Source organism: Bifidobacterium subtile (genome assembly GCF_000741775.1).
Taxonomy (GTDB): domain Bacteria; phylum Actinomycetota; class Actinomycetes; order Actinomycetales; family Bifidobacteriaceae; genus Bifidobacterium; species Bifidobacterium subtile.
This window is the reverse complement of the sequence record NZ_JGZR01000006.1, coordinates 1-115,343: the sequence shown is the minus strand read 5'-3', so window position 1 is coordinate 115,343 and position 115,343 is coordinate 1. Positions and strand designations below refer to the sequence as shown.

The 115,343-nt window shown below is 60.7% G+C and carries 78 protein-coding genes, 1 tRNA gene and 5 pseudogenes (1 of these 84 running past the window's edge); 41 read left to right on the top strand and 43 right to left on the bottom strand.

Annotated features, from left to right (window positions below; genetic code table 11):
* From gyrA to dnaA, 6 genes and pseudogenes are all read right to left on the bottom strand, one after another.
* Positions 1-1,384, bottom strand: the 5' portion of a protein-coding gene (gene gyrA, locus BISU_RS05035) for a DNA gyrase subunit A (protein ID WP_226839195.1). It extends 1,283 nt beyond the left edge of the window; only the first 1,384 of its 2,667 coding nucleotides appear in the window; its start codon is at positions 1,382-1,384; the stop codon falls past the left edge of the window.
* A 319-nt stretch (positions 1,385-1,703) separates the two neighbouring features.
* A pseudogene (gene gyrB / locus BISU_RS05030) lies at positions 1,704-3,710 on the bottom strand (DNA topoisomerase (ATP-hydrolyzing) subunit B); the annotation flags it as partial.
* Positions 3,711-4,019: 309 nt separating this feature from the next.
* The gene (locus BISU_RS05025) at positions 4,020-4,508 is read right to left on the bottom strand and encodes a DciA family protein (protein ID WP_024464436.1); all 489 of its coding nucleotides are present in this window, start codon (positions 4,506-4,508) and stop codon (positions 4,020-4,022) included.
* Complete coding sequence (locus tag BISU_RS05020; RefSeq protein WP_024464437.1) at positions 4,505-5,953, bottom strand: DNA replication/repair protein RecF; 1,449 nt, start codon at positions 5,951-5,953, stop codon at positions 4,505-4,507. The genes BISU_RS05025 and BISU_RS05020 overlap by 4 nt, the downstream gene beginning before the upstream one ends.
* A 225-nt stretch (positions 5,954-6,178) precedes the next feature.
* The gene (gene dnaN / locus BISU_RS05015) at positions 6,179-7,303 is read right to left on the bottom strand and encodes a DNA polymerase III subunit beta (RefSeq protein ID WP_024464438.1); all 1,125 of its coding nucleotides are present in this window, start codon (positions 7,301-7,303) and stop codon (positions 6,179-6,181) included.
* Between the two features lie 644 nt (positions 7,304-7,947).
* On the bottom strand, positions 7,948-9,633 hold the full coding sequence (dnaA, locus tag BISU_RS05010) for a chromosomal replication initiator protein DnaA (protein WP_024464439.1): 1,686 nt from the start codon (positions 9,631-9,633) through the stop codon (positions 7,948-7,950).
* Positions 9,634-9,996: 363 nt separating this feature from the next.
* On the opposite strand from dnaA, the gene rpmH reads away from it, so the two are divergent.
* From rpmH to BISU_RS04975, 8 genes and pseudogenes are all read left to right on the top strand, one after another.
* Positions 9,997-10,131 carry a 50S ribosomal protein L34 gene (gene rpmH, locus BISU_RS12010; RefSeq protein ID WP_081672821.1) on the top strand — a complete coding sequence of 45 codons (135 nt, stop codon included), beginning with the start codon at positions 9,997-9,999 and terminating at the stop codon, positions 10,129-10,131.
* A gap of 20 nt (positions 10,132-10,151) precedes the next feature.
* Positions 10,152-10,529, top strand: a pseudogene (gene rnpA / locus BISU_RS05005) (ribonuclease P protein component); the annotation flags it as partial.
* Positions 10,530-10,717: 188 nt separating this feature from the next.
* Complete coding sequence (gene yidD, locus BISU_RS05000) at positions 10,718-11,017, top strand: membrane protein insertion efficiency factor YidD (RefSeq protein WP_051246275.1); 300 nt, start codon at positions 10,718-10,720, stop codon at positions 11,015-11,017.
* 28 nt (positions 11,018-11,045) lie between these two features.
* Positions 11,046-12,050 (top strand): membrane protein insertase YidC, encoded by a 1,005-nt coding sequence (gene yidC, locus BISU_RS04995; RefSeq protein ID WP_024464441.1) that lies wholly within the window; start codon positions 11,046-11,048, stop codon positions 12,048-12,050.
* 554 nt (positions 12,051-12,604) lie between these two features.
* Positions 12,605-13,132, top strand: a pseudogene (locus BISU_RS04990) (Jag family protein); the annotation flags it as partial.
* A gap of 1,491 nt (positions 13,133-14,623) precedes the next feature.
* Positions 14,624-15,310 (top strand): 16S rRNA (guanine(527)-N(7))-methyltransferase RsmG, encoded by a 687-nt coding sequence (rsmG, locus tag BISU_RS04985; protein WP_033503251.1) that lies wholly within the window; start codon positions 14,624-14,626, stop codon positions 15,308-15,310.
* A gap of 1,373 nt (positions 15,311-16,683) precedes the next feature.
* Complete coding sequence (locus BISU_RS04980; protein WP_033503252.1) at positions 16,684-17,628, top strand: ParA family protein; 945 nt, start codon at positions 16,684-16,686, stop codon at positions 17,626-17,628.
* A 1-nt stretch (position 17,629) separates the two neighbouring features.
* The gene (locus tag BISU_RS04975) at positions 17,630-19,264 is read left to right on the top strand and encodes a ParB/RepB/Spo0J family partition protein (RefSeq protein ID WP_193039334.1); all 1,635 of its coding nucleotides are present in this window, start codon (positions 17,630-17,632) and stop codon (positions 19,262-19,264) included.
* A gap of 232 nt (positions 19,265-19,496) precedes the next feature.
* On the opposite strand, the gene trxB is transcribed toward BISU_RS04975, so the two are convergent.
* From trxB to BISU_RS11585, 4 genes are all read right to left on the bottom strand, one after another.
* Entirely contained in the window at positions 19,497-20,438 is a 942-nt protein-coding gene (gene trxB, locus BISU_RS04970) for a thioredoxin-disulfide reductase (RefSeq protein ID WP_024464446.1), read from the bottom strand.
* Between the two features lie 140 nt (positions 20,439-20,578).
* The gene (locus BISU_RS04965; RefSeq protein WP_081672822.1) at positions 20,579-21,745 is read right to left on the bottom strand and encodes a D-alanine--D-alanine ligase family protein; all 1,167 of its coding nucleotides are present in this window, start codon (positions 21,743-21,745) and stop codon (positions 20,579-20,581) included.
* Between the two features lie 118 nt (positions 21,746-21,863).
* The gene (locus BISU_RS04960) at positions 21,864-23,186 is read right to left on the bottom strand and encodes an aminotransferase-like domain-containing protein (protein ID WP_024464448.1); all 1,323 of its coding nucleotides are present in this window, start codon (positions 23,184-23,186) and stop codon (positions 21,864-21,866) included.
* A 336-nt stretch (positions 23,187-23,522) separates the two neighbouring features.
* Complete coding sequence (locus BISU_RS11585) at positions 23,523-24,638, bottom strand: metallophosphoesterase family protein (protein ID WP_024464449.1); 1,116 nt, start codon at positions 24,636-24,638, stop codon at positions 23,523-23,525.
* A 343-nt stretch (positions 24,639-24,981) separates the two neighbouring features.
* On the opposite strand from BISU_RS11585, the gene BISU_RS04950 reads away from it, so the two are divergent.
* The 4 genes from BISU_RS04950 (at position 24,982) to BISU_RS04935 (ending at position 28,886) form a co-directional block, all read left to right on the top strand.
* Positions 24,982-26,310, top strand: a complete 1,329-nt coding sequence (locus BISU_RS04950) for an ABC transporter substrate-binding protein (RefSeq protein ID WP_024464450.1) — start codon at positions 24,982-24,984, stop codon at positions 26,308-26,310.
* Positions 26,311-26,594: 284 nt separating this feature from the next.
* Positions 26,595-27,518: a carbohydrate ABC transporter permease gene (locus BISU_RS04945; RefSeq protein ID WP_024464451.1), complete on the top strand. Its 924-nt coding sequence runs from the start codon at positions 26,595-26,597 to the stop codon at positions 27,516-27,518.
* 15 nt (positions 27,519-27,533) lie between these two features.
* On the top strand, positions 27,534-28,334 hold the full coding sequence (locus BISU_RS04940) for a carbohydrate ABC transporter permease (RefSeq protein ID WP_024464452.1): 801 nt from the start codon (positions 27,534-27,536) through the stop codon (positions 28,332-28,334).
* Between the two features lie 54 nt (positions 28,335-28,388).
* Positions 28,389-28,886 (top strand): GNAT family N-acetyltransferase, encoded by a 498-nt coding sequence (locus tag BISU_RS04935; RefSeq protein WP_024464453.1) that lies wholly within the window; start codon positions 28,389-28,391, stop codon positions 28,884-28,886.
* Positions 28,887-29,079: 193 nt separating this feature from the next.
* On the opposite strand, the gene BISU_RS13165 is transcribed toward BISU_RS04935, so the two are convergent.
* The 4 genes from BISU_RS13165 to BISU_RS04920 form a co-directional block, all read right to left on the bottom strand.
* Positions 29,080-33,360 carry a murein biosynthesis integral membrane protein MurJ gene (locus BISU_RS13165; protein WP_024464454.1) on the bottom strand — a complete coding sequence of 1,427 codons (4,281 nt, stop codon included), beginning with the start codon at positions 33,358-33,360 and terminating at the stop codon, positions 29,080-29,082.
* Positions 33,357-34,208, bottom strand: coding sequence for a DUF6049 family protein (locus tag BISU_RS13330; protein ID WP_051922003.1), 852 nt, complete (start codon positions 34,206-34,208; stop codon positions 33,357-33,359). The genes BISU_RS13165 and BISU_RS13330 overlap by 4 nt, the downstream gene beginning before the upstream one ends.
* On the bottom strand, positions 34,208-35,503 hold the full coding sequence (locus BISU_RS13325; protein WP_051922002.1) for a DUF6049 family protein: 1,296 nt from the start codon (positions 35,501-35,503) through the stop codon (positions 34,208-34,210). The genes BISU_RS13330 and BISU_RS13325 overlap by 1 nt, the downstream gene beginning before the upstream one ends.
* A 137-nt stretch (positions 35,504-35,640) precedes the next feature.
* Positions 35,641-36,375 carry an NUDIX hydrolase gene (locus BISU_RS04920; RefSeq protein ID WP_024464456.1) on the bottom strand — a complete coding sequence of 245 codons (735 nt, stop codon included), beginning with the start codon at positions 36,373-36,375 and terminating at the stop codon, positions 35,641-35,643.
* Positions 36,376-36,463: 88 nt separating this feature from the next.
* Here BISU_RS04920 and BISU_RS04915 point away from each other — a divergent pair, with 88 nt between their 5' ends.
* Positions 36,464-37,885 carry a CCA tRNA nucleotidyltransferase gene (locus tag BISU_RS04915; RefSeq protein ID WP_024464457.1) on the top strand — a complete coding sequence of 474 codons (1,422 nt, stop codon included), beginning with the start codon at positions 36,464-36,466 and terminating at the stop codon, positions 37,883-37,885.
* A 361-nt stretch (positions 37,886-38,246) separates the two neighbouring features.
* On the opposite strand, the gene BISU_RS04910 is transcribed toward BISU_RS04915, so the two are convergent.
* The 6 genes and pseudogenes from BISU_RS04910 to BISU_RS04885 form a co-directional block, all read right to left on the bottom strand.
* The gene (locus BISU_RS04910; protein WP_024464458.1) at positions 38,247-38,873 is read right to left on the bottom strand and encodes a LytR C-terminal domain-containing protein; all 627 of its coding nucleotides are present in this window, start codon (positions 38,871-38,873) and stop codon (positions 38,247-38,249) included.
* A gap of 116 nt (positions 38,874-38,989) precedes the next feature.
* A pseudogene (gene rsmA, locus BISU_RS04905) lies at positions 38,990-40,033 on the bottom strand (16S rRNA (adenine(1518)-N(6)/adenine(1519)-N(6))-dimethyltransferase RsmA); the annotation flags it as partial.
* Positions 40,024-41,505: an aggregation-promoting factor C-terminal-like domain-containing protein gene (locus tag BISU_RS04900; protein WP_024464460.1), complete on the bottom strand. Its 1,482-nt coding sequence runs from the start codon at positions 41,503-41,505 to the stop codon at positions 40,024-40,026. The gene BISU_RS04900 and the pseudogene rsmA, both read right to left, overlap by 10 nt.
* 597 nt (positions 41,506-42,102) lie before the next feature.
* Positions 42,103-42,176: transfer RNA gene (locus BISU_RS04895), tRNA-Thr, on the bottom strand.
* 261 nt (positions 42,177-42,437) lie between these two features.
* Positions 42,438-43,421 (bottom strand): DsbA family protein, encoded by a 984-nt coding sequence (locus BISU_RS04890; RefSeq protein ID WP_024464461.1) that lies wholly within the window; start codon positions 43,419-43,421, stop codon positions 42,438-42,440.
* Between the two features lie 168 nt (positions 43,422-43,589).
* Entirely contained in the window at positions 43,590-45,965 is a 2,376-nt protein-coding gene (locus BISU_RS04885; protein ID WP_024464462.1) for a serine/threonine-protein kinase, read from the bottom strand.
* Between the two features lie 742 nt (positions 45,966-46,707).
* On the opposite strand from BISU_RS04885, the gene BISU_RS11565 reads away from it, so the two are divergent.
* The 6 genes from BISU_RS11565 to BISU_RS04855 all read left to right on the top strand — a co-directional run bounded on the left by BISU_RS11565 (position 46,708) and on the right by BISU_RS04855 (position 51,806).
* Positions 46,708-47,337: a hypothetical protein gene (locus BISU_RS11565; RefSeq protein ID WP_233419507.1), complete on the top strand. Its 630-nt coding sequence runs from the start codon at positions 46,708-46,710 to the stop codon at positions 47,335-47,337.
* Between the two features lie 60 nt (positions 47,338-47,397).
* Positions 47,398-47,754, top strand: coding sequence for a carboxymuconolactone decarboxylase family protein (locus BISU_RS13155; RefSeq protein ID WP_024464463.1), 357 nt, complete (start codon positions 47,398-47,400; stop codon positions 47,752-47,754).
* Positions 47,755-47,841: 87 nt separating this feature from the next.
* Positions 47,842-48,240, top strand: a complete 399-nt coding sequence (locus BISU_RS13150; RefSeq protein WP_024464464.1) for a cupin domain-containing protein — start codon at positions 47,842-47,844, stop codon at positions 48,238-48,240.
* A 187-nt stretch (positions 48,241-48,427) separates the two neighbouring features.
* Positions 48,428-49,027 (top strand): MerR family transcriptional regulator, encoded by a 600-nt coding sequence (locus BISU_RS04865; RefSeq protein ID WP_081672824.1) that lies wholly within the window; start codon positions 48,428-48,430, stop codon positions 49,025-49,027.
* 215 nt (positions 49,028-49,242) lie between these two features.
* Positions 49,243-50,106 carry an aldo/keto reductase gene (locus BISU_RS04860; protein WP_024464466.1) on the top strand — a complete coding sequence of 288 codons (864 nt, stop codon included), beginning with the start codon at positions 49,243-49,245 and terminating at the stop codon, positions 50,104-50,106.
* Between the two features lie 662 nt (positions 50,107-50,768).
* Positions 50,769-51,806, top strand: coding sequence for a glycosyltransferase family 2 protein (locus tag BISU_RS04855; protein WP_024464467.1), 1,038 nt, complete (start codon positions 50,769-50,771; stop codon positions 51,804-51,806).
* 653 nt (positions 51,807-52,459) lie between these two features.
* Here BISU_RS04855 and BISU_RS04850 read toward each other — a convergent pair.
* Positions 52,460-53,646 (bottom strand): annotated as a pseudogene (locus BISU_RS04850) (IS256 family transposase).
* Between the two features lie 31 nt (positions 53,647-53,677).
* On the opposite strand from BISU_RS04850, the gene BISU_RS04845 reads away from it, so the two are divergent.
* From BISU_RS04845 to BISU_RS04835, 3 genes are all read left to right on the top strand, one after another.
* The gene (locus tag BISU_RS04845; protein WP_024464603.1) at positions 53,678-55,633 is read left to right on the top strand and encodes a glycoside hydrolase family 3 N-terminal domain-containing protein; all 1,956 of its coding nucleotides are present in this window, start codon (positions 53,678-53,680) and stop codon (positions 55,631-55,633) included.
* A 547-nt stretch (positions 55,634-56,180) separates the two neighbouring features.
* Positions 56,181-58,727 (top strand): glycoside hydrolase family 3 C-terminal domain-containing protein, encoded by a 2,547-nt coding sequence (locus BISU_RS04840; protein ID WP_024464602.1) that lies wholly within the window; start codon positions 56,181-56,183, stop codon positions 58,725-58,727.
* The gene (locus BISU_RS04835; RefSeq protein WP_024464601.1) at positions 58,724-59,365 is read left to right on the top strand and encodes a GtrA family protein; all 642 of its coding nucleotides are present in this window, start codon (positions 58,724-58,726) and stop codon (positions 59,363-59,365) included. The genes BISU_RS04840 and BISU_RS04835 overlap by 4 nt, the downstream gene beginning before the upstream one ends.
* A 51-nt stretch (positions 59,366-59,416) precedes the next feature.
* Here the strand turns inward: BISU_RS04835 and BISU_RS04830 are convergent, their stop codons facing one another.
* Both BISU_RS04830 and BISU_RS04825 read right to left on the bottom strand, forming a co-directional pair.
* Complete coding sequence (locus BISU_RS04830) at positions 59,417-60,751, bottom strand: ATP-binding protein (protein WP_024464600.1); 1,335 nt, start codon at positions 60,749-60,751, stop codon at positions 59,417-59,419.
* Positions 60,748-61,467 (bottom strand): LytR/AlgR family response regulator transcription factor, encoded by a 720-nt coding sequence (locus BISU_RS04825; RefSeq protein WP_024464599.1) that lies wholly within the window; start codon positions 61,465-61,467, stop codon positions 60,748-60,750. The genes BISU_RS04830 and BISU_RS04825 overlap by 4 nt, the downstream gene beginning before the upstream one ends.
* Positions 61,468-61,864: 397 nt before the next feature.
* On the opposite strand from BISU_RS04825, the gene BISU_RS04820 reads away from it, so the two are divergent.
* Together BISU_RS04820 and BISU_RS04815 are read left to right on the top strand one after the other, a co-directional pair.
* Positions 61,865-62,992 (top strand): ABC transporter ATP-binding protein, encoded by a 1,128-nt coding sequence (locus BISU_RS04820; protein WP_024464598.1) that lies wholly within the window; start codon positions 61,865-61,867, stop codon positions 62,990-62,992.
* Between the two features lie 170 nt (positions 62,993-63,162).
* Positions 63,163-64,623: a DUF4032 domain-containing protein gene (locus BISU_RS04815; RefSeq protein WP_051246295.1), complete on the top strand. Its 1,461-nt coding sequence runs from the start codon at positions 63,163-63,165 to the stop codon at positions 64,621-64,623.
* A 134-nt stretch (positions 64,624-64,757) separates the two neighbouring features.
* Here BISU_RS04815 and rlmB read toward each other — a convergent pair whose 3' ends face one another.
* Positions 64,758-65,759, bottom strand: a complete 1,002-nt coding sequence (rlmB, locus tag BISU_RS04810) for a 23S rRNA (guanosine(2251)-2'-O)-methyltransferase RlmB (protein ID WP_024464596.1) — start codon at positions 65,757-65,759, stop codon at positions 64,758-64,760.
* Between the two features lie 599 nt (positions 65,760-66,358).
* On the opposite strand from rlmB, the gene BISU_RS04805 reads away from it, so the two are divergent.
* Positions 66,359-69,364, top strand: coding sequence for a cation-translocating P-type ATPase (locus tag BISU_RS04805; protein ID WP_152599299.1), 3,006 nt, complete (start codon positions 66,359-66,361; stop codon positions 69,362-69,364).
* A gap of 112 nt (positions 69,365-69,476) precedes the next feature.
* On the opposite strand, the gene dcd is transcribed toward BISU_RS04805, so the two are convergent.
* The gene (gene dcd, locus BISU_RS04800; RefSeq protein WP_024464594.1) at positions 69,477-70,058 is read right to left on the bottom strand and encodes a dCTP deaminase; all 582 of its coding nucleotides are present in this window, start codon (positions 70,056-70,058) and stop codon (positions 69,477-69,479) included.
* Between the two features lie 668 nt (positions 70,059-70,726).
* Between dcd and BISU_RS04795 the strand changes: the two genes are divergently transcribed.
* From BISU_RS04795 to BISU_RS12000, 3 genes are all read left to right on the top strand, one after another.
* Positions 70,727-71,647 carry a hypothetical protein gene (locus tag BISU_RS04795; protein ID WP_024464593.1) on the top strand — a complete coding sequence of 307 codons (921 nt, stop codon included), beginning with the start codon at positions 70,727-70,729 and terminating at the stop codon, positions 71,645-71,647.
* Positions 71,648-71,759: 112 nt separating this feature from the next.
* Positions 71,760-72,503, top strand: a complete 744-nt coding sequence (locus BISU_RS04790; RefSeq protein ID WP_024464592.1) for an alpha/beta hydrolase — start codon at positions 71,760-71,762, stop codon at positions 72,501-72,503.
* A 420-nt stretch (positions 72,504-72,923) separates the two neighbouring features.
* Positions 72,924-73,244 (top strand): histidine phosphatase family protein, encoded by a 321-nt coding sequence (locus BISU_RS12000; RefSeq protein ID WP_052115706.1) that lies wholly within the window; start codon positions 72,924-72,926, stop codon positions 73,242-73,244.
* 103 nt (positions 73,245-73,347) lie between these two features.
* Here BISU_RS12000 and BISU_RS04780 read toward each other — a convergent pair whose 3' ends face one another.
* The 4 genes from BISU_RS04780 to BISU_RS04765 all read right to left on the bottom strand — a co-directional run bounded on the left by BISU_RS04780 (position 73,348) and on the right by BISU_RS04765 (position 78,198).
* Positions 73,348-74,178, bottom strand: coding sequence for a TraX family protein (locus BISU_RS04780; protein WP_024464590.1), 831 nt, complete (start codon positions 74,176-74,178; stop codon positions 73,348-73,350).
* 131 nt (positions 74,179-74,309) lie between these two features.
* Positions 74,310-75,245 carry a sugar ABC transporter permease gene (locus tag BISU_RS04775; RefSeq protein WP_024464589.1) on the bottom strand — a complete coding sequence of 312 codons (936 nt, stop codon included), beginning with the start codon at positions 75,243-75,245 and terminating at the stop codon, positions 74,310-74,312.
* The gene (locus tag BISU_RS04770; RefSeq protein ID WP_024464588.1) at positions 75,242-76,681 is read right to left on the bottom strand and encodes a carbohydrate ABC transporter permease; all 1,440 of its coding nucleotides are present in this window, start codon (positions 76,679-76,681) and stop codon (positions 75,242-75,244) included. Before BISU_RS04770 ends, BISU_RS04775 begins: the two co-directional genes overlap by 4 nt.
* A 194-nt stretch (positions 76,682-76,875) precedes the next feature.
* Positions 76,876-78,198, bottom strand: coding sequence for an extracellular solute-binding protein (locus BISU_RS04765; protein ID WP_024464587.1), 1,323 nt, complete (start codon positions 78,196-78,198; stop codon positions 76,876-76,878).
* A gap of 486 nt (positions 78,199-78,684) precedes the next feature.
* On the opposite strand from BISU_RS04765, the gene BISU_RS04760 reads away from it, so the two are divergent.
* The 4 genes from BISU_RS04760 to BISU_RS04745 all read left to right on the top strand — a co-directional run bounded on the left by BISU_RS04760 (position 78,685) and on the right by BISU_RS04745 (position 84,142).
* A complete protein-coding gene (locus BISU_RS04760) occupies positions 78,685-80,475 on the top strand; it encodes an alpha-amylase family glycosyl hydrolase (RefSeq protein ID WP_024464586.1) in 1,791 nt (596 codons plus the stop codon).
* Positions 80,469-81,338, top strand: a complete 870-nt coding sequence (locus tag BISU_RS04755) for an HAD family hydrolase (RefSeq protein ID WP_024464585.1) — start codon at positions 80,469-80,471, stop codon at positions 81,336-81,338. Before BISU_RS04760 ends, BISU_RS04755 begins: the two co-directional genes overlap by 7 nt.
* Positions 81,339-81,832: 494 nt before the next feature.
* Positions 81,833-82,636 carry an NHL repeat-containing protein gene (locus BISU_RS04750; RefSeq protein ID WP_152599297.1) on the top strand — a complete coding sequence of 268 codons (804 nt, stop codon included), beginning with the start codon at positions 81,833-81,835 and terminating at the stop codon, positions 82,634-82,636.
* An 84-nt stretch (positions 82,637-82,720) separates the two neighbouring features.
* The gene (locus BISU_RS04745) at positions 82,721-84,142 is read left to right on the top strand and encodes an Ig-like domain-containing protein (RefSeq protein WP_226839108.1); all 1,422 of its coding nucleotides are present in this window, start codon (positions 82,721-82,723) and stop codon (positions 84,140-84,142) included.
* Between the two features lie 340 nt (positions 84,143-84,482).
* Here BISU_RS04745 and BISU_RS04740 read toward each other — a convergent pair whose 3' ends face one another.
* Positions 84,483-87,713, bottom strand: a complete 3,231-nt coding sequence (locus BISU_RS04740; RefSeq protein ID WP_051246294.1) for an HAD-IA family hydrolase — start codon at positions 87,711-87,713, stop codon at positions 84,483-84,485.
* Positions 87,714-87,927: 214 nt separating this feature from the next.
* Between BISU_RS04740 and BISU_RS04735 the strand changes: the two genes are divergently transcribed.
* Positions 87,928-88,149: a hypothetical protein gene (locus BISU_RS04735; RefSeq protein WP_024464582.1), complete on the top strand. Its 222-nt coding sequence runs from the start codon at positions 87,928-87,930 to the stop codon at positions 88,147-88,149.
* Between the two features lie 50 nt (positions 88,150-88,199).
* Here the strand turns inward: BISU_RS04735 and BISU_RS04730 are convergent, their stop codons facing one another.
* A complete protein-coding gene (locus tag BISU_RS04730) occupies positions 88,200-89,852 on the bottom strand; it encodes a helix-turn-helix domain-containing protein (protein ID WP_024464581.1) in 1,653 nt (550 codons plus the stop codon).
* Positions 89,853-90,391: 539 nt separating this feature from the next.
* Between BISU_RS04730 and BISU_RS04725 the strand changes: the two genes are divergently transcribed.
* The 5 genes from BISU_RS04725 to BISU_RS04705 all read left to right on the top strand — a co-directional run bounded on the left by BISU_RS04725 (position 90,392) and on the right by BISU_RS04705 (position 95,831).
* Positions 90,392-91,198: a substrate-binding periplasmic protein gene (locus tag BISU_RS04725; RefSeq protein WP_024464580.1), complete on the top strand. Its 807-nt coding sequence runs from the start codon at positions 90,392-90,394 to the stop codon at positions 91,196-91,198.
* 72 nt (positions 91,199-91,270) lie between these two features.
* The gene (locus BISU_RS04720) at positions 91,271-91,930 is read left to right on the top strand and encodes an amino acid ABC transporter permease (RefSeq protein ID WP_033503406.1); all 660 of its coding nucleotides are present in this window, start codon (positions 91,271-91,273) and stop codon (positions 91,928-91,930) included.
* 10 nt (positions 91,931-91,940) lie between these two features.
* Positions 91,941-92,780 carry an amino acid ABC transporter ATP-binding protein gene (locus tag BISU_RS04715; protein WP_275039977.1) on the top strand — a complete coding sequence of 280 codons (840 nt, stop codon included), beginning with the start codon at positions 91,941-91,943 and terminating at the stop codon, positions 92,778-92,780.
* Between the two features lie 108 nt (positions 92,781-92,888).
* Positions 92,889-94,271, top strand: a complete 1,383-nt coding sequence (gene gabT, locus BISU_RS04710; RefSeq protein WP_051246293.1) for a 4-aminobutyrate--2-oxoglutarate transaminase — start codon at positions 92,889-92,891, stop codon at positions 94,269-94,271.
* Between the two features lie 666 nt (positions 94,272-94,937).
* Positions 94,938-95,831: an NAD(P)-dependent oxidoreductase gene (locus tag BISU_RS04705; protein WP_081672833.1), complete on the top strand. Its 894-nt coding sequence runs from the start codon at positions 94,938-94,940 to the stop codon at positions 95,829-95,831.
* 231 nt (positions 95,832-96,062) lie between these two features.
* Here the strand turns inward: BISU_RS04705 and BISU_RS04700 are convergent, their stop codons facing one another.
* The 10 genes from BISU_RS04700 to BISU_RS04655 form a co-directional block, all read right to left on the bottom strand.
* Positions 96,063-96,260, bottom strand: a complete 198-nt coding sequence (locus tag BISU_RS04700; protein ID WP_152599295.1) for a hypothetical protein — start codon at positions 96,258-96,260, stop codon at positions 96,063-96,065.
* The gene (locus tag BISU_RS04695) at positions 96,241-96,957 is read right to left on the bottom strand and encodes a zeta toxin family protein (protein ID WP_033503404.1); all 717 of its coding nucleotides are present in this window, start codon (positions 96,955-96,957) and stop codon (positions 96,241-96,243) included. Before BISU_RS04695 ends, BISU_RS04700 begins: the two co-directional genes overlap by 20 nt.
* Before the next feature lie 479 nt (positions 96,958-97,436).
* A complete protein-coding gene (locus tag BISU_RS04690; RefSeq protein ID WP_033503402.1) occupies positions 97,437-98,945 on the bottom strand; it encodes a multicopper oxidase domain-containing protein in 1,509 nt (502 codons plus the stop codon).
* Positions 98,946-99,067: 122 nt separating this feature from the next.
* Positions 99,068-100,537, bottom strand: a complete 1,470-nt coding sequence (locus BISU_RS04685) for a hypothetical protein (RefSeq protein WP_024464573.1) — start codon at positions 100,535-100,537, stop codon at positions 99,068-99,070.
* A 25-nt stretch (positions 100,538-100,562) separates the two neighbouring features.
* Complete coding sequence (locus tag BISU_RS04680) at positions 100,563-101,939, bottom strand: hypothetical protein (RefSeq protein ID WP_024464572.1); 1,377 nt, start codon at positions 101,937-101,939, stop codon at positions 100,563-100,565.
* Positions 101,940-102,780: 841 nt separating this feature from the next.
* Positions 102,781-104,049, bottom strand: a complete 1,269-nt coding sequence (locus tag BISU_RS04675; RefSeq protein WP_024464571.1) for an ISL3 family transposase — start codon at positions 104,047-104,049, stop codon at positions 102,781-102,783.
* A 314-nt stretch (positions 104,050-104,363) separates the two neighbouring features.
* Positions 104,364-104,708 (bottom strand): hypothetical protein, encoded by a 345-nt coding sequence (locus BISU_RS04670; protein WP_024464570.1) that lies wholly within the window; start codon positions 104,706-104,708, stop codon positions 104,364-104,366.
* 38 nt (positions 104,709-104,746) lie between these two features.
* Positions 104,747-105,709 carry a DMT family transporter gene (locus BISU_RS04665; protein ID WP_051246290.1) on the bottom strand — a complete coding sequence of 321 codons (963 nt, stop codon included), beginning with the start codon at positions 105,707-105,709 and terminating at the stop codon, positions 104,747-104,749.
* 59 nt (positions 105,710-105,768) lie between these two features.
* Positions 105,769-107,073, bottom strand: coding sequence for an MFS transporter (locus tag BISU_RS04660; protein WP_024464568.1), 1,305 nt, complete (start codon positions 107,071-107,073; stop codon positions 105,769-105,771).
* The gene (locus BISU_RS04655; RefSeq protein ID WP_024464567.1) at positions 107,070-107,861 is read right to left on the bottom strand and encodes a TetR-like C-terminal domain-containing protein; all 792 of its coding nucleotides are present in this window, start codon (positions 107,859-107,861) and stop codon (positions 107,070-107,072) included. Before BISU_RS04655 ends, BISU_RS04660 begins: the two co-directional genes overlap by 4 nt.
* A gap of 87 nt (positions 107,862-107,948) precedes the next feature.
* On the opposite strand from BISU_RS04655, the gene BISU_RS04650 reads away from it, so the two are divergent.
* Positions 107,949-108,800, top strand: a complete 852-nt coding sequence (locus BISU_RS04650) for an aldo/keto reductase (RefSeq protein ID WP_033503399.1) — start codon at positions 107,949-107,951, stop codon at positions 108,798-108,800.
* A 3-nt stretch (positions 108,801-108,803) separates the two neighbouring features.
* Here BISU_RS04650 and BISU_RS04645 read toward each other — a convergent pair whose 3' ends face one another.
* A complete protein-coding gene (locus tag BISU_RS04645) occupies positions 108,804-110,063 on the bottom strand; it encodes a glycoside hydrolase family 26 protein (RefSeq protein ID WP_024464565.1) in 1,260 nt (419 codons plus the stop codon).
* Between the two features lie 95 nt (positions 110,064-110,158).
* On the opposite strand from BISU_RS04645, the gene BISU_RS04640 reads away from it, so the two are divergent.
* Positions 110,159-111,292 (top strand): glycoside hydrolase family 26 protein, encoded by a 1,134-nt coding sequence (locus BISU_RS04640; protein WP_152599291.1) that lies wholly within the window; start codon positions 110,159-110,161, stop codon positions 111,290-111,292.
* Here the strand turns inward: BISU_RS04640 and BISU_RS04635 are convergent.
* The gene (locus BISU_RS04635; protein WP_024464563.1) at positions 111,184-113,673 is read right to left on the bottom strand and encodes a glycosyltransferase; all 2,490 of its coding nucleotides are present in this window, start codon (positions 113,671-113,673) and stop codon (positions 111,184-111,186) included. The genes BISU_RS04640 and BISU_RS04635 overlap by 109 nt on opposite strands.
* A 1,470-nt stretch (positions 113,674-115,143) precedes the next feature.
* Here BISU_RS04635 and BISU_RS13655 point away from each other — a divergent pair.
* Positions 115,144-115,343 (top strand): transposase-like zinc-binding domain-containing protein (locus BISU_RS13655; RefSeq protein ID WP_459166246.1); only part of this gene is annotated, 200 nt, incomplete at its 3' end.

Genomic DNA, 115,343 nt, shown 5'->3' with positions numbered 1-115,343 from the left:
CGTGCTCGTCGAGAATCTTCTGGCGTTCCAACGCTGCCAGACGACGCAGCTGCATGGCCAGAATGGCGTCGGCCTGCACCTGGTCGACATCGAGCAGCTCCATCAGCCCGGTGCGCGCGGTGTCCACATCGCGCGAAGCGCGAATCAAGGCAATGACCTCTTCGATCATGTCGAGGGCCTTCAGGTAGCCCTGCAGGATGTGGTCGCGTTCCTCGGCCTCGCGCTTCAAGTAGCGCGTCCGGCGTTCGATGACGTCCATCTGGTGGTTCACCCAATGGCGGATGAAGGCGTCGAGGCTCAGCGTGCGCGGCACGCCGTCGACCAGCGCGAGCATGTTCGCGCCGAAGGTCTGCTGCAGCTGGGAGTGCTTGTACAGGTTGTTGAGCACGACCTTGGGCACGGCATCGCGCTTGAGCACGAGCACCAGCCGCTGGCCGGTGCGGCCCGAGGTCTCGTCGCGCATATCGGCGATGCCTTGGATCTTGCCATCGCGCACCGCCTCACGAATCGAAACGACGAGTCGATCGGGGTTGACCTGGTAGGGCAGCTCCGTGACTACCAGGCACATGCGGCCCTTGATCTCCTCGGTGTTGACGACGGCGCGCATGGTGATGAGCCCGCGGCCGGTGCGGTAGGCCTGCTCGATGCCCTTATGGCCCAAAATCGTGGCGCCAGTAGGGAAGTCGGGACCCTTGATGCGCTGGATAAGCGCTTCGAGCAGCTCCTCGCGGCTGGCGTCGGGGTGATCGAGCGCCCAGTGCACGCCCTCGGCGACCTCGTGCATGTTATGCGGCGGGATGTTGGTGGCCATACCCACGGCGATGCCTGCCGAGCCGTTGACCAGCAGGTTCGGGAAACGGGCCGGCAGCACGGTCGGTTCCATCGTCTTGCCGTCGTAGTTCGGCACGAAATCGACGGTGTCCTTGTCGATATCGCGCACCATCTCCATGGCGAGCGGAGCCATGCGGCATTCGGTGTAACGCATGGCGGCGGCGGGATCGTCGCCGGGGGAGCCGAAGTTGCCCTGCCCGTCGACCAGCATGTAGCGCATCGACCACGACTGGGCCATGCGCACAAGGGTGTCGTAGATCGCGGAATCGCCGTGCGGATGGTACTTGCCCATGACGTCGCCCACGACGCGCGAGCACTTGTTGTAGCCGCGATCGGGACGATAGCCGCCGTCGTACATCGCGTAGATCACGCGGCGGTGCACCGGCTTCATGCCGTCGCGCACATCGGGCAGCGCACGCTCGACGATGACGGAAAGCGCATACGCCAGGTAGGATTCGCGCATCTCCTGCTGCAGATCCATATGCCTGATGCGTTCGCCCTGAATCAGGCCATAATCGGTGTTGTCGTTCTCCTGCGGGCTGAGCGGCTCCATCGAGCCGTCGGGACCCGCCTGCCCGTTCAGGCCATTCGTGTTATCGGTTTCGTCTGCCACGATGCTTCCCTTTGTGTTGTATTGCCTACTGCCTGCTGAGTATTACGTTATGTGTGTGCAGTGTTGAGAGGTGTGCGTCTGGCGCCTACGTGCGGATGTGGTTGCGAGTTCTAATCGTTCGTGTACACGCGAAGGTCATCGGGGATCCGTTTCTCAACATTTATCGTGCTGAGCAGCTCGTAAAAGCTGCTCAGGGCGGCGGGCTGGACGTGCACAGCACGTCCAGCTTGATCCGCTGTCTACGCGAGGTTCATCGCTGCTACGCATCGATGAACCTCGCGTCCCTTGCATTCCTCTGGATGAATAGCCTTCTCGGCTCGACCTCGTCGCCCATCAACATCGAGAAGGTCTCGTCGGCCTGCGCCGCGTCCTCGATGTGGATTTGCTTCAGGATGCGATGCTCGGGGTCCATCGTGGTCTCCCACAGCTCCTGGTAGCTCATCTCGCCCAAGCCCTTGTAGCGCTGGATGCCTTCGCCCTTGGGCAGCTGTCGGCCAGACTTTTTGCCCTCGGCCAGCACACGGTCACGCTCGGCATCGGTGTAGACGAAATCGTGCGAACCCTTGGTCCATTTGAGCCGGTAGAGCGGCGGCATGGCGACATAAACGTAGCCTGCGGTGATCATCGGACGCATATAGCGGAAGAACAGCGTCAGGTTCAGCGTGGCGATATGCGCGCCGTCCACATCGGCGTCGGCCATGATGATGACCTTGTGGTAGCGCACCTTGCTCAGGTCGAATTCCTCGCCGTAGCCGCCGCCGACCGCCGTGATGAGCGACTCGATGGTCTCCGACTTCAGCATGCGATCGAAGGACGCACGCTCGGTGTTGAGGATCTTGCCGCGCAACGGCAGAATCGCCTGCGTGATCGGGTTGCGGCCCTGAATCGCGGAGCCGCCTGCGGAGTCGCCCTCGACGATGAACAGCTCGCATTCCTCGGGGTTGCTCGACTGGCAGTCCTTGAGCTTGTCCGGCATGCCGGCGGTCTCGAAAATGGACTTGCGCCGGGTGTTCTCGCGCGCCTTCTTGGCGGCGAGGCGGGCGCGGGAGGCTTCCAAGGACTTCTGGATGATGTTCCTGGCTTCGCCCGGATGGGCGTCGAACCAGTCGCCGAGCCGCTCGGTCATGACGCGCTGCACGAAAGTCTTCGCCTCGGAGTTGCCCAGTTTGGTCTTGGTCTGGCCTTCGAACTGCGGATTCGTGAGCTTGACGGACACGACGGCGGTCAGACCTTCGCGCACATCGTCGCCGGAAAGGTTCTCATCCTTCTCCTTGAGCAGGCCCTTGTCGCGCGCATAGCGGTTCACCAATGACGTCAGCGCCGCGCGGAAGCCCTCCTCGTGCGTGCCGCCTTCGGTGGTGGAGATGGTGTTGGCGAAGGTGTGCACGGCCTCGGAATACGCCGTGGTCCATTGCAGCGCGATTTCCGCTGAGATGCCGAGCTTCAGGTCCTCGGCCTCCAGGTCGATCACGTCTTCCTCGATCGGCGTGGCCTTGCGCGACTTGACCAGGTACTCGACATAGTCCCTGATGCCGTTCATGTATTGGTACGTGACGGTCTGGTGAAGCTCTTCGAGGGCGTTGTCGCCATCGCCGGCGACTTCGTCGGAATCGGCATGACGCAGGTCGGTCAGCGAGATCTTCAGGCCCTTGTTCAGGAACGCCATCTGCTGGAAGCGCGAACGCAGCGTTTCGAAGTCGTAGACCGTGGTCTCGAAAATATCCGGATCGGCCCAGAACGTGACCGTCGTGCCGGTGCTTTCGTCCTCGGTCATCGGCTCGCCCTTAGCCAGCGGCGCGATGGCGTGCTGGTCCGCGAAGTCCTGGCGCCAGTGGAAGCCTTGCTGGCGCACTTCGACGTTGATGCGGGTGGACAGCGCGTTGACTACGGAGATGCCCACGCCGTGCAGGCCGCCGGAGACCGCGTAGCCGCCGCCGCCGAACTTGCCGCCGGCATGCAGCTTGGTCAGCACGGTCTCCACGCCGGAGACGCCCTCGCCGGGCACCTCGTCGACCGGAATGCCGCGGCCGTCGTCGGCGACGCGCACGCCGTTATCCGGCAGGATCGTCACCTCGATATGCGAGGCGTACCCGGCCAGCGCCTCGTCAACGGAATTGTCAACGATCTCATAGACCAAATGATGCAGACCGCGCGGGCCGGTCGAACCGATATACATGCCTGGCCGGATGCGCACGGCTTCCAGGCCTTCGAGCACGCGCAAATCGCTCGCGTCGTAATGCGCGGGGGAGAGCGAGTCATCAAGCTGCACATGATTCTCAAGGGTGCCGCCCTCGTCGGCTGCGTCGGCGGCAACGCTTTCGACGCCGTCTGCTGCGTTGTCGTTCACAGCATTGTCGTCATGCGCGATGTCATTGTGTTCGATGTCGTTATCGTCGATATCACCCTGCTCGGTGGTATTGTCTGCCACAACGGTTCCTTCCTGCATTTTCGTTCGCGTGAGAGGCTCAGACGCGGACGATACGCTCTAGAACGCAAATAATGGGGCCTTCTAGGCGTTTACACATACTGCATGTGATTCTACTTGTCTCTAGGGACTTTGCGGCGTATGGATACGCTAGCGCAAATAACGCCTTCTGCCGCCCATATGACCTCTCGCAAACGACTGCGCATGCGGCCCGGTAACGCGGATTTCTCGGATATCCAAGCCTTTGAGCCGCGTGCGAATCGTCTCGCTCAGCTGTGGCATAAGATACGTCAGCTGCGTGGCCCACACCGTCGATTCCGCGCGAATCGTCAGCACGCCGTCATCGAAGCCGACGACCTGCGAATGCTGTGCGACCCCTTGGCCCACCACCTGGTCCCAGTGGTTGCGCAGCTGCGCGATTTTGAGATTCGGCACCCATCCGCCGCGATCAGCCAAGGCGCTGAGTACGCCGCCGAGCCTGTCCGGATCGCGGCCGGGCTTGCCGAAGCTTTCCCAAGCGTCCTCTTCGCGCTGCCGTCTGTCGCGGAACACTCCGGCTCTAGCGGCGAAGCGGTCGAAGATCTCAGCGGGCAGTTTGCGCTGATCGAGATGCAGGGTCACTACGACCGGCGGTTTCATGCTCGGTCTCCGCCGCGCATGGCCTGCAGCTGCGCGATGAGCTGATCGTTGCCGTCATACGAAGCGTCCTTGAGCTGCGCCACATCGATGATATGCGGCGTACTGACGCTGATGCCTGAGACACCCTCCAAGCCGCTCAAGTCTGGAATATCGCTGCGTGCGGCGACGGTGATGAACACCTGCTGCTGCGCGGTAGCGAAGGCGAGAATCTGCCGACGTCTCGTCTCGTCGAGCTGCGCGAAGACATCGTCGAGAATCACGATGGGCGTTACGCCGCTCGTGCGCACGACGACTTCGAACAGCGCCATTTTGAGCGCCAAAGCCATCGTCCACATCTCGCCGTTCGACGCGAATTCGCGGGCGGGCATGCCTTCCAGTTCCAAGGCCATATCGTCGCGATGTGGGCCGATGAGATTAAGCCCCCGGGCGACCTCGCCTGGGTAGATGCGCTGGAAATGCCTGCTGATCGCGGCGGCAGCATCCCCGTCTTCGCCGTCAAACACCTCAGCGAACGACGGTTCGTAGCCGATCCGGGCGGTATGCGCAGCGTGGACTGGCTGAGTCGTTTGCAGAGACTGGGGCTGCATCTTCTGCGCCTGTTCGTCCTGCCGCGCCGACCGGCGTTCGCTGCCGTCAACAGGTTTGTCGCCGGCAAGCCTGTCGTAAATCGCAACAAACGGCTCGCTCAGCGCGTCGATGATGCTGTTGCGGTCGACGGTGAGCGCGATGCCGGCCTCGATGAACTGCCCGGTCCAGATTTCGAGCCCGCTCAGCGCAGCGTTCGTGTCGCCCTCGGAGCGTTCGAGCTGCTTGAGCAAAGCCGCCCGCTGCTTGGCGATGCGGGTGCAGGTCTGCAGCCGATTCATATAGCCCGGAATCAGCAATGCGCCAGCCTGGTCAAGGAAGCGCCGCCGCATGGCCGGGTCGCTGGTGACCAGCCGCTGATCCTCCGGGGTAAAAGAGACGCTGGGAATCCGGCCGACGATGTCACGCAGATACAGCGATGATCCACCGTTGATTCTGGCCCGATTCGCCCCGCGGGCGGCGATGGTCGCTTCGTAGGTCGTTGTGCGGAGCGTACGAGAACGGCCGCCATCGCCTGTGCCATCTCGCATGGCACCGCCGTTTTCAGCGGCGTCAATGCGGCTGTCACCAGTATCGACGCCATTGAGATTGGCGCCATCAGCTTCTGCTGCGGCGATTCGCCTATTGTCGGCCTCGCTGACATTGGCCCTGATGGTCGCCGACGCAGCCCCTCGCTCAACCAGCGGCAGCGAACTCGACGTCCGATGACTCGATCCGGTCGACAGCACCTCGATGGCCTCGACGATATTCGTCTTGCCCAGTCCGTTCACCCCGTGCAGAATGTTGACGCCCGGAGCGAAATCGGCGACGCAGTGCTCCCACGACCGGAAATGGTCCAAAGCAAGGCGACTGATGTACACGGCGTTCTTTCTGCTGGGTAAAACGGCTTTGAGGAGAGTGGGATGCTTCAACTGCGGAAGAACCTAAAGAGGCTATGTAAAATGGATTCCTAATCGGTAAGCTCGACCCCTTGGTGGGGTCTCACCCTCGCCTACGCGCTGGCGATGCCAGTGGCATCGCCCTTCGCGTCCCTTAGGCTGTTCACCTCGCCTACGCACAGTCCAGTGGCCTGTGCGCTTGACGGCTCAGCTGTTGTAGCGCATGGGGACCAAAAGGTAGCGGTAGTCCATCGACTCGTCGGAATCCGCCTCCTGCTGGCCGTTGAACTCGACCGGCTTGACCGCCGTCGTCATCTTCATGCGCACGAAGGGCTCGGTGATCGCGCTCAGACCCTCGATCAGATAGGCCGGGTTGAAAGCCACGGTGATTTCTTCGCCGTCGAGATCGACATCGAGAATCTCCCGTGCCTGCGATTCGTCCGCGGAGCCGGCGCTCAGCAGCAGTTCCTGGCCGTTGAACTCCATGCGGATCGGGGCATTGCGCTCGGCCACCAGCGAGACGCGCTTGATCGCGCCGATCAGCGCCTGTTTGTCGATGACGGCCTGCGTGGGGTATTCGTCGGCGAAAAGGCGGTCGATGGCTGGGAACTCGCCGTCGATAAGCTGCGAGGTCGATACGCGTCCGGCGTTTTCAAAGCCAAGCAGCGACGGACTCTCGGCGTCGAGATCAATAACGACGTTCTGGTGCTCGTCCAAAGCGCGGGCGACATCACGCAGCAGCGAGCCACGCACCAGCGTAACGGTCTGCGTATCGATGTTCTGCGGCGTCCACGAGAAGCTGGAACGCGAGAGGCGGAAGCGGTCGGTCGAAGTCATGACGACCTTGTCGCCCTCGAACTGGATGCGCACGCCGGTGAGCACCGGGCGGTTCTCCTCGCGCGACACGGCGACGCTGGCCTGCGACACAGCTTGTACGAAGGTCGGCGCGTCCACTTGACCCAGCATCGGGGGCACCGTGGGAAGATCGGGGTATTCGCTCAGCGGCATGAGCTGCAGCGTGAAAGTGGATTTCCCGGAAGTGATCGTCAGTGAGGAATCCGAGGTCTCCAGTTGCGTTTTCTCGGCTGGAAGTGATTTGGTGATGTCGGCAAGCAGCTTGCCGACGACGAGTGCGCCGCCGGCTTCCTCGATGCCTGCTTCGATATGGTGACGCGCGGAGATCTCATAGTTGAACGCCGAGAACTGCAGAGTCCCGTCAACGGCTTCAAGACGGACGCCGCCAAGAATGGGCTGTGCTGGACGGGCGTCGATGATACGGGTCGTCCAGGCCACAGCGTCCGCCAGCGCGGCGGAATCGATTTCTACTTTCATGCGCTCCTCATTTCATCAAGCGATGGTTCTCAACAGGTCTGTGGCTATTCTAGCTGGTTTCGGTTATTCGGCTGCTGTTTGCAATGCCCCGTGCGTTATCACGATGACGATGAACGTAAGAGAGGGAAGTAGTCGCCATAATAAGCACGGTGGATAATGTGGATAAGTGCGTTTGCCCTAACTGCGATATGGTTTTTGGGGTTTTCCGACGATGTTGATAACTTATGGATTCATTGTGGATAAGTGGCCAAGTTATCCACAGGCTGTTTCCCGATTTTGAGTTATCCACAATCGTTATGTGTTTGTCCACGAGTTATCCACAGCAGAATAGGGTGTCGTCCACGACTTACTCGCAGACTTTACGCACATTTGTGCATAAGGATGTGGATAACTTTCTTTTTCCATGTGCCTGTTTTCGGAGTGTCGCGGGGCTGTAAAGCAAAGTGCCGAAATCGCTTTGTGTGCGCGATTCTCTCGAATGCACGCCGGTAATTCGCATGAATAAGGGCCATCGAAGTGAGTATTTTCCTAGGAAATTGATGTTTAGCTATTATTTCCGGGAAATCAAAAGTGCATCGGATGCCTTTGTATGAAAGCTCACAACATTCAGACAGCCGAAGACAGTCAAATGAATGGGACGTGACTCAGTCGTTGGTGTGCTGCTTAAGGCGCACCGTGAGCTCCATGACGTAGTTGTAGATCTCCTGCTTCTCCTGCATTTCACCGGAGACGCGGGTGTAGGCGTGCATGACGGTCGTGTGATCGCGCCCGCCGAAGACCTCGCCGATGTCGACCAGGCTCATGCTCGTCATCTCACGCGCGAGATACATCGCGACCTGACGGGCCAGCGCCACGTTCTTGGTGCGGGCGCGACCGACCAAGTCATCGAAGGTCAGATGGAAGTACTTGGCCACTTGGCTGATGATGTCGGTGGGCTTGATCTCCACATTCGACGTGAAAAAGTCCTGCAGCGTCTGCTCGGCCAAGGCCCGCGAAACCGGCTGGTTGCTTAGCGAAGCGACTGCGGTGACGCGGGTGAGCGCCCCTTCGAGCTCGCGAATGTTCTCGGTGAAGCGCTCCGCGATGAGGTCCAGCACGTCATTGGGGATGTTGGAATGGCTCATCGAGGCCATCATGCGCAGGATCGCGATGCGGGTCTCCAAGTCCGGCGGCTTGATGTCGACCGTCAAGCCGGATTCGAAGCGGGAGATGAGCCGGGCCTCGAAGCCCTTGAGGTTCTTGGGCGCCACGTCGGAGGCGATGACGATGCGCTTGTTCGCCTGATACAGCGCGTTGAAGGTATGGAAGAACTGTTCGAGCGTGGCTTCTTTGCCGCCGAGGAACTGGATGTCGTCGATGAGCAGCACGTCGACCTCGCGGTACCGGCGGTTGAAGTCCGCGATCTGCCCTTGGCTCTGGTTGGGTGTCTGCAGCGCCTCGATGAATTCGTTGGTGAATTCCTCGCTGGTGACGTAGCGGACCTTGACCGATTCGTCCTTGACCAGCGCGTAGTTCCCGATGGCATTGAGCAGATGCGTCTTGCCCAAGCCGGAGCCGCCGTAGATACACAAGGGGTTGAAGTCGCGCCCCGATCCCTCCGCGACCGCCAGCGCGACGGTGCGCGCGAAACGGTTGGAATCCCCGGGCACGAAGGTGTCGAAAGTGGCGTTCTTGTTCAGATGGGTCTGCGGATCGAGCGATGCCCGGTGCTGATCGACGCGATACGAATCGACGTGGTGCGGATTTGCGGAGTACTGCTCGGCCTCATGCGATTGGTGCGATTGCGGTGCATAGGCAGATTGCGCGGCATCAGGAGCTTCACGCGGCATCGGCGCGGCATAGGCCGCCGAAGACGAGGAATCGAGCGTCGGCTGCGACGCGACTGGTGCTGATGAACGCCCGGAATACGGGTCGTAATTATGGCTGAAGCCGGTGCGCGCGCCACCCGGAGCATCGAAGGAGGAGCCTTCAGTGGGTTGTTCGGCAGGTTGCGTGGCGGAAGATGCTGGTTGTGAAGGCTGCGTCTCCGACGGCGGCGCTGCAGGCGGCTCGATGGGCGGAACGATTTTGAATGCCGGCAACATATTCTGTCCCGAAACCATGTGCAGGGCGGCGAGCAGCGGTTCGTTGAGATCGCTTTGCAGAGCCTGCTGCGTGGAGCTATTGGCCACGCACAGTACGATGGTGGTGCCGTAGACGGCTTCGGGAACCACTCCTTCGAGCCATCCCCTGGCCCGAGGCGTGAGTGAGGCGTTGTGGCTCAGAACCGCCAGCGCGTCGGACCACATGTGCGCAGCCTGGGAGGCCGGGTCGTTCTGCTCGTCCGTCATAGCGACCCTCCTCACCGTGCGCTTGCGCCTGCCAACTGGCACCAACCATTGAAATAACAGATACAAGCGTCATGTTTACTCCGAATGCCGGAAGTTATCCACAGCCTTGCGTGTTGCAAACGCTCAAATGTGAATAACATCGATGTTATTTGTGGATAAATGCGGCTAGGGTGAAAGGGAGCAGACGGGCTGAATTGCAGCATTTTCCATGCGCTGCATACCGGCTTACGAGCTTTACGGATTCTTGACAAATGTGAAAAATCTCGCTGTATTTTGACGAAGGTCAAGGAATGAGAGTACTTTGGTATAGCTTGACTCATGAGGAGCCATACTTTTGCATGGCTGAAAACCGGGAGCTTACCTATGAAGAGGACATTCCAACCGAACAACCGTCGCCGCCACATGAAGCACGGGTTCCGCGTGCGCATGCGGACTCGTTCCGGCCGTGCGCTGATCAACCGTCGCCGTGGCAAGGGCCGTCAGTCCCTTTCCGCCTGAACCCTGACGGCGTACAGGACGTGGAGCGACTGAAAAGCCACAGTGATTTCGTCACCGTGCTGAAATGTCGCCGAAAAGTCGTCGCGAATGATATCGTCGTGCATTACTTGATGCACGGCGATACCGCATCTCATGCAGAGAATGCGGGCAATACGGGCGAAATCGCGCCGAGTCGGCGGCTTGGGCTTGCCGTCTCGAAGGCGGTGGGCAACGCCGTGACGCGCAACGCCGTGAAGCGGCGTTTCCGCGTTCTGGCACGTATACACGAAGGCAAACTGCCGGCCGACTGCGATATCGTCATGCGCGCGAAGCCCAGTGCGGCTGCAGCTTCATACCAAGCGCTGGATGTGCAGGTGTCGAAGCTGTTCCAAGACATCGGGACGAAGGCCGCGAAGGCTTCGAGGGCCAAAACCGTGAAGGCTGTGCGAGTCATGAATGACGGGAACGCTTCACAGGCTATGACCGCCCGAAAAGCCGGTGCGAACGATGCCGTTGCCGATTCGGCAGCGCTGTCGGTGCATATGACGCAGTCAGACGTATCGCAGGCATCTTCGGTTTCGGCGCCCATAACGGCAGGCGAGCGATCATGACTTCACGTCTGGCACAGGCTTGCTTGGGCGCCATCCGGTGGTATCAGCGCAGGATTTCCGCGAATACGCCACCGCATTGCCGGTATTATCCGACTTGCTCCATGTACGCTCATCAGGCTATCGACCGCTACGGTGCGCTGCGCGGCGGGCTGCTTGCCGTGCTGCGGCTGCTGCGCTGCCGACCGTGGAGCCGCGGCGGAATCGACGATGTTCCGCAGCGCTACTCCGTGTTCTATCGATTTTCGTGGTCCAAAGCCCATGAAGAGCCACGTCTGACGCCACTGGCCAACGATTAAAGGAGACGGCCACACCATGTTTAGTCCCATGAATTCAGAAACCTTCCTTTTGGACAGCGGCTTCTTCGGCTGGCTGTACAAGATTCTCACCCCGATCGAATGGCTCATGACGCAGATCATGGTGCTGTTCCACAAGTTCCTCGTTCTCATCGGCATGCCGTCCGAGGGCGTCTCATGGATTCTGTCCATCATCCTTCTGGTGCTGGTGGTCCATGCGTGCATTCTGCCGATTTTCGTGCGTCAGATCAAGTCGATGCGCAAAATGCAGGCGCTGCAGCCCAAGATGCAGCACATCCAGAACAAATACAAAGGCAAGAAGGACCCGGCGAGCCGTGAGGCCATGAGCCGCGAAATGACCAAGCTCTACCAGGACAACGGCGCAAATCCAGCCGGATCCTGCTTGCCAATGCTCATTCAGGGCCCCGTGTTCATGTGCATGTTCTACACGCTTTCGGCGATTCAGTACATCGCCAATGGCAAGCGCGCGCCGCTCGGCGCCTTCGATAAGGCCACCGCGCAGGACTTCGCCAATACGAGTTTCTTCGGCGTCAACATCACGAACAATTTCGGCATGGCCAGCGTTTCCGGCAAGGTCGTCATCGGCATTTTCGTCGCCTTGATGTGCGCGGCGATGTGGTTCATGCAGTTCAACAACATGCGGAAGAACCTGCCGCGCGCCCAGATGGAGGGCCAGCAGTACAAGATGCAGCAGGCCATGACCTGGATATTCCCGATCATGTACATCTTCTCGGGCTTCACCATGCCGTTCGCCGTGCTGATCTACTGGCTTACCAACAACATAGCCAACATGGTCCGCTCGATGTGGCAGGTCTACACCTTCCCGACTCCAGGATCGCCCGCGGCCGAGGAAAAAGAGGTGCGTGACCACGAGCATGAAAATGCGCGCCGTGAGCGGGCCGGCGAGATATCGCTTGAGGAAGAGGAACTAGTCCAGGCCAAGGAACAGGCCGAGCATCGCGAGGACCAAGGGTACCAACGCCAGCAGCCCAAGCGAAAGAAGCGCAAGAAGTGAAGTAAGGTAAGGTTTGGCGCACAGGCGGGTCGATTGTTGTTGCAACGGAAGCAGGCGGTTGCGATTAGCGTGATCTGCCGGTTCTTGGTTGGCGATTGGCCTGCTGCAGCTTGTGATTGGATGTGACGATAGCCGATGGTTTGGCAGCTGATCGTACACGCCGCATGTCGTCGTTAACCATTGCTTGCCGATTCACCGGTATTGTTGATCCATGACCATTCGCCAGTTGCTGTTTGCCGGCTATGTATGTTATCCAATGTATCCAGTTATCCATACCAATTACCACCACTACCCACCATTACCTGCCAACTGAATCGGGCATAGCGAACGGCTGTGCGACCGCCATATGACTACCGGCTGCGTGTGCTTTGGTGTTTCGGTGTTTCACGTGAAACACCGAAACACCAAAGCACACGCAACACTGAGATACTGCAATACGTGAGACACATGGCAGCCAAGCAGCGAGCGGATGCATGCATTTGCATAGGTTCCGCGAGTACACTTGTCAACCAGAAATGGCACAAAGGGACACATAAGGGCATAAAGGAGTTCATATGGCTCAGGAAGAATCGAAGACGATCGAGCAGCTCAATCAAGAGGCTGATATCGCCGCCGACTACCTCGAGGGTCTGCTTGACATCGCCGATTATGACGGAGACATCGAGTTGGGCGTGCGTAATAACCGCCCCACGGTGCAGATCGTCGCCGACGATAGCGAAGACATCAAGCAGTTGATCGGCCGCAATGGCGAAGTTGTGGACGCGCTGCAGCAGCTGACCCGGCTCGCCGTCCAGCAGAAGACCGGCGACCGTTCGCATCTGATTCTCGATGTTGACGGTTATCTTAAGCGCAAGCGCCAGCATCTGCGTGATCTGGCCCTCGATGCCATTGACGAGGCGCGAGAGACCGGCGAGCAGGTCGATCTCAAGCCCATGAACTCTTTCGAGCGCAAGGTCGTGCACGACCTCGTGCGCGAGGAAGGCTTCAAGTCCCGTTCGCACGGCGAAGAGCCACACCGCTTTGTCAGCATCTATATGCGTGCCGCCGATCAGGATCTTGCCGACGATGAGGCGGATGAGGATTCAGCTGACGCTGTGGCCGACGATGGTATGGTTGCCACCGTGTCCGTTGCGATTGTCGATAAGGCCGATGAGTCGTTTGCCGAAGTCGATGAGATCGACGAGACCTCTGAAGGCAGCGGCGTTGACGGCATTGACGATGTTGATGTGATTGATGATGCTGACGTCGACGCCGACGCCGACGCGGAGGCGTGAGTGCTGAAGCGCCTGAAGCTTCAGGGTTTAGGCTGAAACTGGTCGAAGTCCGGGCTTGAGGTGTCTTGTTCGGGTGGATGGTTGACAGGTGTTTTGGGGCGTGGTTGGCAGCTGTGGGCTGCCGGGCGTCCGTCTGTCGGGATGGGTCTGCGTGGTTTCTCGTGTGATGACCGGCCGCGATCCCTGGGCGGCCGGGCGGCTCGGTCTTGCGTTTCGTCGTCGGGTCGGTTTTTTTGCGGGCCTGTCGGCGTGTGTCGGTGCTTTGCGGGCCTTGTCTTGAATGTGGTCGGGTCCTGCTCGATGTCCGAATGCCGGAGGTTTTGGCGCCGTCGAACGGTGTAAGGCATGCTCCAAGACGCCTGTCAGCCGTGCCCCAAGACAACACACAACCGGGCTTAAAGGTTCTTAGGCGTACAACGCGAATTGTGAAATACGTACGTCTGAGTGGCCGAATGGGTCGGATGCGACTTCGATTGTGGAGTTTTTGAAATGGTGCTGGACAGAGTGAATTGATCGTTTGCACCGCACTATTGGTTTTGATGCGTGCTCGGGGCCGCTAGTGGGTCGTTCGCACCTGATGATTTTTCTAATCTGATTTATCCGTGTGATTTCGCGTTTCGATGTGTGGCTATATCCGGTATCAGATAGAGCTAGTCGGGCGAGCAAGTTTGGAACTCTGCGCGCTAGGCGTGCGTTGAGCGTACGGATGTGATGATTTCTGATCTTGGGTGCGGCGGCTTAGGCATTAATGTCTGTTTCGGTGTGGCACGGTGTGGCAGCGTATAAGTGCGGAGCCGCTGCTGTGATTTGTATGAGTAATATATTGCGATTGTTCGTGACCATCGAAGGTATTGGATAATGAAGTAGTGCGAACATGTATCACGGTCTGCATATGTTCTTCGTATTGTCGCCTGTTTTGAGTTTCAGCTGTTGAATCGCAGCCATATTCAATGCTATTGATTTGGATTTCTGGCAATCGATTTGTTTATGAGTAACATCAGTACTGAGCAACTCGTTTTTTGTACGGAGAGAGACATGAAGCTCAAAAGTGGGAGCATGACTGAAGCTTTGGTGAGATTGTTAGGGGAAGTCGTAAGGAGATGCCATTTTCCTGTGACAGAAGCCGTGCCGGCTAGATATGTTTTACTGAAACTTGGCCAATTATAGCTATGCGTGCTTTGCGGATACTGCACAATATATGTAGTAAAGGCTTGAGGCTGTTTTTGGCTGCCGATATTGGGTAGCATGGCTGTGGTTTGATATATTGCAGAAGATTAGTTCGATTGAGGAGAGTTGTGTATGGAGTATGCGGTGAAGACGGATTCGGAGGTAGAGAATTCGGGTATCGCGCAACAAGTGCTGGGCGAAGCGTTTGCTCCGTGCCAAATGTTTCACGTGAAACTTTCCGAGGAAGGGGAGCTTCGTGGACTGATTGGTCCGCGTGATGTCGATATCATATGGGAACGGCATATCTTAAATTCTGCGGCTATTGTGCCATTTATTAGGCAGGCGACAGAAGGTCAACGTTATAAGACAGTTGCCGATGTTGGGAGCGGCGGAGGATTTCCGGGACTGGTGATTGCTTCATGTCTTCCGGATCATGAGTTCACTCTTATTGAGCCCATGGAGCGTCGGTGTGAATGGCTGAATGAGTGCGTAGAACTTATGGGGCTCCATAATGTTCATGTATTGCGATCCCGTTCTGAAGATGTTATTGCACAGATGAAAAAGGACCATACGATTCATCCCTTTGCCGTGGTTACATGTCGAGCAGTAGCGCCTATGCGTAAGCTCAGTGCGTGGACTTTACCCTTGTTGAAGCCGCAGGGTCAGCTCATTGCTCTTAAAGGCAGGTCTGCACAAGAAGAAATCGAGAAGGGTGCTTCGGCTATAGCAAAGAATAAGGGATTGCATCCTCGCGTATTGGAAGCAGAAGTGGCTCCTGGCATGGAATCCACGCATGTTGTGATAGTCGACAAACGCTGATTATTGGTCTGGTTTCGTTTCAGGGTACTCGTTGCGTCCGTTGCTCCGTGTTTTAGAATATCTTGTTCGGACGGATGGTTGACAGGTGTCTTGGAGCATGGCTGACAGTTATGGGTTTTGCTACTAGGTGCTGGTTGCCAGATATCCGCCTGTCGAGATGGGTCCGCGCGTTTTCTCACGCGACGGATGACGGCGATGCCTGTGGCGGCCGGAGGAGCCAGTTGCTCATATTCGCTGTCGGACAGGGTTTTTGAGGAGTCCGTCGGCATCATCGATACGTGAAGCCCTGTCTTGACCATGGTCAAAATCTGTCAAAGTCCACACGCTGAACCGGAGCTTTGATGTTGCCGAACGATGTAAAGTATGCCCCAAGATGCCTGTCAACTATGCCTCAAGACAACACACATTCCATCTTCGATGACGTGGCTTCTCAATATTTGGGTTACATGTGTCAATCTCTTCTGCATTTAAGTGTGTTTGCAAATGTTACGGAGCTTTCATGAGAAACTCGGCTGAGATAGAACATTATGTACAAGATATTAGATGCCTTGTTCGGGTGGATGGTTGACAGGTGTTTCGGGGAGTGGTTGGCGGTTGTGGGTTGGCGGGCGTGCGTCTGTTGGGATGGGTCTGCGTGGTTTCTCGTGTAGTGTCCGGTCGCGATTCCTGCGGCGGCTGGGCGGCCCTGTCTCGTATTTCGCCCGTCGGGTCGGGCTTTTGCGGGCCTGCCGGCGTGTGTCGGTGCTTTGCGGGTTTTGTCCTGAATGTGGCCGGGTCCTGCTTGATGTCCGAATGCCGGAGGCTTTGATGCCTCCGAGCGATGTAAGGCATGCCCCAAGACAGCATATTTCCATCCTCGAGTACATGGCTTCTCAATATTTGGGCCGTTGTCAATCTCTTCTGTATCCAAGCGTATCCGCAAATGTTACGGAGCTTTCATGAGAAACGCGGCTGAGATAGAACATCATATACGAGATTTCAGATTATGATCCCGTTAGTCATAGATTAAGCAATATGCATGCATTGAACGCGTACTCTGTAATCCACTACATTGTTTCACGTGAAACAATGATTACGGATCTTCGAAATATCAGTTATCCACATCTGTACACGAGCTCGTATTTTATCCACATTGAATGTGGATAACTAGAAATTTTATAAAACTGTTCTGTTTATTGGTTTTTAAAGCCCAAAAGAGGGTGTTATGCACATGATACGGATTATTTATACACAGTTATCCACATTTATCAACAACTCGGTGGAGTGTCACTCTGTCCACCCGCATGACGAAACTGGAACAACTGTCATATCGTAGATAAGGTGCGTCAACGGATGATACATGAGTGATTAGCATCGAGAAGGAGAGCGTTTGTATGGAATCTGCCGCAGACACTATTAGGCGAATTTTTGGCGATTCAAATCGTTCTCTCGGTGCGGAAATGGCCGAAACCACATCACGATATGAGCAGCTTCGTAACGTCAGTTTCCCGAAACCTGATGCGACCAGATTCATCGCAGTCGCCAACCAAAAAGGCGGCGTAGGGAAGACCTCCACGACGGTCAATATAGCAGCGGCTTTGGCGCAGGCTGGGGCGCATATTCTTGTAATTGACATGGATCCGCAAGGCAATGCGTCGACGGCTTTTGGAATTCGGCATAATTCGGGCGAACCTTCGGTGTACGACATTTTGGAGGGACGCCTTGATATCTCTGAGGTGAAACAGCGTTGTGAATCCTTTGAGTCACTGGAAGTGGTTTCGTCTTCCATCGATTTGAGCGGAGCAGAACTGGAAGTGGCAAGTATGGAGGGGAGAACATACTTGCTCAAGCATGCTTTGGACGCATTCCTCGAGCGCAGCGACGAACATTATGACTATATATTTGTGGACTGCCCGCCGAGTCTTGGGCTACTCGTTATCAATGCTATGTGTGCCGTGAATGAGATGCTCATTCCCATCCAAGCTGAATATTATGCTCTCGAAGGTCTTGGGCAACTCATTAATACCATTGGTCTCGTGCAAGAGCACTACAATCCGGTGCTGCTGGTTTCTACGATGCTTGTCACTATGTTCGATCGAAGAACATTGCTGAGTCGTGAGGTATTTGAGGAAGTGAAGAAGCATTACCCCAATATCGTTCTTGAGACAACCATTCCGAGAACGGTGAAAATATCCGAGGCACCAAGTTTTGGACAGACAGTCATCGGATACGATCCAAGAGGAATCGGAGCTGTGGCCTATGTGGAAGCGGCGCTTGAGATTGCACGACGGTCGCCGTCGGTTCTAGCCGCAATCGAGTCGAAGCAAGGAGAACACTGAGATGGCAAGGAAATCACGTTTGGGCAAGGGGCTGGGTGCGCTGTTCCCCGATTTGCCGGGTGAAACTTCGACTCCTGAGACCGAGCCGCCGGAGAATACAACGACAAATGCTGAAGTGTCAAAAGACTCCGAAAAACCAGGAAGCAAATCAGCAGAAACTACAGCTTCTACGAGCCAGAAAACCGACTCAGCTGCTATTAAGGCACAAGCAGCCGGCACAATAACGACAGAAAGCACGACAGCGGACAGTGATAGCTCCGGTTCGTCTCATAATGGTAAAGAATTCATGCCCAAACCGGTAAACGATGCTAAAGAATCAAAATCAGAGCACTCTTCGCAGGCGAATGTTTCACGTGAAACATCGAAGTCGAAGAAGAACAAAAGGGTGAGCATACCCACTCTTGATGAGATGACACATCCAAGCGATATGTTTTTCGGTGCCAGCGCGAGTTGTTCAGACAAAAAAGCAGCGGTATCCGATGACCGCAAGCAGAATCGCGCCGGAGAGACGACTTCACAGTCCAAGACGTCCGTCCAAGGGGCGTCACAAGCACCGTCCGGTACCGCATCGTCTGATGCTACAATAGCCCACACCGATCAACATGAGGATCCCGTCGAACTGGCTCCTGTTCACGGCGGGTATCTTGCTGAATTGAAGCTGTCTGACGTGGGTCCTAATGTTCACCAGCCTCGCACGGTTTTCGATGAAGATGAGCTGAAAGAACTCGCTGATTCCATCACAGAAGTCGGTGTGCTTCAGCCCATAGTCGTTCGGAAACGCCCTGAATCGCAGATCGATGCGTTCCGCGCCGCACAGAATCAGAAGACGGAGTCACAGGCTCCGACCCAGATCGACAACCAGAGTGCCGATTTGGGATCTGCGGCTTCGGTTCATCGCCGAGTTCAGCATTCCCTGTCATCAATTGCCAACACTCCGGCACAGGACCGCTTGGACAGCGAATATGAGCTGATCATGGGCGAACGTCGTTGGCGTGCTTCGCAAATGGCCGGACTGGATACCATACCGGCCATTGTGAAAACAACCGCCGATGACGATATGCTTCGTGACGCGCTTTTGGAGAACCTGCATCGCGTCAACCTCAATCCATTGGAAGAGGCAGCAGCATATCAGCAGATGATCAAAGAGTTCGGCCTGACTCAGGCTGAGTTGTCGCATTCGATTTCAAAGTCCCGGCCGCAAATAGCCAATACTCTTCGTCTGCTGAATCTTCCAGGCTCGGTGCAGAGGCGAGTGGCTGCCGGAGTGCTTTCAGCAGGTCATGCACGGGCGCTGCTGGGGCTTTCGACTACCGAAGATATGGATAAGCTCGCAACTCGAATCATCGCAGAGGGCCTGTCTGTTCGCAGCACTGAGGAAATCGTGGCGCTGAAGACCCTGAGTGAAAAGCAGTCCAAAAAGACGAAGCAGGTGCGGAGCAATCCTTGGGCTGACTCTCCGATTCAACACAATCTGGAGAATCATCTTGACACAAAAGTCGCCATCAAAGGCAATCAGAAACACGGCAGAATAGAAATCGTATTCTCGTCGCCTGAGGATATGGATCGCATTGTAGGCCTGCTTATGCCGGGCAACGCCACTTCACAATCCACGCCGAACGAATCAGGATGGATCTGATCGATATAGGGAAAATATGTAAGGAAACGTAACAGCGAGTTCTTACACAAGAGTGTTTATGCGCAACTAGGTTTCTGATAAACATATTCACTGCATCGTTGTACAACTAGGTGAATCAGTAATCGAAACGGGGCCACGAACGTCACTATCCGTTCGTGGCCCCGTTACTTCTATCGAATCGCGTCGAGGGTCCGCTGCTGTGCTGGCATTACACCTGGCATTGCATTCAGCATCACGCGTTTAACTCGTTCAGGTAGCTCTGCGCGTCGAGGGCGGCGCGGCAGCCGGTGCCGGCGGCGGAGATGGCCTGGCGGTAGACGCTGTCGACGCAATCACCTGCGGCGAACACTCCGGCGAGCGAGGTGCGCGTAGAGGCGCCTTCGGTCGTGATATAGCCGTGCTCATCAAGGTCCAACGCGCCATCGAGGAAGCTGGTGGAAGGATTGTGCCCGATGGCCACGAAGACGCCGCTGGCCGGAATCGTTGTAGTTTCGCCAGTGGTGACGTTCTTCACCGTTACCGATTCGGCTTCCTTGTCGTTGCCGTTGACCTGCTCGACGACGGAATCGAGCACGAAGGAGAGCTTGTCGTTGGCTTTGCCGCGGTCGACCATGATCTTGGAGGCGCGGAACTCGCTGCGGCGGTGGATCAGCGTGACTGAAGAGCCGAAGCGAGTGAGGAAATCAGCGTCTTGGAAGGCGCTGTCGCCGCCGCCGACCACGACGATGGGCTTGTCTTTGAAGAAGAAGCCGTCGCAGGTGGCGCAATAGGAGACGCCACGGCCCGAATACTCCGCCTCGCCGGGCACGCCCAGCTTCCTGTAATCGGAACCGGTCGTAATGACCACTGCACGGGCCTGATAGGTGTCGCCGCCGTCGCAGGTGATGGTTTTCACATCACCGCTTAAATCGACAGACACGACATCGTCCCAGACGATTTCCGCGCCGAATTTCTCGGCCTGATGCTGCATCGCATCCATAAGATCCGGCCCCAGAATGCCATCGGGGAAGCCGGGGTAGTTCTCCACTTCGGTCGTGTTCACCAGCTGGCCGCCGGGGGTTATGGCTCCGGCGATGACCAGAGGCTGGTAGCCGGCGCGGGCGAGGTAAATCGCAGCCGTATAGCCGGCAGGGCCGGAACCGATAATCACTGCATCGCGTATGTTTTCAGTCATGGGCACCACGGTACCATCACCGGTGCTGGAAGCTGAGCCTTGAGCGCAATGGGATGCCACCGGCAGCCCAAGGGCTTTTCACCCTTCACCCTCCCCAGTCAGTTGGCCCGATCGTCGGCAATCTGCCCCTTGACCAACCCTCAGCGATGCGGCTGCACGCGATCCTGGCGCAGCACCGACTCCACAAGCTGCGAATACAGATCGGACAGATCGTATCCAGCGGCGACCGCGGCCTGCGGCAGCAGCGAAGTGTCGGTCATGCCGGGGGTGACGTTCGACTCGAGGAATTGCGGGATGCCGTCGGCGTCCACAATGAAATCAGTGCGCGAGAGGTCACGCAGACTCAGCGTCCTATGCGCGGCCAGCGCCGCATCCTGCGTGGCCTTGAGCACCTCGGCGGGCAGGCGCGCGGGCACATAGAAGTCCGTTGGCCCCGGAGTGTAGCGGGCGTCATAATCATAGGTGCCGTTCGGCGTCACGATCTCCAGCGGCGGCAGCACCAGCGGCTCGCCGTCGATTTCCAGCACCGAAACCGACACCTCCGCGCCGGTGATGGCTCGCTCGACCAGCGCGACTTCGCCATAAGCGAAGCAGCTGACCATCGCCTGCGGCAGCTGCTTCGCATCGGTCACGAGCGTGCAGCCGAGCGCGGAGCCGCCCATCGTGGGCTTGACGAACAGCGGCAGCCCGAGCGAATCGACAAGCAGCTCGATGACTTTGCTCGCGCCCAGCTCGCGGAACATCGATTCGGGCAAGGTAACGGAATGCGAGGTGTTCAATCCCCCGAGCTTGCGCACGACATTCTTCGCGATGGGCTTGCTCCATGCGGTGCGTGAGGCTTTGGCGCGCGAGCCGATGTAGGGCAGCCCTTCCATTTCGAGGATGTCGCGGATCGAGCCATCCTCGCCGTTGGCGCCGTGCAGCAGCGGCCAGACGACGTCGGGGCGCGTGGCGGGGTCGGAGAGATACTGCAGCAGGTCGCTGTCCATATCGTGGTAGTTCACTTGCCATCCGGCGTCTTCCAGGAAGCCGCCGACGCGATGGCCTGAGCTGAGCGAGATATCGCGCTCATGGCTCAGTCCTCCGCAGATAATCAGCACCGAGGTCTCGCCGCGCGGCCGCAGGGCGCTCGAAGCCGCTGCATCGGCGCTGGCGCTGGCGTCGGGGGTGCCGGCCTTGTCTGCAACTGCGCTATCTGCGTCAGCGGCTACTGTCGCAGTCTGCCCGGCATGAGCCTCGCCTTCTTCGCTGAGTGAATCAGGGTCTGTTGTCGCTTCGCTGGAGGGATTGTCCTTGATCGTTGCCATGGCGTTCGCCTTTCTTACCAAGTATTCGTTCATGCCTGTTTTCGTTATGCCTTTGAGACGGCTGCGGAGAGATCGCGAGGAGATTGGCGCTCAAGCCGAATCCTCGCAAACCCGCAGTTCATCGCACTTGGGGGCCGGGGTATTCGGGGTCGCGCGGGTCGGAATCGGGCACGCCGCTGGTGCCGAAGAGCTCGGTCGTCTCGCGCTCGGCGTCGATGACGCCGGCAAGGCGACGCACGCCCTCGTGGATACGGTCGGGCGTGGGGTAGCAGAACGACAGCCGCATGTGGTCGCGCCCTTCGCCGTTCGTGTAGAAGCCGGTTCCGGCCACGTAGGCGACCTTGGCGGTGACGGCGCGCGGCAGCATCGCACGCGAATCCAGGCCCTCGGGGATCTTGAGCCAGATGTAGAAGCCGCCCTTGGGCTTGTGCCAGGAGCAGTAGGGCAGGTACTCGTGCAGCGCGGCGTCCATCGTATCGCAGCGTTCCTTGTACATGCCGCGGTAGTCGTTGATCTGCTTCTTCCAGTCGAAGTTGTCCAGATAGGTGGCGATCGTGAACTGGCTCATATTCGGCGGGCACAGGACCGAAGCCTCGTTGGCCAGCACGAGCTTCTGGCGGATGCCCGGGGGCGCGATCATCCACGCGATGCGCATGCCCGGCGCGATGATCTTCGAGAAGCTCGACATGTACACGACGTTCTGATTGTCCATCGAGCGCATCGCGGGGTAGGTCTGCCCGTTGAAGCCGAGCAGACCGTACGGGTTGTCTTCGACGATGAGCACATGGTATTTGCGGGCGATCTCGAGGATGCGCGGGCGGCGCTCGACGCTCAGCGTCACGCCGGCCGGGTTGTGGAAGTTCGGCACGGTGTAGAGGAACTTGACCTTCTTGCCCAGTTTGCGCTGCTCGACGATGGTCTGCTCGAAGGATTCGGGAATCAGCCCGTTCTCGTCAAGCATGACGTTGACGACCTCGACCTGGAAGGATTGGAACGCGCCGAGCGCACCGACATAGTTGGGCGCCTCGGAGAGCACGACATCGCCTGGGTCGCACATGATGCGCGTGATGAGATCAAGGGCGTTCTGCGAGCCATTGGTGATGACCACATCGTCGGGCTGCGCGTCGGTGATGCCCTCGAGCTCCATGATCTGCAGCACATCCTCGCGCAGATGCGGATCGCCCTGCGCGGAGCCGTACTGCCAGGCCACATCGCCCTTGTCGACCATCATCTTGGCGATGAGTTCGGAAAGCTCCTTGAACGGCATGTATTCGAGATAAGGCATGCCGCCGGCGAGCGAAACCACCTCCGGCCTGGAGGCCACGGCGAACAACGCTCGGATCTCGGAGGCTCGCATGGCCTCCGCGCGGGCGGCGTACGAGCCGTACCAAGGATCATTCCTGATGACCTTCGAGGATGGAGGAGTGTCGGTTTCGGACATGCTAGGGCCTTTCTTCACGATGCACGCACGACGTGTCGAAGTCGTGATCCTCGAAGAGGCAAGCCGGACGCACTGAACGCGGCTGCCCCCTCGCGGAGTTCAACGTATAGGGAAACTCTAGTCGACCGGGTGTAACTGTCACCAGCGGCGCGGGAAATGTCACGACTTCGACACGTGGAAGTCGTGAAAAGCGCACGTGGCGCATATCGCGAAGGGCGGTATGAAGCATATTGCGAGCGGCACAGGCTGCTGCCGCGGATCCGGCGGCACGCTGGAACAGGCGGGGAATCGCGACGCTCAGCGCTTTGGCGGCAGGTTCGGTGAGCTGGCGGCAGATTAGTCGCCGCCAGCAAGCGGAGCAGGCGTGATCAGCGATTCCGTGCCATGGCCCGTGGAGCGCAGCAGCACCAGATTGACGCTGTGGTTCGCATCCCACGAATGCGTGGTCGCCCGGCTCCAGAACGGATCCTGGTTGCGTGAGCACGCCCCGGCTATGGAGACCGGCACGCCGGCGAATGTGGCGGCGGAGGCAAGATGCACGTGACCGCACAGCATGGCACGTATATCGCTGCCACGCACCACGGCTGCAAGATTGGCGGACGAAGCCGCATCGAGCTCCCACTGCCGCGCCTCGAACTGGTAAGGGCGGACCGGCGGATGGTGCATGAGCAGCACCGAACCCGCAGGCGCACTATCGCCAAGGAGCCGGGCAAGCCAATTCAGCTGCTGCGCGCTGAGCGAGCCATCGTTGCGCCCCGGCATGCTGGAATCCAGCACGATTACGCGCAGCTCGCCCGCGCGTGTAGGCAGGCGGAAACTGTAGTCCACGCCATCATCGGGATGCGATGGCCGGATTTCCATAGGGCGGCTGCGCCGGCTATCGCTGCGAAGCCCTCGTAATGCTGCTGTATCCGCTATATCCGTACGATCTGTGCGATCCGTGCGTGGAGATGTATTGACGATGCCGGGTGACACCGCATGCATGGGCGGCGTCGCATCGCCGGACGAAGCTGTTTCATCGGACAGCTTGGCACCGCTGGATAACGTTGCGTTGCCGGGCAGCGCCGGCTGCATGAGCAGCACGTCACGGAACGCGGCGCGTTCATCATGATTGCCCATGCTGTAAGCCACCGGGCAGCCAATGCGCCCGCCGGCCGCAGCAAGGCGCTCGCCGACGTGTCGATAGGCCTGACGCGCCCGCTCCCCGTGTTCGGCGTCGCAGATGTCTCCGGTCACCGCGATGAGATCGGGGCGCAACCCGGAATCGGCGATGCGCTGGCACAGCAGGTCGAAGGTGGCTCGTGAATCGTAATCGCGCTGCGGCCGGGCGCCACGGTCATCCGCTGCGGCGATATGCGTGTCGCTGATATGGATGATGGTGATGTCATGGTCATCACCGCCCTCTTTGTTGCTGCCGTCGTCGTCGGCTGTGTTGCGTAGCGAGCATTGCACGGCTATCTCCCTTCATATTCCATATATTCATGGTCATGCGCGTGCGCCTGCTTCGGGCTGGCCCACGGCCATGATCCGAAGCTAACAGCTTGCGACGGCCCGGACGACAGCACATGCCGACGTCCGGGCAATAAGCGCGAAGAATTCATGTGCCCTTTGCCCGTACGTAAGCTGCAGGACCATTCGAGTTTGCGCCGCGGTGCTGTAATCGTTTCGCAAGGTGCCATCGTGCATGATTTGCCGCCCGCCTGGTTATATATCCGGTCAGAAGCGAGCGCATTGTGCGAACACGAACAACGATGGCGCGTATAGGCAAGCACGAACGATACGAACGAAGAGGATTATGACACGCAAAGGAAAGCTTCTTGCCGGCGTCGCGGCGGCGATGAGTCTGCTGACGATGGCAAGCGCCTGCGGTTCGACGCAGGGCAATACGGCCAAGGCCGATGATGCGAATGGCCACGTTGAGTTGACATGGTACTACCCGGTCAACGTCGGCGGCGAGATCACGAAAACCATCGAGGGACTTACCGCCCAGTACAACAAAGAACACCCCAATGTGACCATCAAACCCGTATACACGGGCGACTATGACGAAACCCGCACCAAGGTGCAGGCCGGGGTGCGAGCCAAAAAGCTCCCGGACTTAGGCGTTTCGCTCTCCTCCGAGCTGTATACCTACCGCGATATGGGCGCGATACAGCCCCTTGACGACCTGATCGACGCGGATTCGGACGGCAAGCAGTACCTCGTCGACTTCTATCCGGCGTATCTCGCCAACTCGCAGGCGGATGGGAAGACCTGGTCGATCCCCTTCCAGCGCAGCACCGTCGTGCTGTACTACAACAAGGACCTCTTCAAGAAGGCCGGACTGGACCCGGACAAGCCGCCGACCACATGGGATGAGCTGCGCGACGATGCCAAGAAGCTGACCGTGCCCGGCCAGCAGTGGGGCGTCGAGCTGCCTTCCACGGTGAGCACATACTGGATCTACCAGGCGCTGGCGTTGCAGAATGCCGGCAAGGGCCGCAACATCATGAGCAATGATGGCAAGAAAGCCTATTTCGACACCACATCCAATGTGGAGGCGCTGCAGTTCATGAGCGACCTGTCACGCAAGGACAAGGTGATGCCGACCGGCACCATCGACTGGAAGACCTCGCCTACCGACTTCATCAACGGCAAGACCGCGATGCTGTACCAGACCACGGGCAACCTGACCAATATCAAGAACAACGCGAAATTCGACTTTGGCGTCGCCTTCCTGCCTGCGGGCAAGCAGTATGCGACACCGACCGGCGGCGGCAATCTGTACGTGTTCAAAGGCATTCCGGATTCGCATAAGCAAGCCGCGTGGAAGTTCATCCGCTGGCTGACCACGCCTGAGCGCGCCGCGCAGTGGAGCATCGACACCGGCTATGTCGCGCCCTCCAAGAAGGCCTACGAAACCGATGCGATGAAGAAGTACATCGCTGGATTCCCGCAGGCGGCCGTGGCGAGGGATCAGCTCAAGTACGCTACCAAGGAGCTTTCCACCCATAATAACGGCAAGGTCATGCAGGCGCTGAATGATGCCGTGCAGGCCACCGTCATCGGCGACAAGACGCCCGCGCAGGCGCTCAAGGACGCGCAGCAGCAGGCCGACGAGGCGCTGGCCCCTTACAGCAAATAACTATTGCGCGTCTCCCCCGTCTTGGGTCTGTGCCGCAGCTTGTGGCAGCGGGAGCTGCGATCCGCTGTCGCATGCGGCATGGCTGCGAGGCGGTGCGGGACGCGCCGTGCGATGTGATCGCCAGTGTTGTTTAAGCGGTGTTGTTTAAGCGGTGCTGCGATGTGCCGGCTGCGAGGTGTCGATAAACCGACGACGGCGCACATATGGCTGAACGCATAATGGCTCCGCGATTGCGATGCATGCTACCAGCTGTTATCGGCATCGCCAGAGGAAAGGAAAACGGCGTGGAACGTGAGATCACCCGTCAGGGCCGCAGGATTGGCCGGCGCAAGGGACAGGGCATCAGCCATGCCCGAGCCAGAACAGGGTTCACCGCATGTGCGCTCCTACTGCCCTCGTTCGCGCTGCTGGCAGTGTTCACGATTTTCCCCATCGGCCAGACGCTTCGCCAAAGCCTCTACCTCGATGACCCGGGCCTGCCTGCTCCGCAGTTCGTGGGCGCCGCCAACTATCAGGCGCTTGCCTCGGATCAGGTGTTCTGGAAGGCCTTGGGCAATTCGGCGATCTACGTCGTCGGCATCGTGCCGTGCAGCGTGGCGCTGGCCATGGTGATGGCCATGATGATCAATCGGGTGTTCAAGGGCAATTCGGCGGTGCGCTCCCTGTTCTTCTACCCAGTGATTCTGCCCTTGGTGGCCGTGGCCAATATCTGGCTGTATCTTTACTCGTCGGAAGGCATCATCACCTGGCTGCTTTCGGTTCTTCACATGGGCAATGAGAGCCTGCTCAGCAGCGGGGCAACCGTGAAGGTGGCGCTTATCGTCATGCTGGTGTGGAAGGACGCGAGCTTCTACATGGTGTTCTTCCTCGCGGCGCTCAAGAATCTGCCGCAGGACGTGTTCGAAGCGGCGGCGCTCGACGGTGCCCACGGGTGGAAGCTGTTCTGGAATATGACCTTCCCGCTGGTCATGCCCACAACGTTGTTCTGCCTGGTGATGTCGACCGCCGACGCCTTCCACCTGATCGATCACCTCATCGTGATGACCCAAGGCGGTCCGAACAACGCCAGCACGTCGCTGCTGTACTACATCTACCAGGCGTCTTTCCAGTTCGTCGACGCAAGTAAGGCCACAACCGTCACGGCGTGCCTGCTGCTCGTGCTGCTCATCGTATTCGGCGCGCAGCTGTCCTTGATGGAGAAGAAATGACGGAGAGGAATCATCATGAATCTTGAGAGCGTGGCTGCACGGCGAGCCAAGACCATCGGCACTTGGCTGTTCGCCGCATTGTGGGTCATCCCGCTCGTGTGGGTGGTGTGGCGCTCGCTGCGCACCGATGGCGCCGACGGCTATTCCATCGCCAACTTCCTGTCGGCGTGGCATGCCGCTCCGTTCCCTCGGTACTATCTCAACACGATTCTCATAGCGCTTGGCGTGCTGGCGGTGCAGGTAGTGACCAGCACCTTGGCGGCGTACGCCTTCGCGCGGCTGGATTTTCGGTTCAAGAATCTGCTGTTCGTGCTGTATCTGCTGCAGATCATGATTCCCAACGAGGTGCTGATATTCCAGAACTACCAGACCGTGGCCAACCTCGGCCTGGTAGATACCATGCTCGGTATCATGATTCCGTATTTCTTTTCGGCATTCGGCGTGTTCCTGCTGCGCCAGACCTTCCAAGGCGTGCCCATGGAGCTTGAGGAGGCGGCGCGGCTGGACGGCTGCAACACGCTGCAGGTCATCTGGCATTTCTATGTGCCGTTGGCCAAACCGACGTATGTGGCGTTCGGACTGGTTTCGGTCAGCCACCAATGGAGCAATTTCCTGTGGCCGCTGGTCGTCACGAACTCGCCAAGCAACCGCCCGCTTTCCCTCGGCATGTCGTTGTTCGCCAAGACGACAGAAAGCAGTGCGCAATGGGGCCAGCTTTCCGCAGCGACCCTGCTGGTGATCGCGCCGCTCTTGGTTGCGTTCTTCATCTTCCAGCGGCAATTCGTCAGCAGCTTCATGATGTCAGGCATCCGCTAGCCGTTTTTGGCTTGGCCAGCGCAGGATGACGGGGATCAGGTAGGATGCCGTGGTATGAGAATTCGCTCCATCGAAGCCGCCGACGATGCGGCCGTCGCCGTGCTTGTCAGGACTAGCCTGCATGCGGCAGGCCTTGATATTCCGGGGACCGCGTATTTCGACCCGCAGCTCGACCGGCTCGCCGAATACTATGGCGAGCGGGAGGACCGGCATTACTGGGTGGCCGAGGAAGACAACCGGGTTGTCGGCGGCGTGGGCATCGCGCCGGTCGTGGGGTCCGAGGGCGTCTGCGAGCTGCAGAAGCTGTATGTCGATGCCGCGTACCGGAGCCGCGGCTACTCCAAGGCGCTGATCGACACGGCGCTGCCGTTTGCCGCGCAATATTTTGACCGCTGCTACCTCGAAACCCACAGCGTGCTTGGGATCGCCGGAGCACTCTATCGCAGCTATGGCTTTGCATTCCTGGATGGACCGCTGCCCGGCGGCGAGCACAGCGCCATGAACCGCTGGGCCATCAAGGATCTGGGTGACCTGCGTGCCGATGTGGCTTAGCGTCCGGATTGTAGCGGTAGCAGCGGGTTAGCGCTACAATCCGGACGCTAACGCGCCCTTAGCGGCAGGATTGTAGCGTCAGGCCGAAGATAGCGCTACAAAGCGGATGCTGGGTCTCGCTGGGGCGAAGGGGGCGGCTGGGGACGGGGACGCTGTGAGCGGGCTGCGTAACGGCCCATGCCGCGTCCAACGGCTAGTAGATCTGCACGGAATCGATGTAGAGCTGGCTGCCGGGAAGGCTGTCGAAGGGAACCCAGAGCAGAAAGTCCTGCGCGTTGGTCGGCTTGCTGAACTTCACATCCGTGGTGCCGCTGGCGTCGAAGGAGAACTGGGCGACCTGCTCGCCCTGCGTCGGGTTGGTCGTGGCGTTGGCGCGCAGATACCCCGTGCCGCCTGAGGAACGGATCTTGATGACGAAGCGGTAGGCGTCCTGAGGCTGGCTCAGATGCATGTAGTAGGCGTATCCGCGCTGCCCGCCGGGGTTGGTGAGGAACTCCTGCTTGTCGATATCGAAGGGCGTATTGTTCTGCGGCACCTTGGGAGCAGGCACCTGCCTGGCGTTCTTGTCGGCGGTGATGACGCTGGGTTGGGTCGGCTTCTTCGTGGCCTTGGGGCTAGCGCTCTTTGCGGCTGGGGAGCTTGCCTTGGGGCTGGCGCTCTGCTTGCTGGCGTCGGCCGTGGCGCTAGGGTTGTCGGCCGGGCTGCTGGTGCTGTCGCCGAACGGCACATCATTGAGATCGGTGGTGGGCCACGAGTTCGTCTGGCTGCCGTCTCCCCCGGTGGAGGAGTTGCGGTTGAGCAGGCCGTGCATAGCCAGGCTGAGCGCGGTGATGACGATGATGGCCACGACCACGATTGCGACGACTTTGGTCGTGATGCGCCCGAACAGCGGCGCATCGGCGATATCCTCGTCGTCTCCGGTCGGGTTCGACGGGCCAGTTGGGCCAGTTGGGTTCGGCGCTTCTGCTGCGGCGGCTGCCCCAGCGGTTTTCAACGGCTTCGCCGGCTGCGTCGCATCATGGGCCGTGGGAGTGAAGCTCGGCGGCAAGGCCACCGCTGCCACGGCGTCTCGCTGGGCCTGTTCAGCTGCAAGCGCGCGCTGGGATTCCGCCCCCGGAGCGACTTGATTGCCGTCGCCGTCGATGACGGGGATGCGCCCGGTCGCCTCGAAGGAGCCGGTTGCCGGACTCTCCTCGAAGCCCACAGGATTCATGATCTGCGTGGAGAAATCGAACTGCATGGGCCCTGTGCCGCTGTCGTCGCCATTGCCCTGCTCCGCGTTGAAATCGAAGCTGGAGAACAGCGTGCCGTAGTCGGGTTCGTCCGGGGCGATGATTTCGGCCATTTCGCTGGCTGCCACATCGCGGAAGTCCGGCACCTCGCCGCCTTCCAAGTCCAAGCCTTCGCCAGCTGCCTGCCCGGCTGAGCCGGGAGCGGGCCTGCCCTTGCCCCACAGGGACTTCAGCCCGCTGCCCAAGGCGGTGAGTCCAGCAGTCTTGGCGGCGGCTTCAGGGTTCGCGCCTTCGGCGTCGGCGCCAGCAGCCCCGCTAACGTCGGGCGAGGCATCGTACCGTTTGCGCATGCTGGTGAAAATCGTATCCGGAATCTCCAGCAGGCGTCTGGCGCCGCCGGTGACCAGCGGCGCGACCGTGATGGAGGCGGGGCTGTCCGCCGCGGGTTTGCTCAGGTCCAAAGGCGTCAGCTGGCTTACGGGCTTCCAATCGCCCAGCAGAGCGGAGAACTCGGCCAGCGTCACCATCGGGATGGCGTGTCCTTCGCCTTCATCGCGCAAGTGGAGGCCGCGCTTGCAGATGAGCGCGAATTCGTCCGGAGCATCCTGCGGGATATGGTCGGCGTTGAATCCTGAGATCCGACCCGAAGGAGTTTCGGTGAGCATTGCATACAGCACTGCCGCAAGCTGCCAGGTCGCGAGCTGTTCGCCGTGGATGCCGTTCGGCGGCGCAATGACATCGGCCATAACGGGCCCGAAAGGCACGTCGGCGAGCTGGATGCCCTGCGAGGTGATGCGTATGGTGGTGGTGTCCAGCACGAGACGCTCCATGCCGCCGGCGAGCAGCTGCTGGGCGGTTTGCGCGGCCTCGCCAAGAATCGAGCGCATCGCAGCGAAGCCAAGCATGCGGTCAGAACGCCCTTGGCAGTACTCTCCTAACGCCGATCCCGCGTCCAGCTGGGTGACAACGATGGCCACGCCGTCGCGTTGCTGCAGCTGCAGCACGGGCGTGACATGAGGGTTCTTCGAGAGCACCAGCGAAGAAGCGATGGCGTTGACCTGATCGATGGCCTCGGCGTCATTGACGATGAATAGCTGGCAATCGCGGGCCAGCGCACGGTCATTCGCCTTCCAAACCTGCAGCCCCGGTTCGTCGCGCAACAGCGAAACCAAGGTGTAACGGTTGATGACAACATCTCCCAATTCAGGCTTCATAATTCCTTCAACTCCATGGCGCGGCGTCAGCGCTGGCGTTTGCGGCGCTGTGGATATTCTACCGGTGGGGATAGCCGAGATCTGGGTGCTGGCCGGGCCGGAATCACGGCTGACCAGTTCATGCGCCACGGGGTCGAACATCGGCGGCGGCACCATCGTGGAAGCCGGTGCGACGGCGCTGACGACGCGGGCGCGGTCAGCTGGTTTGGCGCTGAACCGCGGGTCTGGCAGCTGGCTGGGCTGCGCTCCTGACTGCGTACGCGGGACGGCGCTGGAACGTGACGCGGAGCTTGAACGCGGACCGGCCGGGCCGGCTGGCCCAGCTGGAGCCTTGCGTGCGCGGCGGGTAAGGCGGCCGACGAGAGCGCCGGCCATCGCCATGAATTCCTGCGTGCGCAGCAGCCACAGCACAATCGCATACAGCGCGCTCACCAGCACGCCGAGCACGAAGCACACCGCGATGGACTGCAGCCAGGTCATGCTGTCGCCTGCGCCGTTCGCCCCACATGCCCCGCCGAAAGCCGTGCCGCTCATATGCGCCCCGACCAACGCGTAGACCGGTTGGCTCATCCGCCAGCCGACCACAACCGCCACCACGCCGGCGATGAGCGCCTTGACATAAGTGAGGGTGATGCGGCGGCCGTCCATAGCGCCGCCGAAGCGCTTGCGCAGCATGCGGGCCAGAATCGGGAAAGCCAGCACATAGCCGACTGAAATCGATGCGCCCAACAGCGTCGCCCAATGAACCGGCGAAAGCAGCAGCACGCCCGCGAACAGCACGACAAGCTGAAGGCCGGACTGCAGCGCGATGAACAGGAAGGGGTGCTTGCCGTCCTCGAAGGCATAGAAGGTGCGCTGGATGATGAGATAGGCGCCCGCCATGGGCAGATTGGCGGCCAGCGCCATCAGCGGGCCCGCCATCAGCGCCGCTTCATGCACGCTCACGGAAGGCAGCAGCGCCAGCGTGATCGGCGTGGGCATCACCAGAAACACCGCCGTGAAGAAGCACATCATCAGCCCGACATTGCGCAGCGACTGGCTGAGGTTGTCGCGGGCCGACGCGATGTCGGAGGCGGCGACCGCCTTCGAGATGTGCGGGAATATGGCCGTGGCCACCGAGACGGCGATAAGCGAATACGGCAGTATGTAAATCGTGTAGGCGTTCTGGTAGCTGGCGTTGCCGGCTACGTCGAACTGGCTGAGCCCCAGCAGCCGCGCGGCCCGGTCCGGTGCGCTGGTGGTGACATTGGTGTTGATGATCGTGGCGAGCTGCTCGACGGCCACGATGCCTACGCTCCATGCGGCGACCGGGCCCATCGCGCGCAGGCCGATCCCCTTGAAGCCCCAGCTCGGGCGGTATCGAATGCCGGCTTTGCGAAGCGGCAGGAACAGCACCAGCGCCTGGAAGGCGACGCCCAGCGTCCACGCGCCGGCTGTCAGGCTGATCTTGCCAGTGGTCCAGAAGTCGAGCGGGCGGCGATCGGCTCGGCCGAAGAGCACGATAAACGCCACGAAGCCGGCGCTGCTGATGATATTCGCGCCCACCGAGCTCCACGCATACGTGCCGAAGTGGTCCTTGGCGGCAAGAATCTGCCCGACGACGGTATAGAGGCCGTAGAAGAAGATCTGCGGCATGCACCACAAGGTGAAGGCGTTGGCCAAGGCGAGCATATCGGACCCGCCGCCGACGTAGAGCCGCGTGAGCAGCGGCGTGCCGGCGGTCATGAGCAGCGTGACGGCGAGCAGCAGTGCGACGGCGAAGGTGATCAGCTTGTTGAGCCTGTCTTCAGCATCTTCCTGCCGCAGCGTGCGCACGATCTGCGGCACGAGCACCGCGTTGAAGATGCCGCCGGAGACCAGCGTGAACACCACTTGGGGGATCATCGATCCGGCTTGGTACGCATTGGCTGCCAGGCCCGTCGTGCCGATGGCCGCGGCGAGCAGGATCGTGCGTATCTGGCCGGTAAGGCGGGAGGCTGCGGTTCCGCTCGCCATGATCAGTGAGTTGCGGCCAACTGATGAACTCATTCGTCGGGATCTTTCTTGCGGTGGAACTGACGCCACAGACCCAGCAGGCCCAGCGCGATGGCGATGGCGATGAATACGAACCCGCTCATGTCGCTGATCTGCAAGGTGCTGATGATCGGCGTGGACTGCGGGGCGGAGAACTGGCCGCCGGCGCGGTCAAGCAATGTCAGATGGGCGGTGGCGCTGCCCGAGGTCGAGACGCGGATGGTGAAGGTCGTCTGCGTGCTGCCGTGCGCCGGCACATCGACGTCGGAGAAGCGCGTGGTGACGATTTCCATCGAATCGGTCAATGACGAAATGCGCACGCGGACCGGGTAAGGGTGGCTGTTGCTGATGGTGACGGGCATGCTGGCGGTTTCGCTCACCACGGTCACGCGTTCGGTCGGGGTGATGGTGACGCCGCCGAGGAGCTTCGCGGCCAAGGATTGCGCTCCTGCGACCATGAGCTCGCGCACGGAAGCGCTGCCGCTGAGCGCGTGCAGGGCGAGGCGGTCGTGGACGGCGATCACGCTCGACATCCACTTGGCGCTGCCTTGGCTGGTGTTGGTGTTGGCGTCCTGCTGGGCCAAGGCCTGCGGGCTGCCCTCGTCGCTTGCCGAAGGAGCGTTGCTGTTGGCGGGCGCGGAGTTTTCCGGGGCGAGAATCGAGGCGGCGAAGCGGGAGGCGTCGGCCCGAGTGCCGCGCAGGGTGCTCAACGTATCGTCAAGCGCCTTCATTTTCTGCTGCGAGATGCCGCTGTCGCTGGGCACCATCGACGCGGCATCGTCTCCGGAGGCATAGGGTTCGGCGGCGGACAGCGCGTCAAGCGAGGTGAGGCTGAGCCAGGAGGCCTGCTCGATCGCGCCCATCAGGCGCTGGAGTCAGCGGCCGGAGCGCTGGCGGAGAAACAGACGAGCAGATTACGCGCGGTGTAGGGCTGCTCCATTTGGTAGAAGGCGCTCTGGGCCATGAAGCGTGCGATGCGGCCGGCTGCGCTGGACTCGCCGTGCGCGTGCGCATTCGACATATGGCCATGGGCCAGGCTGCTCAGCTCGCGCTGGGCGGCGAGCACTGTCACCTCGCCATCATCGGTCGGCACGACGTATTTGCCCGTGTGCACGGTGGCCGCATCCGCGTCGTCGAAGCCGCTGCTGGCGATGACGGTCGAGAAGCCTTGGCGTTTGGCCTGATCCAGCGCCTGCATGGTCCAGCGCCCCGCGCCTTGCCATGCATAGGCTGGCTGGCTGGCAGACTGGTCTCCCAAGGCGTCGCGCAGCTGTGCGGTGGCGGCATCCGCGTTCCACGCGGCGGTATCGACGCCGGAATCCGTGTAGGCCTGCGGATCGTCTTCGGCCGCGTAACCGGTGATATCGAAGTAGCCGGACTGCATGATGCCGGCGCTTTTCGGCGGCAGGGACAGCGACCTGAGATATGTCGGGTCGGCCACGGCCTGCAGCATCGGGTGCTGGGCGAGCAGCTGCCCGGTGTCGTGCGGCAGCTTCGTGCCGCCGCGCAGGGACACCGCGTTGTCCGGCGTGATCTTCGCCGCTTCATCCCCGGTGCCGGCTAGCAATATGGACGTGGCGTTGTCGTCAAGCTGCCAGCTTCCGGTCAGTGGCATGGCCACCGTAAGACCCATGGCAGGCGTGTCGGCCGTGTTCAGGCCGTCTTGGGAGCGGGTCAGAAAGGACGTGCTCTGCGCCTGAGTGCCGCTGGCGTCGCCATAGTCGAGCAGCAGCGGCTTGGGTCCCCAGTTCACCATGGCTTTGAGCCGGTCCTGATTCGCGGGCACATCGATGCTGACTGCGGCGCTCGCGCCGGGCGCCAACGCGGAGACATGCGCCTGCCCGAGCTGGTCGGGCGTGGGAATGGGAGCCTCGCCCTGCGCCCACTGCTGGATGTCGGTGCGCGAGACGAAGCCATAGAAGATATTGGTCGACAGCGTGACGGTGCCTTCCGGCAGCGCGGCAGACGTGCCGTTGCTGATCGTGGCCTTGAGATGGTATCCCGAGCTTGCGGTCACCACTGCCGTCGCCGCGTCGATGGAGATCGAGACGCCTGATGCGTCTTGCCCTTGCGCTTGATCCGCGCTGTTGCCGCCCGGGCTGGTGGCAGCCGTGCTGGTCTGTGCGAATGCGGGCGATGTGGCGACGCAAGCCGCCAACAAGGTTAAGATGGCGGCGAAAAGCGCCGTGAGTCGGCCCGACTGCCGGTGGCGGTGCTGGCGTCCGCGCCACCGGCAGCCGGGCCGCCGGGTATGGGGATGCGGACGCGCTGCGCCACATGCATGTTGTTTCAACGTCAGGCCTGCCTGTTCAGTTTTCGGGCATACAGCCACGCGATCTTACGCTCATTAGGATAGCTGAGCACATTGTCCAGATCCTCGAAGCGCACCCAGATGGCGTCTTCGGCTTCGTGATCGGGGTCGCCTTCGACGCTCAGCTCCCCGTCGATGCGCCGTAACGCGAAATGATGGACGAGCTTGTGCACGCGCTGATTGGTACCGGTGAACCAGTAATCTATGGTGGCGATCGAATCCACGATCTCGCCCAGGATGCCGGTCTCCTCGCGCACCTCGCGCACAGCCGTCTGGCGCGGCGTCTCGCCCTTTTCGATATGGCCCTTGGGCAGGCACCATTCGAGATGCCCGCTGCGCGAATGCCGCGCGATGATGGCCACGCGGTCAAGCTCATCGAACACCAGCCCGCCGGCGGAATACTCGCGCACTACCGGAAGCTCCTGCGCATCCAGCGAAGCGAAGGTCGTCGGCCCCTCGGCGCTGCGGTGCGACGGCATCATCGCGGGGGTCGGCGAGCCAGGCTGCTCGCCTGCAGCCAAGGGCTCTTCGGCTGCTCCGGCGATTGCTCCAGTGGTTTGAGCAAAGTCTGCAGGATCGGGAGAAACCGCGGAATCGGCAGGCGAACCAAGCTCGGCGGACTGCGAGGTGTAGCGCAATCGGTCGGCGGGATTCGCGTTTTGGGCATGGTCATCCGCGGCATGGCCGAGCATGCGTACCAGATCCGCGGGTGTAATCATGCTTTCCACCATACTCAACGCTATGTGCAGGTGGGGTAACGGTATGCTTAAGGATTGCGAAATGTAGGAACGAGGAAAAAGGATGAGCGTGGATTTCGAAGTATGGCCTGAAGCCATTGAATTGGGGCGTCTGTTCGCGGCTCAGGGCTACGAGCTGTCGTTGGTGGGCGGCCCGGTGCGCGATATGCTCCTGCACCGGCGCTCGCACGACTTGGATTTCTGCACTTCGGCGCGTCCTGAGCAGTTCGAGCCGATTCTGCGGCATTGGGGCCGCGACGGATTCTGGGATATGGGCCGCAAATTCGGCACGCTGGGGGCGATGCGTCGGCGCGAGGATGGCACCGAGGTGCAGGCCGAGATCACGACTTATCGCAGCGATACTTATGATTCGGATTCGCGCAAGCCCGAAGTCGATTACGGCGATTCGCTCGACGGCGATCTTTCGCGCCGAGATTTCACCGTGAACGCTATGGCGCTGCGGGTGCCCGAGCTGGAATTCGTGGACCCTTTCGGCGGTGCGGCCGATCTGGCCAAAGGGCTGCTGCGCACGCCGGTGGACCCGTACCAGTCCTTCGAGGACGATCCGCTGCGCATGATGCGGGCGGTGCGCTTCGTGGCGCAGCTCGGCTTCCGCATCGAGGCCGGCACGGCCGAAGCCATCAGCGATATGGCGGAGCGCATCGGCATCGTTTCGGCCGAGCGCGTGCGCGACGAATTGGTCAAACTCATGCGCTCCGATCGCCCGCGCGAAGGCGTCGAGGCGCTGGTGGACTCGGGGCTGGCCGACATCGTGCTGCCCGAGGTCCCGGCGTTGCGCCTCGAAATCGACGAGCATCACCGACACAAGGACGTGTTCGAGCATTCCCTAGAAGTGCTCGACCGCGCGGTGAAGCTTGAAACCGGCCCCGACGGCCCGGTGCCCGCGCCCGACACGGTGCTGCGGCTGGCCGCGTTGCTGCATGACATCGGCAAGCCTCGCACACGGCGTTATGAGCCGGGCGGCAAGGTCAGCTTCCACCATCACGATGCGGTGGGTGCGAAGATGACGCGCAAACGGCTCAAAGCGCTGCATTTCGACCGCCACACCATCGACGATGTGAGCGAGCTGGTCAATATGCATCTGCGTTTCCACGGCTATGTGGACGAGCCGTGGACCGACTCTGCCGTGCGGCGCTATGTGAAGGACTCCGGGCACCTGTACGAGCGCCTCAACCGCCTGACCCGCGCCGACGCGACCACGCAGAACAAGCGCAAGGCCATGCAGTTCTCCGCGGCGATGGACGAGATGGAGCAGCGCGTGCGCGAGCTCAAGGAGCGCGAGGATTTCGAGGCGATCCGGCCGGATGTGAACGGCAACGAGATCATCGAGATTCTGGGCATCAAGCCCGGTCCGCTGGTCGGCAAGGCCTACAAGCATATGCTCGAATACCGCTTGGATAACGGCCCGGTCGAGCATGAGACGGCCGTGGCGGAATTGCATAGGTGGTTCGGCGAACAGCTGAGCCGTTAAGCGGACAACGCAGTGCGTTGTCCGTAGGCGAAGTGAGCGGCCGCGAAGGCCGCGAAGGGCGGTGCTGCGGGCGCCGCCACGTTAAGCGCGCAGCCCAGTGGGCTGCGCGTAGGCGAAGTGAGGCCCCGCCAATGGGCCGAAGGATGATGCCGCAGGCATCGTCGGTGCGTAGGTGAAGTGAGCGGCCTAAGGACCGCGAAGAACAGTGCTGTGGGCGCCGCCACGTTAAGCGGATGACGCGGTGCTGAACCGTAAAGGTCGTGAAGAACGGTGTGCAGCGCCGTCACACTGACGGACCGAAACACTGTCGGACCGAAACACTCATGGACAGAAAAAGGCCGCCGCGACCCTTGCCGGAAAGCTACTGCACCGGATCGTGCTGCCCGGCCTTGGGCAGTTTGGTCATCTTGTCCGCAGGCACGCAGCCTTTGATGCTGCTGATGTTGCCGCCGGAGACGGGAACCTTCTTCTGCTCCTGCAAGTCGTTGAAGGTCGCGCCCAGCACCACGTCGATAAGCTTGTCTTGACGGTCGTCCATTTTCAGAATGGCATCGGTGAAGTTTGATCCGACCGTATACGCCTGCGGAATCGCGCCTTTGCCGAAGTAGATGGTGGTGCGCTCCACGTCCTGGCGGTTGTAGGTTTGGATGGCGGTCACGTTGAAATTGCGGTTCTCCAGAGCATCGCCGACGGCCTTGGCGAACCCGGTGAACTTCGTGCCGTTGAGCAGCCGCACGCTCACGCTCGCATTGTCGACGTACTTGCTGGCGTTGCCGTCCTGATCCTTCGGCGCGCATGGAGCCTGGACGCCGTAATTGGGCTGCGCCGCCGGCGACGAGCCGGCCGAATGGCCAAGAACGTGCGTGTAGAAGAGCATGGCGATGATCAGCACTGCGACCAGCACCGTCGAGACGATGCCGAATACGATGGTCTGACGGCGGCGGACGTACTGCCTGCGCGCCTCGCGTTCGTCGAATGGTCCGGTCATATCCCTGATCCTCTTTGCTCCAAGCCAATATCTGAGTTCACAGTATGTGCGTTCTGCGCATGCACAGCGTTTGCATGCGCAACGTCTGGATTCACAGTACCGTCACTGGCTGACGCTCCAAGGGATTGCGCAGCCTGGCTCAGTCTCGTGAATTCCTCGATCGTCAGCGTCTCGCCGCGCCGGGTCGGGTCAATGCCAGCGCGGGCGTAGGCCTCGGCAGGCACCTCATGGCGCAGTGCGGCGTGCAGCGTCTTGCGGCGCTGGCCGAACGCGGCATCGATCAGGCGGAACACCCGCTCGCGCTCTCCGGATGCAGGCTGCCCGACGGCAAGGTCAAGGCGGTTGCGGCGATTGGTGGCGCGAGTAAAGGCCACCAGCGCGGAATCGACGTTGGGAGCCGGCCAGAACACATTGCGCCCTACAAGCCCTACGCGCTCAGCCGTGCCGTACCATGCGAGCTTTACGCTCGGCGTGCCGTAGACCTTGCCGCCGGGCTTCGCCGCAAGCCGGTCGGCGACCTCTTTCTGCACCATGACAAGGAAACGGTCGAGCTTGTCGAAGCGCTCCAAAAGCGTGAGCACAATCGGCGTGGCCACGTTATAGGGCAGATTGGCGACGAGGGTGAAGCGTTCGCACGATTCAAGCGCCGGCAGGTCGTCCGGCTGCAGCGCCAGGGCATCGCGTTGCAATACTGCGAATCGATTCTGCGCCTGCGGCATGAACCGCGCCACGGTCTGCGGCAGGCGTGCTGCCAGCGCCGGGTCGATCTCCACGGCGAGGACCGTGGCACCGGCTTCAAGCAGCGCCAAAGTCAGCGAGCCAAGTCCTGGACCCACCTCAAGCACGTGATCGCCGGGCCGCACGCCGGCCTCGCGCACGATGCGCCGCACGGTTCCTGGGTCGATGACGAAGTTCTGCCCGTATTTTTTCGTTGGGCTTATGCCCGCCTCGGCTGCGATCCGGCGAATGTCGGCTGCGCCGAGCAGATGGCCGGCCGCATTGGCATTATTGGCATCAGTATTGGCATCGTCAAGCCCGTCGGTTTTGACGGCGTCGTGGGTTTCACCTTTAGCGTCGTGGGGCACGCTAGCATCGTTGGCATTGTCAGGCAGCATCGCCACTGGCTGCTGCTCTTGCGGCGAGGCTGCCATCAGTACCACCCGACCTGATTGGAATGCGCCCAAGCCGCGGAGGGATTGCCATAGCGTCCTGCGATGTAGCTCAGCCCCCAGCTGATCTGAATGGAGGCGTCATCACGCCAATTGGCGCCGAAATCGGCCATTTTGCTGCCGGGCAATGACTGCGGTATACCGTACGCGCCCGAATAGCTGTTCTCCGCATACCATTGCCAGCTCGATTCCCGGTTCCACAGGCTCACGAGGTCATTCCACTGCTGGCCGGTCCACCCGTACTGCGCCGCTGCGCCGGCCGCATAGGCCTGCGCCTGGGCCGCAGAGGGATGCCACAGTCCGCTGGGCTGGACGGGAGCCGGAACGGGGTCCGGCTTAGGTGCCGGGGCAGGGGCGGGCGTCGGCGTCGGAGCAGGTTGGGGGGCTGCCGGTTGCGAGGGCTGCGCTGGTTGGCTCGGCTGGGCTGTCTGCGCGGGCTTGGAAGGCGCAGATGGCGTGGCGGTCCGGCTCGGCGTGGCGTCCGGCTGCTGGCCTGAGTCGCTGCCGTCGTCGTTCTTGGCGGCATCCCCATTGGCTTTGCTGTCATCGTTCGATTCGGAATCCGATGTGCTGCTGCCGTCGTTCTTGCCGGCATCCTTGGGGGTGCTGGGCTTGTCCGGTCCGATGGCGACGATGCGGTCAAGCGCGATTTTCGTGGTCGTCTGCGACTGCACGGTTTCGCCTTCCGCCGTGCCGTCGACGTAGGTGACGTCAACCACATCCTGGCGCTCCCCGTTTTCACCCTCCTGCCGGACTGCGGTCTGGCCGGGTTCGAGCGATGGGTCGATGACGGTCTGAGTGCCGAAGGGAATGGCGATGGTGCGCGTCTGCTCGCCGTGGGTGACGCGCCGCACGCGCAATATGGTCTCGCCGCCGTTCTTCTCGACGCTGACGCGATCCTCCTTGCCGGGCACGATGCCCTTGGAATCGAGGATCGACGCGGCCGGAAGCCTGCCATCCGGCGCCTGCGAGGTCTTGCCGTCCGCGATGACGGTGACCGGGCCTTTGGCGTTGATGACCAGCCCGCCGGTCAGCTTGTTGTAGATATTGCCGATGTCGACGGTGACCTTGGCGGCCTGATGTTCGTTCTCAGCGAAGAATCCCAGCAGCTGTTCAGCGCTTGTGGCCACCGTCCAGAAGGGAACTTCCTTGCCGTTGATCGAGATCGTGGTCTGATAGGCGCTGCGCACGGTGACCACGGCATGGTTCTTGAGGTCCTTGCCTGAGGTGGACTGCACCAGATCGTGGGTTTTGACGTCCACGTGCTGCTCCTGCAGCAGCCTGTCCACGCTCATCGCATAGGTGCTGACGGTGCGGGTCTCGCCATTGATGCTCATGGCGACGGTTTTGCGCGCCGCAAGGCCGAAGCTGAGGCCGGATGCCAGCACGAGCGATACCACGCAGCAGATGATGCGGATGCGCCGGAGCGTTACGAAACGCCGCGGTGTCCACCGATATGCCATATCGTCCTCATTCCCTTGCTTGTGCGAGAGACGGATTCGTCCCGTACAATGCCACGGCTTGCATTCTACCGTTGTCTGCCCCCGCAGGCAGCAGGAAGCGCCGAGCGTCGGCTATTTCCTTACATTTGGGGTGGAGCGCGTTGGATGAGGGCGGGGTGCTGGGCTGGGTCGAAAAGTCCGGTGGGCGGCGTTCGAGCGCGTTGGACCGTGGAGGATCGCGCTGAGTCAGCTGGCGAAGTCTGCCGCGACGTCGGCGGGCGCTTCGCTGAGGGCTTAGCCATGCGTGACCATGCGTCATGCGCCTTGTCGCCTATTGAGGCTCAGCTGTATCTGCGACTGCCTGTCAGCCGGTTTGTTATCGATATGCTCCGAGGGGTCGCGCCACGATGCGCGACCCGCTTCAGGAAGTAGAAGGGGGCGGGAGAGAAGGGGATTTATCCCGCCCCCCTTGGGATGACGCTGGTTGGGGATGCGTCATCCCGATCGGTCAGAAGTCCAATAGTTGGGGGGAAGACTCCTGACACCTTACTCGAGGGTAAATTCTGCAATCGTATGAAAACACGTAATTACTACTCTACGCTATCCCCTACGATTTCGAGCCTCCTGTCGGGATCGAACCGACGACCTGCCGCTTACAAGGCGGCCGCTCTGGCCATCTGAGCTAAGGAGGCCTGCCCCGCTCCTGCGCAGACCGACGTATGGATCGGAAAGCCAACCAACAGGAACGAATGACAAGCATACCAGCCGCGCTCAATGTGCGATAGCGTATGTCGCGTGTCTAATCCGCTAAGGTTCAGGCACAACGCTACTCCTTTACTCGACATGATGCTTCCGTGCGTGTCAAGCTGAGTGGCCGGCCGCCGTAGCTCGAGTCTGGGCATACTCCAGCCCGAGTCTGGCGTCGGCTCGGCGCTGGTTCAGCCTAGCCCAAGCTAGCCCAGTTCAATGGGCTTGCCGCTCTCGCCGATCGACGGCAGCTGGCCCGCCTGGCCGATCTGCTCCGACTTCAGTCCGATGGAGCCCAGCACGGCCGTCTTCAGGTCGAGTCCCAAGCTGGAAACCTTGGTCATATTCAGCGCCTTGCCGTTGAACGTCACGGTCGGCGTGGTCATGGCGCCCTTGTTTTGCCCCTCGGTGTTCCACAGCTCGGGGCGCTTGGGAGTGTAGACGTTGATCGCGTTGAGCCAATCCTGGTAGTCGCGCCCGAAGGCCTTGTCGGCCACGGACTTGGGCACGCCGGCCTTCAGCGCCTGCTCTTTGAGAGCGTCGTCGCTAACGGACTTGTAGTTCCCGCCCTCCCCGGGCTGGAAATCAGTAGCGTAGATGTTGGCGAGGAATTCAACGAGATGGTCCGGATTGGCGTCATGGCTGGCGATGTAGGCGACTGCGCCGGATGCGCGGCTGGAGTATTCGTCAGTGGAGGAGCCGTCCAGGAAAGACATCGGGTACAGTTCGAGGTTGATCTGCCCGGCATCCACGAGAGCCTTGAGCGTCGGATCGACCTGGCGGTTGAAGTTCGCGCAGCCGGGGCACATCGGGTCGAAGTACTCGCCTACCGTCGGCACGCCTTTCACCTTCTTGCCGTAGCCATCTTTCGAAATCAGGAAGCCGCCCTTGTCATTGGCGTTTTTCGGCGTGCTCTTCACCTTTTGCAGCTGCGAGTAAGCGTCATTGACGCTGAGATTCTTCGTGGCGTTGCTTTTGTTGACGTTGTGGTAGACCACGACGCCGATGACCGCGACAAGCACCACGACGATGGCGACGACCACTGCGCCGATGATCGTCTGCTGCCGGCGCTCCTTAGCCGCTTGCTCGGCCTTCGCCTGCTGCGCCGCTGCGGTCGCGGCCTTGCGCTCGGCGCGTGCCTGACGCTTGGCCTCCCTGTTCTTGCTGTCCTGACTGTTCGTGCCTGCCATGTCTGCCCTTCGTGCCGATGATATTCATGCTGGTGGATGCGATGCCGTGCGTCTCGCGTGGCCGCTCCCATATGATTTCGCCGCCCATCATAACGGACGACCCTGTATGTTCAGCTGTCAGGTTGTGTGCGGGAGGGCGGACCGCAAGCTGCCTGATGAACGAGTCCGTTACACGTATGAAGCCAACGAAGTCAGCGGCTCCCAAGCTATCGACTGGTTGGACGCCAGCACTGCCAACGCCGTTAGGGTCACGACCGCCCAGAGTATCGGCATAAGAACGCGCTTTCTTAGAAGGCTTTTGCGTGGTGCTGCGGCGATTGCCGCTGCGTTGCCTTCGGGCGGTCGCTGCGGCTGATCCGTGCGCGTTTGGTCCGTTCGCGCCTTCGGAGGCGCCTTCGAAGATGCTGTAAGCAGGGCGCCGGCTCCGAGGATAAGACCCGGCGAGCGAGTGATGAATGCCGAGGCCAGCCAGCTCAGAGCACCAGCCACGCCCAATATCGCGGCGGACACCGACCAAGTGCTCCCGGTCAGCAGCGCAATGGGAATCGTCCAGCCGCGCAGCTGCAGATAGATCCTGGCGACAGGCAAAGGCAGCACGAATGCAGCTGCGGCCGTGATCAGGGCTGCCGCCGCGAGCAGCAGCGCCGCATGCCCGAGAGCCGCGAGCAAGGCTTTGACGATATGCCAAGGTAGCGTGGCCAAGCGCAGCGCGGCATCGCTGCCCTTGCGCATTCCGCCGCGTTTGGCTTCACGGCCCAGCTGCGCCGCCTGGCTGAAGCCGACTGCGAACATCATCCACAGCAGCGCGAAGACGGCCAGAAAAGCGATGACGGGCGCTCCAGCGGCCAGCAATCCCACGGGAATCATGAGCATCCACAATGCCACTCGCCCGCACGTAAGCAGCTGAGCGCGTTTGATATCTGCGGGGTTCAGAGGCGCAACGACGGGTTGCTGGATTTGCTGGATGTCTGCCGGATCTTGCAAGGGCGCTTGCGACTGTGCCGGCGCTGCGGGCAGGGGTTTCGCCGCTGGGGGAATGAATATGGGCGCGAATTCCGATGCAGGCGCGGTCGCGCCTGCAGCTGAGGGGAGGATCGCAGTTTGTGGCAGCGGGAGCTGCGATCCGCTGTCGCATGCGGCATGGCTGCGAGGCGGTGCGCCGCCTTGATTCGCGGGCGCCTGCATCGAAACAGTAGGCGCTCTCCCAGTCTGATTCGCGGGCGCCGGCATCCCGGTCGTTGCACCGGTCTGTGGCATTGCTGCCGTATGTCCTGCCGCGTTATCAGCGTCCTCGACTGGGGCTGGGGCTGTGAACGGCTGCAACAGCTGCGTCCCGGCGTCGTTCTGAGGCCATAGCGAGCGCGGATTGTCGAAATTAGCCGCCGCCGGTGCCATCACGCGAGTTTCGGCCTCGGCGCTGGGGTCAAAAGGGCGCATCGCCCCGTTTTCCTGCGGCCCCGATGTGCTTGGTGCCTCTTGCGCATCATGTGCATCCTGTGGATTGCCGATGGTTTGGTCAGCTATATTGGGCTGCCCGGCCAAGCCGACTGAGCCGGCCTGACCGGTTTGGTTCCCTTGCGCATCTTCCCACGCAAAGGGATTGAGCGCATCGAGCGCGATGGCCCGCAGCAGCGCATCGGGTGAATTGCGCTTGCGTCGATCCGGATCCAGCGCCGAACGCAGGGCGGCCATAGTGCCTGCCGGCAGCCCGGTGAGATTGGCATTGCCGGAGGCCTCGCGCTCCAGCACGGTCATCATCGGCTTCGTGCCGAACACCGGGTGCCCGGTGGCCGAGAACGCCAGCACCGAGGCGAGCGACCACCAGTCCGTAACCTCGTCGGATTCCGCGCCGTCGATGATCTCCGGGGCGATGAACCCGGGCGTGCCCATCACCAGACCGGTGCGGGTCACATGGCTTTCGCCTGCCCCCATCGCGATGCCGAAATCCACCAGCACCGGTCCGCTGGCCGAGACCATCACATTCGTCGGCTTGATGTCGCGGTGCACGATGCCCGCGGCATGCACCGCTTTGACCGCGTCGATGAGCTTGCGAGCCAGTCGTTCCAAGTCATCGCCGGTGTAGCGGCCATTCGCGGCGACGTCCTGACGCAGGTTCTTGCCCTCGATCAGCTCGGTGACGATGAAGGCCAGCGAGTCGTCAAGCTCCATATCCACGATGCCGCACACGCCTGGATGCCGCACCTTCTGCAGCGCCATCGCTTCGCGGCGCAGGCGCTCGCGGGCCGTGAGCTGGTCGCGTCCGAGTCCGTGCCCTTGCCCGCCGGTACCAGAGCCGTAACCTGTCTGATTGCCGCCGCCGTTGCCTCTTCCGCCGTCGCCCGGTCCGGCTTCCATCCCATCGCCCGCACTCTCTTCAGCGAGGGAGTCGCGCAGAATCTTCATCGCATAGATCTGCGCGCCCCCGTCGCTCACCCGCCAGACGGATCCCATGGCTCCCCCGCCCAGCCGCGAGATCAGCTCGTAGCCGCCCACAAACTCGCCGGGCTCCAGATTCAACGCGTTCAGATCGCTCATGCCTCCCATCCTAGCCAGTCCCAGGCAAAGATCTCGCGCTCGGGCTGCACTTGCAACACCTCCTGGGGTCGCGTGTCCCATCCAGGCTCACTCACTTCTGCCTTTGGCGTCACAAAAGGGGCACTGTTCTATGACGGCTGCCTCTTTCGTGACGCTAAATTGAGCTAAGCGTCACAAATGGGGCATTACGCCGGAGACAATGCCCCTTTCGTGACGCTGGACCGGGGGTTTGCGTCACAAAAGGGGCATAACGCTCAGTACTTATCCATAACACGCCGAGAGGCCAACCCTTCGACCACATTGTCGTTTTTCCATATGCTGCGCTGGCGGTTTTGGCTAGCGTCGTGGTATGAGACGTCATGATGTGGTTGCAAAGATTATTGCTCAGGCGGAGTCGCAGGGTCGATTCTTCTCAGGGGCTACCCCGGCAGAGCGCAGGGCCATGATGCGCCGCGTGCATGCAGGGGAATTGCTCTGCGTGTATCGCAATGTGTATGCGCGGGCGGAGCATGCGCACACGCTTAACCCCACACAGCGTTCTGTGCATCTTGTACGAGCCTTGGCTCTCCTGCACCCTGACTAGATATTCGCGGGCATAAGCGCTGCAGCTGTTCTTGGACTTGAGCACTCGTGGTTGCTCCATCGCGACGGCTTCGTCTATATTGCTGCGCCACACTCAGTCAACACGAACCGTCATCCGAAATCGAGATGTATCCATGACCCTGTCGTCAAACCGTATCGGCACAGTGGAGTGCTGATTACCTCCCCCGCACAGACGCTGGTGCATTGTGCGACTCGCTATCCGTTCGTGCATGCGCTGCCTATGGTCGATTCCGCGCTGCGGCAAGGCCTGACGAAGAAGGATGCCATTGCGGTGGCGTGCGGTCAGGTCGTGAACCGGAAAAGTGCCGATGTGGCTGAGATGGGTATGCTGCTGCGCTATGCCGATCCCTTGAGCGAGAACGGCGGTGAGTCATTTTGCCGAGCGGTGACTATCGAGGAAGGGTTCCCGGCCCCACGGCTGCAGCAGGAGTTCGTTGACCCACGCAATCCGTCAGTTATATACCGCGTCGATTTCGTATGGTATTTGCCCGACGGCCGCATCATCGTGCTGGAATACGACGGCGCAGGCAAATACTCCGATACGCAGATGACGCAGGGGCGCGGAGTGCGGCGGATTGTTCACGAGGAGCGCGAGCGCGAGGCGGCATTGCGCCGCGCAGGTGTGCACACGATTATCAGGACGGATTTCGACGAGGTGAGCGGACGGGTCGGGTTGATCGCCAAGCTTGAGCAGGCGGGCGTGCCGAGGTTCGGTGCCGATGCGCGAATGGCTGCACCAGCGACTGGGCTTGCTGCATTTGACTTCGAGTGGGCTTGAAGTCGTAGTCTCGGGGTCATCGGGCCGGATAGGCCGGCTTCGCGGCGGAAGGACTATGACATGGCTAAGGAACATACGGCAGGGCGTGAGCGGTTGGGCGCATTCGCACCGCAGTTCGCAGCGTTCAACGATGATGTGCTCTTCGGCGAAGTGTGGAGCCGCGAGAGCGCAATGTCGGCGCACGACCGCTCGCTGATCACGATTGCGGCGCTTATCAGCACGGGCAACACCGAGCAGCTTGGCGACCATCTGCGCATCGGCAAGGGCAACGGCATCACGCGCGAGGAGATCGTGGAGGAGATCACGCAGCTCGCGTTCTACACCGGCTGGCCCAAGGCATGGTCGGCGTTCAACCGGGCCAAAGAGGTCTGGGGCGAGCCGGGCGAATCGGGCGGCGAGGCCAGCGGGGCTGAATAGGGCTGAGTTTTCCGCAGCGCATGCGCAGAGCTCAACCAACACGGCAACCAGACGCAACCAGACGACAACCCACACAAAGGAACCATTATGAACAATCCCAGCGCATTCCCCATCGGCGAGCCGAACAATGCATACGCGCAGTATTTTGACGGGCAGAGCTACCTGGCGCCGCTCGCATCCGACGGCACTGTGCAGGTGAGCAACGTGACCTTCGAGCCGGGCTGCACTAATCATTGGCACATCCACCACAAATCCTGCCAGATTCTGCTGGCGGTGGGCGGCCGCGGCTGGTACCAAGTCGAGGGCCAGCCGGCGCATGAGCTTAAGCCGGGCGAGACGGCCTACATCCCGCCGGAAACCAAGCATTGGCACGGTGCCTGCGCTGACGAGTCGTTCGCGCATATCGCCATCATGGCCCCGCAGGAAGGCGCGTGGAATGAATGGCTCGAACCGGTCGACGCCAAGGCATACGCCGAGCTTCAGTAGGAACTGCTGTGGGGCCATTTGATGCCAGTTGGGCCGTCTCGCCGCAGCGTTCGGCAAGGCAATGACACGCAAAACTGTAGCGGCATGAAGCTATTCTGTTCAGTTTTTCCTAGCGTCGGGACTTATCTGTCGGTTGAACTTCGATTGACTTCAAGTACTTGAAGTCAATACGCTGCAAGGTATGACCATGACTGACGAGAGCGCTGATGAGAGTGCCGAGCAGGTTGTCGAGAAAACAGCTGAGGGCATCGCGGGCGGCAATCCTGTCGATGTGATTTGCCCAGCAGGTGCAGACCGCCCTACGCAAGCGTCAGGCGACGCTCGGCTTGTGCGCTGGCACTCCATCCGCGAAGCATCGACGTATTCCGGGCTGCCGGAAAGCACACTGCGCTACTACGAGCAAATCGGCCTTATCCCGCCCATTGTGCGCGACCCGAGCTCTGGCCATCGCGCGTACACGGACGATGATTTGCAAGCGCTCTCGACCATCGCGTGCCTGAGTGCCACGGGGATGTCGCTGGCGCAGATGCGCGACTACATGGCGAACCGGTCGAACGGCGGCGAGGGCGCGGGACGGGAGATCGAGCTGTTGCGCGGGCAGCAGAAGAGGCTTGACGAGGAACGGCGGTTCCTTGCGGTTCGTTCGGAGTACGTTGCTTTGAAAATTCGCTACTGGCAGGCGGTGCAAGCGGGAGATATCGATCAAGCGGCACACATCGGCAGCGAGGCTTCGGCGAAGATCGGCGCGTTGCGGCAGCGGGGCAGCGCGTTGACTCAGGCGGAATGACTCGGACCAAATCGCGAAGACGTCCCATAACAACAAGTACAGAGTTGCAGAATCGAGAAACCAAGGAATCAGCTTGACCAATATCCCGACCAATATCGAAGAACGCCTCTCTACGTGGCGAAGCAAGCTATAGCGCCGGCCCGGCTGAGCGCAGCGCATTGAGAGCGCTCAAACCGTCCATCAGAACACCCATCAGATTAACTCAAGGAGCAATCATGACATCGAACATATTGAACGAAACCTACACGCTGTCCAATGGCGTCACCATTCCCAAGCTGGGCCTGGGCACGTGGCTTATCGATGACGGCAAGGCAGCGCAGGCGGTGCGCGATGCGGTCGCGATCGGCTATCGCAACATCGACACCGCCGAGGCCTACGGCAACGAGCGCGGCGTGGGCGAAGGCATCCGCACCTGCGGCGTGGACCGCAAGAACATCTTCGTCTCCACGAAGCTCGCGGCGGAAATCAAGGATTACGACGGTGCTGCTGCAGCCATCGACGAGTCGCTGCGCACGGCCGGACTGGATTATTTCGACCTCATGCTCATCCATGCGCCGCAGCCGTGGAGCGACTTTCGCGGCGGCGATTACGCCGAAGGCAACCGCGCGGCGTGGCGTGCTCTCGAAGAAGCGTACCAGGCCGGCAAGCTGCGCTCGATAGGCGTCGCGAATTTCACTGAAGCAGACTTGGAGAACATCTTCGCAACCGCCACCGTCACCCCGCAGGTCAACCAAGTGCTGGCCCACGCGGGCAATACGCCATTGGATCTGATCGACTACTGCCAGTCGCACGATATTCTTGTGCAGGCATACTCGCCGATCGCGCATGGTGCAATTCTGCACAATCCGCAGCTCGCCGCGATGGCGGAACGCTACGGCGTGAGCGTCCCGCAGCTGTGCATTCGCTACACGCTGCAGCTCGGTACTCAATCGCTGCCCAAAACCGCGAACCCAGATCACATGCGCGCCAACGCCCAGGTCGACTTCACGGTCAGCAGCGCCGACATGGATGCGCTCAAAGCCTTCGAAGCCAAGGACTACGGCGAGGACGCCGCATTCCCCGTGTTCAGCGGCAAGTAAGCGGTTTTGGCGTCTGCCAAGCCTCCGTATGAGTCGAAAAGCGTTGGGAATCGCGTGGATGCGCCTGAGGAATCGGCTATCTGCGTTATGTGAGGCGTTAAATCGATGCTGCGGAGGTCTACCTGCGTTGTGTGAGGCGTTATTTTGTGGAGCGTCGAGTATCAGACGGCCTAGAACCGCTGTTTTCGGCCAGCGATACTCGGGGTGCCAAGGTATTAACGCCTCACACAACGCAGATAGACCTCCGAAGGGTGAATTAACGCTACACATAACGCAGATACACGTCTGAATGAGCAAATCGCACACGATGTAACGCGAACGTTGATAGGTAATGCCGGATAAAGACTGCCCCGCGCCCGCTCGCAGGTCGCGCAGCCGCCGTTTTGTGCAGGTCATGTGCCTCAGGGTGCAAATCAGGGATGTTCAGGGTCATTGGCCAAGGTGGGAGTGCTATCTTGGCAAGCGGACAGGCAGACAGAGCCGGGTCGGGTGTTGCAGCAGCACGTCTCATACCGAGTCCCGGAAACGGGGTGACGCAGAGGGCGGGGTTTCAGCCGGCTTTGCAGCTGCCGGATCTAAGACAGACCTCGGGCAATACGTCAGCGCTTAGCGCGGCGAGGTGGCACGGGAACGTTCAGGATGGCATAGCGACCGGGGAGAGTATGCGGCAGAACATGCGCAAGACAATCAGCTTTATTGTGCCGGCGTTCAATATGAGCGAATATCTGGACCGTTGCGTTGGCTCGCTGATCGCCGCGCAGTCGGTAGACGACATTGAGGTCATCATCGTTGACGACGGATCGACTGATGCCACGGCCCAGCTTGCAGACGCTTGGACCGCGAAGATGCCTGGCATCGTGCGCACGATACACCAGCCCAACAAAGGCCACGGCGGCGCGGTCAACACCGGCGTCGCGCATGCACACGGAGACTACGTCAAAGTCGTGGACGCAGACGATTGGGTGGGACCGGACGCCTTGGAGCGCGTGCTTGCGGTGCTGCGCAGGCAGCAGGGCAACGAGAATCCCATCGACCTGCTCATCACCGACTACGTGTACGACAAGGTCGGCAAGCGGCACAAGCACGTTGTGTGTTTCGACAACGTGATGCAGCCCAATACGAGGCTGACGTGGGATGATCTGGGCCGTTTCGGCGTCGCGCAATACATGATCATGCATTCGATCACCTATCGCACGGACGTCCTGCGCCGCTCGGGGCTGCGGCTCCCGGAGCACACGTTCTACGTCGATTTCATTTACTCCTATCAGCCTTTCCCGCAGGTGCGGACGCTGATGTACCTCGATGTGCCGTTCTACCATTACTTCATCGGCCGCAGCGGGCAGTCGGTGCAGACTGACGTGATGATTCGCCGCGTCGATCAGCTGCAGCTGGTCAACCGCGCGATGGCCGAGGCCACGCCCGAGCCGGATATGGTGCCCGAGGGCCTGTACCGCTACATGATTCACTTCCTGTCGATCAACAGCGTCGTCACCAGCGCCTTCCTGATTCTTTCGCGGGACTCGCGCAACTATGCGGCCAAGACCCAGCTCTGGCAGCGCATCGACACGATGTCGCCGGCCATCGGCCACGACGTGCGCCACAAGGCCGTCTCCCGCGCAATCAACCTGCCCGGTAAAACCGGCCGTTTCATCGTCCGCCAAGGCTACCGCGTGGCCGAGCGCATCGTCGGGTTTAATTAGGCGGCAGCGCGGTCCGGGCTGGATACGGGCCGGTCGGCTCGACTGGGTGCCACCATCGTTGGCTGCATCATGTATGCCTTGTAACACGATTGAGAGTCACCAATGATGCATAGCCCGCGTGCCTGAGACCAACTTTGGCTAGCAATCAATATCTTAGATCAACGTCTCAGGCCAAGACCTCCCCAAAGCCAATACCTCAAACTTCGCAACAGATTATGTGAGCAATTGAGCAGTTTGTGAATGCGACGACATCTGCCTACGCAGGTCCGGCCACAATAGGTAGGTAATGAACACGGCGGCATAATGAGGTGTCGCTGGTCATAGGAGAACAAGGAGGCTCAACTATGCTGTCGATCAATATGGCTGACGTCGTGGCAGTGCTGCGGTCGTTGATACCGTATCTGGTGGCTGCCGGGGTGCTGCTGCTACTGGCGATTGTCATCACCATCGCGGTCAACAAGAAAACGGTGCAATCCGTCGGCGCTCGCAAGATGATTCATGCCCAGTCGTGGATTGTGGCGCTTATCGGCATCGTCGTGGCATTTTCCATGATGTTGACCGGCCCGATGTCGACGCTGCTCAACAATGCGACGATTACCAAGGGTAGTGCCCGGGTTCTTGCGCACTTTGGTTTTTGTTTCCTGTGTGCGTTGTCAGTTCGCTTCCTGTATGGTGTCGTGGAGTCGGGACATGTCCAGGTAGCGGCGGGTCGACCACTGGTTGCCGGTGACGTAGCGGATTCTCGCAGTGATGAGCATGAGTGCGCTCCTGCCGTCGGGGAACGCTCCCACGACGCGAGTTCTGCGGCGTATTTCGCGGTTGAGTCGTTCGATCATGTTGTTGGTGCGGATACGCCGACGATGCTCGACCGGGTAGTCGTCCAGCAGGTAGGTCGTGGTCTCGCCGATGCCCTCCCGCAGGCACTTGGCGGCCTCTTTGAGTTTCCTTGCGTCCATCTGCGTGGCGATGCTCTCGGCCTTCTCCAGGGCGGCCTGGCGGGTTTCCGACGCGAAGATCGCTTTCAGCGCGTCGGCGGCCCACCGGGTGTGACGAGGGGAAACCTTGGCGAGCACGTTGCGCATGAAGTGCACCATGCACCGCTGGTAGCGGGCCTGTGGCAGGAGTCCACTGACGGTGTTCACCAGTCCGGCGCACCGGTCGCCGGTCACCAGGCGCACGCCGGTAAGCCCACGCGAGATGAGCGAGGAGACGAAGCTGTTCCAACTCGCCGAATCCTCCTTCATGCCCTCCGCCACGCCGATCACCTCCCGGTGCCCGTCCGACCCGATGCCGATCGCGACCGGTATGCTCACGTTCTCCACGGCGCCACCCCACGAACGCTTGTGCCACACGCCATCCATGAACACATACGGGTAGGGCTGGGATAGCGGGCGTTCACGCCACTGGTCGATACCCGCATACACCTTCTTGAGCTGGTCCGAGAGGGTCTGCGACGGCATCCGCTCGCCCCACAGGGCCTGGCTGATGTCGTCCACCCGCCTCGTGGAGACACCGGCCAGGTACATGTCGATTCACACGCCTCCTCCACGCTCTCCTCCCGGCGACGATACCGTTCGATCACCGCCGACTCGAACAGGGCGCCCTTCAACTTCGGCACCCTCACCGCCATTTTCCCGGCCTTGACGGTCAGATCACGCTCGTAATGACCAGCCCGATACGCCTTCCTGCCATCGGAGCGCTCGTAGCGGGCCGCGCCGGCGATCTCGTCGGCCTCGGCGTCCAGCATCCGGTTGAGGATCTCGGTGACCTTCTCGGACACCATCCGGTCGAGTTCGGTCTCGAACATGGGTTGGTTGACTTGTATGATTTTCTCGGGCATGGTTCTGTCGCCTGCTTTTCTAGAGCGGTTAATGGTTTGGCGACTGAAATCGTACACAGGCGACAAGCCATGCTCCACCACTTCAACAAGCACCAGCAAATTTGCGCAAGAAACCGGACGTTATCTTACCAAGTACCAGCTCTCGCAAAGCACGGTTGCCAAGGCGAACACGCTGGCTAAGGACGTGCAGACCGAAGCGGTCACGATGCTGAAGAACGACGACGCTAATCTTCCGCTGGCAAACAAGAAGGTCAACGTCTTCGGTTGGGGTTCCACGAACCCCGTGTACGGCGGCACCGGCTCAGGCTCGATGTCGGAGCAGTACAAGACGACTTCGCTGCTTGATGGCCTCAAGGAGAGTGGATTCCAGGCCAATCCAAGCCTGACCAAGCTTTACACTGACTATCGCAAGGACCGCCCGGTGGTGGGCATGTTCGCTCAGGACTGGACTTTGCCCGAGGTTCCTGCCGCTCAGTACAGCGACTCTCTGATGCAGTCAGCCAAGGATTACTCGGATGAGGCGGTCGTCGTCATCACCCGAGTGGGCGGCGAAGGCGCTGATCTGCCCGAGAACATGAGGGCCAAGGGCATCACCTACCACGACAATTCCAAGGATTACCCCGATTTCCAAAATGGTGAGCACTTCCTGCAGCTCAGCCAGACTGAAAAGGATATGCTCAATCTGGTCACGAAGAACTTCAACAAGGTGACGCTGGTGTACAACGGCGCGAACACCTTCCAGCTCGACTTCGTCAATTCCTATCCGCAGATTCGCTCCGTGCTGTGGTGCCCTCCGGCTGCTCCGACCAACTTCAACATGAGCGCCAAGGCCAAGGCGGAGTTCACGAACAACGGCAACTACAAGGTCGCCGATCATAACAAGTCCTCGGATGCGATGCCGACGACCGGAGCCAAGAACGGCATCAGACTCGCCGACATGCATGGCAAAAGCTATGACGACCCGCAGTGGGGCAAGCTGCTCGACCAGCTGACCTTCAAGGATATGGATACGCTGATCGCTATGGGCGGCTACGGCACTCAAGCCGTCAAGTCCATCGGCAAGGTGCAGCTCACTGATGCCGACGGCCCTGCCTCGCTGAACAACAACTTCACCGGCGTGGGTTCGATCGGATTCCCTGCTTCCACGGCATTCGCCTGCACGTGGAACCGGGATCTGGCCAAGCAGTTCGGCGAGATGATTGGGCAGATGGCGCACGATATGCATGTGGCCGGCTGGTATGCCCCAGCGCAGAACATCCACCGCAATGCCTTCTCAGGTCGCACCTTCGAATACTTCTCCGAAGATCCGCTGCTTTCGGGCGTGATGGCGTCGAGCCAGATAGCAGGGGCCAAGAAGAAGGGCGTCTACTCGTTCATGAAGCATTTCGCGATGAATGATCAGGAAACGAACCGAACCGAGATGCTGCTGACCTGGTCCAATGAGCAGGCCATCCGCGAAACCTACCTCAAGCCCTTCGAGATGAGTGTGAAGGAAGGCGGCGCGAGTGCTGTCATGAGCTCCTTCAACTATATCGGGCCGGTCTACTCTGGAGCCAATCCGGTGTTGCTCAAGAATGTGCTGCGCAATGAGTGGGGCTTCCGTGGCTTCGTGCTCACCGATTATTTCGCAGGCTATGGCTACCAGAACGGCGATCAGGAGATTCGCAACGGCAACGATTCGATGCTTGCCACCACCGATATCACCAATCATGTGAAGGACAAGTCTGCGACCTCGCTGCTTGCGATGCGTCAAGCCTCGAAGAACATCCTGTACACGACAGTGAACGGCTGGCAGTACGCCAACGGCGAGCCGAAGGTGGCCACGCCGGTATGGCGCACTGCACTCTACGTGTTGTGGGGCGTCACCGCGCTGCTGGTGCTTGGGTTTGAGTACTTGGCGATCTCTCGATTCCTCAAGCGTCGGAAGGCCGCTGAGTCGGTTGAGGCTGGTGCGCCTGCTGAAACCCCTGCTTCTGCCGAGGCCTGATACCCGCCAACGCACTGGATGGATGCGCTATTCACCGGTATCGTTCAGCGACTGAACTGCTTGGTTTCCCAACTTCTGCCTAGGGGAGGCGGGAAACCAAGCAGCTCAACACCTGACAGTCCATAATGTCAAAAATGACAGAGTTCACAATGGCCAATCTGTTCAAAAATGCAGAGTTCAAAAAATGCAGAGTTCAGAATTGCGTAGCCCGGAATTGCGCAGTCAAGATTGTACACAGGCTGCGAACGGAATCCATAACCGATTGCGCGACCAGTTGTGCGACCGATTGTGCGGGCGAACGGACAGGTTGTGCGGGAGCATGGCCATGTCGGCGGCGACGCTGTTTAATCGTAGTAGCGGCGAACGTATGTAAATGGCAAGCGTTGCGGTCGCAGTAATCTGTGCGGCGGTGAATGGTTGGCAGCTCGTGCGAAGACGGAACCGTAGCGTGTTGCGATGTAGCGACGTGACGGGGTAGTGGTTCGCTGTGATTGCTGGAGTGATGGCGCTGCTGGACGATTGCAGACAGGAACGCGAAGGAGGAGCAATGAATCTCGAGGAGCTTTCGGTTGAGGAGCGGGCGGCGCTGCTGTCGGGCGGCTCGGAGTGGGATTCGCGCGGCAATAAGCGTGCGGGGGTGCCGAGTTTTGTTATGAGCGACGGGCCGCATGGGGTGCGGCGTCAGCTCGGCGAGGGCGATCACCTCGGGCTTGGGGCTTCGAAGCCGGCAACCTGCTTCCCCACGGCCGGGACCGTGGCCAATTCCTGGGACCCTGATCTGGCCGAGGAGATGGGCCGGGCCTTGGGACGCGAGGCGCACGACCTCGACGTGAATGTGCTGCTTGGGCCGGGCATGAATATCAAGCGCAACCCCTTGTGCGGCCGCAATTTCGAATACTATTCCGAAGATCCGCAGGTGGCTGGGCGCATGGCGTCTGGGCTGATCAAGGGCATCCAGAGCAATGGCATCTCGGCCTGCCCGAAGCATTTTGCGGTCAACAGCCAGGAGCTGCGCAGGCAGGCGTCCAATTCGGTGATTGACGAACGCATGATGCGCGAGCTGTATCTGACGGCCTTCGAAATCGCGGTGCGCGAGGCCGCGCCGCACGCCATCATGACCTCCTACAACCAGATCAACGGCGTGTACGCGCATGAAAATAAGCACTTGCTGCAGGATATTCTGCGCGATGAATGGGGCTTCGATGGCATGGTGGTCTCGGATTGGGGCGGCTCCAATTCTGCCGTCGCCGCAGCGAAAGCGGGCGGCTCGCTGGAGATGCCATCGCCCGGCTACACCTCTGTACGCGAGCTGATTGCCGCCGTGAAAGCCGGCGAGCTGCCTGAATCCGATCTCAACGCACGCGCTGCCGAGGTCGCCAAGATCGCGCAGCTGACCCGTTTTGAGGGCGTCGGGCGCGACGACCTGCTGCGCGATGATATCGTCGCTGCACACCACGACGTGGCACGCACCGTTGCCGAGAATTCCCTGGTATTGCTCAAGAACGACGCCGTGCTGCCGCTACGGCCGGGAACCCGTTTGGCCGTTATCGGCGATATGGCTTGCACGCCGAGGTTTCAGGGTTCCGGCTCGTCCAAGGTCAACGCCACGCGCGAGGAGAATCTGCTCGACGAGCTCAAGGCGTGCGCAGGCGTCACCGTGGCCGGTTACGCCCAAGGCTACGAGCGGCAGGGGGCGCACAATCCTGCGCTTGTCAACGATGCCGTTGCGTTGGCTGGCCGGGTCGATGTGGATGCCGTCATTGCGGTCGTCGGACTTGATGAGCGCAGCGAATCGGAGGGGTTGGACCGCTCCACGATGGCCATGCCGCAGGCGCAGAACGAGCTTATCGCCGCGCTGAAAACCGCCGGCAAGCCGATTATCGCTGTGCTCGTCGCCGGTTCGCCGGTTGAGCTACCGTGGCTTGACGACGGCATCAACGCGGTGCTGTATGTAGGGCTTTCCGGTCAGGCCGGAGCCTCGGCCGCCGTGCGGGTGCTCGCCGGCGCGGTCAATCCGTCCGGGCATCTGGCGGAGACGTGGCCGCTGCGCTACAGCGACTGCCCGAGCGCTGGCTGGTATCCCGAGACTGGCCGCGACGTGATCTACCGTGAAGGCCCCTTCGTCGGCTATCGCTATTACGAAACCGCGCACGTCCCGGTCCGCTTCCCCTTCGGCTACGGACTGAGCTACAGCGATTTCACTTACTCCGGCCTAAGCGTTGATGGGCACAGCGTTGATGAGCACAGTGTGGACGAGCACAGTGTGGACGAGCGCGGTGTGAGCTTCGTGGTGACCAACGATTCCGACATCCCTGGTGCGACCGTCGCGCAGCTCTACGTTGCCGGTCCTGCCGAGCCTGCAGGCGGCGTGCTGCGGCCCGCGCGCGAACTCAAAGGCTTCAGGAAAATCCGCCTTGGCGCTCACGAAAGCAAGGTTGTGCACATCGCTTTCGACCGCTACACCTTCCGGCATTACGATGCTGCAGCCGGAGCCTGGCGCACGCAATCCGGGCAATGGACGCTGATGGTCGGCACGAATGTCGAAGATCTGCCTCTTGCGGCCCCAGTAACCGTTCCGTTCATCATAAACGACGACGAGCAAACCGCGCCGGCTGCACCCGTTGACACTGGATCTGGCAACGCTGGGCTCCATGACGCAGCGCTCGCCGACCGCGCGCTCGGGCATTATCTGACCGGCGACGTCACGCATGTCACCGATGCCGAAGTAGCTGCGCTCTTCGGGCATGATGCGATTCCCTCAAGCGCTCCGAGCAAGTTCAGCGCCAATGACCCGATCTCCTCATGGAAGTACTCCAAAGGCTTCGCGGCCCGCACCATCGCGCGGACGCTGATCAGACGAGAGGCGAAGATTCGCGAGAAAACAGGCGCACCCGATCTCAACGTGCTCTTCATCCTCAACATGCCGCCGCGCGCGATGAGCAAGATGACGCAAGGCATGGTCGACTCCGCGATGGTGGATGCCGTCGTGCGCATAGCCAACGGGCACACGTTGCGAGGAGCCGGCGCCTTCATCGCGGGATTCTTCCGCAACCGCGGCGCCAACAACCGTCTAGCGAAGGAGCTGAGATCATGAGGGACACGACAGGCAAGGGAGCGAAGCAAGCACCATCCGCAGGCCTTGCCGATGACGGCAGCAGCAGTGCGGCGAGCGAAACGCAGGCCAGCGACGCCCCGAGGCATGACATCTCAAGGCATGACACCCCCAAGCGTAGCGGCGCGATTCGCTCGTGGATTGACGCCCATCCGAACATCTGGGAGTTTATTCTGTTCAATGTCCTCTCGAATATTTCGACGATCACGCGCTTTGTGGTGGCATGGGTCGGCACGGCTGTTTTTGTCTCCGCTATGGGACTGACCGCGCCCTTCAGTTTTCTTATCTTCAACTACACCTCCGCTGGTTCGCATGGCCTGGGCGGATTCCTGACTTTCCTACTCGCCGAGGTGCTCGCGCAGATCGTGAACTTCATCGTGCAGATGAAATGGGTGTTCAAATCCGATTCCAGCTTCGCCGATGCCGCTTGGAAATACGCCTTGCTCGCGGTGCTCATCGTCGTGGTGAATCTGGTGCTGCCGGGCTACGTGACCTCGCTATGCATCGGCTGGGGCATGAATTCGGGAGTTGCGGCGACCGTTGCCTCGGTGGTCAACACGCTGCTGGCGGTGATTGTGAGCTATCCGCTGCTCAAATTCTGGATCATGCCGAAGAAGTAAGGCGAATGCGGCTCACACTTTTTGACGGTGCCCGAAAAAGTGTGAGCCGCATTATTGCGGCAGCAGCACCGTCAGCGTAAACCAGTGGTCCTTGGCTTGTATCGACACCTCTCCGCCGTACTGGCGCACGACGGGCTGGATGGATTTCACGCCGAACCCGTGTCCCCGGCGCTCGCCTTTGGTTGTGCGCAGATTGCCGTCGGCATCCTTGTTCAACGCGGAATCATAGTAGTTCTCGATGCGAAATACGGTGAAGCGGTTCTGCGCGTAGAGCGCGAGCCTGATCAGCCGCTGCTGAAGGTCATCAAGTCGCGACGTGGCTTCAATCGCATTGTCGATGGCGTTGCCGAACAGCGTCGCGATATCCATTGAGGACATGGAATCCAGTAATTTGCCGTTGGCCACCGCAGTGAAGGCGATGCCGCGCTGCACGCAGGTGCGTGACTTCGAGGTCAGGATCACGTCGAGCACCGGATTGCCGGAATGCTGCTGCGCACTGTATTCCTGCACCGAGGCTTCAAGCTGTGCGAAGCCCTCGTTGAGGCTGCTCGGGTCGGTGCTGCTCGAAGCCTCCGTGCGCAGCACGGCGATCTGGTGCTTGAGATCATGAGTCAGGCGCCCCATCGATTCCAGATTCTCCTTGGATTTGAGATACTCCTGATGCTGGCTTTCCAGCCGCGCGTCGATGGACATCAGCTCGGCGTTGGTCGCCAGCCGGCGCGACTGCACCTGCTGGGCGTAGAGAATCGCGAAACCGCACAAGTCCACCAGCGTGCGAATATAGAAGACCTCCTGCCCCACGCTGCCCGAGAACGGCGTGTTCGTGGAAACGAAGCTCAGATTGCTCATCGCAAAGGTGACGATGGTGATGGCCACGGTCGCCACCGTCGAGGAGGCGGCGGGAACCGTGGGTTTGCTGCGGCTGAAATTGCCGCGTTCCAGCCCCCACGCCGAGCCGAAGCACACCGCGTATACCGCCAAAAGCATGCCGATCGAGATCCACGGGTGGTCCTCATCATGCATATCGATATGCAGGAAGGTGGCCAGCTGCCAGTGCAGCGAGGCGACGAGCTCGGCCAGCACGAAAACCCGCGCGTTGATGTAGAGCCCTTCGCGTTTGCCGGTTCGCCCGCCGAGCACGATAATCAGGTACATGCCGGCGAAGGCCAGCAGCATGCCGAACACCCATAGCAGCCGCGGCAGTATGCCCGCCAGATATTGCACGGCCACCATCGCAGGGAGCCCCAGCGCAAGCACGAGTGCGGTGCGAGGCGGCGAGGCGCGCCGGTAGATGATCGCGAGATACACCACGCAGGCCAGCCACTCGCAGACGGCGGTGTAGAGCCGTGGAATATCGGGCAGGGCGTTCGTAATCGTGTCGCTCATCGCAGACCGCCGCCCAGATATTCCGTCAGCGTCGTCAGAAACGCCTTCTTGCGCGGTCGGCTTACGCGCAGGCGCTCGCCATTGGTCATGACGCAATCCTGCCCCTCCACCGCACTTACATGCCGCAGGTTGACCAGGTAACAGGAATTGGAACGGAAGAAATGCTGGCTGGACAGGCGCTCCTCAAGCTGTGTAAGCGTCCCGGATATCGAGATTTTGCGGCTCGCAGTATGGATGATAATGGTGTGGCGGATGGATTCGCAGTACAGAATGTCGGCGAGTTCCAGCCTGATCCGGTCGGCCCCGGCCTCGACCAGCATCGAACCGCTCTCGTGGCTGCGCACCGTGGCGATCGAGCGCTTGAGCTCCTGGCTGAACGCGAACCACGGCACGGGCTTGAGCAGGTATGACAGCGCCTGCACTTCGTAGCCGCTGATGGCGTACTGCGGCGCAGCGGTGATGAAGACGATCACGACGTCGCTGTCTTGCTGGCGGATGGCGCGCGCGGCGTCCAAGCCATTCATTCCGGGCATTTCGATGTCCAGCAGCAGGATGTCGTAGATCGGCGTATAGCTGCTGACGAGTTCGGAGCCGTTATCGAATGCCGAGACGATGAAACGCTCGCCTTCCTCGCGCTGATAGCGATTGAGATAGTCGAGTATCGTCTGGCAGGCGGCCGGGTCGTCTTCGACCACGCCGACTCGAATATCGCGCATTTCGCCTCCGCAGAATGATTATGGCGGCTTGTTAAGCCATCAAAAGGGACCCGATGCCGCGCGTCGTTTCAGCATCAATGCCGTAACGAATCGCATGACAACTCATTACACCATAATAGAGTCGGGCCGAAAATGACAGGACGGTTCGTTCATCAGCGCAGGCGACGGCACAGTCTGCCATTTTCTCAGCATGTTCTGTTCTATCGGAGAACCGACTGAAATTGACGAAGCCCTTGGACGGTGTATAGTTGGTTTTGGCTCAACGAAGAGAGTCTTCCAAAGCCGGTAAAAGTTAATGCTGAAGCGTGTTGTTTCCGAAGTTGGGAACGATGTGTGGACGCATGGCCCTTCACAACGGATCGTTCGGCGCGTACCTGCCGATGAAAGGACGACCATCATGGCAGAAGTAGTATTCGAGCATGTGACTCGCATCTACCCGGGCAACGATAAGCCCTCGGTGGATGATTTGAATATGGACATCAAGGATGGCGAGTTCCTCGTGCTCGTCGGCCCTTCAGGCTGCGGAAAGTCTACGACTCTGCGCATGCTGGCCGGCTTGGAAGAGGTCAACAAAGGCCGCATCCTCATCGGTGGCAAGGACGTCACCACGATGCAGCCCAAGGATCGCGATATCGCGATGGTGTTCCAGAATTACGCCCTGTACCCGCATATGACGGTGGCCGACAATATGGGCTTCGCCCTGAAGATCGCCGGCACCCCCAAGGACGAGATCCGCAAGCGTGTCGAAAAGGCCGCCGAGATCCTCGACCTGACCGAGTTCCTCGATCGCAAGCCGAAGGCTTTGTCGGGCGGTCAGCGTCAGCGCGTGGCCATGGGCCGCGCCATCGTTCGTGAGCCGAAGGTCTTCCTCATGGACGAGCCGCTCTCGAACCTCGACGCGAAGCTGCGCGTGCAGACCCGCACCCAGATCGCTGCGCTGCAGCGTCAGCTGGGCGTCACCACCCTGTACGTCACCCACGACCAGACCGAGGCCCTGACGATGGGCGATCGCATCGCCGTCATCAAGCTCGGCATCCTGCAGCAGGTCGGCGCACCGACCGAGCTGTATGACACCCCGGCGAACGTCTTCGTCGCAGGCTTCATCGGCTCGCCGTCGATGAACCTCAACACCCATCCGGTGGTCGATGGCAAGGCGAAGATCGGCAGCGATACCATCGATCTGCCGGCCGATATCGTCGCCAAGCTGACCCCTGAGGACAACGGCCAGATCGTGATCGGCTTCCGCCCGGAGGACGCCGGGCTGGCGACCGCCGACGACCCCAACGCCTTCTCGCTCAAGGTCGTAAACGTCGAAGATCTAGGCTCCGACGGTTACATCTACGGCAACATCATAACCGACGACTCGGTGCTTGAGGCTTCGGCGATGATGTCCGATCAGAACAAGCTCACCACGATTCGCGTGAATCCGCGTGCGCTGCCGAAGGTCGGCGAGGTCGTCAAGATCAAGATCGACCCGGTCAAGATGCACCTGTTCGCGCCGTCGTCCGAGCTGCGTCTCAACTAATCTTGGCGCGGCCGCAAGACCGCGCCAACCAGTAAGCGAGGTCATCTCTTCCTCTCTTGGATCTCGCTCGGGAAAGCCCTGCATAGCTGCGGGGCTTTCTTGTATGTTCCCCTATTTTCTCGCATGCGAACGCTAGATTGGTCGATATGGAATTCACAAGGTTACCCGGCATGGGCGTGCACGCCAAGCTGCCGATTGCGGCGATAGCGCAAGACTCCGGTGGCGACGGCGCAAGCCCGAGCAAGGAGCCGCGCAGCCTGACGATCACGGCTGCCAGCTCGAACCCGAAGATGTTCACCCTGCCGTGGGAGCAACCACTGTCGCTGTGGCCGCAGGAGCTGCTGGCCAATCTGCCGCGCGGCATTTCGCGGCATGTCGTGCGTTTCGTGCACGTCGGCGACGAAGTCTATGCGATGAAGGAAATCACTCGCAGCGTGGCCGAACGGGAATACGAACTGCTGCGCCGGCTGCAGAAGCTTGACTTGCCGACGGTCACGCCGATTGCCGTGGTCACTGGTCGGCACAGCAAATCCGGCGAGCCGCTCGAATCGATTCTGGTGACGCGGCATTTGAAGTTCTCGCTGCCGTATCGCGCCCTGTTCGCGCGCAATCTGCGCCCGGACACCGCGCAGCGACTGATCGATGCGCTGGCCGTGCTCATGGTGCGGCTGCACTTGGCGGGCTTCTACTGGGGCGATGTGTCGCTGTCGAACGTGCTGTTCCTGCGTGACGCGGACGAGTTCTCCGCGTTTCTGGTGGATGCGGAGACCGGCGATCTGCACGCGGCGCTCACCGATGGCCAGCGCGAATACGATATGGACCTGGCGCGCACCAATATCATCGGCGAGCTGATGGATTTGAGTTCCGGCAAGCTGCTGCCCGGCGACGTGGACGAGGTCGAGGTGGGCAACGGCTTGGTCGATCGCTACCATTCGCTGTGGAGCACGCTGACCGACACCGAGAACTTCGGGCCGGACGAGATGTGGAAGATCGAGCGGCGCGTCAATAAGCTCAACGAGCTCGGATTCGACGTGGACGAGCTTGAAATGAAGACCACCGAGGATGGCAATCGCATTCTGGTGCGCCCGCGTGTGGTCGATGCCGGGTATGCCTCGCGCAAGCTGCTGCGGCTCACCGGCCTCGACGTGCAGGAGAATCAGGCTCGGCGCCTGCTCAATGATCTCGATGCCTACCGCGCTTCGACCTGGCAGGATGACGAGGACCTCGAAATCGCTGCCACCGATTGGATGCGCGTGGTCTTCGAGCCGACCGTGCGCATGATTCCGCACGAGTACCGCTCGCAGATCGAGCCGGCGCAGTTCTTCCACGAGATTTTGGAGCACCGCTGGTTCCTGGCTGAGAAGGCCGGGCACGATATTCCGATGCGCGAGGCGGTCAAAAGCTACATCGACACGGTGCTGCCGAAGTACAAGCTCAACACCGAGGACGTCGACAAGCTCAACGCCGAAGCCGATTCCGGCGTGGTCGACGATGAGTCAACATACGGATTCGACGGCTACGGCTCCGATGCTGACGGTTCCAACGACCCTGACGCCACTGGCGACCCTGATGATTCCGAAGGCTTCGATGCCATCGACGACGATCCCGACGCGGCCGTCTGGGCGAGCTGACGCGTGGCCGCGAGCAGCGGCAGCGCTAGGGCAACAGCAACATATGTATGGGGTCGAGGCCATGTCCTAATCCTCAAAAACTGGCCCCGACCCCATACGTTGTGACGGTACATGTGCCTGTACAGCTAGTGGTTTTATTCCGTAGCAGCACCTGCGGCCGCTTCGCGGCGTGCGCGGGCCACTGCGTACAGGCTGATGCCTGCGGCGACGGAGGCGTTGAGCGATTCGACCATATTCGTGATCGGGATGCCGGCGATGGAGTCGCAGGCCTCGCGCACGAGGCGGCTCAGGCCCTTGCCCTCGGAGCCGAGGACGACCACGAGCGGATCGGATTCGAAGCCGGTCTCGCCTACGAGCGCATCACCGCCGCCGTCGAGACCGACGGTGTAGTAGCCGTGCTCTTTGAGGCTTTCCAGCGCCTTGGTCAGATTGACGACCTTGGCCACGGGCATATGCGCGGCGGCTCCGGCGGATACCTTCCACGCGGCTGCGGTCACCGAGGCCGAACGACGCTCGGGCAGAATAACGCCGTTGGCGCCGAATGCGGCCGCTGAGCGGATGACCGCGCCGAGATTCTGCGGGTCGGTGACGCCGTCGAGCGCGATGAACAGCGGACGCGCACCAATACGGGCTTCTGCGGAATCTGCAGACTGCATCGCGCGGGCCTTCTTCTCGGCTCGCTCGGCCAGCTCTTGCAGCGAGGAGTATTGGTACGGTTGGGCTTTGAGAATCACGCCCTGATGATTGCCGGTGCGTGCGATGCGGTCCATCTCAAGCCGGTCGGCCTCAAGCAGATTGAGTCCCTGCTGCCCGGCGAGCCGCACGATGTCGCGCGTGCGGTCATCATGCTCGATGCGCGAGGCGATGTACAGCTGCGAGCTGGGCACGCCTACGCGCAGCGCTTCGAGCACGGCGTTGCGGCCGATGACCAGATCGTCGGAATCCGACGTGAATTTTGCGACACGGCGACGTGCGGCGATGCGTGGATCGGCGATTTTGCGGCGATCCGCAGTTTTCTTGGCGCGATACGCCTTGTGATAGACGCGATCCTCGGCCTTCGGTGTGGGGCCTTTGCCCTTCAGCGCATTGCGGTGTTTCCCGCCCGACCCCTTGGTCGGGCCCTTCTTCGTAACCATAGGCCACATTCTCCCAGAACCCCATGGCAAACGGGTTTTCTGCTGCATGCCTAATTGTAGGAGTGTCCGGGATGTTGCCATATCTCGGCGCAAACGTCACAACTCCCGCAGCAACTCGTAGCCTATGCGGGAATTGTGATGTTTCGACGTGGTTATACGGCACAGGCCCCGCACTAACCTGCCTGTGGTGCGGGAAACGTCACGTTTCCCCGCCGCCATACGTCGCAACGCCCGCACAAGCATCGTTATAGTGCGGGCGTTGTGACGTTAGCTCCGAAGATGAGGCGGGTACAAAATCAAGCTGCGATGACGAATCACACACCTGCATTTCGCCGTGTGCAAATACTGTTCACGCTTGCAAGTGGGGATAGCGGATTGTGTACTATGGAATCTGTACCCGCTGGCGGCATAGGCCGCTGCGACCACTAACCGCGCAGTTCCGTGATTTAGGCGGAACTGACTACTTCGCGGCCAATCCTCAGGAGAACACCATGGTTGGTCGATTCGATGATCAATCCGCAGCATCAGCGGGCGTTTCGTCAGTAGAAGATGCGACATCACCGCAAGAGACAGCGCCGCCAGACGCGTCAATCGCAGACATGGCGTCAGTAAATATGACGCCAATCGACACGGCGCAGCCCGCAGCAACGGTAACGCCCGCAGACCCGGGCAGCCGCGAGGTTCCGCCCGACCAAGCCGACCCCAGCCTTACTGACGTCGAGGATGTCGCCAAGGCGTTGAACGTCGACCCGGCCGTAGGCTTGAGCGACGACGAGGCGCAGCGGCGCTTGGAGCAATTCGGCCGCAACGAGCTGGCCAGCGGCCCCAAAACGCCTAAATGGAAGAAGTTCCTGCAGCAGTTCCAAGATCCGTTGGTCTACCTGCTGCTTGCCGCCACGCTGATTTCGCTGGTCGCGTGGTTCATTGAGCGGGCGAATGCGCAGCCGGGCGCTGAGGGCGGCGAGGCGCTGCCCTTCGATGCCATCGTGATCGTGCTGATTCTGATCGTGAACGCGGTGCTGGGCTACCTGCAGGAGGCGAAGGCCGAGCAGGCCGTCGACGCGCTGGCCAAGATGACCGCACCGCAGACCTCCGTGCTGCGCGGCGGCAAGGTCAGCCGCATCGACACGTCCGAGGTCGTTCCCGGCGATATTCTCGTGCTGGGCGAAGGCGACTCGGTGTCGGCCGATGGGCGCTTGTTCGCAGCCGCATCGCTGCGCATCGCCGAGGCCAGCCTGACCGGCGAATCCGTGCCAGTGGGCAAGAAGCCCGCCACACTTGAGCAGGCCAAGGCGTTGGGCGACCGCACCAATATGGTCTTCAACGGCACCGCCGTCACGCAGGGCACGGGCCGCGCCATCATCACCGGCACCGGCATGGACACGCAGGTCGGTAAGATCGCCGAGATGCTTTCGCATACCAACGACGAGGCGACGCCGCTGCAAAAAGAGATGAACCGCGTCTCCAAGATATTGGGTATCGCCGTGGTCATCATCGCCGTGGTCGTGCTCATCGCGCTCGCGACGGTAGAGGGCTTCCACGATATCCATGACGTCATCGACTCGCTGCTGCTCGCCGTGTCGCTGGCCGTCGCGGCGGTGCCGGAAGGCTTGGCCACGATTCTCACCGTGGTGCTCGCGCTCGGCGTGCAGCGTATGGCCCAGCATCACGCCATCGTCAAAAAGCTCTCGTCCGTAGAAACGCTCGGCTCCGCTTCGGTGATCTGCTCTGATAAGACCGGCACGCTCACGCGCAACGAGATGACCGTCGAGCGCGTGGTGACGCCGAGCGGCGAAGTGCAGATAACCGGCACGGGCTACGCGCCGGAGGGCCGCATGGTCGCGCAGGATGGCAGCGATGATATCGATGGCGAACTCGCGCACGAAGTGCTCACCACGCTGGCTGCCGGCTCCATTGCGAATGATGGCGATCTGCGGCAGAGCGGTTCAGGCGACACGCACGGCACCTGGGAGGCCGTGGGCGACCCCACCGAGGTGTCGCTTATTGTCGCGGCCCGCAAGGTCAAGGCCATGTCGCGCTTCTCGAATTTCGAGCGCGTCGCCGAGATTCCCTTCACCTCCGAACGCAAGCGCATGGCGGTCATCGCCAAGGACAACGCCGATTCCGGCAAACTCACCGTGTTCGCCAAAGGAGCGCCCGACGTGCTGCTGGGCTACTGCACGCATATCGCCGTGGGGAATGCGGTGCGGCGGCTGACCGACGGCGATCGCGAGACCATACTGGCCACGGTCGAACGCCTCTCCTCGCAGGCCTATCGCACGCTGGGGCAAGCTTACCGGCCGCTCGAAACGCAGTCGCTGGCCGATGTGCCGGGCGTGCGTTCGAACGCCGCCGGGCAGGTGACGGACATCGCGGAGCAGAGCGAGACGATTGAGACCGGACTGGTCTGGGCTGGCATGGTCGGCATCATCGACCCGCCGCGCACCGAGGTCCGTGCCAGCGTGGCCGAGGCGCATCGCGCCGGGATTCGCACGGTGATGATCACCGGCGACCACCCGCTGACCGCCTCGCGCATCGCCTCTGATCTGGGCATCATCGAGACCGGAGACGCTGGGCATAAAGCGCTGACCGGCGACCAGCTTGACGACTTCGCCGACGACGCGGTGCTGGACAAGGCGACATCAGAGGTTTCGGTCTACGCCCGCGTGGCTCCTGAACACAAGTTGAAGATCGTCGAATCGCTGCAGCGTCAGGGCAATATCGTGGCGATGACCGGCGACGGCGTCAACGACGCTCCTGCCGTCAAATCCGCGGATATCGGCGTGGCTATGGGCATCACCGGCACCGAGGTGACGAAGGAATCCGCGAATATGATCCTCGCGGACGACAACTTCTCCACCATCGTCTCGGCGGTGCGCGAAGGCCGCGGCATCTTCGACAACATCAGGAAATTCCTGCGCTACCTGCTCAGCTCCAACGTGGGCGAGGTCTTCACCGTGTTCGGCGGCGTGATGTTCGCCGGGTTCCTCGGCATCACCCAGCCTGGCACCGCTGGCGTCACCGTGCCGCTGCTCGCGACCCAGCTGCTGTGGATCAACCTGCTTACCGATGCCGCGCCGGCGCTCGCGATGGGCGTCGATAAGTCGTCGGAGGACATGATGGCTCGGCCGCCGCGCAAGGTCACCGATCGCGTGATCGACGCGCCGATGTGGGGCGACATCATCTTCATCGGCATCATCATGGCTGCCGTCACGCTGATCGGCATGGACATGCACTTGGCTGGCGGATTGTTCACCGACCGCAGCGTTTCGGCGCTGGGCCACGAGGCGCAGATGGTCGAGGCGCGCACGATGGGCTTCACGATTCTCGTGTTCGCCCAGATGTTCAACGCCCTCGCCTCGCGCTCGCATCTGCAAAGCGCGTTCAAGGGTCTGTTCGTCAACAAGTGGCTCTGGGGCGCGATCGCGATTTCGGCGCTGCTGCAGCTTGTGGTGATCTACGTGCCTTTCCTCAACTCCGCCTTTGGCACTGTCCCATTGGAGCCTGTGGACTGGCTGGAATGCATCGGCCTGGCCCTGTTCGTGCTCATCGCCTCCGAGCTGCGCAAGGTCGTATTGCGCCTGCGTGATCGGAGCTTGGCGTAATAAAGGTCATACACAAGTCGACCGGTAGCGATTTCGACCCGCGGCATTCCGCCACTCGAAATCGCTACCGGCCAACTTGTGTATGAGGTTTTGGGAGTGTCGGCCGATGGCCTCAATCCTCGATATCAGCCTTGTAGAAGTGCTCATACGAACGTGAGGGCGTCGGGCCGCGCTGGCCTTGGTAGTGCGAGCCAGTGCCGGCCGACCCATACGGGTGCGCGGCGGGGGAGCTGAGCTCGAAGAAGCACATCTGACCGATTTTCATGCCGGGCCACAGCTTGACCGGCAGCGTGCTCACATTCGACAGCTCCAACGTGATATGCCCCTCGAAGCCGGGGTCGATGAAGCCGGCGGTCGAATGGGTGAGGATGCCGAGGCGGCCGAGCGAGCTTTTGCCTTCGAGCCGTGCGGCGACGGTCTCATCCAGCTTCACGCGCTCCCATGTGGAGCCGAGTGCGAACTCGCCCGGGTGCAGGATCCACGGCTCGCCGGGGGCCACTTCGAACTGCTCGGTGAGCGCACCCTGGTTCTCCGCCGGGTCCACGTAGGTATAGGCGTGGTTGTTGAACAGGCGGAAGAAACGGTCGAGGCGTACGTCGATGGACGCGGGCTGCACCATCTCGGGCGTCCACGGATCCAGCGAGATATGGCCGGCGGCTTGGAACGCGAGGATGTCGCGATCGGACAGAAGCATGGTTCCCCCTCACGGGTGCGTACGCTTGGTCGCGGCGGTGCGCCGCAAAGCCAAGGCATGATTGACGACGGTTCTCAGCCCAGTCTAGTTCTTCCCAACGTCACAGCTTACCTATGCATAGTATGCATTATGCGAGGGCCAAGCCAATATGGTTGGTTTTCCCATTTGCGGAATCCAGCTCTTCGCGCCCTGGTACGTGTGGAGTGCCGAAGACCGCCACTTACGAATGCGTGCCGGTTTGCACGCTAACTCAAGCCTGCCGTATGAAATGCAACGGCATCGACCCTCGTAACGTTGCATTTCATACGGCAGGCTCGATCTACCGGGCAAAAGAATACGAAAAACGCAGGCCGCGGAAGCCATCCTATGATTTTTATTATTCGACTTTCAGGAAGTTACCAGAAAACACCAGCACTATGCCAAGAATCGAGTGATTAAGTAATAGATGTCAGCAAGAGTTGGCCGGGAGCGCAAGTTCTTGATAATTGAACCCTTTCTTCTTCTCTTCTTCTCTCCTTTCTCTCCCCGGCGTCAACCCCGCCGGGGTTTCTTTTTGTCGGGACGTCTCCGCTGCCGATGCAAAAAGACGACGGCTTATAATCGGGCATGACTTAGGGCTTACGCATGACTCACGTATGACTCGCCGAAAGCCTTATCAGGGAGGCAACATGGACGACAATTTCGACTTCTTCGACAATGACGACAACGACAACGACAACGATGGCGATGACATTGAGAATGGCGATGACAATGTCCATTCGGAGGCTGCTCGGCCAGCGCAGGGCGTTTGGCAAGATGGCGAAGGCGCGGACCAGAACGCAGACTCGGACGAGGCTCCGAGTGCTTACGTCGATAGGGACGCTGATCCGCATGGACGCAGGCGAGCGTCTCGCCCCGCGAGTCGCTGGCTGCGAGGTTTGGCCGGGCTGTGCGGCTTGCTGTCAGTAGCCGCGGGGCTTGTGAGCGCGGTCCACGCCGTAGCGCCGGCGACGCTGCCATCCGTGCCGCGCTCGCTTCCTATGCCGCTGGCGGTGGGTTTGGCCGTTGCTGCGTTTGTGCTGGTTGTTATCGCGCGGGTCAGACTGCCGAAGAGCGTGAGTCGGCGCGGCGTGGGAACGGTCGCCGTGGTGACCGGCGTATTCGGCCTGATGCTGGCCGGCGGCGGTTTGCTCCTCACGAGCATGATTCCCCAAGGCATCATCAAAGCGCCCGTGCGTGATGAGGCGCCGGTCGCAAGCGTGACGCAAATGGAGCACGGCTTGGAGCAGGCTGCGGGTCCGTGTGGCAGCGGTTGGAGGGAACTCGGCGCGGGCTCCTACCCTGGGGTTTCGCAAGCAGCGGCTTGCGCGGACACGCGTGTGGCGTTCGTGACCTTCGAAAGCAAGGCAGCAGCTTCGATGGGCCGCTCTGCCGCGCAATCGACCATCGCCCGGCTGCTGCGCGAGCACGCGAACGACGCCCAAACCCAAGGCGATTGGTACACGCTCAATGGCCCGCTGTGGATGGCGGTCGGCCAGAAAAACGACATGGCCACGCTGCGCAAATCGTGGGGCGGCACGATGCAAGCCCTCGGCAGCGCGACTGAGTAGGAAAGTCGCCGATGGACGCGATTCGCATGGTCGCGGCGAATATGGTCCGGCTTCGCGGAACACGGTAGCTGCAATTCATCTTCTTGCCGCCGTGCTGACGTATATTGTGGGTATGGCAGCTCAAGAGCGTAAATCGGTCGGTCGTGAATCCGGCGTGGTGCCGGGGAGGTTCGGCGACCCGGTGCAGGTGACGCAGGCGCGGTTCTCGCGCGGCGGGGGCAAGGCCGCGCCGAATCGGCCGCTGTTCTTATGTTTGCACGGATGGGGGTCCAATGAGGAGGATCTCGCCGATATGATGCGCTATGTTGCGCCATACAACGATTATGCATCGCTTCGAGCGCCTTTGGAGCTTGAGGCTGCCGGCAGCGGGCGTTATGGATTTTCGGCGGGCGCCTACAGCTGGTTCCATGACTGCGTGCCGACGGGCGAAGACCTTGACCGCGATGCCTTCGCTGCGGCGACGGCGATCGACGATTGGGTCGCGGCCAATATTCCTGACGATCGCGACGTGGTGCCCATCGGGTTCTCGCAGGGCGGCGTGCTCGCGGTAGAGGTGCTGCGCGTTCATCCTGAGCGGTATCGCGCGGCGATCACGCTGTCTGGTTTCCTGGCAGCCGGTGCGCTTCCGGATGACGAACGTCTCGCCGAGCGCGAGATCCCGGTGTTTTATGGCTTCGGCGCCAATGACACGGTGATTCCCAAGTATGAAGCCCACGCGTTCGCGGCCTGGCTTGAAGAGCACACTTGGCTCACCTCCCAAAGCTATCACGGCCTCGATCACGCCGTAGGCCTTGAGGAGTTCAGCGACATTCGCCAGTGGCTCCTGCTCAACGACATCGCCTCGGGAGTGCTGTAGCCGAGCCGTCAGGCGAACAGTGCTGTTCGCCTGTGAAGTTGTATGTTTGTGCGCCTGCCGCATGACGTCCGCTGGCGGCGCAGGATGGCACAGTAAGCGGCAAGATATTACGAATCCGCGATTTTTTGGCCCGTCAAAGCGCCTGAATTTAATTATGAGCTTCATCACGTAATCGTTTGCAGTATGAGTAAAAAGCAAGTCGAAGACACTAACATCCGTAAGCAGACTGTACGAAAGCCGCTTAATCCATGGGAATTTGATGGGTTGGCGGCTTAAACGCCATGAAGTGCATGGCAAGGTCGCGTTTCGGGCGTGCAGTTGCGGCTGCACAAAGCCGAACAAGCAGTACAGAAAACAGGTTTCTACGGATTGAAGGAGGACCTTGGATGAGAAGTAAGGTATCAAGCAAGTTGGGGGTGAATGCATAGATGCAAGCGTTTAATAGCAAGAAAATCGTACGTTCGGTCGTCGCGCCGGTTTCGGCGGTGGCAATATGCCCCCGGTGAGACCATTGAGCAAGTTGCTGCGCGTGCGGCTCAGGTGGTGCAGGAGGTGTTGCCGGTGATCATGGACGGGCAAGATGTGTTGCTTGTCGCGCACGCTCATATCTTGCGTGTCCTGACGACGCAGTGGCTCGGCATCGACCCGCATATGGCTAAGATGTTGCGTCTAGATACCGCGCACTACTCGTCGCTAGGCATGTACAAGGGCGACCGTGTCATCGAGCATTGGAACCTGTAATGGCACGATGTCGCCAATCCGGTACAGTCCCAGTAGAAGCGTCGCTCGAACCGGCCAGTTCGGGCGACAGAAAGATCAAAGGCCGGCGAGGTGGTTCCGCAACTCACATCGTCAGTCGGATGAGGCCGAACGCCAGCAGCAATACCGGGTACAGTGCGTAAAAGAACCATTTGGTCGAGTTGCCGCGCCGATTGCGGCGATACCCCAGCCGCCCGTTGCGGTAGTGCAGAAAGACCATACCGATGGATGGCGGGAGAAGTCCCACCATACCCCAGGCGACACCGGTAAGCATCATGGTGTTCTCGTGTCTGTCGAGCGAATGAAAGATAAGCGTGAAACCGAGCAACAGCAGCCCTCCTTGGAGGAGGGTCTGGCGCACGAAGATGTGAAAGAGCACCATGTCGAGCGCTGCAGCCAGCGCTACCGCAATGCGCACCGCCCAAGCTGTTGCATCGTGGCGGGAACTATAATATCGGTATATCCACAGTACGACGGCGCATATGGCCAGCGCCCAGACTGGGTTCTGCGAGCTAAAATCCCACGTCTTGCCGCTCGTCGACAGATCGTAAGGCAGCTCGCATATGATAGCCAAGGCCAGTAGCTGCGAGACGTAGCGACCGATATGCGCAGTATGCCGTGCCGCTTCGACGCTCAGCCAAGCGAACAGCGGCAGTGCGCACCAGGAGACCGCCTCGAACAATAACGCGAGGGTCATCTCGACGGTCGATGCCTTGCTCACATCCGCTCCCAGCGCCGGGATGAACATCGATGAGCCGATGAGCCCGAGGATAATGAATATATAGCCGATGATCTTGATCCTGAAATCGGAAAGGCCGCGAACTCGCGTGGAGTTCGCGGCCTCCCGCGCCTCCTCGGGCGTGAGATACGAGTCGCTAAATGGCGCCTGCTTGCGGACCTGCTGCTTGTATTCCATGGCACCAATCTATCGCATTGAGATCGTAATAGGCCAGATAGGTACGACTGACGCAGAGCATCAGTCGTACCTATCTGGCAATGGCATTGTGATTCGGTAGCGCAACCGCTGCCGAATCACATAATTTGTGTTCAGCCCTTGACTGAGCCGGACATCGATTCGGCATAGAAATGCTGCATCACCATGAACAGGACGGCGATTGGGATGGAAACGCACACGGCACCCGCAGCGAAGCGTGCATACCACTGCGTCAGCCAGCCCTGCCCCTGTATCATCTGCCACAGGCCTAGGGCAACGGTGAAGTTGTCTTGCGTCCTGGTGATGGCCTTGGCCAGCACGAAGTCGAGCCACGGAGCCAAGAAGGACGTGATGACCTGGTAAACCACCATCGGCCGAGCCACTGGCAGGATGATCTTGGTGAAGACCTGCCATTTGGTGCAGCCGTCGAGTGTGGCGGCTTCATCGAGTGACATCGGGATGGTGTCCATATAGCCTTTCATCACGAAGAAGCCAGCGCCGGAGCCTGCCGAGTACACCACGATCAAGCCGATGATGATGGGCAGGCCGGAATTGGTCAGACCCATGGACTTGAGCAGGTAGTACAGCGAGGCGACCACCATGATGCCAGGGAACATGCCCAGCACGAGCACGATGTTCATGAACTTGGTGCGGAAGCTAAATCGCAGGCGGCTCAGGGAGTACGAGACCGCGAGTACGAAAGCCGTTGAGATGAGGCAGGTGAAGATGGCGACGATGAGTGTGCGCATGTACATCTGCCCGAAGGCCAGTTGTGAATTGTCCGTCCACAGCTGCACGTAATTGCGCAGCGTGTATTCCTTTGGTATGAAGCCGTCGTTATACGGGCCGGGGAAGGCATTGAACGATTCCATGAAGATCCAGAAGATCGGCACCAACCAGATAATGCCCATGATGCTGAGGAATATGTATGTCAGGGCGTCGCCAACGCGCCGGCGGGTGTAGGTGTTCTTGCTCTTGTTCTGTGCGGCGTCATGGTGAACAGTGCTGTTTTCGTCCGCGTTGGCCGCGGTTGCGAGATCCTTGCTCACTGGAATCCCTCCTCATTCTTGTAGGAACCGGAGTTGCGGTAAGTGATTAGCGAGATAACCGCCAAGAAAACGAAGGTGAAGATACCGATGACCGAAGCCATTGAGTAGTTACCCTTGTCGATTGAAAGCGAGTATATCCAGGTGATCAAGAGGTCGGTGGCACCGGCCGACTGACCGGTCGGGGTAGGTCCTCCGCCGGTCAGCAGGTAGATGACATTGAAGTTGTTGACATTCCCCACAAAGGTTGTGATGAGGTATGGCGTCATGACAAAGAACATGTAAGGCATGGTCACATTACGGAACAGCTGCCAGGCGTTTGCGCCGTCTACACGAGCGGCTTCGTAGAGCTCGGCAGGGATGTTCTGCAGGATGCCGGTGACCTGCATGATGGTGAAGGGGATGCCGACCCACAGGTTGATGATAATGACGGTGACGCGTGCCCACCACGGGTTCGTCCAGAACGGCAGCGGCGAGGAGATCCAGTGCGCATTCATCAGCAGGTTGTTGACGATGCCCGACTGGCGCAGCATCAGGTTCATGACCAGCAACGAAACGAACTGCGGCACAGCGATGGACATGGCGAACACTGAACGCCAGAATCCCTTGAAACGGATGCTGGGACGGTTGATCAGGATGGCCATGAACATGCCGAGAAAATAATTAAGGAAGGTGGCGAAGAAGGCCCAGACCAGCGTCCAGATGGCGACCTGCACGAAGAGGTTCAGGTTGACGCTCAGTCCGTTCTGGTTGGAAAACAAGGTCTGGAAGTTTTTGAAGCCGACCCAGCCGAAGGTGCTCACGTAATTGGGGTTGTTGTTGGGGCCATAGCTGGTGAAGGCCATCGAGATCATGTAGATCAGCGGCAGCACAGTGAATATTAGAATGCCCAGAACCGGCAACGACATCAGTGAGTTCTGCGCGTTGCGGTCAGTGATGTCCTTGAGATCCTCCAGGATGCCTGGAGCTTTGCCACGCTCCTTGGCGAGGGCTTGCGCCCGGTAGGCGGAGCGCACCGCGAACCACCAGAAGGCGATAAACAGCGCGATCGTGAACAGGCTAGCCATGCCGTACAGCAGCATGACATAGGATGGTGCGGTCGTTGTGGAGACCGAGAAGCCGTCTTGGATGACATTGACTAGCCTGCCGCCAGTGTCCAAGTGTCCCAGTCCCGCGATGTTGCTCGCGCCGCTGACAATCATAAAGGCGACGAAGGAGACTTCGACTAAGAGCCAACACAGCCCTTTGACGATTTGCCCGCGTACTAGGTTGCCCAGCCCGAGTACGACAAAGCTCAGGTAGGTCCATATGTCGCCATGCTTGCAGGCGGCACGGAACGTGTAAGGATTGAGCGAATAATCGATTTTCTTTGTTTTCCTGCGCTTCGGCGGCGTGCCGGCTATGTGCACGGCCGAGGGAGCGGTTGCAGCATCACTCACGGTGAACCAGCTTTCTGAAACGAGTGGAGCGAACACAGACGAAAGCGCCATCCTGCCCTGGGTCTCCTCGATCCCGGTTTCCCAGGTTCGGATCGTCCAAGGCAGACGGCGCTTTCGTCGTGCTAGCAAACAGCTGAACTATAGACCATCTGACTGAAGAGGCCCTGGTTTCTCAATATTTAAGAGCAGCGCGATCAGTTCGTCTTGCCGTTCAGCGAATTGTTGAAGGCCGTTGTCTGAGCGACTGCATTGTCCAAGGTCACTGTGCCATTGGCCAAGTTGGCACCGAAGTTCGTTGCAGGAGTCCAGAAGTTATTGTTCATGATGTCCAGAGTCGGCTGCAACACCGAGGTGTTCGCGATGGTGGCAAACTGGGCGGTGGCGATCGGGTCAGCCTTGATCTTGGCGTCCTTGGTTAAGGTCACGTCAGAGGGGATCTGGCCGTAGTCCTCGTACATGTAGCGTTGTGACTGAGTGCCGCCGAGGTAGGCTGCGAAGACCTGTGCGGCCTTCTGTTGTGCGGCCTTGGTGTTGCCGTCGTGGATCTTGGCTGAGGGGTTCCAGCCGACGGCCTTGGAGCCAGCGAAGGACTTCATCTGGTTTTCCTTGCCGTTCATGGTATAGGTCGGCAGCTGTGCGGCGCTCATCTTGTCGCCGAGCTTGTCTTTGATGACAGAACCGTCCCATGTGCCGGAGAAGTACGCGGCGACCTTGCCTGCCTCGAAGGCCTTCAGTCCAGCGTCATCGCCTGCCAAGCCTGGAGTGGAGATGTCGTAATTCGGATTCTTGGCCAAGTTCACCAGATACTTGGTGACATCCGGCTTGTTGAATTCGACGCCTGCCGAGGCATCGGTGCCCTTGGAGCCGTACAGGGTGCCGCCCGCGCCGAAGTAGAAGGCCGGGAAGTACCAGGAATTGGCCAGCGGGAAGGCGATTTTGGCCTTGGAAAGCATGGTGTCGAGGGACTTGACGTCGTTCTTGTTCAGCATGCTGTTGTTGTAATACATGAACCACGTATTGCCGGTGTAGGGCACGCCGTAGATCTTGCCGTCTTGTGTGACCGAGTCGAGCATGATGCTCGAGTTCTGGATCTTGACCGAGTTGATGATATCGGCGTTGCTCTGCGCGCCTACGCCGTTGGCCTTGATGAGCGCGCCTAGCTGGTCGTTGGCATACATGTACACATCGGCCGCGGCCGTCGGATCCTGGCCGACCGTCTTGCCTGCATCGGCCTCGCCGACGACGGCGTTCTTGAATTTAACGCCGGGATGTGCTTTCTGGAAGTCCGCTTCTATCTGCTTGATGTGAGTCTTGCCATTGGGCCCAGGCTGCAGGTTCTGCTGCGGTGCCCAGACGTTCAGGGTGACCGTGCCCAAGTCGAGCTTGTTCAGATTGGCGGTCGCGCCTGCGATACCCGACTGGGCATTGCCCTTATCGCCGGAACCGCCGCAGCCTGCCAGCGCCAGCAGCGTTGCCGCCGCTACCGCCACAACTGTGAATTTATTGACGACTTTCATCTTCCTTGACCTCCTGAATTCCTTCGTCTCTGCATCGGGACGCTCTCATTACTGTGTCGGGGGCGAGGGTTCATTAACTCCTCGCCGATGGGCTCTCCATTCAACCTCGCCGTTCGCAGACGTTATCCGTTAGGAACGGCTTGTCCCCTACACCAGCAGCAGTATGACACGTTTTGCAAACGAATGCAAAAGAGCGTGTCATACAGCGAACAGCTGCCGCGGTATTGGCACAATAGCACTGGAATCTAAGTGTGCGTAAGAGGAGGCAAGCGTCGTTCGTGAAGAAACAGTGTGGGTTGTGTGGCGGTGGTCGCGGCATGGAGTGCAGCTTTTATGCCATCGTTTGCAGCATGCCGTCAGGCTAACACCCGAGCACGATCCGCTTGGCTGCGCTCGCTGGTACTGCGATGCACATAGCACTGTGGTTGAGGCGGCAACGTATGCTGATCAGGGATGCACACAGCAGATACTACAAAGGAGTATGCGATGCCGATGGTTGGCGATGCAGCAGAGTTCCAACGCGAGAGCGGCGAAAAAGAAGATCTCGTGCAGGGGCAAGGGCGCAGGCAAGGTCTTGCGGCACGTCCTGATTGGCTGGATTCGGCTGTATTCTACGAGATCTACCCGCAGAGCTTCTTTGATTCGAACGGGGATGGAATCGGCGATATCCCGGGCATCATTGGCAAACTCGATTATGTGCGCAGACTGGGCTGCAACGCCTTGTGGATCAATCCATGCTATGACTCGCCATTCAAGGATGCGGGCTATGACGTGCGTGACTACTGCACAGTCGCGCAGCGCTACGGCACCAACGACGACCTGATCGCCCTGTTCGTTGCCGCCCATGAACGCGGCATGCATGTGCTGCTCGACTTGGTGCCAGGACACACAAGCGAAGAACATGCGTGGTTTAGACAGAGCAGGCAGGCAGATCGCAATGAGTTCTCCGACCGGTACATTTGGACGGGCAGCGCATTCCAAGGCTATTCGATGCCGTTCATTGGCGGTGAAAGCGATCGGGACGCGGCGTATATACTGAACTTCTTCAAATGCCAGCCCGCCCTCAACTATGGTTTCGCCAAGCGCGATCAGCCGTGGCAGATGACGCCGGATTCGGCTGCCGCGCGGGACACGCGCGCTGCGATGGTAGAGGTTATGCGCTTCTGGCTCTCTCGCGGTTGCGACGGCTTCCGTGTGGACATGGCGAACTCGCTGGTCAAGAATGACGACGACGAGAAATCGGCCACGATCGCCGCATGGCAAGAGATGCTCGGCGTAGTGAAAAGCGAGTACCCGCAGTCGGCCTTCGTCTCGGAGTGGGGTGTGCCCGAACAGGCCATGAAGGCCGGTTTCGACATGGACTTCTACCTCGACTGGCGTTGGGACGGTAAACCGAACGGCTACAATTTGCTCGCCCGCAACGTTGACGACACCTTGGACGCTGTGCATGACTTAAGCTACTTCTCAGCCCGCGGAGGCTCGAGTGCATGCGAATTCCTCGGGCAGTACGTGCCGCAATACGAAGCCACGCGCGAGAGCGGCTATTTCTGCTTCATCACCTGCAACCACGACACTCCGCGTTTGGCGCCGCGGCTGACGGATCGCGAACGGCGAATCGCTTTTGGCATGCTGCTGACGATGCCTGGCGTGCCATACCTCTATTACGGCGATGAGATAGGCATGCGCTACCGCATTGTGCCCACTAAGGAGGGAGGCTATGCGCGCACCGGCAGCCGCACGCCCATGCAGTGGGACAGCGCCGCCGCCAACCTCGGTTTCTCCACGGCCGACGCTGAGGAGCTGTACTTGCCCGTTGACCCGAGCCCAGACGCGCCGACCGTCCGCGAACAGGATTCGGACGATGCCTCAATGCTCTCGTGGGTACGCGCTGTGCTCGCATTGCGAGCCGATCATGCGGCGCTGTACGCTTCTGGAGGATTCGCAGTGCTCGCTGCCCCCGAGAATGGGCGCTCGCTGGTGGTAGGGCGAGTTGCCGCCGGTGGCGAAGCGGACGATGCCCAGGCCGGTGGCGAGCGACTGATCATCGCGTTGAATCCGGGCCTTGCCGAAGAGCGAATCGACCTGGGCGGCATTGAGCTCGATCCCGCTCAAGCCCAGCAGTTGCTTAGTCTCGGCGAGCTGCACATTGATGTGAACGCTGTGGCTCAGAGTGCTGCCGAATCGACCGAACCGTCTGCTAAGGCAGCTGCTGAGCGGTCTGCGCACTCGCACACGCTTGTTCTTGGTCCTCAGAGTTTCGGGGTTTTCTCATGCTGAAACGCAACGCTATATCCTATCCGCTGCAGACAACGCAGAACGCTGCGGCGCATACCGCCCATACCCGATATGACACGGTGCTCTTCGATATGTATGGCACGCTTGTCGATATTCATTGCGATGAAACGGCCGACCGCCCGTGGCAGGCATTGTGGCGTTTCTTCGACGATCACGGCGTCTATTTCGATGACGTTGAAAATCTGCGTGCCGAGTTCGGACGTTATTTGGCCCAGGAGATGGCCTCAGTAGCAGACCGGCTGGCTAGTGAGGGTATCGCAGTGACGGATGAAGATGAAGTCGAGTCGGATTATTTACGCGTGTACACCAAGATCATTGAGGTATACGGCCGCCACGATGGCGGTGCAACCGATAATAACCAGGCAGCTACCACGGCTGAACTAGCTGCCCAGGCCGGACGTCTGTTCCGCGATGCTGCGACGCAACGACTTAGATTGTATCCCGGGGTTGAAGAGCTGCTGGCTAGGCTTCATGATGCAGGAGTTCGCACACTCCTGGTGAGCAATGCGCAGGCGTGCTTCACGCGTGGCGAGATTCAGCGGCTTGGGCTGGACGCGATGCTCGACGACATACTGCTGTCGAGCGATTACGACGTGAAGAAGCCAAATGCATGGTTCTTTGAAGAGGCTTTGCGCCTTGCCAGTACTCCGGCCTCCCGCGCGCTGATGATCGGCAATGAGGAGCATGCCGATATTTTCGGCGCGGCGCGCGCAGGCATCGATGCCGTGTACCTCTGCACGGAACAATCCGTAGGAGACACTCCCCGGATCGCGCGCCAGGCGGTCCGATCTTTCGCCGGAGCGGACTACAAGGCGGTGGCTGCATGCATCTTTGACGAGCAATAGGGACGATAACGACAGGAGAGGGGGAACGACTGCTCGCAGGGTGCGCTTTTCGCTGAGATCCCGGCTGTCGAAGCCTCGGATGTAGGGGCCTATACGAGTCGCGGGTCGCTCATTTCCCCCATGCTGAAAACGGTCATCCGAAATTCGTAATCGACGATTTGCGCGATGGGCACGGCGTTGTCCGCATTATTTGGGAAGAGCTTGTTCCTTGAAAATGTGACTTACAACACGTAAACGTATGCGTAATATCTATATTTTTCAAAGAAAGATATTATTTGAGATAATGCTGTACGAAAGCTCCCTAATTTATGTGCATGCGATGGATGGGCAGGCAGTTCAACGGCTCAAACTGCAATAAGTGATGTCGCAGGTGTGTTCCGGACGTGCAGTTTAGGCTGCAAAGTCTAGGAGTAGTACAGAGCTAGTGGTTTTACCAATTGAAGGAGAAACTCAGATGGGCGAAGAATAGTAGTGCAAGGTCGGGGGCGAACGCGTTGAAACAAACAGCTAGGCACAATAAGCTTGTTCGTTCAGTAGTCGCGCCGGTTTCGGCGGTGGCGATGCTGGCGGGTCTGTCCTTCGTGGCGCCGTCTGCAATGGCTGCGGATAATCTGAGCTGCGACCAGGGAATGATCTACGGGATTAATCAAAGTGACAGGTCAATTTACAGCATCAACACCGCAACAGGTGCGACGAAGCAGGTTCCCGGATCTGTTCTGGGCAACAACGCCAACGGTCTGGGCGTCAACAAGGATGGTTCCGCTGCGTATGCAGTTCAGCAGGCTGGGCAATTCAATGCTACTGTCAAAATTCTGAAGTACACCGCCGAAAGCGGCTCTTCGAATTCCGTGGGAACCATCAATTTGGGTGGTGCCGTTCAGGGTTCATATCTTGTAGGTGGCGCGGTAAGCCCCTTCACTGACATTTACTATTTCGGCGGTTGGACGAGCGACGCGAAGTTTGCGCTCTTTGGCTGGAATACGGCGAAGGATGAGGCTCTCGGCTTGATTGGGTACATCACAGCTGATACAACGCCAAGTCTACGACCTCAGGCGAATGGTGATCTTGCGTTTGACGCTAGCGGCAATCTCTACTTAGTCAACAGCAATTCTGGGACTCAGATTGAGCTCAGAATTCCTGCTGCGAGTGTTCCGACTGCTGCCGGTACGGGCGATATCAATGGCTCTCAGGTTGCATCGGGTAAAGATTCTGGTGCGTTCAACGGTGTTGCCTATGATGCTTCCGGTACCTTCTATATGAGTCAGGGGGGCTTTATTACTCCTGGCTTTGGTGGCTAGGCGATTAACTTCACCGGTGGACTAAGTACGGTCGATCTCGCGAGCTGCTCGCTCCCGACTCCTCCGGTTGCAGGTAACGCGGAAGTGCCGGCTAAACCTGATGGTTCAGCTACGTTAACTCCTACGGTTACTCCAGGGTCGTCGCCGATGACATCTGCTGAGTTCGACAACGGCCAGCCGACGAAGGATGTTCTGAACGAGGGCACGTGGAATATTACGGTTGATCCCAAAACCGGTCAGCCGACGGCCACATTCACGCCTAAGGATGGCTTCACGGGCACTCCTACTCCGCAGAAGTATACGGTGGCCGACAAGAACGGCCTGACCTCTGATCCCGGTGAACTCACCGTGACGAAGCCTGCTCCGTTGGTTCCACCAACGACGGGCGATGCGTCCAAGACGATCAATCCGAACACGAAAGCCGAGTTTGCTCCCGGAGATCTGAATACGGTTCCTGGTTCTGGCGACATCACCGATGTGAAGCTCGATGATCCGGCCGCGACTGACGGCGGTAAGACGCTAGTGGTTCCGAACGAGGGCACGTGGACGATCTCACTGGACTCGGACGGCAAGCCGTCAGCCGAGTTTACTCCGCTCAGGGATTATTCGGGTCCGGTTACCGAGCAGTCATACACGGTGACTGATTCAAACGACAAGACGGCTGACGGCACGCTCAACGTGACGATCAACGAACCGCCGAGCGCGAAGGACAAGTCGGCTACGACCGATCCGAGCACTCCGGTTACCTTGAACCCTGAGACTGGCTTCGGCACGTCCAAGAAGTTCACGGGCGTTGCGTTCGATGACAAGGGCGCGACCACCAAGGATGTTCCCGGCGAGGGCACGTGGTCGATCGAGCTGAAGGATGGACAGCCTGTGCCGGTGTTCACTCCTGCTGATGGATTCACGGGCAAGACCACGCCTCAGCCGTACACGGTGACGGATGAGAATGGCCTGACCGCTACGGGCAAGCTGGACGTGACGGTCAACAAGCCGCTCACGCCTCCGACGACTGGTGACAAGACGGTGACTGGCGAACCGGGCAAGCCGGTGACGCTCAAGCCGGTGACCACTCCTGGCTCGGCTCCTATCAAGTCGGTCGTGTTCGATAATGGACAGCCCAAGAAGGTTGTTCCTGGTCAGGGCACGTGGACTGTGGAGCTGAAGGACGGCCAGCCGGTCGTTGTCTTCACTCCGGAGCCTGGTTTCAAGGGCTCGCCTGATCCGCAGCAGTACACGGTGACGGATGCCAACGGCAAGACCGCCAAGGGCACTCTCAAGGTGACCATCAGCAAGCCTGCGCCTGCTCCGACGAGCCCGACGACTCCGAAGGCCCCGGCTGCGCCGGGCAAGGTCAAGCCCGCTCCGGCGGCTCCGGCTGAACAGCCGCAGTCCATTTTGGCCAGCACTGGTGCCAGCGTGGGAATCGCACTGGTCGCCATGCTCGCCTTGGCTGCCGCTGGTCTGGGTCTGCGCAGGCTCTCCCGCCGCAACGGTTCGGACTGACCGGGCCTGACCCGATCTGATCCGGTCTCCCGGGCCTGCCGGCTGAATGGCTGGCCGGCCCAGGAAACCGGTAGGTGAACGAATAGCGAAGAGGTGCTGCCGAAACCACGTAATCGTGGCTTCGGCAGCACCTCTTTTTGCATATCTGCGTTGCAGCAGCGTTAGCTTCGTAGCGGAGCACGCACCTGCTGCGATCGGCGACTTGGGCGGGTGCTCGAAGATGTGCTTTGGCGAAGGGACGAGCGATGCCGCGCTATGGCCGCCGACGTCCACTGGCGTCCGTCGTCATCCGTCGCAGCTGCCGTGCCCTGCCTATCGCGGCACGGCACGGCTCACCTGTTCAGACAGTAGTAAGCTGCCCCTGAATGCGGAAGTCGACCGGGTCGCCGGAGATACGGGTCACAGACACATCGTCACGGGTGACCAGCACCTCGAACTTCGAACCGTGCACGGCGATCCGGTAGCGCATGCTGCGCCAGGGATGAGGCAGGCGCGGATCGATGCAGACCGTCTCGCCGCCCGAATCGCGCAAGCCCCCGAAGCCGTCGACCAGCACGCCCCAGATGCCGCCGGCTGCGGCCAAATGGATGCCGTCGCTCGTGTTGTAATGCAGATCGGCGACGTCAGTGAACAGCGACTTGAGGAAGTAGGCGTAAGCCTTGTCGCGATAGCCGACTTCAGCCGCGATGATGGCCTGTGTGGCCAGCGAAAGCGTCGAATCGCCGGTGGTCAGCGGATCGTAGACGTCGAAATCCGTTTTCTTCTCGTCCAAGCTGAAATGCGAGGACAGCATGAATAGCGCGAGCACCGTGTCGGTCTGCTTGAGTACTTGATGGCGGTAGATCTCCATCGGGTGATAATGCAGCAGCAGCGGACGTGCCGCTTCGCGCTCGAAGTTCCACGGCACCCGATGCAGGAACTGGGAATCCTGCAAATGCAGCCCGGTTTCCGGATCCTGCGGCAGGCTCATCGCGCTGGCCGCGCTGCGCCAGTTGCCCAGCTCGTCGGGGCGGATATGCAGCCGCTGGCGGATCTTCGCGGCGAGCCGAGGATCGCTGTGATCGAAGTGCTCAAGCGCGTCGGCTGCGGCGGACAGATTGAACTGCGCCATCGCGTTGGTGTAGAAGTTGTCGTCCACCAGCGTGGTGTATTCGTCCGGGCCGGTCACGCAGTTGATGTGGAATCGACCATCCTTGCCGAAGCGGCCGAGGTCGGCCCACATGCGGGCCGTCTCCACCAGAATGTCAATGCCCTCCTCGCCCAGATAGTCCCAGTCGCCCGACACTCCGACATATTGCATCACCGCGTAGGCGATGTCCGCGTCGATATGGTACTGCGCCGTGCTGGCCGGGAAGAAGGCCGAGGCCTCCTCGCCGTTGATGGTGCGCCATGGGAACAGCGCCCCGTCCACGCTCATAGCGGCCGCGCGCTTGCGGGCGGCGGGCAGCATCCGGTGGCGGAAGGAGAGCGCGTCGCGGGCCTGATCGGGCCGCGTGTAGGTCAGGAAGGGCAGCACGAAGGTTTCGGTATCCCAGAAGTAATGCCCGGAATAGCCCGAGCCGCTCAGGCCTTTGGCTGCGACGCCGTTGGGCACGAAGGCCGTGGTTTGCGCGAGCTGGAAGAGCTCCCAGCGGATGATCTGCTGGATGCGCCCGCCCAGCATCGTGTTGTCGGATTCCGCGGAAGTCAACGTTCCCACTTCTGTGCCGGTCTGTGCGCCGGCTGAGCCTGCGGGAGTCGAATCCGCGCCATTCGCGTCATCCGCAGCGGCTGAATCCGAGTCCGGGCCGGCGGCGGTTGGCTTCCCATCAGCTTTCACGCGATCCGAGTCCAACGCCACCTCGATGTCCGAATCCTTCCAGAACGCATCAAGCCATTCGCGCTGTCTGTCCAGCAGAGCCGACTCGCCCAATGCCGCCGCGTCCCTTAGCGTCGCCTCGCAGCGCCGTATCAGCTCATCGGTGTTCTGGCTTCTGCTCTCGGGCAGCACCAGGCCCTTGCGAATGCCCTGGCCGCTCACCGGATCGGTGTGGTAGGCGATGTAGCGGGTCGCGTGAGCCGGCTCGTCATGGGAGGCGACCACGTTGAAACTAGTGCCGGTCGGCCTGCCGTCGATCGTCTGCAGCGAGCCCATGGCCATGCCCATATGCGAATTCACGCAGCGGTAGGCGTGCAGTTCGGCCGGGCCCATGGCCTCCTCGATCGGCGGGCGTTCGACCTCATGCAGGCCGCCTTCGAGCAGCTGCTCCATCTTGCGCGGATCGTCGGAATGCTGCATGTCGAACAGGTCGTTATTCGCCGGCGCCTCGACTCGCACAATCAGCTCAGTACCGGGCTTGTTCACACGCACGGTCAGATTGCTGACCGCCAGATGCGCGTTGAACAGGCATACCATGCGTTCGATGTCGATCTGCACCAGCAGATCCTCGACCTGGTATTCGCGGTGCTCCTGCGCGATGCCGGTGCGGAAATCCACTTGCTGCGCACAGTTGACAGGGTGTTCGAGCGGCACTCCGTCAATCAGAAAATGATAATCAGTCGCATCCGGCACGCCCTGGATGACCTGGCCGACCTGTGCGTAGCCGTACGCGCCCTCCGCATGCCTAATGGGGAAGGTCTCGTGGTAGCCGCTCAGGAATGTGCCGAAGCCGAGGCGTCGCTGGTCGTCGCCTGCGCCGCGGATGCCGATCGCGCCGTTCGACAGGGAGAACAGCGTGCCGCTTTGCTCGTTGGGCGGTCCTACCTCGACGAAGGCCCACGGATGGACCGGGTTGCGGATCTCGCTTAACGGGTCACCGATGCGCTCGGGGTCGTAGACGCGACCGTAGTCGTGCACGTAGGACCCGTCGATCATCTGCGCGAGCTCGGTCACCACGATGTCGGCGCCCGATTTGAGCAGCTGATCGCGCCCCACGCCCCTGTCGACGCCGATCACCAGGCCGAAGCCGCCTGACGAGCCGGCTGCGACGCCGGAGAGCGCGTCTTCGATCACCACTGCCTGATCGGGCGCGATGCCCAGCATCTTCGCAGCGTACACATAGGTATCAGGCGCGGGCTTGCCCCGCAGGTCCTGCTCGGAGCGCACCGTGCCGTCCACGATCCGGTCGAAGAAGCCGATGATGCCGGCTGTCTCAAGCACCTCCACTGCATTGCGCGAACTGGAGACGACCGCCAGATACAGCCCGGCGGCCTTCAGATGCCGCAGCACGTCCACGACATCGTCATAGGCTGCGATGCCCTGTTCGTGCAGCAGTTTTTCGAATACCGCATTTTTGCGATTGCCGAGCCCGCAGACCGTCTGCGCATCCGGATCATCGCCCGGGCTGCCCCATGGCAGCTCGATGTTGCGGCTCTGCAGCAGCGAGGCCACGCCGTCATAGCGCGGCTTGCCGTCCACGTATGTGAAATAGTCTTGCTCCGTGTACGGCGGCACCGATGCGGGCAGCGCATCGTCGAAAAGCTCCTTCCATGCCGCCTTATGCAGGATGATCGTCGGCGTGAGCACGCCGTCCAAGTCGAACAGCGCGGCATTGTATTGCGCAACAGAGCGGAAGCCTTTGCTTGGGGCCATAGGTCATCATCCTTTCACCGCGCCGGCGCGTGCGCCGGGCGCGAAATACTTCTGCAAAGGGCAGGAACACGACTGTTTGCAATCATAGCGATGCATGCGCCCATGCGCCCGGAGAGAATCGGCCGGCAGGCCGAGTCGTGGGGAGGTGCTGGGGGGGGGTGCTGTCGGGCAAATTAGTTGGATACCATTGAATAGGCAAAGGAGGCAATGGGCAATGAACGACATCGTGCGCCGGTATACATACCGTATTCAGTGGTCCGACGAGGACGAGGAATATGTGGCGACTGTTTTGGAGTTTCCTGGACTTTCGTGGCTCGCTCCGAATGAGTTGGAGGCTCTGCAGGGCCTGCATATGGTGGTCGAGGAAGCCGTCAACGATTTGCAGGAAGACGTCGTGAGCTTAGCGCGCCCCATTTGTGACGGTTGCGACGGCTAAGAGGCACAAAAGGGGCAGCGTATCGGTAGCGCACGGTGAGAGACGGGCCGTCATCGCGTGGAAGGAGTGGAGTCTACCTGCTTTGCGTATTCCGCATTGAGCGCGAGCCACAGCTCGGCTCGGGTCTGAGGGTCGTTGAGCGAGCGGCCCAGCGCCTGCTCGGCATCGTCCAGCCGTTTGGCAAGCGTGTGGCGATGGATGCCCAGCAGCTTCGCGGCGCGGTCGTTGTTGCACAGCTGCGTGAGCCAGACCAGGATGGTATGGCACAGTTCATCGGAGCGCTGGTCCAGTGCAATCGCCATCGCATGCGCGGCGTCCGCGTCGATGGCTGATATCACGGAATTCGAAGCTTGCGACTGCGCTATCTCGTCGAAGCAGACGATTCGGCCGTGTGGGGCATCGCCGTCGTTCTCGCCCGTGGAGCCTGTGGAACCGGTGAAACCCGTGGAAAACGATGCGTGCGCCGAGTGGGCTACATGGGCAGTTGGCGCGGCTTCGGCCCTGCTCGCGGCGACCAACGCCTGACGCTGCGCCTCCCGGACTCCGTGCCAATCGCAGGCTCCGGAGATGCCGATGGCGACTTGGTATTTGCCTGACAGCGCTTTCGTCATGCGGCGGTAAGCCTGCGCGGAGGTGATAATCCAGAGCGAAGAGTCCAACTGTCCGAAAATGCGGTCGGTGAGCTCGCTTCCCGACCGCCGGATTGGCGAGATCTCCGCCGCGATGGATGACAGCTCCTGCTGCGAGCCATGAACGGCGATGGCGCGCAGCGGCTCGCGAGGCATGTCGCAGTCCCACAGCGGTCGCGCGAAGTCGCGCAGCATTGCGCCGTCGCCGTCGAAAACCTTGCGCATCATGATGCTTCGCATCTGGTGCAGCGTCTCATCCTGCCCGTGCCGCCTGAACAAGGCCAGCCGAAACAGGTTCACGGCGAAGGCGATCAGGGTCTCGTCGAACTCGGTTGCCTCCATGCGCGACCCCGTGACCAGCGTTCCCAATCCGGTGCCGTCGGCCGAGCGCAGCGGCAGGATTCGCACATGCTCGCCCTCGACGCGCGTGCTTGCGGGATGCTGGTTGCCGCCGGAGCTCGCCGCCATCGCGGCGAACGCTCTGTTTCGCGCGCTGAGATGCGAGGACTCCGCCACGGAGCCGTACGGGGTGAGCAGAACGCACCATCCGCCGATGCCTGTGGCGAGGTTCAGCGTCATCTCGCGTATCGGATCCTGGGAAGACGCCGCCTGCACGAGATTGCGCATGTTTGAATACGCTTGGCGAAGCTGTGTGCCGGCCTGGGATTCGACGCCATGCGCTACCGCGTTCATGACCAGTGAGAACGGCACCTCTATGGGTATCTCCAGCACCGGCAGGTTGCGGCTGCGGGCATAGTCCAACAGAACCTGCGGGATGGTCTTGTGCAGCAGGCGTGTGCCGAAGGCCAGTGCGCACACATGAGCACTGGTTATATTGTCGATGAAGACGCGGGCCGCTTCGTCGACCGCGCGAGCATTGGCGCGGGTGCGACGCGGAATCATCCCTCCCGAGGTCACGATGATCTCGTTGCTTTGCGAGAACATTTGCGGGTTGATGAGCTCCGTCGGATGCGACCAGAAGATCTCCCGGCTCATGGCCTCGGGGGAGCCTTCGACGCGCAGCAGCAGACCCAGGCTCGCGTCATGCGCGAGATCGTTAACTGTCAAAGCCATAATGTTCGCCTTTCTGATGCTCGACGTGTCGTGTCGCCGAGCTGCTCGGCTGCCTGATTGTCTAAGCCCGGTTGCCCATTCGCTTTCGCGTACGCGCAGATGCGCCATGTGCGCGTGCGTTGGGCTCGCGACGGTCGGCAATGCGAACCGCATGCTGCATGCTGCATATGCATGCACGCGCGTTACGCAGCAGCTATGCAAAATGTCCTGCACTGCCATCATATGGCCATAATGTATATCGAATATGCAGAGTCTCATATCGCGTCAGATGCCAATACTATCAAGGCCTGAGCGGCTTCGATAAGCCATCGGGGCATATGGCTCGTAACATAACGAACATATAGGCAATACGTGGTCATAGCCCAATCGAAAAGACCGTGTAATCATGGCGAAATCGAAAACGACCTTCCCGCGGCAAGGATATGAGGCATAGGAAACGAGAGACGCCCGCATCCAGCGGCGGCCGGGAGACAATGCCGAGGCATGCCGACCGAGCCGGTCAGCGTCGATCGACAGGCAACCAACAGGAGGACAATCCCATGAAGAAGTTTGCCAGAACAGCGATTGCGGCCGTCACGGTCGCCATGCTCGCCTTCACCGGCGCGTGCGGCAGCTCAGCCGGCTCCAGCAGCTCCAGCAGCGGCTCTGATTCCAGCGCCGAAACAGTGACGATCGGCACGTCGAACGATGCACCGCTCGCCTTCATCGACAAGAGCGGCACGCTCACCGGCATCGACGGCGACATCATGATGGCCATCGCGAAGGAGAACGGGTGGAAGGTTAAGAACTCGGTCACCAGCTTCTCCACGCTCATCGCCAGCCTGAACACGAAGAAGATCGACATCAGCAACGATGCCATGTTCATCACGCCTGAGCGCAAGAAGCAGGTCAACTTCTCCGATTCCTTCTATGTGCTGCATGATGCCATCATCGTCAAGAAGTCCGAGACCTCGGTGAAGACCTACGACCAGCTCAAGGGCAAGCCGCTGGGAACGGTGACCGGCACGGCCTATGCCGATCTGCTCAACACGCTTTCTCCGGGCAAGGTCAAGCTGTTCGACTCCCAGGCGACCATGGTCCAGGCGATCGTGAACGGCGACATCTACGGAGCGGTCACCGACCAGCCCGTCGCGGCCTACAGCCTCAAGCAGAACCCGAACCTGGACATCCGCGTCGTCAATCCCGAAACCCCGCATTACAGCAACGAGGTCGCTCCCTGCGTCCGCAAGGACGACAGCGATCGGCTGGCGGCCATCAATTCCGGCCTGAAGAAGATCAAGGCGAATGGCACCTACGACAAGATCATGAAGAAATGGGACATGCCCGCCAGTTCCTACATCAAGTGACCAGCGACTTGCCTCGCCTATGACCTCGTCACTGTCATATCGTCCATGTCGTCGTGTTGAAAGGTAGCTACGTTGGAATTCTTACGTAACACGCTGTCGATGATTCCGCTCTTGGCCTCGGGCATTCCGATGGTGCTCAATCTGACCTTCTACTCCCTTATTCTGGCGGTAGTGGTCGGGTTGGTCCTCTCCCTGGTCAGGATCGCGCACATCCCGTTCCTCAATCAGGCGGTTGTGGTGATCGTCGAATTCCTGCGCGGCACTCCGCTGCTCGTGCAGCTCGTATACATCTACTATGTGTTCCCCAACATCGGCATCCATATCGATCCGATCGCTTCGGGCATCCTCGGCTTGGGCCTGAACTACGCGGCGTATGTCTCCGAGGTCTTCCGCTCGTCGATCAATTCGATCGACCGGGGGCAGATGGAGGCGGCGCTTTCCTTGGGCTACACGCCGCCGCGCGCGATGGCGAAGATCATCATCCCGCAGTCGCTGCGCGTTTCGGTGCCGCCGCTGGGAAACTACGTCATTTCGATGGTCAAGGACACGGCGCTGACTTCGGTGATCGCCGTGACCGAGATCCTCAAGCAGGCCAATGTCGTGGCCACCACCACGTTCCAGGTCACCGAGGCCTACACCGCGGCAGCCATCATCTACCTGGCCATAAGCCTGCCGCTTTCCGGATTGGTCAAGCTCGCCGAATGGAGGGTGAACCGCAATGTCGCCAAATGACAGTATTGATATGACCGATAATCCCGATAAGACCGACAAGCCGTTCATCATCGAATGCAAGGATGTGCGCAAGAGCTTCATGATTCCGCTCGAGCACCCCACGTTCGGGCAGCGGCTCCATCGCGAGCGCAGGCCCAAGGAGGTGCTCAAGGGCATCGATGTGGCGGTGCGCGAGGGCGAGGTGTTCGCGCTGCTCGGGTCGAGCGGTTCGGGCAAGAGCACGCTGCTGCGCTGCATCAACCATTTGGAGATACCGGATTCCGGAGAGATCGTGGTCAATGGCCGCGAGATGGGCATGCAGTCGATCAACGGCGTGAACATGCCGGCGAAGACGAGCGAACTGGCCTCGCAGCGTTCGGAGATCGCGATGGTGTTCCAGCATTTCAATCTCTTCGCCAACAAGAACGTGATCGGCAACGTCATGATGCCGCTGCGCGACATCCGCGGACTAGGGCGCGACGAAGCCCACGAGGTGGCGGTGGCCAGCCTCGATAAGGTCGGGATCGCCGAAGAGCTGTTCAACATGTACCCCGACCGGCTCTCCGGTGGCCAGCAGCAGCGTGTCGCCATCGCCAGAGCGCTGGCCATGAAGCCGCACGCGATCCTGTTCGACGAGCCGACCAGCGCGTTGGACCCGGAGCTGGTGGGTGAAGTGCTGCAGGTGATTCGCAGGATTGCCGACGAGGGCACCACGATGATGATCGTGACCCATGAGATGGCGTTCGCGCGCGGCATCGCCGACCAGATCATCGTCATGGACGATGGCCGAATCGTGGAGCAGGGCCCGGCGCAGTCCGTGTTCGACAACCCGCAAAGCGACAAGATGAAGGCCCTACTCAAGGAGATCTGAGGGCTGGGACCTGAGTGGGTTCTGGGCGCTCGGACGGTGTGGCAAAAGTTCAACTTCCAACATAATTCAAACAGCGTAGCGATGCTACGGAAAGGCAGAATGATAACGATGGCACAAGATACGGCAACGCTTACTCAATCGGGCACGACGGCACTCAAGGATGTTCCCCAGATCGCGCGCAAGCTGGTGACTGAAATCCCCGGGCCGCGCTCGCGTGCGCTCATGGAAGAGCACAAGCAGTATGTCAGTGCCGGCGTGGGCGCGGCGATGCCGATATTCGCCGAAAGCGCGTCGGGGTCGGTGATCACCGATGTGGATGGTAACCGCTTCCTTGATCTGGCGGCGGGCATCGCGGTGACGGGCGTGGGCAATGCTGCGCCCGAAGTGGTCGATGCGGTGCAGAGCGAGGTCGCCAAGCTGACGCATACGAACTTCGCCACGACGCCGTACGCCGGGTACGTCGAGGTGTGCAAGAAGCTGGCGGAGCATACGCCGGGCGACTTCGCCAAGAAAAGCGTGCTGCTGAATTCCGGCGCTGAAGCGGTGGAGAACGCGGTCAAGATCGCGCGGCGCTACACGGGCCGCCCGACCGTCATCGTGATGGACAATGCCTTCCACGGCCGCACGAATCTGACGATGTCGATGACCACGAAGGCCTCCCCGTACAAGCGCGGCTTCGGGCCGTTCGCGCCGGATGTGGTCAGCGTGCCATATTCCTACCCGCTGCGCGATAGTTTCGGGCAGGACGGCGTCGCCGCTGCGAAGGCGAGCATCAAGCGCATGGAGCTGCTGGTAGGCCACGAGGATATCGCGGCGATTATCGCCGAGCCGGTGCAGGGCGAGGGCGGCTTCATCGTGCCGGCGGATGGGTTCCTCAAAACGCTGTGCGACTGGGCGCATGAGCATGGCGTCGTGTTCATCAGCGACGAGATTCAGGCCGGCTTCTGCCGTACGGGCAAGTGGTTCGCGTCCGAATACTTCGGTGTGGAGCCTGACCTCATCACCACGGCCAAGGCGCTGGGCGGCGGTCTGCCGATTTCGGCGGTGACCGGCCGGGCGGAGATCATGGACGCGGTGCAGCCTGGCGGCATCGGCGGCACCTACGGTGGCAACCCGGTCTCCTGTGCGGCCGCATTGGCTGCCATCGGCATCATGGAGAGCGAAGATCTGCCCGCACGCGCCGCGCATATCGGCGACGTGTTCCTCAGCCGGTTTGGCTCCCTGCCGGAGCGCTTCGACTGCGTGGCTGCTGTGCGCGGATTGGGCGCGATGCAGGCCATCGAATTCGTCAAGCCCGGCACGATGGAGCCGGATGCTGAGATCGTCGGGCGTATCGTCGATGCGGTGCGCGAGGCGGGGCTTATCATCCTGACCTGCGGCATCAACGGCAACGTGATTCGCCTGCTGCCGCCGCTGGTCATCGGCGACGACGAGCTGGACGAGGCGCTCGATGTGCTCGAAGCCGCCATCGCCGAGTGCAGCGCGCAGTAGTCGGAGCAGGTGGGGCGCATTTGGCGCTCGTTCGGTGTGATTGTGGTCTGAAAGGGCCAGTGGCTGCAAGAATTGTCATGTATGATCGGCTATCTGCCTTGTGTGTGGCGTTAATGGGAGGCCGCGGAGGTCTATCTGCGTTATGTGAGGCGTTAATTCCTTGGTATCGCGAGTATCGCTGGCTGAAAATGGCGGTTTTGGAACGCCTGATACTCGGGTCTCTTCACAGTAGCGCCTCACATAACGCAGATAGGCCTCCGCAAGGCCTAGGTAACGCCTCACATAACGCAGATAGCCGATTCCAAAGCAGGGAACGGCGGTCTCGGAGAATGGAACCGTCTGTGGCCGTCGCTGTGGCGCAATGCTGCGGCTGTACGGTATGACTGTGGCACGAATGGTTGATGAGGCCGATATTTGCGCCAAGCGGTCAATCAGCTCATGCTCAAGCCAGCGGCGTAGCGTGAATAGGGCGCGTTGGCATACTAGCGACAATTGCTGTATACCTGCCGCATAGTGGGTTGACATGCCAACAGCCTATCCAATCGGGGCAAAGAGCCAATGCATCGACACATCGGTGTCGTGTCGGGCGACGATATGGTGCTGGCTGTGCCATAGTGCAACAAAGCGTGCGGCATACTTACTGCAGCCAAACAATCGGAGGAATGAATGATGGATAATACAGAGACCAATAAAGCTATGAAAGTCACGGTGCTGGGCACGGGCATCATGGGTGGGGGCATCGCGAAGACGCTTGCAGCCGCAGGGTTCGCCGTTACGGTGTGGAACCGCACTCCTGCGCACGCCGAGCCGTTGCGCGAATATGGCGTGAAAGTCGAGCCGGAGCTTGCCGATGCGCTTGCTGAGGCCGATGTGATTCTGGTCGTTGTATATGACGCTGCCAGTGTGCTGGATGTGCTCGGGCGCGGCATCGGGGCGGCTCCGGCTAATGCGGTCTGGGTGCAGATGGCGACGATCGGCGTCGAAGGGGCGCATCATGTCGCGCAGCTTGCCGAGCAGCAGGGCGCGAATCTGGTCGAAACGATGATGATGGGCAGCAAGGATCAAGCCGAAAGCGGTGCGCTGACGCTGATTGCGGGCGGGCAGCGGGCGCTGTTCGACCAGGCTGGCCCGGTGCTGGATGCGATCTCCACCAAGCTCGTGTACTGCGGCGAATCCGTCGGGTCGGGCAGCGTCGTGAAGCTCGCCTGTAACCTCTGGCTGGCGTGCATCACCTCCGCCGCCTGCCAGTCCGTGGAGCTGCTCAAAGGCGAGGGCGTCGACCCGCAGCTGTTCCTTGACGTCATCACCGGCATGACGACCGACTCGCCCTACGCGCACCTCAAGGGCGGCAAGGCCATCGCGGGCGATTTCTCCGCGCAATTCGAAGTCAACGCGCTGCTCAAGGATCTGGGACTCGTCGGCGAGGTCATGGCAGGCAGCGGCTTCCGCACCGATCTGCTCGAACGTCAGCAGACGCTCTACGATCAGGTGCGCGAGCAGGGCCACGGCCACGACGACGTCAGCGCGGTCGCGCTCGCATTCGAGTCGCCGCGCGGGTGAGCGTGGGCGGTGTGCGGATGAGTGGGAAGGTGCGTAGCTGTAGCTGTGGGGCGGGGGGGGGGGCGGCGGATGCGAGACATTCGTGAGGCATGGCGGGCATGCACACCGTCTCATGTATGACATTTATTCGCCGTAGCTGTCGCCGATGAGACAGAGTATATTGAAAGTCTTCTCGAAAATGTAATTCGAGAAGACTGTGTCCGGGGACTTTTGCCGAGGAGAATTCCTGCCTTATACGATGGCTTTGGCATCGGCCCGGTGTATCAGTTCGCGCTGTCGATCATTTGCTTTTCGCGCGGTGTAGAGCAGGAGGAGCTCGATTTCACCTTGGCTGGCTTTCGTAAAGAACAGGGAGAAATCGCTGCCATATTTGCGGACGGCGTGCTTGACACGCACATATTCTATGGCATTATTGAGCATTTCCTTCATGCGACAGCTCCCTTCTTAAAGTTGTCTCAGTATAGTTCAACGGCGTAAAATTAGCAAGATTGTGCTCGACCGGATGTATTCTGCGAACCTTGTTATTGAACTCTTTTTCGATGACGGTCAAGACAATCTTCGGGCCGATTGTCGGGTCATTCATCGCCTTTTCCACGTTTTCGCGGGACCTGAAATATGATGTGATGAACGAATCAAGCGGAATATTGCGGCCTTCGATCTTCTCGCGTGATTGTGTGAAGCCCCATGCGATTTTCGGCTGTTGAAAAATAAAGTATATCTGGACACGAAAGCCGTGATCCAACGCACGCTTGATATTCAGCGTCGCATTCTTCGACGAAAATGTTGTATCGAGTATGAATGAGTACCCGTCGTGAATTACCTTGTCAAAAACCTTTTCGACTGCGACATTCGTGGCAGATTGGAAGAGATACGAGTTCTCACCATTATACTTTTCGAACTTCTCACGGAAAAGATCAGCGTTGATCATGACCGGCCGTTTATTAAAAAGTCCTGCGAGTTCCTCGGCATATTCGGTTTTACCGCTGCCCGGCGTACCAGCCATGAAAATAGCAAGCTTGCTCCCAGCGACGGACGATTTGGCCTCATCAATTGCCATATCAATGAAGATTCTTGGGTTTCGCTTTGCAAACTCGCGCGCTTCCTCGATGATTTTCGCATCGTTCATGAGTGGATATCCCTCCGTGATTATCAGTAGATGTCAAGTGTTGCTCGCCATCGAGCCTTGAAATCTTTCCTTCGACCTGATTCTCGATTGTACCGAAACGATGAAGCATGCTTATTCATTATGCCCTTTCGGTATCTGGTCCATCTCATTGCTGTGGTTTTCGTGAGTGAGTTCGGCGTATGGCACGCATAGGGTATTCACGTCTGTGCTGCATGGTGAAGCTGCGCGGTTCAAGTGCGCAGTTCGCTGGTTTTGTGATCGTGCAATCTTGATAAATGATTCGCTTTGAAAACGTGATTACTCGCGTTACGACAGGAAAACAGCGCGAGTAACCCTGGTCATCCAGAGCGCCCAACACGCTCGGGTTCGTATGCACAAGTCGGTGGATAGCGATTTTCGGCCGCGTAAAATGGCCCCTCGTATGGGCTATTGGCCGACTTGTGTATACAAACCCGGCCGCGTTCGCGCACGTGACACGCTCACGAAACGTCGAGCGTGCCGTGGGCGCCTTTTTCGGCGAGGGACATCTCGTGGTTGACGATTGAATAATGACCGGGCTCGGTGGGGGTGAACTCGACGAAGCCGCCTTGCGCGGGGAGCAGCGGCAGCTCCTGGGCGCCGGATGTGCCGGATTCGCTGCTGGTCGTGCTCGGTGCCTGACCTGAATTCGTGTCTGATTCGGAGCCTTGGCCCGATCCTGTGCCCGCTCCCGAACTTCCGCCAAACCCATTGCGAATGCTATAGGCGCCTTCCGTCCATACGGTGTCGAACTGGGTGCCGACGACGTGGAAGGCCCAGGATTCGTTCGGCCCGGCGTCCAGCGCCCAGATGCGGATGCGCTGGCCTGCTGAGGCTTGCAATGGGTGGGCGTCGTATTGGAACGGCCTGCCGTTGAATGCCATGAGATCTGGCGTACGATTGGCGATTTTCGTAGCGTCGGCGGGCTTGCCGTTCGCGCCGAGATAAAGCTCCGACTGGATGAGCACATAGGAATGGTCGACCGGCGGCAGGTTCTTCGGCTCGATGACGACCGCGCCGAACATGCCGTTGGCGATGTGATTCGACATGGGCGCGGTCGAGCAGTGGTACATCCACACGCCCGCCCTCGCCGCGGCGAAGGAATATCGCAAAGATTGCCCTGGCGCGATGGTGCGCATGGGCTGATCGGGGGCGACCGTTCCGGCGTGGAAGTCAATCGAATGGCCCATGCTGCCCTTGTTCACCAGCGTGACGTTGAAGGTGTCGCCGACCCGGCCGTGCAGCACCGGCCCGGGCGTCGAGCCGTTGTAGGTCCAGATTTGGCGCGTGACGCCGCTGGCGAGCTGCTGCGTGTGCTCGGTGACGGTGAGCGTGACATTATGCACTGTGCCCGGCTCCAAGGCGGGCAGTTCTGCAGGGTAGGGCTGCTCAGCTTTGGCTTGTTGTTTGAGTGCTGCTGCGCTAGGGATTGGGGCGTCGGCGGCTGTTGCGTTGCTGCCGGAATTGTTGCCTGTTGCGCTGGTTCCTGCGTCACTTCCTGCGCCGTTCGCGCCATCCGCAGCACCGTTTCCGGTCGCCTTCACGCTCAGACTCATGCCCATTTCGCGATGTCCGGCCAGCGAACACCAGCCCTGCATATCGCCCGCGACGATGCCGACATCGAGATTGTGCCGCGCACCCGGCGCGAGCGTGGGTGCAGACGCGCCGTTGGAAAACACGAGATCGTGGCTTTGCGTATCGTCATTGACGAACACGACGCGCAGCCGATCCCCGACATGCACCTGAATTACGTTAGGCACATAGGTCATGTCCTTGGCGCGAATCGTCGCCGTGACGGTTTTCCCTGTCGGCGTCACCTGCGTGGTTGCAGATGATGGTCCTGCTGAGGCTGTGGTCGTAGCGCCGATATTGCCCGAGGTTGACAGGTCGGCGGCCAGACTTGGGCGAATCAGGATGGCGGCGACAGTGAGACACACCACCGCAATTGCGCCCGCAACCAACCCGCCCATATGCTGTGCCGGCGATGCCAACTCGCCTGGAAGCGCTCGTGGCCCGTGAGGGCGGCTGGGTTTGCGCGGTTGATTGGGTGCGCTAGGTGCGTCGGTGTTGTCATTATCATCATGCGATGCGTTCATGCGACTGCGCTCCGATCATGTGAAGGTTGCTGTGCGGTGGCGACGGCGGTGACTGTGGTGGCAACGGTTGCGGCAGCAGCGGCTCGTTTGCTCCGCGATTGGCGGATGCCGGCGACCGCGAATAATGCGATATCGACGACGTATGTAGCCAGCACGAGCGCCCACCACACGCGCTGCAATAGGCCGATTCCAGACGTGAAGCCTGTGAATCCGAGCAGCAGCAAGGCGGTATTGCGGATGGCGAAGCGCACTGGCCATGCTGTTTCCAGCGCCTGCATGCCTTCGCGCATGACGGCCGGGCCGCCGCCGATGACCACGGGCATCAGATAGGTCAGCGCGGCGATGAAGATCTGTGCCAATCCGCCACCGCCCAGCAGCGGCAGCATGGGCAGATTCGCGGCGCGCAAAGCGCTGATATCCGTGGTGAACAAGGCGCGAAGAGCAACCGCAATGAGCATGACGACAGACCATATGACTCCGGCGGCCATCGACCATGTGGCTAGGCTGCGCGGCGGGCGCTGCCGTGCGCATCGCAGCAGCGGAACCGCGACGCCATAGCTGGCGGCACCGGCGAATCCCAGCAATCCCGCGCCAATCCCAATGCCATTGCCCACAGCGGCGCTGACGACGGCGACCAGAAGCGTGGCCGTCAGCACGGGCAAGGCTCGCTGTGCTGCGGCAGGGGCATCCGGGTCAATACGTGCTCGCAGCATCGTGGGCCCAAGCGACACCAGAGTTCCGGCGATTGACAGTCCGACCCATCCGGCGACGGCGGCAAGCGCATGCGCCACGGTCAGGGCATCGCGGCTGCGCACCAGCCAGGCTGCCGGATGCGTGCCGAGCATCGCTTCGACCACGAATCCGGCCAGCACGCAGGCCACTATAAGGAATCCCGTCGCGGTTGCGTAGTAGCGAATCACGACGGCGAACCGCGCCTGCGAGGCCTTTGGAGCCTGCGATGTTTTCGTTGTCTTCGGCGCTTGTGATGCATTGTGCGCGACCAACAGCAAATCCGCGCCATGCCACGCGAGTATGGCGATGACGGCGGCATCGCAGGCGATCGCCGACGGTGCCGAGCCCAGCCATATGGCGGCAAACAGCGCGACCAGCACGACATTGAACGCCAGCGCGCGAATCACATTGTTCACTCCTGCGTGCCTGTCGCCGGCTGGCAAGTGCAGCAGCGTGCGCGCGAAGAACCACGACCATTGCAGAATACCGTTCGTCAGCACGCCCAGCGCGATCACATGCACCATGGTCCACAAGGGCTTGGGCAGTTTGCCCGCAGCTAACAGACCAATCGCGAGCAGCGCCACGGCAGCCACCATCCACGCGGTCGCGTACCGGTCGGCGCGTGCCCGCGAGGCGATGGTGCGGGTGGCGTGGGTGCGGTCGTGGCTGGTGGCGGTGCTGGTATTACTCGTATCCGAACCCTCATATTCGCCGCTTTTTTCATTAACGCTCATTACCATTGTCTTCCTCGGCGTGCTGCTATTCTGCGGTACCTTGCGTTTGCACGAAGCCGTCGTTTGCTTTTATGTCAGTACTATACGATTTCGTATCGGCGTCATGTGCTTGTTTCGCACTGCTCATGTGCAGCGGCATATCATTGGCATTTGCTGTTATGTTAAGGTCTTTTCCGTCCGTATCGTCGGCACGTTTATTGCCAGTGCCAACACTCCGAAATCGCCCGGCATCAGTGCTGCGCAGCCGTTGAGCTGCAACGTTCCCGCGCTTCCGCCCGCCAAATACGACCAGTGTCACCAACGTGACCATCATCGCCAGCACGGCGACGACGTCGAGCATGTCACCGAATCGCCATGCGGTGACCGATTGGCGGAAACCGGCGATGATGCGAATCAGCAGGCCGGCCTGCAGCAGGCCCCAAACCGCCCACAGCGCGGGATGGTATGGCAGCGGGCGATGCACGATGGCTGGCATGATGATCGGCGCGTGCGCGATCACCATCGAAAGCACGAATCCGATGGTAATCGCATGCACGCACAGGTCATAGAGGTAGCCGTTCGCGCCGGGAGCACCCACCAGAATCCACGCGACGGCCGCCGCCGAAGCCCACGCATAGCCGGCCAGCATGCACGCGGCCATGAAGCGCGTCGCGCCTTTGCTGCATATCGTGTGCCGGGCGATGTCATGCGTGGCTAGGTCGCCAATCATCACCAGCAGCGCCGCGCCGAGCAATGGATAGCCGATTGTCGGCGATAGCAATGTAACCGGCAGCGCGATAAACAGCACTGTGCTTTCCGCAAGAATACGGCGTTCGGCACCGGCTCCCAGCGACAGCCGGGCGAGGTCGAGGCGCTCGCCGCAAATCGTCATCACCAGCAGCGCCATCCACCACGGGAATATCTGCGCAATGGTCAGCCCCCGCGCCCACAGCGCCATGCCGCACAGGCCCGCGAGCGAGGCCAGCAGCTGAACCACCAGCGCCGGAGCGAACTGTGCGCGCAGCATCACGGCATACATCGTCGTCAGCGCGATCATGGCCGCGCACCACGCCGCTGAGGCCAAAATACGCGGCGAGTCCGCCAGCGATATTGATGCCAGCAGCGGCATCGATTGGGTCGCACCGGGCAACAGTATGCCCACGATCAGCAGCACGGCTCCGAGCGCACCCGCCACCGGCGCGATATACCCCCACCATGAATGTCTGACCACCGAACGCAGCGCCACCGCGCGTTCCAGCGCGATCACCGTCCCCAGGAATCCGTAGATCATCAGCGGCCCATGTGCATCGGCCAGCCCGACGCCGGCGACCGGAGCCGCCAGCCCCACGCGCAGCAGCGCTGCGTCCAGCCCGGTCAGCAGCGTGACCCCGGCGCAGATCAGCAGCGCCAGCCGCCACGGCATATGGCGCTGGGGGTGAGGGTGCGGGTGCGGGTGTTGTGGCTGTGGCTGGCGCTGGAGGTGGAACTGCGTAGGTTGGTGTTGCAGGAGAGGGCGTTGCGACGATTGACGTGGCGCGTGTGCGGGATTGTTCTCGCGCCGAGCAGTTTGGCCGTTAGCGGTCTGCTGGCCTGCGGCCTGTTCTCCAAAAGACTGTTTCCCAGTGGCTTGTTGGTCTGCGGTCTGGTCGTTTGCGACCTGTTTCCCGGTAGCCGGTTCGTTCATCGTTTGCCTGTCTGCGTCCCGTTCACCGGTGCTCTGGCTGTATACGGCTTGTGCGCCCGCAGTCCGCCTTTTGGTAGTCTGTCGCGCTGCGTCCTGTTCCCCAGTGTTCTGCCTCTCGGCGGTCACTGCGCATCACCTCATTCCCTTCGCGCAGCCTCTGCGCTGTGTATTTCCTGCTCTGCAGCTCATCTTCGCGACCCTTGTACCCGGTGGCTTTTGACGCATCCGGCTGTACATCTGCTTCAGCATCGTTTGCTGTTTCGGCAGTGGTGCCTCGTACAAGTCAAGGTGAGGCCAATCCTCTCCCAAGCTTCACGGCATTATAGGCATCACGCGTAGGAAAAAGGAAGAGCGCATTCCGCCGTTGACAACCCCAATGCGGCCGTACAGAACTGGTAAAGTGAGGTGCTATAGCTCTTGAAATGAGATTCTTGAGAAAGGGCGACATGAGTAGGCACCATTTTGATGGATGGTCGCATAGTATACACTCTTTCTAGAGAAAAGAAAATAGTCGAATTCGTACATATTTAAGGCTCTTCGGGTGTTTGTGTGGGTGGGGATCGCTGGTTTGTCCTGCTGGTTATTGGCGTCCGGGGAGTTTGAGGTTGAGCCGGCCGCATTTGAGCATGACGAGGGCGATGAGGTTGTCGAGGTTCCTGTACCCGTAGCCCATCCTGATGGTGGTCTTGATCCTGTTGTTGACGGCCTCGAGCCTCGCGTTGGACAGGCCGCTGCGGATGGTGCGCAGGATGTCGAAGCGGCGTCGCGCGATCTTCTCGCCGAGCGGGACGAATCCCGGGATGCCGGACAGGAACGCGTCCGCGGCCCACTGGCGCGGCAGGGGCGCGGCCTCGCCGGGGCTCTGGCGCAGGATCATGCGCAGCCGTTCCTTGAGCTTGTACGCCCGCCAGAGGGACTCGTTGGTGTTCGCGACGCATTCGAGCCGGGCGCGCTGGCCGGCGGTCAGGTCCGCCCCGTTCTTCAGCAGCGCCCGCCGGGCGCCCTTGATCGGGTCCCTCGCGCCCTTTTCGGCGGCGCCTGCCTTCCCGGCCTCGCGCCACGCGGCGGTCCTGGCCTTGTCGAGCGCGTCGCTCGCCCAGCTGGCGATATAAAACCCGTCGAGGATGCGTTCGGCCGTGGGGCGCCAGCGGAACACGCGCTCGTCGATCCACCTCGCGCCGTCCCCGGTGACCACCGCGATGGATTCGCGCTGGGCGGGCGTGAGCGCCTGGAAGAACAGGTCGAACGCCTTCTCCCCGTGCCCGTCGCGCATCCGGACGACGCGTCCGCGCTCGTGGTCGACGACCACGCTCATGTACGTGTGGCCCTTTTTGTAGCTGGTCTCGTCCACGCCGATGGAACGCGGCCCGTCGAACAGGCCGGGACCCTGCCCGGCGCGCAGGCCGTCGGCGACCCGCCGGCGCACCGGCCCCACGCTCTTCCGGTCGACGCGCATCAGCGACGATGCCGCGCTTCTGGGCGCATGCACGCTCAGCCACGCGACCTGCCGCTCGAAATCACGCGTGTACGCGCTCTTCCTGCCCGCCCACGGCACCATCTCGACCGTGACGCCATGCTCCTCGCAGTCGACGCGCCGGGGCGCGTACTCCAAGAGGAGCTTCACGCACCCGACGTCGAGGTGGCGCCAGCGGCGCATGCCCAGCCGGTCGTATGGCCTGCCGCGCCTCCCGCATCTGGCGCACCGGCCCATATCGCCCGCGTACGGGCGCGCCGGGACGACCGCGACATCCCCGCCATGCGGGTCCTTCTCGACGCGCGGCGTTCCGGTCACGACATCGGCGGGCAGGCGCAGCATGCGCTTGAGCGCGTCGGCTGTTATGGTGGGCACAGGCGTTCTCCCGTTTTCGGTTCTATTTCTTGGCAGAAACAAACCTAACAGGAGAACGCCCCTTTCCACGCCCGCACACGGAAAAGCCCCAGCGACAACACCAAAGCCCAAACCCCCACCACACATACTGGCGAAGACCCAACTTTATGATGGTGACAGACGGGAGCTTGGCAATCAGCATTCTTCTTGCAGTCATTCCTTTCGTGCTCTTTGTCGTCGGAGTGATTGTCGGTTCCACCTCTTCGAAAGTGCGCGAACAGTTTATGCGCGGGTACAAGTAGGCTGCCTATTCAGCCCACTGATACGTCTTCCGCTCACTTGTTCCCGCTCGCTGCCGCAGCCTTCCCACGATACTTACCCATCAAACTGCTGACGATTTCATCATTGCTCATGCCGAGCATCATCGACAGGCTGTTGATGGGCATGCTTTGCATGAACAGCTGCATGGTGGGGTCGTCGAGGGCGGAGCCGTCTTGTTCGGCGGCGGCGCGCATGAGATTCCCGATGATTGGGCCTCCGATGGGGTCGTCGCGCCATTCGGCGTAGGTCGACCATTCGTCCAATTGCAGCGTTTTGCCATCATCGGGCAGTGTGACCTGCACAATGCCAGCGATGTTGCGCGATGAGGTTGCGACCTCGTGGAAATCGGTGAACGCCATCAATTTGCATGAACGCCATCAGTTTGAAAACCGCAGATTCACAAAGCAAAACGCGTCAGCACGATGCCGATGAGCACCAGAGCGGCACCCAGGATTCGCTGAGTGGTGACGGGCCTGCGGGCGAGGCCGAGCAGGCCGAAATGATCGATGACCAGTCCGCCGACGATTTGGCCGAACAGCACGACGCTGACGGTCAGGGAAGTCCCCAGCAGCGGCGCATCGATGGCGTTGGCGAGCACGTAGAGTGCCCCGAGCACGCCGCCTCCGGCCCATGCCCACCACGGGAGTGCGGCAGCGGTTGCGGGAATATGCGTCGACCGGATGGTCACGAGGAGGAACAGCGCGATGCATGTGACGCCCACGGAAAAAGAGGCGAACGAAGCCGCTTCCGGCGAACCGAGCACCGTGCCGAGCCGGCCGTTGACGGTGGTCTGCGCGGCGCTCAGGCACCCGCTGAGCACTCCGGCCACAGGCAGCAGAATGCGCTGCGCAATCCTCGGGCGAGCGGTGTCGTCGGCATCGGCGTGCGCATCGGCGTGCAGGCGAGTCGTCATATTGACGAGTATCGCGCCGGCCACCACCAGCGCCGTGCCGGCAAGGCGGCCGAATGAGAGAGACTGTCGGGTGACGTCGAATATGCCGAAGACGTCGATGATCAGTCCGCCGATCACCTGGCCGCAAATGGCGAGCACAACGGTGATGGAGGCGCCGAAATACCGCATAAGCACGATGTTCACGGTGAAGAACGAGACGCCGAACAGCCCGCCGAGCCAGATCCAAGCGGGCTGCTGGGCGAAGGTCGCGCCCCACGGCAGATGCTGCCTGAGCGCAAGCAGCACGAGTCCTAAGAATATGGTGCCGACGGCGAATGAGACGCCGGTCGCCAGCGCGATCGAGCGCAGCCCCTTGGCAAGACGCGTGTTGACCGTATTCTGCAGCGGCAGCAGCGCGCCTGCGGCGATGCCCATGACCATCCACAGTATCGTCAGAGCATTATTCATGTGGGGTGTCTTCTCCTGAGCATGTCGGCGCGGTATCGTGTGCGGGACTCATCATATAGCTACCGGCGTCCCTGCCGCTTCGCCTCGGGGAAGGAACGCCGCCCGGTTTTCACGGTTCCGATGGCCAGAACGATAGCGAAAGCCAGCACGAAAAGCGCGAACACAGCCACCGAGATACGGAGCGGCGCTCCGGCAAGAGAAGCGAATCCGATGCCGAGCACGGGCACGGACATGCCGAGGTATGCGCCGACGAATACGCCGGCTGCGGCCTCGCCTTGCGCATCCGCCGACGCGAGCTGCTGAGCCTGGGCGAGCGCGCCGCGGAATGCGGCTCCTCCGCCTGCTCCGCCGATGATGCCGCCGAGCGCAAAGAGCACGCCGTTAACCAAGATCACGCCGCACAGCATCAGCACGACTCCCAGTCCGATGGCGGGCAGGCCGGTCAGGATGAGCCGCGAGGCGGACAGCGAGCGCATCATGATCTGGGTCGCGGCAGAGGCGAACAGCACGCAGGCCACCAGAAGACCTTGCCAGAAGCGCGAATGGATGCTGAGCTGGCCGAGCAGCTGCGGGAAGAGCGAAGTGGACAGGCCCTGCACGCAGAACGTGGCGGCTCCCACGCCTATGGCAACCAGATAGCCTGCCCGGTCGGCCCGCTGCACCCGGATGCGTTGCGGATGGTACCGCCGCGAGCGGATGGTCGCGGTTTCCGGCCCGAGCCGCAGCACGCCGAGGCAGACGATCAGCAGCGCAAGGTAGATGCCGTACGGCACGACCAAGGGGCACGGAGCCCATTGCGCCGGTGCGCCTCCGACGAGCGGCCCGGCGCCGAGGCCGCCGAGGTTGGCGGCGGTGGCGATTACCAGCGCGATGGAGGGGGAGAAGCGGCCGCCTGCGATGGCGAGTTCGGCGAGATATGCGGTGGCGGTGGCGGTGAGCATGCCGACGCCGACGCCGCTCACGAAACGCGCGATGACTACTGGCATGAAGAGGTGCGTAGCCATGAGCGCTACGGCGGCAGCGATTTGGCATAGCAGGCTGATTGCGATAAGCGGGCGGCGACCCCTCCAGTCGGAGAGGTGCCCGAGCAGGACGAGGCTCAGCAGCACGCCGAACGAGTAGGAGGTGAAGGCCACGGTGACCATCATGGTGCTGTAGTGTTCGGCGCTCTCATAGAGCGACCAGAGCGTGGTGGGCACGGTCGTGAACGACATGGCAGTGCCGAAGATAATGGCGATAAGCCACAGGAATGTCGTATTCCGCTGTGGGTCGGATTGTGTTCCGGCCTGTGTTGGGGGTCGCATTGCGGACTGTGCCGCGGACTGTTCCGTATATTGCGCATCGGTCGGCTTGGAATCTGTCATGGGCGTTGGCTTCCGTTGCTGTCGTCGCCGCGTCCTGCATGCGCAGCTGCACCGGCAAGGAACTGCTCGACGGCTTTGGCTGTGTGACGGGCTATCGTGCTGCTGTTGTTATCGACGTCGCCGTCGCCGTCGTGGTTCTCTTCGCAACTTCCACTTCCACCTCCATCGCGGTTCGTGCCGGAGTAATAGAGCGCGCGATGATACAGCGGTGCGAAGAGCTGGTCGATGGCGATTTCGAGATCGATGTCGGCGCGGATTTCGCCGCGCGCAATTCCCCGTTGCAGGATGTGCGCGGCGGAATCGCGGCGCGGGGCGAGCCAGAGCCGACGCAGAGCGCGTGCGGTATCGGGGTTCTCCTGAACTTCGATGGTCAGCGCGATGATCAGCCGGCCGAGGTAGGGGTCGGCGAACAGGCGCTGCAATGCCTCGAGTTGGGTCGCGAGCGCGGTGGCTGTGTCGGCATCGTCCGGGAATTCGAGCGTGGGCACAGTGATTCTGGCGAGCGCCTCGAAGAGCAGCTCGGCACGCGATGTCCACCAGCGATAGATAGTGGACTTGCTGGTGCCAGCGCGCGCGGCAATCGCGGCGATGGTGATTTGCGCGGGAGTGACGGTGGCCACGAGGTCGGCGACGGCGTCGAGGATGGCACGACGAGAGGCTTCGCTGCGGGGGCGTCCACCGTGGCCGTGGTGCGCTTTAGCTATCAGTGGAACTGCTGGCGGAGCCGTTGGCAGCGCTGCCGATGGCGTTGTCGAAGGCTCCGAAGAACGTGAGGAAAGTGGTCTCATAGTTTCGATACTACCAGTATCGTAGTAGAGTGAAAGAGCGTAATAACGTAATGCAGTGCAACTCTAGACACGAGGAGGGCAGTCTCTATGACTACTGAAACCACCAATATTCCTACGCTGTCGCTGAACGACGGCCATGCGCTGCCTGCTGTCGGATTCGGCACCTATAAGCTCAACGGCGTCGCGGGCGCGGATGCCATCGAAAGCGCGCTCGGCAACGGCTATCGCCTGCTCGACACCGCCTTCAATTATGAGAACGAGGGGACGGTCGGCGCGGCGGTGCGCCGGTCGGATGTGCCCCGCGAGCAGATCATCGTCAGCTCGAAGCTGCCTGGCCGTCATCACGCGTACGACGAGGCGCTGACCACCATCGAGGAGTCGGTGTACCGCACCGGTCTCGACCATGTGGATCTGTACCTCATCCATTGGCCGAACCCGAAGCAGGGCAAATACGTCGAGGCGTGGAAGGCGCTGGTCGAGGCGAGGGAACGCGGACTGGTCACTTCGATCGGCGTGAGCAACTTCCTGCCCGAGCATCTGCAGCGGCTTATCGACGAAACCGGCGTAACGCCGGCCGTGAACCAGATCGAAATGCATCCCTACTTCCCGCAGGCCGAGCAGCGCGCATGGGACGCGGCGCACGGCATCATTGACGAGGCGTGGTCTCCGCTCGGACGTGCCAACTCGCTGCTGCAGGACCCGGCCATCCAGCGCATCGCCGACGCCCACCAACGCAGCCTGGTGCAGGTGGTGCTGCGCTGGCATGTGCAGCAGGGCATCATCCCGCTGCCGAAGGCCACCCACGCTGAGCGCCAGGTGCAGAACCTGTCGGTGTTCGACTTCGAGCTGAGTTCCGCCGAAATGGCCGAGATCACCGCCCTGGGCCGCCCCGACGGCCGCATCGCGAACCAGGATCCGAACGAGTACGAGGAGTTCTGAGGACTACCCTGCCTTGCAGGCGCGCACGTCTTGGGCGTAGTGCAGCCATGTGGGCAGATCGGCGACGAAGGCATCGCGCACGTGCGGGCTGCCGGCGGCGCGCCAGTCGACGGTATCGTCGATTTCGATCTCGTATTTCTGCCATTCGAACCAGTTGATCATCTTGACCTTGGGGAACGTGCTGGCGAACGAGTCGGCGAACACCTGCCGCCACCAGGCCTGTTTGATGTCCAGCTCGTCGGTGCCGCCGCGCGACGGCGTGTAGATCGCGGCGGTCTCAGGGATGGCGATCGGCTTGTTATGCAGATCCCCATAGACATGGTAGAAATCAGGAACCTGAATGTCGTCACCGGCGGTGCCGGAGTATTCGCCGGTGAGCATGTCGGCGAACTTATGGTTTTCGACCAGTTGGTCGTTGCTGCCCCAGGGGCGCTGATTGCCCCAGTGATACAGCGATACGCCGGCCCAATCCACCACGTCGTCGCCGGGGTAATAGGGTGCGTACGAATCGTCCGCCATCGTCAGTGCGCCATCGTTGTTCGTGTCGAGCAGCTTGAAATTGTCGCTTTCAGACGCTGCGGCGAACTTGCCGCCGACGAACGGGTACCCGCCGCCGTAGTTGGGCGCCCACATCATCGAGGAGCCGGGCGCCTTGGCGTGCACCGCGTCCGCGACGCGCCTGAACGAGGCGATGTATTCCGCAGGCTGCTGGCCCCACGCATACCACGATCCGTTCATTTCGTGGGCGTATCTGAGCACGACCGGAACGCCATCGTCGTTAAGCTCGCGAAGATCTTCGGCCAGCTGCGCGATGACCTCGGTGCTGACGGCGGAAAGCCCGGCGTGCGGCTCGAGCGTGAGCAGCAGTGCACCGCCGTTCTGCTTCACTTGGTCGACCGCGTCCAGCGTGTGCTGCCAGGTCTCGCGGTCGTAGGGAATGTCGGTGAATTGCACGGCCATCGCCGGGGCATGGCCGAGATTCGTCTTGTACTGCGCGATGGACTCATTGTCCCAATCGAGATTGACTCCGAACAGCACGCCCTTTTCGGGAACGATCAGGCTGGCGTCATCCGCCACGCAGAATTCGCTCTCGGCCGTCGCCGATGACGCGGGCACGACCCGGTTCATTGTCCATGCGACGCCGATCGTGGCCACGGCCATAAGCAGCACCGGAATGAGCGCACTGGCTCGGCGCAGGCGTTTGGACTTGGATTTGTGAGGGAACTGGTCAGGGCCTTGGTATTGATTATTGGACGATGTCATAATGGATTCTCCCAAACGTATCGGTGCTGAGGCGCAATGAGTTGAACGAGCACCATGAGTTGAACTGGCGCAATGGATTGAACTAGCACAATGAGTTGAACGAGCACAGAGAGCTGGTGTGGCTTATGCGAATGCTCCCGACTATCATGCGCACGTTGCGCGCCGCCTTTGCCATGGGCCTGGCGGCTGCGCTGATGGCTGCGTGCGTCGGGTGCGCCGCGAAAACCAACGATGCTGTCGACGAAGACGGCACCGCCACGCCAGCCGCCCATGCGTTGCAGTGGGGCGTCTATCTGCCTCCGGCGGATTCTCTTTCGAACAGCTACGCCCAAGTGGCCGGCATCGCTGGCGCACGCCCGAATTACGTGCTGAGCTTCTCCGCGCTCATGCAGCCGGTGCCCGCTGCCCAATTGCAGGAGATCGCGAGTCTCGGCGCAACGCCGATACTGTCCTTGGAACCATGGGATCCCAATGCAGGCGCTGCTGAAAATAGCATTGGCGATGCGAGAACCGAGCAGCCGGAATTCGCCTTGGCTCGGATTGCGGCCGGCGGCCACGACGCGGATCTCACCCGTTGGGCAACGGGGCTGAGAGACTTGGGTTCCACCGTGATGCTGCGCTTCGCCCATGAGATGAACGGCGACTGGTATCCGTGGGCGGTCGGGGTGAACGGCAACACGAGTGATGACTATGTCGCCGCCTGGCGGCACGTTCATGACCTCTTCCGCAGCGTCGGCGCTTCGAACGTGCGGTTCCTGTGGTCGCCGAACGTCCCCGTCGCAGGCCAGACGAGCGACCTCGCCGCCGCGTATCCCGGCGCGGACATGGTCGATATCCTCGGGCTGGACGGCTACAACTGGGGAACAGGCGATGGACACGAGTGGACTGAACCCGACGTGCTGTTCGACGAGGGGCTGAACCAGCTGCGAGCGCTTGACGGCAGGCAGCCGATTCTCATATCCGAGACCGCGTCCGCCGAGGGCTCCGGTCCGGGCCAATCGAAGGCGCAGTGGATCGCCAAGCTGATGAGTCATGGTTCCTCCCAGAAGCGGGTGACGGGTTTCATCTGGTTCGATGTGAACAAGGAGAGGGACTGGCGGATCAACTCGAGCCAAGCGGCTCAGGAGGCGTTCAAGGCTTCGCTTGCCAAGGTCATATCAATCGCATCGGCGCCGCCTGACTCGCCCGGTGCAGCTGGCATGGCCGGCACGGCTGGGGCGGCTGATTGATCGAGCTGCAGTCGGCTGGTCTGCAGTCGGCTGGTCTGCGGTTGGCTGGTCTGCGGCTGGCTGGGTTGTGCTTGATGCAGCGCGGGCTTGCGGGCCGAGCCGCTGGGATGAGCCGCCTGAGCCTCGGCCAGACCTTTGTATACATGGGTCAGACCGTCGATGCGATAAGCGAGATTGGCGGTCTCGAGTGCCTGCGAAACCCCGAAGATGCGCATATCCGCGCTCTCGGCCCGCACCAGATGCAGAGTCTGCATCAGGCAGGCGATGCCGGCCGGACTTGCGCTGGTCACTTCCGAAACATCGACGAGAATGATCTTTTCACGGCCATCCAGCCGGCTGCCGAGCTCGGCGGCCACCGTATTGCGCAACGCCAGAGCCGCATGCGCGTCAAGAACAGGGCCGATCGCATGCACATTCGGACCGATTGCGACATCATCCTTCATCGGCACGCTGGGAGAGACGCGCAGGTTCGCAAGCTGCTCGCCCAGCGTATTGGGCTCCGATGAGATCGATCCGGTCAGCAATGCCGCCAGCAGCTCGTGCTGAGGCAACGACGGCGCGGTGATCTCGCTGTCTTTCGGACCGCGGTAGCGTGCCGCGGAAACTGCGGCCCACAGCAACGCCATATCGATCGCCACCCAGCCGAGCGAGACCAAGGTGGATGACAGTCCGGCTGCGCCGAACGCCGCACGCGCCACGCCGATGCCGGAAGCCACGATCAGCAAGCCCATCGCGATAAGCTGCGGGACGATCCACTTGAAGCCCGAATTCGATTCGGATTTCGTTTTGGACGTCACCGAAAATGCCATGTGACGTCCGGTAACGGCCGCCACCAGCCCTTTGGTGGTCGCTATGATCCATGTGGGGAACAGCGCGATCGACATCTGCTGACCCTTCCAGATGCCACGGCAGCCATGGCCGGTGACTTGGAAAAACGCTTGGCACAGCAGGAAGAACGGCAGGAAATGCGCGAAGAACGTCACGGGATCGGCATTCAGCGGGAATATCCCCGTGGTGAGGAACACAATAGGGGCGGCGAGGAAGGTGACTGCCGCAAAACCGTTGAGATAGCTGGTCATGGTGGAGAGATACATAAGCCGTTGGCCCAAGGAAAGGCCGGGCATGAGCAGCGGGTTCTGCGTGAAGAACACCTGCATGGTGCCCAAAGCCCAGCGATTGCGCTGGGAGAGCATGGTTTTGAGATCCTCCGGCGCCAAACCTTGCACCAGCACTTCGTGATGGTAGATGCTCGACCAGCCCATGGCGTGCAGATGCAGGGCCGTCACCATGTCTTCCGTAATGGAATTCGTCCGCATGGGATTGATGACCAGGGCCTGCTCGCCCGCGATATGCGTAATCTCGGATTCGATCTGCGCAAGCGTGGCAAGCATATCGTCGGGCAAGGCGACCTCGATCTGCTGGGATTCGACGATGTCGTCGGCAAGCCGGTCGAGAATGTCGGCAAGCGGTTTTCCTCGGCGCAGCCCTGATTCGCAACGGGAGATCGAAGCGAGGACATCGACGGCGACATGCTCCGCGGCCGGATTGGCACGATGCCACCGAGCGCGCAGTTCCTGCGCCTGCGTTTTGGCGCGACGCAGCGCACGGCGCACTGCGGCAAGCGAACTCCTCGTATACGCCGACAGCCCGAGCGCCATCAGCGCCTCGCGCCTCAGCACCGCGTTGGACCCGCAGAAGAATGCGGCATCCCAGCCATCCTTGCCCCGCTGGATTGGCCCGTAGAACAGCTCGGCCCTGCTGCCGAGCGGATCGGCCTTCCCCACATTCCAGAACTCCTGCGGCGTCTGGACGAACGCCACCGCCTCATCCTCGAAATAGCCGAGCACATGATCGAGGAACCCAGGGCTGGGTATCTGATCGGCGTCGAGTATGGCGATGAATTCGCCGTCGGTCTGGAACAGCGCATTGTTGATGTTTCCGGCTTTGGCGAACCGCGGCTTGCCTTCCCACTCGGCGCCTCGGGTGATGTAGCCGACGCCGATGCGCTGCGCGGCCAACGCGAACTCCGGGCGCTGGCCGTCATCGAGAATCCAGGTCTTATGCGGGTAGGTCACGTATTTGGCGGAGAGCGCGGTTTTGAGCACCAGTTCGAGCGGTTCGTTGTAGGTGGTGATGAATATGTCCACGCTCAGTCCTTTGCGGGCCGGCGGCGGCGACGGTCTTTTCCGGGCGTGCCACATGGTGAATGTGTAGAGAATCGCCTCGCCAAGCGAGTAAGTCTCGGCGAGCGCAAGGGGGATGGCCAGCCACAAGGCGTTCATGTTGAGGGTGAATGCCCATCGCCATGAGATGTAGACGATGCCGGTGGCTACGACGAAGATCCCGATGGTGCGTGCGATGATGAGTTGGGTCGGTTTCATGGTGTTCTCCTGCTGGCGTTGTGCGCAGTTGCGATGGTTTTGGTTTTGAGAGGGGTCGCTAGGAATCCTTGGAGAGGCTCGATAAGCGCGAGTGCAAAGCTGCTTGGCTTGCGATATCGTGATGCCGTCTTGAAGTCACGGTGCCGTCTGAACGGTGCTTTCAGAACGGTGCCGTCTGAAGTCACGATTTCGGTCGCGGCGCAAAGGGTGCAAGATATGGTCATATTTGGGGCGCATGCCCCAAAGGCGAGTGTTCTAAAAGCGAGGTACGGGTGGGTATGCGGGTAGCTCGTTGAGCCGTAAGTGCGGAGCGCTTGGCGTGTAGCGCGACTTTACGACACCGTTTGGGGGCGTGCAAGAGCGCCTGTTACAGCCGCGTTTCGATACAATATCCTTGCCGTATCGTTGCGGTTAGGGCATTGCCTGCGGCCGCGTGCTCAAATCGAAACAAAATCTAAGGAGATGCGCCATCGCTTCAAGGATTATTTCGTCGCGTTTGCTTTGTTTCGGTGTGAAGAAGGTCACAGCGCATATGAGACGCATCGGGGATGCGGTTATGGTCTTGGCGAAATGCTGCTCGAGCAGGCTTAGGGCGGTTTCTCTCCATGTTTTCGGCTGTCTTGCAGCCATGTCCGCCGTTCATTAGGCACATTTTCGTGCGCAACCATCTGCTCTAGGTTTTTTGGAGTATTATCATACGGTCAAGATCGGCGGAATTCCAACGATTGCGAAATGACCATGATGGGCTTGTACTTTGGCAAGTGCCTAATGAACGAAAAAAGCACCTAATGAACGGAATATCTCTCGTGTTTTGTTCGGGCGGATAGTTTACATATGTCTTGGGGCATGGTTGACAGCTGTGGGCTGTCGGGCGTCCGCCTGTCGGGACGGGTTTGCTCGTTTTCCCGTGTGATGGCCGGTTGGGATCCTTGCGGTGGCCGGATGGTTCTGCATCGCGTATTTGCCGTCGAATCAGGTCTTTGAGGGCTCGCCAGCATGTACTGGTGCTTGAAGGCCCTGTCCTGGCCATGGATCAGGGCCTGTCAATGTCCGAATGTTGGAGGTTTTGACGCCGCTGAACGGTGTAAAGCATGCCCCAAGACACCTGTCAACTATGCCTCAAGACAACACAACGGAATATCTCTCGTTTTATGCGTTTCACCTCTGCTGCGGGTGCACATGCTACTGAGGAACGCTGTGGGACGAACGCTGTGGAACATTTATTAGGTGGTTTTTTCGTTCATTAGGCCCTTCGAAAAGTAGACGCCGAATTGAGTACAGGGCATTTTGGCGGAATATCAACGTTTACATGATTCGACCCATAAATATCATGGCGTGTGAAAAAGCATGTTGGGTTATAGGAACAAACGTGTTGGTTGTGTTTGGGGTTTGGCTTTGCGGCTGTAGGCGTGTCGGGGTGCTGTTTTTTCGCGGGGAGAATAGGGGGCCTGCCGGGTACTGCTGAGTCGGGTGAGAACTCGATCCGGGAGAGCGAGGAAGTGCCCGCTGTGCGGCGGGCCGATGCAGAAATACGGGCGTGCGGCGTCTGGCCGCCAGCGTTGGAGGTGCCGGGCATGCAAGCTGAGCATGGTCGCCGGGAACGGCGGCGCCGGCGGGTGCGCGAGCTGGAGTCGTTCGTCTCCTGGCTGCGGGGCGGGCGTACGCAGGAG

Bases quoted from the DNA above. Each gene is read 5' to 3' on its own strand.
- BISU_RS05025 (WP_024464436.1), bottom strand. From the start codon at position 4,508: ATGAAACCGCCGGTCGTAGTGACCCTGCATCTCGATCAGCGCAAACTG.
- dnaN (WP_024464438.1), bottom strand. From the start codon at position 7,303: ATGAAAGTAGAAATCGATTCCGCCGCGCTGGCGGACGCTGTGGCCTGG.
- dnaA (WP_024464439.1), bottom strand. From the start codon at position 9,633: ATGACGGACGAGCAGAACGACCCGGCCTCCCAGGCTGCGCACATGTGG.
- rpmH (WP_081672821.1), top strand. From the start codon at position 9,997: ATGAAGAGGACATTCCAACCGAACAACCGTCGCCGCCACATGAAGCAC.
- yidD (WP_051246275.1), top strand. From the start codon at position 10,718: ATGACTTCACGTCTGGCACAGGCTTGCTTGGGCGCCATCCGGTGGTAT.
- yidC (WP_024464441.1), top strand. From the start codon at position 11,046: ATGAATTCAGAAACCTTCCTTTTGGACAGCGGCTTCTTCGGCTGGCTG.
- rsmG (WP_033503251.1), top strand. From the start codon at position 14,624: ATGGAGTATGCGGTGAAGACGGATTCGGAGGTAGAGAATTCGGGTATC.
- BISU_RS04980 (WP_033503252.1), top strand. From the start codon at position 16,684: ATGGAATCTGCCGCAGACACTATTAGGCGAATTTTTGGCGATTCAAAT.
- BISU_RS04975 (WP_193039334.1), top strand. From the start codon at position 17,630: ATGGCAAGGAAATCACGTTTGGGCAAGGGGCTGGGTGCGCTGTTCCCC.
- trxB (WP_024464446.1), bottom strand. From the start codon at position 20,438: ATGACTGAAAACATACGCGATGCAGTGATTATCGGTTCCGGCCCTGCC.
- BISU_RS04965 (WP_081672822.1), bottom strand. From the start codon at position 21,745: ATGGCAACGATCAAGGACAATCCCTCCAGCGAAGCGACAACAGACCCT.
- BISU_RS04960 (WP_024464448.1), bottom strand. From the start codon at position 23,186: ATGTCCGAAACCGACACTCCTCCATCCTCGAAGGTCATCAGGAATGAT.
- BISU_RS04950 (WP_024464450.1), top strand. From the start codon at position 24,982: ATGACACGCAAAGGAAAGCTTCTTGCCGGCGTCGCGGCGGCGATGAGT.
- BISU_RS04940 (WP_024464452.1), top strand. From the start codon at position 27,534: ATGAATCTTGAGAGCGTGGCTGCACGGCGAGCCAAGACCATCGGCACT.
- BISU_RS04935 (WP_024464453.1), top strand. From the start codon at position 28,389: ATGAGAATTCGCTCCATCGAAGCCGCCGACGATGCGGCCGTCGCCGTG.
- BISU_RS13165 (WP_024464454.1), bottom strand. From the start codon at position 33,360: ATGAGTTCATCAGTTGGCCGCAACTCACTGATCATGGCGAGCGGAACC.
- BISU_RS13330 (WP_051922003.1), bottom strand. From the start codon at position 34,208: ATGGGCGCGATCGAGCAGGCCTCCTGGCTCAGCCTCACCTCGCTTGAC.
- BISU_RS04920 (WP_024464456.1), bottom strand. From the start codon at position 36,375: ATGATTACACCCGCGGATCTGGTACGCATGCTCGGCCATGCCGCGGAT.
- BISU_RS04910 (WP_024464458.1), bottom strand. From the start codon at position 38,873: ATGACCGGACCATTCGACGAACGCGAGGCGCGCAGGCAGTACGTCCGC.
- BISU_RS04900 (WP_024464460.1), bottom strand. From the start codon at position 41,505: ATGGCATATCGGTGGACACCGCGGCGTTTCGTAACGCTCCGGCGCATC.
- BISU_RS04890 (WP_024464461.1), bottom strand. From the start codon at position 43,421: ATGGCAGGCACGAACAGTCAGGACAGCAAGAACAGGGAGGCCAAGCGT.
- BISU_RS04885 (WP_024464462.1), bottom strand. From the start codon at position 45,965: ATGGGAGGCATGAGCGATCTGAACGCGTTGAATCTGGAGCCCGGCGAG.
- BISU_RS13155 (WP_024464463.1), top strand. From the start codon at position 47,398: ATGGCTAAGGAACATACGGCAGGGCGTGAGCGGTTGGGCGCATTCGCA.
- BISU_RS13150 (WP_024464464.1), top strand. From the start codon at position 47,842: ATGAACAATCCCAGCGCATTCCCCATCGGCGAGCCGAACAATGCATAC.
- BISU_RS04865 (WP_081672824.1), top strand. From the start codon at position 48,428: ATGACTGACGAGAGCGCTGATGAGAGTGCCGAGCAGGTTGTCGAGAAA.
- BISU_RS04860 (WP_024464466.1), top strand. From the start codon at position 49,243: ATGACATCGAACATATTGAACGAAACCTACACGCTGTCCAATGGCGTC.
- BISU_RS04855 (WP_024464467.1), top strand. From the start codon at position 50,769: ATGCGGCAGAACATGCGCAAGACAATCAGCTTTATTGTGCCGGCGTTC.
- BISU_RS04845 (WP_024464603.1), top strand. From the start codon at position 53,678: ATGGTTTGGCGACTGAAATCGTACACAGGCGACAAGCCATGCTCCACC.
- BISU_RS04840 (WP_024464602.1), top strand. From the start codon at position 56,181: ATGAATCTCGAGGAGCTTTCGGTTGAGGAGCGGGCGGCGCTGCTGTCG.
- BISU_RS04835 (WP_024464601.1), top strand. From the start codon at position 58,724: ATGAGGGACACGACAGGCAAGGGAGCGAAGCAAGCACCATCCGCAGGC.
- BISU_RS04830 (WP_024464600.1), bottom strand. From the start codon at position 60,751: ATGAGCGACACGATTACGAACGCCCTGCCCGATATTCCACGGCTCTAC.
- BISU_RS04825 (WP_024464599.1), bottom strand. From the start codon at position 61,467: ATGCGCGATATTCGAGTCGGCGTGGTCGAAGACGACCCGGCCGCCTGC.
- BISU_RS04820 (WP_024464598.1), top strand. From the start codon at position 61,865: ATGGCAGAAGTAGTATTCGAGCATGTGACTCGCATCTACCCGGGCAAC.
- BISU_RS04815 (WP_051246295.1), top strand. From the start codon at position 63,163: ATGGGCGTGCACGCCAAGCTGCCGATTGCGGCGATAGCGCAAGACTCC.
- rlmB (WP_024464596.1), bottom strand. From the start codon at position 65,759: ATGGTTACGAAGAAGGGCCCGACCAAGGGGTCGGGCGGGAAACACCGC.
- BISU_RS04805 (WP_152599299.1), top strand. From the start codon at position 66,359: ATGGCGTCAGTAAATATGACGCCAATCGACACGGCGCAGCCCGCAGCA.
- dcd (WP_024464594.1), bottom strand. From the start codon at position 70,058: ATGCTTCTGTCCGATCGCGACATCCTCGCGTTCCAAGCCGCCGGCCAT.
- BISU_RS04795 (WP_024464593.1), top strand. From the start codon at position 70,727: ATGGACGACAATTTCGACTTCTTCGACAATGACGACAACGACAACGAC.
- BISU_RS04790 (WP_024464592.1), top strand. From the start codon at position 71,760: ATGGCAGCTCAAGAGCGTAAATCGGTCGGTCGTGAATCCGGCGTGGTG.
- BISU_RS12000 (WP_052115706.1), top strand. From the start codon at position 72,924: ATGCATAGATGCAAGCGTTTAATAGCAAGAAAATCGTACGTTCGGTCG.
- BISU_RS04780 (WP_024464590.1), bottom strand. From the start codon at position 74,178: ATGGAATACAAGCAGCAGGTCCGCAAGCAGGCGCCATTTAGCGACTCG.
- BISU_RS04765 (WP_024464587.1), bottom strand. From the start codon at position 78,198: ATGAAAGTCGTCAATAAATTCACAGTTGTGGCGGTAGCGGCGGCAACG.
- BISU_RS04760 (WP_024464586.1), top strand. From the start codon at position 78,685: ATGCCGATGGTTGGCGATGCAGCAGAGTTCCAACGCGAGAGCGGCGAA.
- BISU_RS04755 (WP_024464585.1), top strand. From the start codon at position 80,469: ATGCTGAAACGCAACGCTATATCCTATCCGCTGCAGACAACGCAGAAC.
- BISU_RS04740 (WP_051246294.1), bottom strand. From the start codon at position 87,713: ATGGCCCCAAGCAAAGGCTTCCGCTCTGTTGCGCAATACAATGCCGCG.
- BISU_RS04735 (WP_024464582.1), top strand. From the start codon at position 87,928: ATGAACGACATCGTGCGCCGGTATACATACCGTATTCAGTGGTCCGAC.
- BISU_RS04730 (WP_024464581.1), bottom strand. From the start codon at position 89,852: ATGGCTTTGACAGTTAACGATCTCGCGCATGACGCGAGCCTGGGTCTG.
- BISU_RS04725 (WP_024464580.1), top strand. From the start codon at position 90,392: ATGAAGAAGTTTGCCAGAACAGCGATTGCGGCCGTCACGGTCGCCATG.
- BISU_RS04715 (WP_275039977.1), top strand. From the start codon at position 91,941: ATGACCGATAATCCCGATAAGACCGACAAGCCGTTCATCATCGAATGC.
- gabT (WP_051246293.1), top strand. From the start codon at position 92,889: ATGGCACAAGATACGGCAACGCTTACTCAATCGGGCACGACGGCACTC.
- BISU_RS04705 (WP_081672833.1), top strand. From the start codon at position 94,938: ATGATGGATAATACAGAGACCAATAAAGCTATGAAAGTCACGGTGCTG.
- BISU_RS04700 (WP_152599295.1), bottom strand. From the start codon at position 96,260: ATGAAGGAAATGCTCAATAATGCCATAGAATATGTGCGTGTCAAGCAC.
- BISU_RS04695 (WP_033503404.1), bottom strand. From the start codon at position 96,957: ATGAACGATGCGAAAATCATCGAGGAAGCGCGCGAGTTTGCAAAGCGA.
- BISU_RS04690 (WP_033503402.1), bottom strand. From the start codon at position 98,945: ATGGGCGGGTTGGTTGCGGGCGCAATTGCGGTGGTGTGTCTCACTGTC.
- BISU_RS04685 (WP_024464573.1), bottom strand. From the start codon at position 100,537: ATGAGCGTTAATGAAAAAAGCGGCGAATATGAGGGTTCGGATACGAGT.
- BISU_RS04680 (WP_024464572.1), bottom strand. From the start codon at position 101,939: ATGCCGTGGCGGCTGGCGCTGCTGATCTGCGCCGGGGTCACGCTGCTG.
- BISU_RS04670 (WP_024464570.1), bottom strand. From the start codon at position 104,708: ATGGCGTTCACCGATTTCCACGAGGTCGCAACCTCATCGCGCAACATC.
- BISU_RS04665 (WP_051246290.1), bottom strand. From the start codon at position 105,709: ATGAATAATGCTCTGACGATACTGTGGATGGTCATGGGCATCGCCGCA.
- BISU_RS04660 (WP_024464568.1), bottom strand. From the start codon at position 107,073: ATGACAGATTCCAAGCCGACCGATGCGCAATATACGGAACAGTCCGCG.
- BISU_RS04655 (WP_024464567.1), bottom strand. From the start codon at position 107,861: ATGAGACCACTTTCCTCACGTTCTTCGGAGCCTTCGACAACGCCATCG.
- BISU_RS04650 (WP_033503399.1), top strand. From the start codon at position 107,949: ATGACTACTGAAACCACCAATATTCCTACGCTGTCGCTGAACGACGGC.
- BISU_RS04645 (WP_024464565.1), bottom strand. From the start codon at position 110,063: ATGACATCGTCCAATAATCAATACCAAGGCCCTGACCAGTTCCCTCAC.
- BISU_RS04635 (WP_024464563.1), bottom strand. From the start codon at position 113,673: ATGAAACCGACCCAACTCATCATCGCACGCACCATCGGGATCTTCGTC.